The sequence below is a fragment of the Janthinobacterium sp. 1L-D-8-B-C4 genome, from assembly GCF_057291295.1.
Genome location: NZ_JBXAVX010000016.1, coordinates 113,237 through 194,171, shown reverse-complemented (window position 1 = coordinate 194,171; position 80,935 = coordinate 113,237). Strand labels below are relative to the sequence as shown.

Sequence of the window (80,935 nt, the reverse complement as noted above, 5' to 3'; positions counted from 1 at the left end):
CGTGTGTACCCGACGTTTTTTACCTTCACTCATTTGCTGTCATCCTTTCACGGACCACAGCTTAAACCATCGTCTCAGATTCGGGATCCACTATAGGGAGCTAATCGCGCCACGACTGCCGTGCTTCCCGATCATTTCGACCAAGACCTTCCGAATATATTGACTGCGCTTGCCCTCACATTTTTGTGCGAAGGGAATGACCGGTCAATTCGTGTCAAGGCCAGGTTGCTAGCTCCTTGGCAAGACTTGGTGCTGGTAGTCCCGCCCCTGTTGATCACATCAACGTGGATCGCGGAGCGCGTTGCGCTACCCGGATTGGCATCCCCGGTCTTTGGCGAGCGCCAGCAGATTGTGGCACGCATGCACGCGTGGCTGTGCGAATCGACGCTGCCGGTGGACGACGATCCGTTCATCGATTATCTCTGCCGCACCGAGGGTCTGGATGAAACCCACATGCATCTGAATGGGACGACCGAGGCCGAAAAAATTTGGTTCGATGCATTGGAACGGCCCCGGCAGGTGGTCGGCGCGCTGACGGCGAAAGTCATTGAAAAGGACGATGGCCTGCGCATCGAGACAGGAAACGGCGTCAAGCGCTTGCTGCTCCAGGAAGATGCGACCCTGACGCCGGCGGTACTTGTGCAGCGAGTGGAAACTGCTGTGGTATTGAAAGTGCAGCTCTTGCATTTTTCGCTGCAGTATGCGGACACCAGATGTAAGCCCGGAGTGGAAGAACCGGCAGGCACGGCCTATCGGCGTGTCCAGGACGCCTGTTTGCAGCATGCGCCATTGAACGGGATGCCGCGCGTCGTGCGCGAAGCTTGGCAACTTGTCGCGATCATGCAGGCGCTGCGACAGGGGCCCGCGACGCCAAAAGCCGGTGCGGCTTTCTGGCACTACGCCTTGTCGCGTGCGCAGTTCTGCCGCTTGCTGGTGCAACAGGCGGATCAAAAGGGATTCGATCAGTTTCAGTACATCACACTCAACGAACTGCGCGAAAATACGGAGAAAGACTATGCCGAACGTTTTCGCCAGATCGAACGTGGGCATCAAAAGGGCGTGGATTTCGTCGAAGGGAGATTTGCGCCGAAATCCACTCCCAATGGCAACGCTGATCTGATTGGCCGGGTTCTCCGCGGCTATCTCGAGTTTCTTGGAGAGCGCGAGGAGGGGCAGGGCGGCGTCACCAGGCCAGTCGAGAGTTACAGCTCCCTTGCCGAATTGCTGCGACTGGTCAGGGTGCGTGAAAACGGTTGGGACGCCGTGCTCTCGCCGGTGCCTCAGTCGGTCGGCGCCGAGTTTCGTTCGACCAGACGCCTGCGTCTCGGCCTTGTTGCACACTTTATCAAAAGCCCCGATGCGGACGAGTTAAAAGCATTCGTCCAAGCAAATGGTTTGCGCCCGGCATGTCGCCACGCTAAGCTCCGACTTAAATCGGACCAGTCTGCGCGCGCGCTGGTCGCGTTAATCCAGCGCACAACAGGTCTGGACAGCCTTATTCGTGGGATCGACGCGGCCAGCAATGAGCGCCATGCCGGTCCGGAGGTCTTTGCGCCAGTGTTCCGGCGCATGCGGGATGCCGGCATACGTCGCTTCACTTACCATGCGGGTGAGGATTTCGTTCATCTGATGTCGGGTCTAAGGGCCATCACTGAGGCCGTCGTTTTCCTTGACTTCGATGCCGGCTGCCGGATCGGGCATGGCACCGCGTCCGGACTGGATCCCAAGGCTTGGTGGGAAGCTGTTGGTGGTTACGTGGTCATGCCGGTGGAGGACAGGCTAGACGACCTGGTCGTTGCTCGGGATTTATTGTTGCAAACTCACGTGCATGCAGAGTGCCTGCCTTTGCTGGACGCGGAAATCAATAGGCTCTCGATGCGCATATGGAATGATCCGTGCATCACGCCCGAGGTGCTGGCCGACGCATGGAAACTACGTTCGTTGGATCCGCTTATCCAAAATGTGACGGAGGATTATTTTGATCCAGGCCGGCGGCGCGAAGCCCTGTTGTTTGCCGAAGCGTGCGCGCGTACACCAAACGCGCATGCACATTTTTTGCGGCGTCATGGGCGGGGTGCGACGTCCTCGGAGCTGCAGCGCGGGCGCGAAGATATCCGCATCACGCGGGAGAACGAAGTACTTAAGCCAAAGATATTGCGTGCGCTGCAAAAAGCGGTCTTGCTGCTTCTGCACAAGCGCGGTATCGCCATCGAAACCCTCCCCAGCAGCAATGTGCGGATCAGCATCCACAAGACCTATGAGGACCACCACATCCGCCAATGGATGGGACTCGATGGAAAGTCCGCGGGCAAGTGTGTGAGCGTGGTCGTCGGTTCGGATGACCCGGGTATTTTTGCGACCGGGCTGCGCATGGAGTATGCGCATCTGTTCCGGATATTGCACGCCGGCGGGGCTCTGAACAAGTCGAAGGCGGAAACTCTGCTGCACAGCATCTGTGTGGACGCCAAGCGGTACCGGTTTTAATGCGCGTACATAGAGCTGCTAACAAAACTGAACGGGACGCCATATTCCTCATAGTTTAGCTCGCATGGCAAGAAAAAAGTTAGCAACGAATTACGGACGGCACTGGTACCTTTAATAACGAGTTTGTTCCTTCGCGAAATGGCGGCCGTCGCAGCTCGGTCGACGACCAAGCGGAATGAGGTATTGGCGGCGACTGCGTGATTGCCAAGCAGCAGGCATCTGGAAAAATTGCACCTAGCAATGGAGAGAAGGTTGTGACCTTCGAATTGGATAAAAGTCCCTTGCGCTAAATATTGGGGATGTTAAGGTTTCTGACCTAATCTATTGGCGAGATCAATATTTTGTCGGTGGCATCGAGGGACGCGAACTAGCTTCGGCAGAAATATTGGATATCGTGCTCAGCAAGCGGCGTTCGACAGAAAATCAGTCCTAGTCTACACTAAGGCCGCGTTACCGTACTAATTGGCTACGTCTGTTTCGGGGGTGACAGCAGCCACTCCTCAAATAGCCAAGTGTCCCCTGAGCGATATGCACATCAGCAAACCATGCTTCGGCCCAAGTCCCCAACATGGGCGCTTCGGGCCAAGCGGGCCTGAAAAATGTCGAGGGCAAGGCGCGGCGACGAAGACAGTACGCATGTACGGCGAGGAGCCGCAACGCCGCCCTCGGCATTTTCTCAGGCCGCGTCTCCGGCCCGCTGTTCAAAGCCTTTTCAAGCACTCTTCGGTTCCAGGGGAAAACGTATCGTGTAATGCAACCCCATCCCCGGCGCACTCGCCACCTTGACCGTCCCGCCCAGCGGCCCCGTCACCAGGTTATACAGAATATGCGCCCCCAGCCCACTGCCACCCGACCCGCGCTTGGTCGTAAAAAACGGATCGAATAGCTGGCCCAAAGTGGCACTATCCATCCCCATGCCATCATCGCTGTAATCGAGTGCCAGGATGTCGCCATCGCTACGGGCGCTGATGCGTATCTTGCCCGGCTCGCCTTCCGCAAAACCATGCACCATCGAATTGACCACCATATTGGTAACGATCTGCGAGATCGCGCCGGGATAGCTGCGCAGTTGCAACTCAGGTGCGCACTCGACTTCGACCTTGATCGGCTTGCCCTTCAGCTTGGGCTGCAGCGACAGCAGGATTTCATCGAGATATTTGCGCAGGTTAAAGCTGCGCATGTCGTCCGAGGACTGGTCGACGGCCACCTGCTTGAAGCTGCGCACCAGCGCTGCGGCGCGCTGGGTGTTGGTGGTCATGATGCGCAGGGTCTGGTCGATAATGCCGAAAAACTCCTGCAAGCCGTCTTCGTCGAGCTGGCCGGCGGCCAAGTCCTCGCGCGTCAGTTTCAGCTCCTGCACCAGGTGGCTGGTGGCCGTGACGCAAATGCCCAGCGGGGTATTGATTTCATGCGCCACGCCGGCCACCAGGCGGCCCAGCGAGGCCAGTTTTTCCTGGCGTACCAGTTCCGACTGCGCTTCTTTCAACGCTTCCAGGGCGCTGTTCAGGGCGGCGTTCTGCTCTTCCAGGGTTTCCTTGGCCTGGCGCATGGCGTGGTCGGCCTGCACGCGGGCGATCGCCACGGCAACGTGGCTGGCCATGAAAGCCAGCACGTCCAGTTCGGCCTGGCCATACACCACCGACGCATCATAGCTTTGCACGATAATCACGCCGTAGGCGCGCTCGCCCAGCAGCATCGGCGCGCCCATCCAGCTGGCGATGCCCACATTGCCCAGCGGCTCGTTCATTTCACCGCTGGCCACCAGCGCCGCATAGCTGCCGGCGTCGAGCAGACAGGCCTGGCGCCGCGCCAGCACATAGGAGCTCATGCCCACGCCATAATGAAAGCGCTTGACGGGCGCCTGCGCGTCTTTTTCATCGACGAAATACGGGATGGTGATTTCTTTGCTATCCGGGTGATACAGGGCGATCAGGAAATTTTTGGCCGTCACCAGTTCGCTGATGATCGCATGCAGGCGCGCATACAGGATAGCGGCATCGGCCGCCTGGGCCGACAGGTTGGCGATTTCAAACAGCGCATGCTGCAGGTTTTCCGCGCGGCGCCGCTCGGCCACTTCATGCGCCAGCAGGGCCGTGCGTTCCTGCACAGCCTTTTCCAGCCGGTCCATGCTTTGCAGGCCCTGCAGCGCGCTCGACACGTGGGTGGCGATCAGCGCGAACAGAGCCTGGTCTTCCAGGCTGAAGCGGTGCTCGGCATCATAGCTCTGGATCACGATGGCGCCCAGCACCTGGTGCTGCTGGTCCAGCAGCGGGCAGCCGATCCAGTGTTCGGCCGCAGTACCGCCGCCCCAGGAGGCGCCGCCGTCGACATGCATGGCCTCGTCGCCGGCCGTCATCACCAGTTGCTTTCCATTGACGATCACCCAGGCCGTCGGCGACTGCTCGGCGCTGGCCAGGCGAACTTCCTGCGCCGCGTCGGGCGCGCGGTCGAATTCGTCGACGAAATATGGAAAGCGCACGGTGCCGTTGTCGCGGTCGCTCAAGGCGACGTAAAAATTGGCTGCATACATGATGCGCCCCAGCGCCGCATGCACCGCTTGCAGGAAGTCGGCGATATCGCTGCAGGCGCTGGAACGCTGGCCGATTTCCAGCAATACGGTTTGTACCGCTTCCAGGCGGCTGAGACGACTTTCCATGGGATTCCCTGACTGTGCTGCTGAAATAATTCTGAAAATCAATGTTATCAGTTCAATTGCCCCTTGGCACGCTAAACAGGCAAGGATTTGCCAGCATTGGCCGACAGTGGCAGACTAGCGACTCTTCCACGCACGGTTTCCCCATGACCACATCGCTACGCGCCGCAGTGCGCCCTTACACCCTTGCCGGCCTGCTGTTGTTTTCCGCCTTCGGCATGCCGCCCCTGTGCGCCGCGCCGGCGAAGGTGCCGGCGGCGCAGACGGCCGATGGCGGGCGCTATTTCGGCCCGCTGGTCGATGGCAAGATGCAGGGCAAGGGCAGGCTGGAATATGCAAGCGGCGCCTATTACGAAGGCGGCTTCGAGCGCGGCGTGTTCAGCGGCCAGGGCAGCTTGCGCCAGCCGTCGGGCGTGCGCTACGAGGGCCAGTTCCGGCTTGGCGCGTTCGAGGGGCAAGGCCGCTACACCTCGCCCAAGGGCGAAGTCTATGCGGGCAATTTCAGCAAGGGCAATTTCGACGGCCAGGGCAGCTACCAGGGCCTGGACGGCAGCTATGTGGGCGCGTTTCGCAACTGGAAGCCGCACGGCGCGGGCATGCTGACCGACAGCGACGGCCTGGTATTCCAGGGGAATTTCGTGCAAGGCCAGCCGCAGGGCAAGATGCAGGTGCGCACACCCGACGGCATCGTCTACACGGGCGAACTGAAAGACTGGAAGTTCGATGGCGAGGGCGTGCTGCGCACCGCCGAGGGTGATGAATACAAGGGCCACTTCAGCAACGGCCTGTTCGATGGCGCCGGCGTGCTGAGCTATGCGCACGCCCAGCCCGACGGGCGCACCAGCGACAGCGGCAACTGGACCGAAGGCCAGCTTGACGACCCGGCGCTGGAGAAACTCACGCGCGACAATATCGAGCTGGCCCTGTACAACCAGCCGGCCCTGCTGGAAAAAACCTTGAACAGCGTGCTGCCGCGCGATCCGGCGAAAAAGATCAACCTGTACTTCCTCGGTGTCGGTGGCGATGGCGCGCAGGAAGTGTTCCGCCGTGAAACGGCGTTCGTGCAGCGCCAGTTCGACCGCGACTATGGCACGGCCGGGCGTTCGATGGTGCTGGTCAACAGCCGCAATACGGTGGCGCAGCAGCCGATGGCCACCCGCACCAGCATCCGCGCCAGCCTGGCCGCGCTGGGCGCGAAAATGGACAAGAACAACGACGTGCTGTTTCTGTTCCTGACCAGCCATGGCTCGGCCGACCACCAGCTGGCGCTGGCGCAAAACGGCATGGACCTGCACAGCCTGCCCGCGCAGGACCTGGCCGGCATGCTGAAACAAAGCGGCATCGTCTGGAAAGTGATCGTCGTCTCGGCCTGCTATTCGGGCGGCTTTATCGCCCCCTTGAAGGACGACCACACGCTGATCATCACGGCCGCGCGGCCAGACCGCACTTCCTTCGGCTGCGACGACCAGGCCGATTTCACCTATTTCAGCGAAGCGTATTTCAAGGAAGCGCTGCCGAACAGCGCCGGCTTTGCCGAAGCGTTCGACAAAGCCAAAACACTGGTGCGCTCGCGCGAAGCAGCTGACTTCAAGGAAAGCGGCGACGGCGAAGAAGAGCATTCCGAGCCGCAAATCTACCAGGGCAAGGCGATTGCCCAGCAACTGAAAAACTGGCGCGCCCAGCCGCGTTAAGTTCGGTACAATGGCTGCAGCCATGAAAAAATTCTTCCTGCTCCTGCTGCTGTTCGTGCTTCCGCTCCAGATGTCCTGGGCTGCGGCGAGCGCGTATTGCCTGCACGAAGAAGGCAAGGCGGCCCAGCACCTGGGCCACCACAGCCACCAGCACAAGGCCAGCGCCGACGACGAGCCGCAACCAGACGCCGGCAAGGACCTGAAAACCAAGGCCAAGTCGCACAGCGACTGCAATGTCTGCCATGGCGTCGGCCACGCCTGGCTGCCGCCCGGCGCCAGCATGCCGGTGTTCGACACGGCCTCGCTGGCCATCGATAGCGCCTCCTTCCTGTACATCTCGCATATTCCCGATGGGCCCAAGCGGCCCGACTGGTCGCCGGTCATCGTCTAAACCGGCGGGATTTTTCCTCTATTGCAGCATGCGCGGCACTTGATGCCCGTGCATGGCTGCGCGTCCCGTCGAATTGTCATCCTGCTTTTTCGGAGAATTCGATGTACCGACTCATCTATTGTTTATTACTCGGCCTCGCCGCGCCTGCGCAGGCGCAGCAGGAAACCGCCGGCTCCCTGACCCTGGCCGCCGCCCTGCAACTGGCCGAAGCCGGCAACCCCGCCCTGTCGGCCGCGCGCCACGAACTGGCGGCCCAGGGCGGCGCCCTGCAACAGGCGCAAGCACTGCCCAACCCTGAGCTGCAAACGGTGCTGGAAGATACGCGCCACGCCACCCGCAGCAGCACCGTGCAGCTGAACCAGTTGATCGAACTGGGCGGCAAGCGCGGTGCGCGCGCCGCCGTGGCGCTGCGCGGCCAGGACCTGGCGCAAGCGGGCCTGGCCTTGCAAGCGGCCGACACGCGCGCGCAAGTGACGATTGCCTTTGCCGATGTGCTGGCCGCGCAGGAAGGCTTGCGCCTTGCCGACAGCGCGCAGGCGCTGGCGGCGCGCGCCAGCGAGATCACGGCGCGCCGGGTGGCGGCCGGCAAGGCATCGCCGGTAGAAGCGACGCGCGCCAAGGTAGCCGAGGCCAGCGTGCGGCTCGAACTGAACCTGGCGCGCAGCAATCTGGTCCAGGCCCGCCAGCGCCTGGCTGCGCTGTGGGGCGCTGCGGCGCCGCGTTTTACCGAGGCCCATGGCCGGCTCGACGTGCTGCCGCCGCTGCCCTCGCAGGCTGAACTGGCGGCGCGTCTGCATGCGTCGCCAAGCGTGCTGCAGGCGCGCAGCCACCTGGCGCAGCGCCAGGCCATGCTGGAGGTGGAGCAGCGGCGCGCCATGCCGGACGTGACGGTCAGCATCGGCATGAAACGCTCGGAAGAGCTGGGCCGCAACCAGGCCATCATCGGCCTGGCCCTGCCTTTGCCACTGTTTGACCGCAATGCCGGCAACCAGTTGGAGGCCCTGCGCCGCAGCGACAAGGCCGGCGATGAACTGGCGGCCGCCCAGGTGCAGCTGCAGGCGGCGCTGGCGCAGGCGCGCGAGCGGCTGGCCACGGCCAGGCTGGACGTCGACAGCCTGCAAAACGAGATCGTGCCCGGCGCGCAGAGTGCCTGGGACGCGGCCAGCAAGGGTTTCGAGTTCGGCAAGTTCGCCTTTCTCGATGTGCTCGATGCCCAGCGCACCTTGCTGCAAGCGAAAAACCAGACCCTGCGCGCGCTGACCGAAGCGCACCACGCCGCCGCCGAAATCGAGCGCCTGCTGGGCGCCCCCGTGACTCCGCAAGAAAGCCTCCCATGAATATCACATTGAGCAAAAAACAGCTGATCGCCATCGCGGCCATTCTTATCGCCGGCATCGCGCTGGCATTCCTGATCCTCGGCACGGGCGGCGCCGTCAGGGACGAGCACGCGCACGAGGAAGACAAACACGGCCATGCCGAGGAGAAAGCCGCGCCGCCGGTCGAAGGACTGCTGCAGCTGAGCAAAGAGCAAGACAAGGCGGCCGGCGTGGTGATCGCCACTGCCGCAGCCGGCCGCATCCAGACCAGCGTCGCCCTGCCCGGCGAGATCCGCTTCAACGAGGACCGGACGGCGCACGTGGTGCCGCGCCTGGGCGGCGTGGTCGAAGCCGTGCATGCGGACCTGGGCCAGCTGGTGAAAAAGGGGCAGGTACTGGCCGTGATCGCTAGCACGGAATTGTCCGAGCAGCGCAGTGAGCTGTTGTCGGCACAACGGCGCCTGTCGCTGTCGCGCGCCACCTACGAACGCGAAAAGATGTTGTGGCAGGAAAAGATCTCGGCCGAACTCGATTACCTGCAGGCCCAGCAAGCCTGGCGCGAAGCGGAAATCGCGGTGCAGAACGCGCAGCAGAAACTGCAGGCGCTGGGCGCCACCGCTACCGGCAAGGGGCCTTTGAACCGCTACGAGATCCGTGCGCCGTTCGACGCCATGGTGCTGGAAAAGCACATCACGCTCGGTGAAGCGGTCAAGGAAGACGCAAATATCTTTGTCATCTCCGACCTGTCGACCGTGTGGGCGGAAATCGCCGTGCCGGCCAAGGACCTGGCCACCGTGCGCACGGGTGGCAAGGTGCTGGTGAAAGCCTCGGCCTTCAATGCCAGCGCCAGGGGCACCATCACTTATGTGGGTGCACTGCTCGGTGAACAGACGCGCACGGCCAAGGCGCGCATCAGCCTGCAAAACCCCGACATGGCCTGGCGCCCGGGCCTGTTTGTCAGCGTCGAAGTGATTGCCGGCGAACAGGACGCGCCGGTGACGGTGCAAAGCACGGCGATCCAGTCGGTGGAAGACAAGCCGTCCGTGTTCGTGCAGGTCAAGGACGGCTACCAGGCCACGCCAGTTACCTTGGGCCGCAGCGACGGCCAGTTGACGGAAATCACCAAGGGGCTGGCGCCGGGCACGCCGTACGCGGCGCAAGGCAGCTTTACCCTGAAATCCGAGCTGGGCAAGGCGTCCGCCGGCCACGAGCATTGATCAAGTGGATAAAGGAAACCATCATGTTTGAACGCTTGATCCGCTTTGCCATCGCGCAGCGCTGGCTGGTCATGCTGGCGGTGGCCGCCATGGCCGCCTTCGGCATCTACAGTTATCAACAGCTGCCGATCGACGCCGTGCCCGATATCACCAATGTACAAGTGCAAATCAATACGGCCGCCGCCGGCTATTCGCCACTGGAAACCGAGCAGCGCATCACCTTTCCGATCGAAACCGCGATGGCCGGCCTGCCGAAGCTCGAAGAAACCCGTTCGCTGTCGCGCTACGGCCTGTCGCAGGTCACCGTGATCTTCAAGGACGGCACCGATATCTATTTTGCGCGCCAGATGATCAACGAGCGCTTGCAGGAAGCGAAGGAAAGCCTGCCGGCCGGCATCACGCCTAAGATGGGGCCGGTGTCGACCGGCCTCGGTGAAATCTATCTGTGGACGGTGGAAACCACGCCTGGTGCGAAAAAGCCGGACGGCACGCCCTACACGCCGACCGACCTGCGCGAGATACAGGACTGGATCATCAAGCCGCAGTTGCGCAATGTGCTGGGCGTAACGGAAATTAACGCCATCGGCGGCTATGCCAAGCAATACCAGGTGGCGCCGCATCCGGACAAGCTGGGCTCCTACGGCATCAGCCTGCAGGAAATCGTCGCGGCGCTCGAGCGCAACAACAGCAATGTGGGCGCCGGCTATATCGAGCGCCAGGGCGAGCAGTTGCTGATACGCGCGCCGGGCCAGGTGGGCAACGGCGACGATATCGCCAATATCGTGGTGGCCAACCGCGAAGGCGTGGCGATCCGCATCCGCGACGTGGCCGAGGTCGTCATCGGGCGCGAACTGCGCACCGGTGCGGCCACCGAGAACGGGCGCGAAGTGGTGCTGGGCACGGTGTTCATGCTGATCGGACAGAACAGCCGCGCCGTGTCGCAGGCGGTCGATAAAAAAATGCTTGAGATCAACCGCAGCCTGCCCGAAGGCGTGCATGCCGTCACTGTTTACGACCGCACGGTGCTGGTCGACAAAGCCATCAATACAGTGAAGAAAAACCTGCTGGAAGGGGCGGTATTGGTGATCGCCATCCTCTTTATGTTCCTGGGGAACATAAGAGCCGCGCTGATCACGGCGATGGTGATACCGCTGGCGATGCTGTTTACGTTTACCGGCATGGTGCAATATCACGTCAGCGCCAACCTGATGAGCCTGGGCGCGCTGGACTTCGGCATCATTATCGACGGCGCCGTGGTGATCGTGGAAAACTGCGTGCGCCGCCTTGCTCATGCGCAGCAGAAGCTGGGCCGGCGCCTCACCCTGCAGGAACGCTTTGAGGAGGTGTTCGCGGCATCGCAGGAAGCGCGCCGGCCGCTGCTGTACGGCCAGTTGATCATCATGGTGGTGTACTTGCCGATCTTTGCGCTGACCGGCGTGGAAGGCCGCATGTTTACGCCGATGGCGTTCACTGTCGTGATTGCCCTGCTGGGCGCCATGCTGCTGTCGATCACCTTCATTCCCGCCGCCGTCGCCTTGTTTATCGGCGACAAGGTGGCGGAAAAGGAAAACGCCATCATGCGCGCGGCCAAGCGCTGGTATGCGCCGGCGCTCGATAAAGTGATGGCCAACACGCCGGTGGTGCTGGTGTTCGCCACGGTGGCCGTCTTGCTGTCGGGCCTGCTGGCCACGCGCATGGGCAGCGAATTCGTGCCCAGCCTGAACGAGGGCGATATCGCCATCCAGGCGCTGCGCATTCCCGGCACCAGCCTCACGCAATCGCTGGCGATGCAACAGCAGCTGGAACACAAGCTGATGAACAACCACAAGGAAATCGAGCGCGTGTTTGCCCGCACGGGAACGGCCGAGATCGCTTCCGACCCGATGCCGCCGAATATTTCCGACGGCTATATCATGCTGAAACCACGCGGCCAGTGGCCGCAGCCGAAGAAAACCCGCGAACAACTGCTGGCTGAAATCGAAGCGACGGCAAATAGCCTGCCGGGCAGCAACTACGAGTTTTCGCAGCCGATACAGCTGCGTTTCAACGAGCTCATTTCCGGCGTGCGCAGCGATGTGGCGGTGAAACTGTATGGCGACGACATGGCCGTGCTCGATACAACGGCGGCGGCCATCGCCGGCGTGCTGGGCAAGGTGGCCGGCGCCACCGAAGTCAAAGTCGAGCAGACCAGCGGCCTGCCGATGCTGACGGTGCAGATCGACCGCGAGCAGACGGCCCGCTATGGCCTGAACATGGCCGATGTGCAGGCGGCGATCTCGACCGCCATCGGCGGCCAGCAGGCCGGCACCCTGTTCCAGGGCGACCGCCGTTTCGATATCGTGGTGCGCCTGCCCGACAGCCTGCGCAGCGACCTGGAGCAGTTGCGCCGCCTGCCGATCGCCCTGCCCCAGGGCGGCAATGCGGAAGGCCGCGCGCGCTTTATTCCGCTCGGCGAAGTGGCCAGCCTGCAAGTGGCGCCCGGGCCGAACCAGATCAGCCGCGAGGACGGCAAGCGCCGCATCGTCATCAGCGCCAATGTGCGCGGGCGCGATATCGGCTCGTTTGTTGCAGAGGCAACGCAGCAACTGCAAGCCCAGGTGAAAATTCCGGCCGGCTACTGGACCAGCTGGGGCGGCCAGTTCGAGCAGCTGCAGTCGGCGACCGCGCGATTGCAACTGGTGGTGCCGCTGGCGCTGGGCCTGGTGTTCATTTTGCTGTTTGCCATGTTCGGCAATGTGAAGGATGGCTTGCTGGTGTTCAGCGGCATTCCGTTTGCGCTGACCGGCGGCATCATCGCGCTGTGGCTGCGCGACATACCGCTGTCGATCTCGGCGGCGGTGGGATTTATCGCGCTATCCGGCGTGGCCGTGTTGAACGGGCTGGTGATGATCGCCTTTATCCGCCAGTTGCGCGAACAGGGCCTGCCGCTGCAGGACGCGATACACGAAGGCGCCCTCTCGCGCTTGCGGCCCGTCTTGATGACGGCGCTGGTGGCGTCACTGGGTTTCGTGCCGATGGCGATCGCCACCGGCACCGGCGCCGAAGTGCAGCGCCCGCTGGCCACAGTGGTAATCGGCGGCATCTTGTCGTCGACGGTATTGACCTTGCTGGTGTTGCCGCTGCTTTATCGGCTGGCTTATGCGAGGAAGCAGCATGCGTAGGTTGGATTAGCGGGGCGCAGCCCTGCGTAATCCGACGACATTGTTGGCGTCGCGGGTGTTGTCGGGTTACGCGCTTTGCGCTAACCCGACCTACGTCTGCTTTATCGGCAGCTTATCGGCGGGTCTGACCCTGGTCACGGTTTGCGGTAACCGCCCTCGATCCAGTTGGCTGCCGCGGTCGCGTTGAATTTGAACGCGGCCGGGGCGCGTACCTTGGCGATCTGTTCGCCGTCAGCGTCATACGCGCTCAGCTCGGCGTACGGGTGTTCTTCGTCGGGCACGATGTCGAACATGACCTTGACCTGGCCCTCGTCGGTGGCCACATATAAACTCTTGTGCAATTGCGCATGCAGCTGCTGCTCGTGGCGGCGCAGCACCTCGGAGGCCGTTTTCACCAGGGTATTGAAGGCGTTGACGTCGAGCGGCTTGGGGTTTTTCTTGTCGCGGCCCATGGTCCACGGGCCGACCAGGGCCGGCTCCGGTTCACCATCCTTGATCATGGCCACCGCCCAGCCTTCGTCTTCCTCGTTCTTGATCACGCGCGCGGTCCAGCCGTTGCCGGTCCACAGGCGCGGCTCCTGAATGGGCGCGTCGCTGTCTTGCTCATCTGGCTCGGAAAACTCGGGGAAATCGGTACTCATGGCGGTGCTCGTGATGGAAGGTGGGGCCTGCATGATAGACGAAATCGCCGGCCCGTGCCGCGTTTGGCACACTGCAAACAGCATGCCGCCCCACCTTTTCACACCCCGCTCAGCACATCGACATGGCGGGCCGCGCCGGCCACGTCAGCGGTGGCCCCGGCGGCGTCCAGCGCGGGTCGATGGCCGGCAGCGGCACGCGGTAATTATAGGGATTGATGATAATCGGCGGTATCGCCGATGGCGCACCGACAGGCTCGGCGCAGGACTTGACGGCGCTACGCTGGCGCGTGATTCGATGGTGTTGCGGGGATAGCGATTGATCCCCGTTCGCTGCAGTCACAAGCATGGTGCCCTCCTTGCAAATGTGAGTGTTCAGTATAGGTCGCGAAGCGCGTATTACAAGAAAAGAAATCTTGTTTGATACCACTATCTGATCCGGCCGCATGCCATCCATGCCGCGAAAACGACTGCCTGTCGCACGTGGCTGGCAGGGTCCCGGCGGCGCCGCTACAGTGTGAGCATGTTTCTTCCTTGTTCAACTGCCTGAGGCCCTCCATGAAAAAATACTCGCTTTTGCCCTGATCCTCGTGCTGGCCAGCCTGTTCCTCGACAAGATCGGCGCCAGCGACATGCACATGCAGTTCAACGGCGACGATCTCGACGGCCCCCTGGAATGGCTGTTCGGGCTGGTGTTTGCCAGCGGCGGCCTGCTGATCGCACTGATCGCGCTGGTCTGTGCCGCGATAGTGGTGGGCGTGGTGGTGGCCGGTGTCGGCGTGTTCATGGTGGCCGGCGTGGTGCTCGGCGGGGGCGTGCTGGTCCTGGTGCTACTGGCCTGCAGCGCGCCGGTGCTGCTGCCGCTGCTGGTAATTGCCGCCGTGATCTGGCTGCTCTCCAGCCGCAGCCGCAAGCAGGCGCGGGCGCACCGCGCAGGTCTGTGATCAGCTGGCCATGAACTGGCTCAGCACGCCGCCGCTGCCACCGTCATGATGTTCCACCCGGTTGCGGCCGCCCCGCTTGGCGCGGTACAGCGCTGCATCGGCATGCGCCAGCACCGCATCGCAACCGGCATCGGTGCCGCTCATGGCCGCCATGCCGATGCTCACCGTCACGCTCAGCAGCACGCCACCGTCGATGCTGAGCGAACTGTCGGCCACGCGGGCGCGCAGGCGCTCGGCAAACACGGCCGCCGACGCCATGTCGGTGCCCGGCAACAGGATGGCGAATTCTTCGCCGCCCACCCTGCCCGGCACATCGACCTTGCGCAGCGCCTGGCATATCAGCGCACCCAGGTGGCGCAGTACCACGTCGCCCACCGCATGCCCGTGCTCATCGTTGACGCGCTTGAAATGATCGATATCGAGCATCAGGACAGTCGCCACGCTGGCCAGTTCACGCTGCAGGCGCGCATGTTCGTTGGCCAAGGACGTCATGAAATGGCGGCGGTTCGGTAGCCCCGTCAGGAAATCGGTGGTGGCCAGTTGCAATAGCTCGGCATTCATGCGCTTGCGCTCGGTGATATCGAGCGAGGACACCATCACGAAATCGAGGCTGTCGGCATGGCCCGGCATCACCAGGAGGCTCAGCTCGTTTTGCCGCGCCGCGCCATCGAGGCGCAGAAAACTGCTCTCGCATTCATACAGGTGGGCGCCGCCGGCCAGCGCCAGCAGCGCCGCGCCAAACGCGGGCAAGGCTTGCTCGTCAAAATTTTGCGCCAAGCTCAGCTTGCCGCTGCGCTGCTCATCGAGGTTGGCCCGCACCTGCGCCAGCGCGGCGCCATTCGCGTCGATGATACGCACCAGCCCGGCCAGTCGCTTGAGTTCGTCCGGGCGCTGCTGGAAATACGCCGGCAGGTCCGGCACGCCCGGCTGCCTGATGCCGTCGAGCGCCTCGCGCACGGCCGACCAGTCCTGCTCCCACAAGGCCACCGGCGCATGGTCGTACAGGCTGCGAAAGCGCGCTTCGCCGGCGCGCAGCGCCTGCGCCACCTGCGCCTGCTCGATCGCCATGCCGGCCAGGTGCGCCGCCTCGCTGAGCCGCGCCAGGTGCGAGGCACCCGGCGCCAGCGGCTGGCGGTGGTAAGCCATCAGCACACCCAGCAGCTTGCCCGAGCCGCCGCGCACCGGCTCGGCCCAGCACGACTGCAGCCCGGCCTGCGTCGCCAGCGCCATCTCGCCCGGCAGCTTTTCGGCCGCCTGCAAATCGGGCACGCTGACGCGCTGGCCACTGCGCACGGTTTGTGCCGCCACGCCATGCACGCCACGCAGCATGTCGATGCCATGGCCATGGCTGGACAGGTTGAAAAACGCCGGCAGCGAAGGCGCCGCCCCCAGCACCAGCCGGTGCCGCTGTTCGTCGAGCAGCAAGATGCTGCAGAGCATGGCGGGATGGTCGGCCTGCACGCCCAGCACCACGCTTTCCAGTATCCGCTCCAGCGGCGCGCCGATGGCCAGCATTTCCAGCACCTGGCGCCGCGTGGTTTCGCGCCGCTCGGCCAGGCTGCGCTCACTGATATCGCGGAAGGTCCACAGCCTGGCCAGCTCATTGCCCAACTGCATGCCGCGGATATATTGTTCGATCACCCGGCCGTCGCGCAGGTGCAGCAGGTCGCGCTGTTCGCGCTGGCCGTGCGGCGCATGGCGGCGCGCGTCGAGGAAAGGCGCGGCCTGTTCCAGCCGGCTTTGCAGGTGCTGCACCAGCGCCGCGCCGTCGGCCTGCCAGTCCAGCGTGTCGGGCACTTGCCACAGGTCGCGAAAGCGCCGGTTCGAGGTGAAAATGCGGCCATCGGCATTGTCGACCAGGATGCCGTCCAAGGTGGAATCGAGGATGTTGCGCAGCATCGCCTGGCTGCGCTGCGCTGCCTCAGCCATCGCCAGCACGCTGGCCTGGCCCTGTTCCAGCTGGCCGGCCAGTTCACTGGCGCGCGCCAGCGAGCGCTGCGCCTGGTAGCGGCTGGCCGCCAGCAGCCAGGTGGCCAGCGCCAGCGCCAGGCTGACAAACAGGCCGGTCCAGGCCACCACGCGCGGACGCGCCAGCAAGTCGCCATCAAAGGCCGGCAGCGCGCGCACGCGCACGGTCCAGACATGGCCGGCAATGGCCAGAGCCTGGGTACTCGACAGCCGGCCCGATGCCGGCTGCGTGCCGGGCAGGCTGTCGTACAGCTGGGCGCCGGGGTCCAGGTGGTCGCCGTCGTAGATTTCCAGGTCCAGCAGGCGCGACGCCTCGCCGCCCACGCCGCGCATCAGGTCCTGCATGCGAAATGGCGCGAAGACCCAGGCGCGCAAGGCGGCGCGGCGCTGCTGCACGCTGTCGTGCGCCAGGCCATTGTCGAAGATCGGCATCACCAGCAAAAAGCCGTACACCGTAGTGCTGGCGCTGGCGCCACCATCCTGCAGCAGTTGCAGCTTGCCGGTCATGGCCGCCTGCCCCGTGTCGCGCGCAAGCTCCAGGGCCGCGCGCCGCACCGGTTCAGCCAGCAGGTCGTGGCCCATGGCGCGCAGGTTGCTGTCATTGACCGGTTCCAGATAGGTAATCGGCGCGATCGCCGGCCGTGCTCCCGGCGGCAAGATGGCATAGCCGGGAAAGCCTTGCGCGCGCGCCTGCGCTTCGTGCGCCGCGCGCTGCCCGCCCGGCAGCAGCGGCAGGTAGCCGACACCCTGGATGCCGGGGTAGTGGCGGGCCAGGTCGCGCACCGCCAGGTAGGCATGGAATTCCTCGCGCGTGACGTCCGCCGAGCTGGCGTACAGGCCCTGCACGCCATGCAACAGGTCGGTGTAGGTACGCATGCGGCCGCTGATGCTACCCACCAGTTCGCGCACGTGAAAATCGAAATCGGCGCGCACTTGTTGCTCAGTGGCATCACTGGCGGCGCGCCAGGCGCCATAGCTCAGGTTCAGTCCCAAGGTCAGCACCAGGGCCGCAAACAGCGGCGGCCCCACCCATTGCGGACGATGCGATCTGGACGACAACGGCGGCGCGCGTCTGTTCATGGCGGATGGAAAAGCTGATCGAAGTTCGCGCAAGCGCGCAGCTACCATCGGTAGCGAATGTCAACGATACTACGTTACAGACGATGCTCTTGCAAACTTTACACGCTGTATCAAAAAGACCACAAATAATGTCGGTCATGTCACTTTTCCTCCTGCTGCTATGATCACTGCTCAACAACAGAAAGGAACAGCACTTGCACACGGAAGGCTGGCATGGAGCGCTATGGCTGGCGCCGGACTTTGCCATCTTGCATGGCGCCGCACGCGCCACGGCCAACCACGCCCATTATGCCCACCAGTGGATGCGCAGCCTGGGCGCGCCTTTGGTCGTGGAACTGGCCGGCGAGCACCTTACCGTGCAGCAGGTGCTGATTGCCAGCCAGCAGCCGCATGCCATTGTCGAGGCGCCGGCGCCCGTTCTGACGGTGTATGCCGAGCCACTGCGTTTGAGCACGGCGGCGCTGCAGCAAGCCGTCACCTCGACAGAGCCGGACAGCATTGCTTCCGCACTGCAAGCAAAAGCCCGCTCCAGCGAGCTCGATCCACGCGTGCAACGCGCGCTGGCCGAAGTCGACGTCCTGTTGTCAGGCAAGGTCAGTGCGACCGCCGTGGCCGATGCGGCGTCTTTGTCGCTGAGCCAGCTGGAGCGGCTGTTCAGCGCACAGCTGGGCCTGCCCGTGCGGCGCCTGGTGCTGTGGCGGCGGCTGCGCCTGGCGATCCGCTTGATCCTCGTGGGCAGCAATCTGACGCAAGCCGCCCACGCTGCCGGCTTTGCCGATGCCGCGCATTTTTCGCGCACCATGCGCAGCCTGTTTGGCGTGCGCGCCGACCAGAGCCTGCGCCGGCTCGACGTTACCGTGCTCGATTGACGCCGGACCGCCGCAAGCCTTCGGGCGTCTCGGGCGCACGCACGCCCTCTTCCGCGCGAAACGGTTCGCACAGCTGCGCCAGATAAGCTTGCGGATAGTCGGGCCGGCTGCCGATGCCCAGGTCTTCGCCGCGCATGCGGTAATCGGACGCGTCGAAACTGGTGCCCAGCAAGCGATCCCAGCAAGTAAAAAACAGGCCAAAATTGACGTCGCCCGCCGTGCCGTATTTCATGTGATGGAAGCGGTGCAGCGGCGCCCAGGCAAATACATGGCGCAGCAGCCCCATGCGCATGGCCACATTGGCGTGCTGTAGCAACAACTGGATCGCCACGGCAAACGCCAGCACCGCCACCACCGCTTGCGGTATGCCGATGAATAACAGCGGCAGCATGCCGCCGGCCGCTTCCAGCAGCAAATGCAGCGGGTGTTTCATCCAGCCGTTAAAACCGATCATGCGGCGCACGCTGTGGTGCACGGCGTGCAGTTTCCACAGCAAATAATAGCGGTGGCTCAGATAATGCACCATGGTGATGCCGAAGTCGGCGACGACAATGGCCAGCAACAATTGCAGCCAGAACGGCAGGTTCAGCGGCCACCACGCACCAAGTTGCACATAGCCGGCCAAGGCGGGAAACGCGGCCAGACCCGCCAGGTACAGCGCTTCATTGACCAGGGCGTGGAGCATGTCGCGCAAGCGGTCGCCGTGATCGTGGTTCCAGCTGGCATCGTAGGGAAGATATCGTTCGGCAAGGAAAGAGGCGCCCAGCGCCAGCAACAGCAAAGGCGGCAGGACCCACAGGGATGCATGTCGATAGCCGACCAGCCAGGCGGCGGCACCGATCGCGCCGGCCCAGAACACCGGGCCGTACAGCAGGGAAAAAACAGATTTCATGGCAAGACGCTCCTGTGGCAAAAACCACAGCATGGCGCGCGGGAGCGTCCTGGCGCTTGAACAAACGGCGCAACTTACGCCGTTTGCTTGCTGGCGATATATTGCCGATAGCCATTCGCGCGCAACGCGCAGGCCGGGCAAGTGCCGCAGCCATAACCCCAGTCGTGCAGCTGGCCCCGTTCACCGAGGTAGCAGGTATGCGTATCGCTGCGGATCAGGTCGACCAGGGCCTGGCCACCGAGGTTTTCGGCCAGGTCCCAGCTTTGCGCCTTGTCCAGCCACATCAGCGGCGTTTCCAGCTTCAATCGCGTGGCCATGCCCAGGTTCAGCGCCACTTGCAGCGCCTTCATGGTGTCGTCGCGGCAATCGGGGTAGCCCGAGAAATCCGTTTCGCACATGCCGCCCACCAGCACCGTCAGGCCGCGGCGGTAGGCCACGGTGGCGGCCACCGTCATGAACAGCAGGTTGCGGCCAGGAACAAACGTGTTCGGCAAGCCGTTTTCCTGCATCACGATTTCCACGTCCTGTGTCATGGCCGTATCGGAAATGGCCGAAATCAGCGACAGGTCTATCATATGGTCTTCACCGAGGCGCTGGTTCCACGCGGGCGAATGTTCGCGCATCCTGGCCAGCAGGCCCGGGCGCACGGTCAGCTCAATCGCATGGCGCTGGCCGTAGTCGAAGCCGATGGTTTCTACACGGCTATAGTGTTCCAAGGCCCAGGCCAGGCAGGTGGTGGAATCCTGGCCACCGCTAAACAGGACCAGTGCCGTATCAGTTGCTAACATAATATTCTTTCTTTATAAAGTACAACGCTGGCGAAATCGGCGCAAGGCCATGAAATACCTGCGCAAAATAGACTTATTCGTCCGCCATCAATTTCCCACTTCCGGTAACATGCGGGCAGCATTTACTCATCTGGAGCACCATGTTTTCTGCACGTCCCATACGGCACTTAGCCACCGGCAAGGCGATACGACCACGAATTTTGGCACAACTGGTGGCAAAAGTAATGGGGCAACTGACACTGGCTGCCGCCGGCGGCGCCATCCTGACCCTTCCCATGGTCCACGCACGCGCGCAAGAGCCCGTGCCTGCGCCGGTTCCCGCCACGCCGGAAGCCGTCGCGGAAGTACCCGCCGTGACACCGGCCGACATGCCAGCCGAAGAGCCGGCCGCCGAGACCGCGCCCGTCGCGCCGGCCCTGCAATACGATGTGCGTGTCAGTGCGCCCGGCGACCTCGATGAGCTGCTGGAAAAAAACCTCGACCTGGAACGCTTTCGCGGCAACCCGCGCATGGACCGCGAGCAGTTGCAGCGCCTGGTGCGCGACGCGCCCGAGCAAGTGAAAAACCTGGTGGCCACGGCCGGCTTCTATACGCCCGTCGTCACGGTCAATGTCGACACGGCCGGCAGCCGGCCGGTGGTCACCGTCAACGTCGAGCCGGGCGAACCGGTGGTGATCGACAAGGTCGAACTGGAACTGCGCGGTTTTGACCCGACCCCGCCGCTGGCGGCCAGCGAGCCGTACGATACCGAAGGCCTCAAGCGCCGCTGGGCGCTCAAAACCGGCGCCATCTTCCGCCAGGCGGAATGGGAGTCCGCCAAGCGCGCGCTGCTGCGCGAAGTGGTGCAGACGCGCTACCCGCGCGCCCAGCTGGTCGATACGCAAGCAGTAGTCGATCCGGAAACGCACAAGGTGTCGCTGCTGGTGATCCTCAGCAGCGGCCCCGAGCTGCGCTTTGGCGAACTGCGCATCGAAGGCCTGAAGCGCTACGATGCCAGCATCATCCGCAACCTGAACAAGATCAGCCCGGGCGAATACTACAGCGAATCAGCGCTGCAGCTGTACCAGGCGCGCCTGCAGGACACCGGCTACTTTGCCAGCGTGGAAGTGAGCGCCGACATGAGCAGCATCCTCGGCGAGCAGATCGAGGCGGGCCAGGCGGTGCAGGAAGGCGAAACTGTGGAAGCGGCCCAGGCCAGCCGCGGCCCCGCGCCGCAATTGCCGCTGGTGGTGCGCGTGACAGAAAACAAGCAGCAGAACGTCAGCGCCGGTATCGGTTTCAGTACCAATACCGGGAACCGTGCTCAGCTCAACTACGACAACCTGAATGTCTGGGGCACCCGCTTCAAGAGCGCGCTGACGATGGAAACCAAGAAACAATCAGCGCGCACCAATTTCTATTTCCCGACCACCGAGCGCGGCTACAACGACAGCGTCGGCGCCTCGTTCGAACGCAGCGACATTTCCAACGAGATCACGGCCGTGTCGACCGTGTCGGCCAAGCGCAACTGGGGCGGCACCAACCTGGAACGCAGCCTGACCTTCGAATTCTTGAGCGAAGATAAAACCGTGGTCGGCCTGGAACAGACGCGCAGCAAGAGCTTGCCGCTGACCTATGCGATTACCAAGCGCAGCCTCGACAGCCTGCTGTTCCCCACCAAGGGCTATGTGATCAATGCCCAGCTCGGCGGCGCGCTGCTGCCGGTGCTGACCGACGAGCGCTTCGTGCGCGTCTCGGGCAAGGGCGTGTATTACAAGCCGCTCGGTGAAAAGGGCGAACTGATCGTGCGCGGCGAAATGGGCGCGCTGGGCTCGAAAGAGAAAAAAGGCGTGCCGGCCGTCTACCTGTTCCGCGCCGGCGGCGACCAGTCCGTGCGCGGCTATGCCTACCAGGAACTGGGGGTCAAGGAAGGCGACGCCACCGTTGGCGGGCGCTACCTGGCCACCGCCAGCGCCGAATATCAATACTGGTTCAAGCCGAAATGGGCGATTGCCGCCTTCTATGACGCCGGCAATTCAGCCGACAGCGTCAAGGATGCACTGGAACTGAAATCGGGCTATGGCCTGGGCGGGCGCTACAAGAGCCCCGTCGGCCCCATCAATGTCGACGTGGCATATGGCCACGCCGTCCACGCCTACCGTTTGCACTTTTCTCTGGGATTCACTTTCTGATGTCCGACCTTACTACCGAGTCCCCTCAATCTGCGCCACCGCCGGCGAAAAAACGCCGCTGGCCGCGCTACCTGCTGATTACCGTCGTCAGCCTGGCGGTGCTGCTGGGCGGCGCTTTCTGGTTACTGGGCCGTGAATCGACCCTGCAACTGCTGGTGCAAAAAGTGGCCAGCGCCAGCGGCGGCCAGATCGAAGTGTCCGGCGTCTCCGGCTCGCTGTATGACCGCATGCACCTGGACCACGTCAGCTACCGCAGCAAGACCCAGCACATCACGGCCGACAATATCGACATCAACTGGTCGCCGTTCCAGTATTTCTCGGAAGGCATTGCCATTTCAGAACTGCATGTGGCCAGCCTGGGCGTGCAGACGCTGGCCAAGTCGGACGAACCGTCAAGCATGCCCGACAGCCTGGCCTCGCCGTTCAAGATCGGCATCAGCGAGGCGCGCCTCGATAAAATCACACTGATCGGCGAGAGCGGCAACACGGTTTTTGAAAAGGTCCGCTTTGCGCTGTCTGGCGACAAGAGCGAATGGCAGCTGAAAGATGCCTCGGGCGTGACGCCGTTTGGCCTGGCGAAAGCCGACGCCACCATCGCCGCCGTGAAACCATTCAAGCTCAAGGGCACGGCCAGCTTGACCCAGGCGGTGGCGCCGGCCGGCGAAAAACCGGCGGCGCTGAACCTGGCGCTCGGCGGCGACTTGAACCTGCTGAACATCGTTGCCAAGGGCAATGCTGGTGCGGCCACGGCCGACGCGCAACTGGCGCTGGCGCCGTTCGACCCGGTCATCATCCTGCGCTCGGCCAAGGTCAAGGGCAGCAATATCAATCCGGGCAAGTTCGATGCAACCTTGCCGCAGGCCGACCTGAGCCTGGACCTGGACGCGGCCATCGGCAGCAAGCAAAGTGTGTCGGGCAAGCTGGCCATCGTCAACCACGCCACGCCCGGCCCGATCGACCAGCAGAAGCTGCCGCTGCGCCAGTTCGACGCGCGCCTTGGCGGCACCCTGACGGCCACCACCTTGGAGTCTGCCATCATCGACTTCGGCAACGCCGGCAAATTCACCGGTAGCGGCAAGGTCGACCGCGACGCGCCCGACGCAGGCATCGGCCAGGCCAAGGTTACCCTGCATACCGACAAGATCGACCTGCAGCAAATCTACAGCAGCATCAACAGCACCAAGATCGCCGGCGACATCACGCTCGACAGCGACGGCAAGACGCAGACCGTGCGCGCCAAACTCGGTGAAGCCAAGCTGCGCCTGGATCTGGAAGCAACGCTGGCCGATTCGCTGGTGAACCTCAGCAAGGCGACCTTGCAAGCGGGCAAAAGCAGCATCAACGCCAGCGGCCAGATCAGCCTGAAGGACGAGCAGCCGTTCAAGGCCGTCGCCAGCACCAGCCGCCTCAACCCGGCCGACTTCGGCGCGTTTCCCGTTGCCGACCTGAACCTGGACGTGCGCGCGAATGGCCACGTGGCCCCGCAGTGGCTGGCCAATGCCGACTTCACGGTGCGCCCCAGCAAGCTGCTCGACCAGCCTTTGTCGGGCAAGGGCAAGCTGACCGCCGATGCGGCCCACTTCAGCGGCATCGACGTGCAACTGGCGCTGGGCAAGAACACCATCGCGGCCAAGGGCAACTTTGGCGGTACCGGCGAAAAACTGAACTGGAATGTCGATGCGCGGCAATTGTCTGCCGTGCAGGGTGACCTGGTCGGCGCGGTGCTGGCCAGCGGCGTGGTGCAAGGCACCATGAAAGAACCGCGCACCACCTTTGTGGCTGATGCGAAAGGCCTGGGCCTGTCCAGCAGCAAGCGCGCGGCACCCGACAGCGTGATCCACGCCAGCGGCGACATCGGCCTGACGGGACCGAAGCAGTCGCCGGAAGTGAAAATGGCCGGCACGGTGCAAAAGCTCAATCCGGCCGCGTTTGGCGACCTGCCGGTCGGCAATATCAACGCCGACTTCAACGGCAGCGGCAACCTGAGCGCCGACTGGCGCATGGCCTTGACCCTGGCGCTGCGCGAATCGACCTTGCAGAACGCCCCGCTGGCCGGCTATGCCAAGCTGACGGCTTCCGCCAAACGGGTCGACAATGCCGACGTGGAACTGCGCCTGGGTCCCAACAGCCTGGTCGCCAAGGGCGCGCTGGGCGGCGCCACCGACAAGCTGAACTGGAAACTCGATGCGCCGCAGCTGGCCACACTGGGCCCGCAGTTTGGCGGCGTGCTGCATGCGTCGGGCGTGGTGGCAGGCAAGATGGATGCGCCATCGGCGCAGTTGAGCCTGGACGGCAACAACCTGACCTTCTTTGGCGACCAGCGCGTACAAGCCATCAAAGGCAGCGCCAGCGTCGGCTCCGGCCAGGGCGCCCAGGACCCGATGGTCAGCGCGCTGGAAATCACCGGCTACAGCACGCCCACCTTCAAGCTGGCCACGGCCAGGTTGGGCACCACCGGCACGCGCGGCAACCACAGCATCAATCTGGCGGCGCGCAATGACGACTTCGACGCCACGATTGCCGCCAGGGGCAGCCAGAGCGGCGCCAGCTGGACCGGCAGCATCGACAGCCTGCAAAACAAGGGCCGCTATGCTTTGGTGCTGCAAGCGCCGGTGCCGGTCAAAGTGGCAGGCCCGGCCGGCAGCGGCGTGGCCGGCCTGGGCAAGCCCGAACAAGTCAGTGTCGGCAATACCGTCATCAAGCTGCCGGCCGGCAGCATCACCATGCAAAGCCTGGCCAAGAACGGCCCGCGCTGGACCAGTACAGGCCAGGCCACGGGCGTGGCGCTGAACTACCTGGCGCAGTTCGCGCCGGCGCTGCGTGAAAATGCGCGTGGCGACCTGACCTTGGGCGCGCAATGGTCGCTCGACATGCAAGCGGCCACCGCTACCCAGAAAGAGACGGCGCTGGCCGGCATGCTGCATGTGTTCCGCGAAAAAGGCGACATCACGGTGGGCGTCGACCAGCCTTTGACCCTGGGCCTGCGCACCCTCGATGCACGGGTCGATGTGGCCAACCAGCAATTGCGCCTGGCCGTGAAACTGGACGGCACGCGCGCCGGCCAGAGCGATATCAACGCCACCGTGCAAATGCTGGGCGGGCGCATCAGCAACAGCAGCGCGCTCTCCCTGACGGGCACCACCAATATCGCCTCGCTGGCGTGGGTGGCGCCACTGGCCGGCCAGCCGGGCCTGGAATTGGGAGGTGCCCTGAAAATGGCGCTGACGGGCAGCGGCACCATCGGCGCGCCACTGCTGAACGGCGACATCACCGGCAGCGGCCTCCTGGTGAACTGGGCCGAGCAAGGCCTGAAGCTGCGCAACGGCGTGCTGCAGGCCAAGCTGGCCGGCGATCAGTTGCAACTGCAGCGGCTCAGCTTTGATGGCGGCAACGGCAAGGCGCAGCTTGACGGCTGGGTGCGCTTTGCGAATGGCGAAGCGACGATGGAATTGAAACTGCTGGCCGACCGCCTGACGGCGCTGTCGCGTCCGGACCGCACCTTGATCCTGTCGGGCAATGCCACCGTGCTGCGCAACGACAAGCTGTTCAGCCTGGAAGGCAAGTTCAGGGCCAACCGCGCGCTGATCGAACTGGCGCCGGAAGGCACGCCGACGCAAAGCGATGACGTGGTAGTGCTGGGCAAGAACAGCCGCGCTACCAAGGCCGCGCCCGAGCTGCCCTTGAATATCGACGTGGAGTTTGATCTCGGCAACGCCTTCCACCTGCGCGGCATGGGCCTCGATGCCGATCTCGCCGGCAATATCCGCGCCCGCGTGCAGAATCGCAATGCGCCGCGCGTGACCGGCAGCATCCGCGTCGTCAACGGCCTGTATGCGGCGTATGGGCAAAAGCTGGCGATCGATCGCGGCGTGATCAATTTCACCGGCGCCTACGACAACCCGTCGCTGAACGTGCTGGCCGTACGCAAGCGCCCCGAAGGCGAGGCGCTGTCGGAAACCAATGTGGAAGCGGGCGTGGAAGTGCGCGGCACGGCGCAGGCGCCAACCGCCAAGCTGGTCTCGACACCGAATGTATCCGACAGCGACAAGCTGGCCTGGCTGATCCTTGGCCACGGTGCGGAAACGGCGGCCGGCGATGAAATGGCCCTGTTGACGACGGCCGCCGGCGCCCTCTTCGGCGGCTCGGGCGGCGGCATGCAAGGCAAGCTGGCCAGTTCGCTGGGCCTCGACGAAGTGGGCCTGTCGCAAGCGGCCGGCCTGGAAAGCACCGTCGTCACGGTCGGCAAGCGTTTGTCGTCGCGCGCCTACCTGACGTTCGAGCAAGGCGCCAGCACGGCGTCAAGCCTGGTGAAGCTGCGCTACAAGCTGAACCGCCGCTTTACCCTGCAGTTCCAGACCGGCACCAACAATGCGCTGGATATCTTGTACACATGGGCGTTTGATTGAACCCCGGGGTTTGCTTGGGGTTGGGTTGAAAAGAAAAGGGCGCCTCGGCGCCCTTTTCTTTTGCTGCTGCTTTCTGTCGCTTACTCGGCCACGTCAAGCCCGCGCTCGATCATGCCTTCGACATACGCGCGCAGATACTGTTCCAGCGCCGGGCCGGACAGCACGTTGGCCGTCAGCGCGCCATGTGGCGAGCCTTTCAGCACGCCATCGTGGTAGACGCGGGCAATCCAGCCGACATCGCTGCCGGGCGTGTACTCGAGTTCGTAGTCGAACGAATCGCCGCTGACCTTGCGGGTGTAATTTTCCTTGATCAATGCCATCTGGAACAGCCTTTCTTTGACGAATTAACTTGGGTGCGGATCGGGGACCGGATCGTCCTGCGGCACCGGATGCGCCGGACCGGGCCGGTGACCCGGACTCGTATCGGGCTCGGGTGCCGGCATCGGATCATCGACCGGCGCCGGGTCGGGCGCGCGGTGGGCTTCAATGGCAACGCTTTTCATGGCAGGCCTCCGTTAGCGAACAGGCAAAGGAAGACCATACCACGAGTCGCTGCCGGCTGCGCCTTATTGGCCTTGCGTGGCTGCCACTGGCGTGCGCGGCGCGGCGTTTTTGACGTATTTTTCCAGCCAGTTGTTGCTTTCATACAGCATGTGCATGATCGACTCACGCGCGCGGTAGGCATGGCTTTCGTTGGGCAACATCACCAGGCGGGCCGTGCCGCCCAGGCCCTTGATGGCCTGGAACATGCGCTCGCTCTGGATCGGGAAGGTGCCCGAGTTGTTGTCCTGCTCGCCATGGATCATCAGCAGCGCATCCTTGATCTTGTCGGCATAGTTAAATGGCGACATGGCCTGGTACACCGTCTGCGCCTGCCAGAACGGCCGGTCTTCGGACTGGAAGCCGAACGGCGTCAGGGTGCGGTTGTAGGCGCCGCTGCGGGCGATGCCGGCGCGGAACAAGCGCGTATGGGCCAGCAGGTTGCCCGTCATAAAGGCGCCATACGAGTGCCCGCCGATGGCGATACGGTCGCGGTCTGCCACGCCGCGCCGCACCACTTCGTCAACCGCTGCTTCGGCGTCGGCCACCAGTTGCGGCAAGTAAGTATCGTTCGGCTCCTGCTCGCCGTTGCCGACGATCGGGAACGACGGATTGTCGAGCACGGCATAACCCATGGACAGGAACGCGGCCGGTCCCCAGTAGCTGACAGCGTTGAATTTGTACGGCGCCCCCTTGGTCTGGCTGGCGGCGCTGGCGGTCTTGAATTCCTGCGGGTAAGCCCACATCAGGGTCGGCAGCGGGCCGTCGCGTTTGGCGTCATAGTTCGGCGGCAGCATCAATGTTGCCGTCAGGTCGACGCCGTCGGCGCGCTTGTAGCGGATCAGCTCTTTCTGCACGTCTTTCAGCTGCGGCAGCGGATGCGGGAAATGCGTCAGCGGCGTCAGGGCCGTCGCACCCGGTTTCAGGTTGCGCACATAGTAGTTCGGCTGCTCGGTCGGCGATTCACGCGTCGACAGCAGGCGTCCACCGTCTTCGTCCAGCACCGCCACCACGTTTTCATAGTACGGCGCGGCGCTCTGGAACAGCCGTTCCTTTTTCTTCGTCACCAGGTCCAGGCGGTCGATAAACGGACGGTCGCCTTCCTGCGAGGCGCCGGCGCCGTCGAGCAGGATGGTGTTGTCAAGAGCGATCAGGATGCGCGGCAAGCCGGCCGCATCGGGCCGCATCACGGGCTGGCCAGGATCGTTGTAGCGGTCTTCGAACGAGCCCGAATATACCAGGTCGCCCGGCGTGCCCGCTTCAATCGATGGTTGATCTGGCTTGATGCGCCACTGCTTGACGGCGCGCGTCTTGTACCACGCTTCGCTCAGCAGGGCCAGATCGCCACGGCCCCAGGCGATGCCCGAGTAACGCGAAGCAAGCTTGGCCAATACAGCCGGCTTGGCCGTGAACGGCGCGGCCTGGGTGTAGACGATATCGCGAATCTCGGCGCTCTTCGCCGGATCGCCGCCGTCCTGCGCTTCGGCCCAGACCAGAGTAGCTGGCGCATCGACCCTCCAGCTGACACTGCGCACGCCGGGCGAGACGGCGTCATTGCCTGGTGGCAGGCCTTCTTCCAGCGGCAGGGTCGCCACCACATGCACCACCTTGCCGGCCAGGTCGCGCACTTCGATCTTGCTGCCGAAGTCGCGCGCCGGCACGATGTAGGAATACGGACGTTCGATGGTTTCGGTCAGCAGAAACTTGCCGCCCGGCGCCACCGTGGCGCGTGAAAACGCTCCTGGCTGCCCCACCAGGCGCTGTTTGCCGGTGACGTCCAGCAAGGCCAGCTGCACCGTGATGTAGTGTTCGAACAGCTGCGCATCCTGCTCGTTTTTCAGCAGGTCGGGATAGGTGCGCAATTGCTTGACGGCGCCGCCGGGCAGGCTGTCCTGGATGGCAGGGCCGGTGGGAATGCCATTCACTGCGGGCGCGGCACCCAGCCTGGCCGGTTTCAGGTGCACCAGCAAGGTCTTGCTGTCTGGCATCCACGAAAAGCCGCGGCCCGATACGCCAGACAAAGGCTGGCTCGACAATTTGCGCGCGACCTTGCTCTGCACGTCGAGCAGCCACAGTTCCACGCCGGACTCCTTGACGCCCTTGGCGGCGTCGGCATACACCACATTGCTGAACGCCAGGTAGCGCTGGTCGGGCGACCAGGCCACGTCGGCGATGCGCGGCGAGGCCGGCAGGCCGCTGACCTTGATTTCTTTTTGCGTGTCGATGTCGAGCAGGCCAAGTCCCGTGTAAAAACTGAAGCGGCTGGCCGAATAGGTGCGCGGGTTGATCCGCAGGCCGGCCAGTTTCAGCTCGGGCTGCGCCACTTCGCTGATGCTCGGCAACGACGGCGTCGGCAGCATGGCCGCCAGGTTGCGCTTCGGACTCAGGCTCAGGGTCGGCGCGCGCGGCGCATCGACGATGGCCTGCAGGGCGGCCGGTGGCTGTTGATAGCCGCCGGTCTGGGCGGTGGCCATGGAGGAAGCGGCGATCAGGCCGACGGTAACAGGCAGCAAGGGAAAACGGGGTGACATGGCGCTCCAGTAAGGGTCGATGAAGAGAGGCAGTGGCCCAGCGCGCGCGCTCGTGGCGGCGCCCTGTGACAGGGCATAGTGCTGACCTGCCATCAAAATGTCAATAAGCAACATTTCATCACCGGCCATGGCCATGGCGATCTGGCTTACAATCGTTGTTTTACCGCTCGCTCATCATCCATGGAAACCACCACCCTTGCCCTGCTGTTCCTGGTCCCGCTGCTGGTCTGGCGCATTTATTCGCGCCTGAAAAAACTGGTGGCGCGCCAGAAGTCGCAGCTGTGGCGGCACCGCCTGGTGGCGTTCGGCGTTCCCGCGCTGATCGTGTTCCTGGCAACCACCACACAATTCGAGATCCTGCCGCTGTCAAGCCTGGGCGCCGGCGTGCTGGCCGGAGGCTGGCTGGGCGTGCTGGGCATCAAGCTGACGCGCTTCGAACAGGTCGGCAAGGATTATTATTTCACCCAGCACCGCTACCTGGGCCTGGCGATTACCATGCTGTTCATCGCCCGCCTGCTGTACCGCGGCATGGAGATCTACCTGAACACGCGCCTGGACGTGCCGGTGCCGCCGCCACCATTCGGCCAGAGCCCGCTGACCATGGCCGCCTACGGCATGGTCACCGGCTACTACGCCGCCTACGCCTGGGGCCTGCTGCGCTGGCGCCAGCGCAACAAGCCGCTGGACGCCATCGAATAAGCGCGCCGGCGATTATTTGGTCTTCAGATAATTGCCGCGCAGCGCAGGCGCCTCGCCCGTATTCTCGCTGCCATTTTCGACATTGCCAAAGTAGACGTTCAAGTCCTGGGTCGGGCGGAAATTGCGCAGCTTGACTTGCAAGGTGGTCGGATTGATCTTGGTAAACGTGCCGGGAAAACATAGGCTGACCAGCTCGTCCGGCTTGCCCTTGACCAGGTTCAGCGTAAAGTCCTCGATGCCGTTCTTCCAGGTGTTACCCGTTTTCAAAATATACGACACCCATTTGGCATTGACGAAGCCGCTCTCGCCCTGCTTCTTCGCAAGCTTGTTCCAGGTCGCATAAAAGGCCTTGTCGCCGCAATATTTTTTCTCGAACTCGTTGCCATCGCCGAGGTAGGACGCGCCGGGGCCGGCCGCCACGAACGGCGCATATTGATGGCGCACGCGCACGGTTTTACCGGCCGGGAATGCCTGCTTCCACTGATATACCACCGTCACCGACCAGGCCGGCACCCACTCTTCGTCATCGGACAGCTTGGCCAGCAGGCCGTCATCGATCATGGCTTTTTTCTGCGCGGCATTCAAGGGCGCCACTTTTTTCTCGAACGGGCTGAACGACGGAAAATACGCCACTTGCGCGTCCGTCAGGCCCAGCGCTTTCAGGCGTGCCGTCACATCCTTGCCATCGAGCTTGGCGAGCAGCACGGTCTGGTAGTCCCTGGGCTTGCCGTCGACCTCGATCGAGAACTGCTGCGGCTGGCCGTAATACGTGGGCGACTGGTGGTAGCCGGCATCATACGCCGGCAGCGGGAAGATAATGGTCTCTTCCACATCGCTTTTTGACTCGTTCAGAAACTCGTACTCGACCTTGATCAGGTCCGGGCTGACGGTCAGCACTTCCTTTTTCATCGCCACGGCATCGGTCTTGCCGACAATAATGCCGCCGGCGCTGACCGAGCCGATGCCGTCATTGGCCAAGGCACTGGCGGGAAGGGCCAGTGCAAAAACGAGGCTGGCTACGCCACTTTGCCAGCGGCCGGTTCCTGGCGCCGCTGCAGTACGAAAATCGGTTGCGCCCATTGCGTGTCCTTTTTCTTTTTGCTGGTAATCAATGTCAGTTCGGATGGATCGTAGACGTCGGTATTGTGCGTCAGCGGCGTCGTCATCAGGTACTGTGCTTCGGTGTTTTTCAGGAACTCGCCAACCAGCTGGATATTGCGGATATCGAGGTGGGCAAACGGTTCGTCGATAAACACGAAGCCGCCCGAGCCGCCTTCCGATTTCAGCAGGCCGATCAGCAGTACCAGCGACTTCATCACCTGCTGGCCGCCCGACGCTTCGCCGTCGTTCATGCCGATAATGCCTTTGCCGTCGAACTTGAAGCGCACGTGCAGGCCCGCCTGCGACAGCTGCACATCGTCGTTTTCCAGGCGCACCGGATCGGCGTGCACTTCGATGCCGGCCAGTTCGCCCAGCTCCTTGATGTTCTTGCTGTAGGTCTTGATGGTGTAGCGCAGCCGCTCCATATAGGCGCCGCGTGCGTTGCCGGTCGCTTCGATGGCGCGGTTGTTCTGGTAGCGGCGCTCGTCCGTTTCCGACTGGCGGCCACTCAGCTGCTCGGAGAGGCGGTGATGCTGGTCGATCACGGTGGCGTCAAGTTCCCAGTCGTCACGCGCCAGGCTGCTTTGCAAACTGGACACGCGCAGGTCGACCTGGTGCGCATTCTGGTGTTCGGCCACCAGCGCAGCGCGGCGCGCAGGGCGGCGCCAGCTGCGCGGCAAATGGCGCCAGGCGCGGCGCAGCACCAGCAAGGCGCGCGCATGTTCGGCGCGCTGTTCGATCTGTTTCTTGTAGCCGAGGCGCGAGCCGGCTTCCGCTTCGGACAAGGCCAGGCGCGCGTTCTGCCAAACGGTATCGGCACGGGTGCGCGCGACAGTCGCGTTCTTGGTCAGGTTCTGCAACTCGCCCAGGCGCCCACCCACTTCCATCCGCTCTTCTTTCAACGGCTTCGAATTGCGCAGTGCTTCGGCGAATTCTTCCTGGCGCGCACTGAGTTCCTTGGCCGCGTCGACGCCGGCGATGCGCGCCTTCAAAGCACCCACTTCGGCCGCCAGCTTGGAGATCACCAAAGTCAGTGTATCTTCCTGCGCTTCCAGGCCGGGCAAGGAACGCAGCAGCGCTTCCAGGCGGCCGCTGCGGCCGGCCTGGCCGAAGCGGTAGCGCGACGCTTCGACGAACAGCGAGCGCCCACCGCGGCGTTCGCGGTGATACGCCTCGGGCGTGATCCACTCGTCATGGTTGCCCAGTTTGACGCCGGCCTCGACCGAATCGACGCGCGCGATGCGCGACAACTGCTCGATCAGCCAGCTCGGCACCGGCGCGGAAAATTTCACCACCGCCAGCAGGCTGTCGTCTTTGGTGGTGGGCGCGGTAACCAGCTCGGGCACGATAAAGTGGCGATAACGTTCTTTTTCGGCCAGGCGATAGGCGGCCGGGCCGTCCTTGGCCTTGTCCAGCAGCACCACCGAAGCATAGCCACCCAATATACCTTCGACTGCGCCCTGCCAGCGGCTGTCCGTCACTTCGACGATATCGGACAGCATGACGTGGCCGATGCCCGCGTCGCGCAGCGCGCGGCGCATGCCGCGTACATTGTCCGGCTCCGGCATGGCCGTCTTGCCCTGCAGCGCGGCAATCGTCGCCTGCTCGCCGGCAATCCGTGCCGACAGCGCATCGCGCTGCTGGCGCTGGGCCAGCAAGGCCGCCTCCTGCTGTTCCAGCTGGGCGGCCACGGCGGCGATATCGCTACCCGAGTCCGCCGCCAGCTTTTGCAGGCGCTCTTTCTGTTCCAGCAGGCTGTCGAGCGGTTTCAGCTTGGCGTTGATCAGGGAAAGACGACTTTGCAAGCCAATCGACTCCTGCTCCAGCAAGGTCTCGTTCATCTGCGCGTCGGACAGCGCTTTCGCCTGCGCCGCCAGCGCATTGCGCTTGTCGTTCAGTTGCGGATCGTTCAGCGCCATCGGTTTGCGCGCGTCGCGCAACTGGCGGCTGACCGTGGCGGCTTTTTCGCGCGCCTCGTGGTACTGCAGGCTGGGCAGCACCTCTTCGAGCAGGTTGCGCCGTTCGCGGTGCAAGCCTTCCCACTGATGGTAGTTGGCCACGCGCAGGCGCAAGCCTTCCAGGTTGGTTTTCGACGCTTCGAGTTCCGTCTCGAAACGTTTCAGTTCCACTTCAGTGTCGCGCTGGTGGCGCTTGGCTTCGTCGTAGGCGTCCAGCACTTCCTTGTCGCCGAACACCTGGAACACCAGGTCGAGCAGCTGGCGCGGCGCGTATTCGCACAGTTTGTCGGTCTCGCCCTGCTCCAGCGCCAGCACTTTCGACATGGCCGGCGACAGGCCGGCATTGGCCAGGCGCTTGCGGTAGTTTTCCACGCCCAGCCAGTCGTTGGCGTCGGAAATGTCTTCAATCTGCACATTACCCGGACGCATCAGATACTGGCGCTTCCAGTCGCCGCCGTTCTTCTGGATCTGGCAGAACAGCGTTACTTCATCGTCGCTGAAAAAGCCCGAGCTGCGAAACGGCCGGTTCGACAGTTGCTTGCCGACGTTGCGGTTGTCGACCACGGCGCGCAGCCAGGCCGTCTGCTGGCCCGAATGGCGCGCATAGTGTTTATAGGTGCGGCCCATCGAGCAGTCGAGGCCGAACAGGGTGCGCAGCGCGTCGAGCAAGGTGGTCTTGCCGGAACCGTTCTGGCCGGCAATCGTGATGATCTTGGCGTCGAGCGGAATATTCTTGATGCGCTGCCAGTAATCCCAGTGCACCAGTTCAAGTGATTTGATATGAAACATGGCTGCTTTCAGTGTGGCAGTTCGGGCGTAGCGTCGCCATCGGCGTCGGGCACATCGCCAATATCGACGGACATGTCGGCATCGGCGTCAAGCTCGACCGCCACCAGGCGCGACGGCGCGCGCTTGAACACATCGGCCAGAGCGCCATTGATGATGCGCTCTTTCAGCACGTCGGTATCCATCATCAGGTCCAGTAACGGCCCTTCGACGATAAAGTCGCCGCGCCGCTCGATGAAGCCGAGCTTGGCCAAGGTGCCCAGGTTCATGTCCATGCGCGTCTTCTTGCCCAGCTTGTCGCCGAAGTCGGCCAGCAAGGCTTTGTAGGCGATGCCGATCGAGGCGTCTTCCGCGCGCGGCAGCGGCTTGTCGGTGCCGAACATGTCGTTCTGGTCGTCGTCCGCATGCTGGTGGGTTTCCTGGCGTTCGCGCTTGGGCAGGATGATCTGCGCCCACAGCACCACCAGCAAGGCCACGCCATCGCGGGCCAGGCCGAAATTATTGTTCTGCCACACATCGCGCGCGCCAAAAATCTTCGGCTCGATGGTGCGCGACAGGGCCAGCGTCACATGGTCGGCATACACGTTGTCGAGCAGTTTCAGGCCGCAGGCAAGCAGGCGCGCATCGATCTCGGCGCGGAACAGTTCGTCCGACAGCACGCGCTTGACGAGTTTGTCGTCGCGGCGCAGGGTTTGATGCGTGAGCAGGCGCGCAATCAGGATTTGGGAATCGTCATTCATCGGCGGTGCCGCTATCTAAATCAAGTGAAAAATCACGGGGGAAATTCAGGGACAGCGAGGCGATCGACATGGCCGCCACATGCGGGTCGTTCAGTTGGACCATCTCGTCGGTCGGCGTAAAGGTGATCGGCAGCCGGGCCAGTTCGGCCGTCGCGCCCTGCAAGCTCGCTTCGGACACGTCACCGAGCAGCGGCAGCATCGAGGCGCGGTACGAGGCCACGGCAAAGCTGGCCGGCAGCAACGAGTCCTGCACCGGCACGCTTTTCGGGCCCTCTTCGCCGATGCTGGGGAAGTTGCCCAGGCTGGCAAAGTTCGACAGGCGATCAAGCAGGTCATCGAGTTCCAGTTGCATGGCGGGTCCGTCGCTGATGGTGGTAGGGGCGTCTTCGCCGCTCGGCAAACCGGTCTGCGCCACGCCGGCCGCGCGCTCGGACAGCAGTTCGGTTTCGGCCACGTCGATCATTTCGGCCGGCGTCGAGAACAACGGCACCACCGGCTGGTCGATGGCCCCCTCGGCCAGTGAGGCCAGGTCCTCGTGCTGCAGCAGCCAGCGCTTGATGTCGGTGGTCGACAGGCCGGACTGGCCCAGATGCACGCGCTGGCGCTCGATCTGGTTCAGCGCGCGCGAGAACATGCCCTGCATGTTGAGCAATTTGCTTTGCGCCCGGCCGATCGCCTGGGCCGCCTTGTGCGTGGCGCCGTCGGCGTTTTCGTCCGAGGTAATCGCCACCAGGATCTCGGAGCCTTTTTCCACCCAGTCGCAGGCCATGTTCCATTTCGCCTGCGCGGTGCGCAAACGGAATTCGGAACCGGAGGCAATCGCGTCGGAAAACTCGTCCGTCAGGTCGACCAGGCGCCCCAGCAGATGTTGCAATTGCTCCACCGACACGCCACCGACGGCTTGCGCGCCAGCCACCTGCGACAGCAAGAAGCCCATTTCCGCTTCGTCTTCGGTCTGGCCCAGGCCCAGCAGGCTGTCGATGGCCGACAGCACATTGCGCGCCATCGGCGTGACGCGATATACGCCCTGCTGCGCATCCCAGGCCAGCAGCTGGTTGCTGCGCAGGCGCAGCAAGACCGTTTCCAGGCTTTCCGGCAACAGATAAGCCAGGCGCGTGTTGATGTCGGCGCGCGTGTACGACGAGGTAGCCGCGTCGGCCGCCAGTTCGCGCAGCACCAGCAAACGCACCAGCACGCCGTCGAAACCGCCATGGAACAGCGCCGTGAACACCTGCAGCAGGGGCTGCGCGCGCTTCAGATGAAAGACTTGCTCGATCTCGTCAGCCGAAATATTCGGCTGGAAATGCGCCTGCAATGAATCGTGATGCTCCTGCTCGGTCTGATTTGCATCCGCAGCCACGGCTGCACTTGCCATTATATCAATCATTCTATTCCGGATGAGTGTTCAGCGGGCGGCGCAGCGGGCCTGGAGGACGCTGCGGGCATAAAGGGTCGCGGGGGCGTCAGTATATCAGTTCTGATATGCAATTTGACCGATGGGAAGGGGGCTGGCGGGCAGGTGTGGTATCGGCAAAACCCCAACGGCGAACTGCCGGGGTCGGACCCTGAGGGTCCGACCCCAGGTTCTGCATTGGGGTTAGCCGTTCAAAACGTTACTTTTTAACGATTTTCTGCAAAGTCTGTTCCACATAATCACCATCTTCATCTTCGAACGTCACCTTGACCGGATACCATTCCAGCGACGGCGACAGCCACAGGTCCACTTGCTGGCCTTTCTTGTCGGTTGGCGGCGCCTTGACCAGGTGCACCGCTTCCACCAGGCCTTGGCCGGTGGCCACCGTTTCCTGCTTGACGACCTTGAAGATCCACGGCTCGGCATCATGGCGGCCTGCAACGAAGAAGGCCCACTCGGAGCCGGGCACGAATTTTTCAGGCGCGGCGCGGGCCACGGCCGTCAGTTGCCAGACGGCGCTGTTGCGGTCCTGCTCGCCGCCCTTGAGCGCATAGCTCTTGTCGCCTTCGCTGAAGGCGATGGTCTTGCTGTCGCGCTTGAAAACGGTGGTGGCGGCTTGCTTGCGAAAGCGTTTTTCCACGAACTGGGCCGGCGCCAGGCCATAGTCGTCGACCGTGCCTTCGCTGCGCTGCTCGAGGATCTTGCCGAACAGGGCGGCCTTGGTTTCGGCCAGCAGCGAATACTTGCCGTCGCCGGCGCGCCAGTTGCTGACGGAGTCGCCGGACAGCGCGATGCCCTTCTGTTTCGCCTTGATGGAATACACCAGGTCGGCCGACGGCGCCAGCTTGAACGGGCGCTTGATCACGGGATGCTCGTCCGCCTCGGTGGCGGCCAGCGCGGAAGACAAGGTGGCGGCCAGCAAGCTTGCGGCCAGCAGTTGTTTAAGTGATGTAAAAGTCATTCAGGTTCCTGTCACGGTGATTTTGGAGACGGTTTGGGTGGTGAGCGCGCCGTTCGCTTCTGTATTGCGTATTTGTACCGGATACCACTGCAGCGACGGCGCCAGCCAGATATCGAGCTGCGACGAGTAGCTTCCCCGCTTGGGCGGGCGGCGCAGATGCCAAGTCTGCAGACGGCCCATGCTGGTATCGAGCGTTTCCTCGCCGACCAGCTGGAAGCGGAACACGGTCGCTTCCTTTTCTTCGCCGACCAGGATATCGATATTGCCGGCCAGCTGGCTGACGTCGGCGCGGCCGATGGCGGCCAGCTGGAACGGCAGGCTGGCCTTGTCCTGCGCCCCCTCCTGCCAGGGCGCGGTGGCGGTGGTGGCGGAAAAGCGGATGGTCTTGCCGGCCGCATCGAAATGCGTGGCCGTCTGCGCGCGGCCGCGGCGCTTTTCGGTTGCCTTGACGGGCACCACGCCGCTGGCGTCGATCACGCCTTCGCTGCTCAACACCAGCAGGTTGATGCGGGTGATCAGCACATTCAGGCCCGCTTCCAGGCTCAAACGATAGCTGTCGCCCTTATTTTGCCACGACATCACCGCCACGCCCGTCCACTTGGTGCCGTCGGCATCACGCCGGTCCACCTGCAGGTCGAACTCGGCCGAGGCGGGCACATTGGTCTTGTAGCGCCGCGCCGCTTCCACTACCGGCGGTGGCACTGGTGCGGGAGATTCAGCCGCCGGCGCGATGGCCGGCAATTGCGCCAATGCCGGTGCCGGGCTATCCGGCGCGGACGCGGCAGGCGGCGCCACCTGCAGCGGCTGCGGCGCCTCGGGCACCACCAGCTGCGGCAAATCGATCACCGGCAAGACAGGCAAGTCCGGCACCTGCGGTGCGGGCGGCGGCGGCAAGGGCACGGGCGGCGGTGGCAGCGGCACCGGAAAAGGCGCTGGCGCTTCGGCGATCACCGCCATGCTGACCAGTTGCGCCTGCTCATGCGCGGGCGCCCTGCCCGCTTGTCCGCCCAGCCAGTGCAGCGCCACGATATGCAACGCGCCGATCACGGCGACAAAGAGCACGGTGCGGCGGCGCGGCGGCATGAAAAAGGAGGCTGACGTCATGCGCACTAGTGTAACGCCTGTGCCCGAGATGCGCTTTCTTGCTGTAGATCAACGCCCTTGCCATCGAAGGAAAACGCAGGCGAAAAATGTCACCGGGATTTCGTCAGTAGCAAGCTGATATCTGCTACGCTAGGACCATCGACCTACCAGGAGACTCTCGCATGGCAAATCCGCAAATGCCCCCAATTCCGGGCGCAGCAGTGATGACCGATACGCTCGACTTCGTCAAGAACCTGTGGGGCAGCATGAGCGTACCCGGCATGGGCATGCCCTCCATGGCCGCGCCCAGCCTGTCGGTCGAGGAACTGGACAAGAAGATCAACGACCTGAAAGCGGTCGAAGCGTGGCTGAACCTCAATATCAGCATGCTGCGCGGCAGCATACAGGCGCTGGAAGTGCAGCGCGGCACGATCGCCACCCTGAAATCGATGGGCGCCTCAATGGCCGCCGCCATCACCCAGCCGGGCGCCAGCGAGAAAAACCTGTTCGATTCCGTGCCTTACGCCTCGGCCTTCTTCCAGCAAACGCCGCCAGCGGCCAAGCCAGCCGAAAAAGCACCGCCGCCACCACCAGCACCGGAAGCGCCAGCGGCGCCCGCTCAGCAGGCCAGCCCGTCAGCCGACGCGGCGGCCCAGTTGGCCAACCCGGCGGCCTGGTGGAATTTGCTGCAGGATCAGTTCAAGCAGGCGGTATCGACGGCCATGGCGCCGGAGCCGGCCAAGGACAAGCCCGACGCTGCGGCCAAGCCCAAGTCCGACCTGCGCGCCAAGCCGGCTGCGGCGGAATCGGCGGCCAAGGCCAAGGCCCCCGTCAAGGCGCCGGCCAAACGCGCGGCGCCCAAGGGCAAGCTGTAAGCGGCTTTGCCAGGGTTCGCGCGGCGAACCCGGTCAGGCTGTGATCAGGCCAGGCGATGAATGCGGATCGCTTCGATCATGTTGTCGTCCTGGCGCTTGACGTCGCCGATCGTGATCAGGCCTTCGTCGGCCAGCGCCTTGGCGTGCTCGTACGAGGACTGGAATGTTTCCAGCGTGTCTCCCTTGGCGGCGACCGGGCGTACCCAGGCGATGCTGCCGACCTTCATTTTTTTGTATACTTCATTGACCACATCACGCATAGTTTCTTCCTTATTGTTGTAAAGCAACTCAAGCCCGGAGCAGGCTGTTGCCTGCACCACGCTGGCGCGTAGTTTATCATCCGGCACGTCCGCGCATGTTTTTTACGGCTTTATCGGGTACCGGCGCCACCTTTTCCGCCACCGGCGCGGCCACGTCGTCGCCTGCCGCAGCGGCGGGCGTGAGCTGTACCAGCTGCTCCATCAGTTGCGCAAAGCGCTGCTGGCCTGGTGCAATTTTGTCTACATACAGCAACACTTCCACCGCTTCGGCCGCCAGATCCGCGTGATAGCCGCGCTGCTGCAGATAGGAAACGATGATCTGCGCCGAGTTGAACAGGATGCGCAGGTTGTTCGGCAGTTTCACGCGCGCCGCGCGCATCCAGGCCACGGCGTCATCGAGCTTGTCGGTCTTCCACAGCAGCACGCCCTTGTTCATCAGGTCCGACGCTTCCTTGCGCGAGGCCAGGATCAGGCTGGTGCCCTCGTCGCCCATCTTGGCCTTGTCGAAGATCTTCTGCACTTCGTCCTGCACCACCTGGTTGTCGTGGTTGTTCTTCACCACGTAGCACAAGAGGCCGGCCGGCGCGTCCTTGACGCCGACCGCGAACAGCAAGGTGGCCAGTTCCATGCAGATGGCCTTCTCGGGCCGCGCCGGGTCTTCCAGCAGCATCGTTTCAAGCTCGTCGCCGCACTTGCGCGCGCGCCGGTAGTCGCCCGTTTCATGGTGTACCAGGCCTTCGGTGATCTTGGCGCGCAAGCCGATCTCTTCAGGTGGAAACTCGCGCAGCGCCAGCATCAGCCACTGCAGCGCTTCCTTGGCATCTTTCTTCAGGCCACATACACGCGCCAGGCCCAGGTAGGCGTCCACCGTCTTCATCACGGAAAATTCGCCGATTGCCACGCATTTGCGGAACGCCTTTTCGGCCATGCTGATATTGCCGATCTTTAAAGCCGCCTGGCCCAGGTTACGCTGGCGCGGCACCGAATTGGGCGACAGCCGCGCCGCTTTTTCCAGCACGCCGCACGCTTCTTCATGCTGGCCCATCAGCTGGTAGGCCACCGCCATCTGGTCATAGGCGTCGATGTAATAGCGGTTTTCCACGATCACGCCCTGGAATATCTGGCGCGCCGCCTCGTGTTCGCCATTGTTCATGCGGATCTTGCCCAGCCCTGCCCGGGCCCAGCTGTAATCGCGCTCGGCCAGCACTTTTTCATAGATGGCGCGGGCTTTTTCCGGCTCGCCGCTTTTCAGCAGCAGGCTGGCCTTCATGCGCAGCAATTCCAGCTCGTGCAATTTGTTCTGCGCGATCTGCACGTCGCACAGCTTGGCCGCGCGCAGATAATCCTTTTCCATGCAGGCCTGGTCGATTTCACGGAACACCTGCTTTTTATGCCAGACGCGGTTCAGGCGCGTCAGCAGCACGCCTTCCGTGATCGGCTTGATCAGGTAGGCGTCGGGCTGGTGCTCGGCCGCGCCCATCACCGATTCCACGCTTTTTTCGGCCGACACCATCAGCCATACGCTGGACGGCGCCGTCAGGTTGCGCACGCGCGTCTCTTCGAGCACCTGCTGGCCGTTCTTGCCTTCGCCCAGGTTGTAGTCGCACAGCACCACGTCGTAGCGCGTCTTGGCCAGCAGCTTCATCGCTTCGCCACCGCTGGCCGCCTGGTCGATATGGCGCGCGCCCAGGTTGCGCAGCGATTCGCGCAGCAGGATGCGGATGCCGACAAAATCGTCGACCAGCAGATAATGCTTGTCGGCCCAGTCGGTGCTGTCGGCTTCGTTGGGGCGGGAGGTCTGGTCCATCGTCACTCCTCGGTTCACGGCAGGCGCAGGATGAAGCAGCCGCCGCCGAGCGCGCCGCCGTTTTCCAGGGCGATGCTGCCGCCTTGTCCACGGTGCTTGTGCATCTTTGCCACGACACTGGAAAAATACAGGCCCAGGCCGGTGCTGTTGGTGGAAAAATTCACGCCCGTACTCATGCCATTCATGGCCGCTTCGCCCGCGTCGAGCAAGGCCTGCGTATAGCCGTCGCCATCGTCTTCCACGCGCAATTCCAGCATGCCGCCCTGCTCGCGCACCGATAGCCGTATCGTCTCTTTGGTGTACCTGATGGCGTTGTTGATGGCATGGGCCAGCACGCCGATCACCAGGTCTTCGTCGAGGGTCCAGATCAGCTCGGGCGGAAAATCCGTCTGCATCACGATACCCTTGGAGGCGAGCAGGATTTTTTCCTGGGCCACCACCTGCTCGACCAGCTGCCCCACCAGCTGCGGCTGCACGTCGAACGGGTAGCCCGGCTTGCCGACCTGCTTGTACAGCGCCAGCAGCTGGATCAGGTTGTCGTTGAGGCGCTTGGTCTGGTACAACATCTGCGCCATTTGCAAAAAGGCAGGATCGGCCGTGACTTCGTCGGTGGACTTGGCTTGCTCGGCCGCCAGCAGGGATTCCAGCGTGCCGCTGACCACGCTGATGGAATTTTTCATGTCATGGACGGTCGACGCCAGGAACAGGAACAGCTCGGGCGCGCTGTGTTGGTCTTCCACTGCATCTCTCCTTGGGCGCCGGCGGCACGGCGCCGCGGCTAGCATGCCACCGGCAAATTATACCGCCCGTTGTTGCGCTGCAAGGGCTCTGGTGCAGAACTGTCATGCATAACGCAACAATGTTGCCCCGCACAGGGCGCGGGACGGCATCGGGGCTGTCACCGGTATCAGCGGCGCGCGCCCGCCAGACGCCGCACTACCACGATCATGCGGTCGATTTCCTCGTAGGTGTTGTAAAACGCAAACGATGGCCGTACGGTCGCTTCCACGCCGAAGCGGCGCAAAATCGGCTGGGCGCAATGGTGGCCCGAGCGCACGGCGATGCCCTCGTCATTGAGCGCGCGGCCCACTTCGGCTGGCTCGTAGCCGGCCAGCACGAACGAGGCCACGCTTGCCTTGTCATGCGCCGTGCCGATCAGGCGCACGCCGGGAATCGCTTGCAGCTTGTGCGTGGCGTAGTCGAGCAGCGCGTGTTCATAGGCGGCGATGTTTTCCAGGCCGATGCGCTGCACGTAGTCGATCGCCGCGCCCAAGCCCACGGCGTCGGCGATATTGCCGGTGCCGGCCTCGAAACGGTTCGGCACGCCCTGGTACACGGTGCGCTCGAAGGTGACGTCGGCGATCATGTTGCCGCCACCCTGCCAGGGCGGCAACTGCTCAAGCAGGTCGAGCTTGCCGTACACGGCGCCGATGCCCGTCGGGCCAAACACCTTGTGGCCCGAGAATACATAAAAGTCGGCGCCCAGTGCCTGCACGTCGACCCGCAAGTGCGACACCGCCTGCGCGCCATCGACCACCACCCGCACGCCGGCCGCATGCGCCAGCGCGATGATCTGCGCCACCGGCGTGACGGTGCCCAGCGCATTCGACACCTGCGTCACCGACACCAGTTTCGTGCGGCCATTGAGCAGCTTTCTGAATTCGTCGAGGATGATCTGGCCGCTGTCGTCGACCGGAATCACGCGCAAGGTGGCGCCTTTGTCGGCCGCCAGCTGCTGCCACGGCACGATATTGGCGTGGTGTTCGAGCTGCGAGACGATGATCTCGTCGCCGCTGCCGATGAACTTGCGCCCGAAGGTATTGGCGATCAGGTTGATGCCTTCGGTTGCGCCGCGCACGAAAATGATTTCATTGGGCGAGGCCGCGCCGAGGAAATTGGCGACCTTGGCGCGCGCCGCTTCATAGGCGTCAGTGGCGCGCGCGGCCAGCGCATGAGCGGCGCGGTGGATGTTCGAATTTTCGTGCGCATAAAAATACGCGATCCGGTCGATCACCGACTGCGGCTTGTGCGTGGTGGCGGCATTGTCGAACCACACCAAAGGCTTGCCGTTCACCCGTTCGGCCAGCACCGGAAAATCGCGCCGCACGGCGTGCACGTCGAATGGCGCCGGCGTCTGTCCGTGGCCGTGGTTTTTGCCGGCCGGTGGCGCCGTCAGCACGGTCTCGAAATAGAACTGTGGCGCGCTGGCCGATGGCGTGACCGGCAACTGCTGGCTGCGTGACGGCGCCGTATATATGTCCTGCAGATCGTCCGCGCCTGGCTGGCTTTGTGCCTGGCGCGCCAGGCCATCGAGCTTGTCGTGTGAAGTGGGGTAACCATGCGTGCCGCCGACAAAATAATACGGCGACGGCGCGCCGATACTGGATGCGCGTGGCGTCGGCAGCGAGGCCGGCGCCGGTGCGAGCGGCGCTTCCACCGGTGCCTTCACGGGCGGCACCTGCGCCGTCGCCACGCCGGGGGCGATGGCGGCAAACGACGGGCCGGCCTGCGGCAGCGGACGGCCTGGATTGGCATAGCGTGGCGCCGCATCGAGCGCGCTGCCCGAACCGCCCAGGCTGGGCGATTTATCCAGTTCGGGACGCACGCCGGGCAGGCGTGCAAAAAACTCGCCGGCCAGCCGGTTCAGGGTCGCTTCATCGGGTAAAAATGGTACGGCGGGCAGGCCCGCCGCGCCATCACTTGTAGGTATCTGGGTAGTCATGGTATTTACCGATCTCCACGTCTTCCAGTACGGCCAGCGCATCGTCGGTCAGCACGGCCAGCGAGCAATACAGCGAAATCAGGTAGGACGAAATCGCATGGCGGTTGATGCCCATGAAACGCACCGACAGGCCCGGGCTTTGCTCGCCCGCCAGGCCAGGCTGGAACAGGCCGATCACGCCCTGGCGCTGTTCGCCCGCACGCAGCAAAATGATTTTCGTCTTGCCGTCTTCGATCGGCAGTTTGTCGGACGGCACCAGCGGCACGCCGCGCCAGGTCAGGAACTGCGAACCGAACAGGCTGACGGTCGGCGGCGGCACGCCGCGGCGCGTGCATTCGCGGCCAAAGGCGGCGATCGCCAGCGGATGGGCCAGGAAGAAGCCCGGCTCTTTCCACACTTTGGTCAGCAGTTCGTCGAGGTCGTCCGGCGTCGGCGCGCCCGTCAGCGTAAAGATGCGCTGGTCGTCATGCACGCTGGCCAGCAGGCCGTAGTCGGGATTGTTGATCAATTCGCTTTCCTGGCGCTCCTTGATCGTCTCGATGGTCAGGCGCAGCTGCTCCTTGATCTGGTCGTGCGGGCTGCTGTACAGGTCCGACACGCGGGTATGCACGTCGAGCACGGTGCTGACGGCATTGAGGAAATACTCGCGCGGCTGTTCTTCGTAGTCGACAAAGGTTTGCGGCAGTTCCGACTCGTCGCGCTGCGAACAGGCGACGCGCACATCCTTGGGGTTCCTGACACGGTTCAAACGGTAGATACCCGCTTCAACCGGCAGCCATTGCAGCAGATGCACCAGCCAGCGTGGCGTGATGGTGGATAACTGGGGAACGCTCTTGCTGGCATTGGCCAGCTGGCGCGCGGCATTGTCGCCAAGCGCAATCTGGCTATCGTTTGTTGCATCGGACATGAACCGTACTCCTGATGAGAAAAGTGAATATACTTATTTGAAAACCAAATAAAGTATCGGGCGTCTCCCCTTTTCACTCAACATGCTATGGCCATCAGCGCGGCTTGATCAGTCAATTAACTCCGGTTCGCAGCGCGCCAGCAGCCCGGCCAGGCCGATGCCCAGCGCATGCGCCAGTTTTTCCACCGTCAGCAGCGACGGCGTGGCCGCGCCGCGTTCGATTTCACCGATAAACGAGCGGTTCAGGTCGGCCGCTTCGGCCAGCCGCTCCTGCGACCAGCCACGCCCTTCGCGCAACTGGCGCACGGCCAGTCCAAACTGTTTGATCAACATGGGGTCCTCAGGGTTGCGGGGTAAATGCGGAAACGGTGGACAGCACAGGGACGGGCTCGCCCGCCTCCTGCTGGTTGTGCGCTTGCGTGACATGGCTGCCGGGAGCGACGCTGCGGGTCAGCCAGACATTGCCGCCGATGACCGAGCCCTCACCTATCGTCACCCGGCCGAGTATCGTGGCGCCAGCGTAGATCACCACGTCGTCCTCGACGATGGGGTGGCGCGCCAGGCCTTTTTTCAGCACGCCATCAAAGCCGGCCGGAAAGCGCTTGGCGCCCAGGGTCACGGCCTGGTAGATGCGTACCCGTTCGCCGATGATGGCGGTCTCGCCGATCACCACGCCGGTGCCGTGGTCGATGAAGAAGCTGGCGCCGATCACGGCGCCCGGATGGATGTCGATACCGGTCTGCGAATGCGCCACTTCGGCGATGATGCGCGCCACCAGCGGCGCGCCCAGCACATGCAGCGCATGGGCCAGGCGGTAATGGATGATGGCCAGGATGCCCGGATAGCACAGCAGCACTTCATCGACGCTGTGCGCGGCCGGGTCGCCATGGAAGGCGGCCGCCACGTCGGTGTCGAGCTGGGCGCGGATGCCGGGCAGCGCGCGCGCAAAGCGCTGCACGATGGCCAGCGCCTGCTGCTCGACGCTGACCGTCTGCTGCAAGCCATGCTGGCGCGCCTGGTAGCCAAGTTCGCGGCGCACCTGTTCGTGCAGTCCCGTCAGGGTGGTGTCGAGCGTATGGCCGACAAAAAAATCCTCGCTCTCCTGCTGCAGGTCCAGCGGCCCAAGGCGCATCGGGAACAGCGCCGCGCACAGCGCACCGACCAGCTCGCGCAAATGCTGGCGCGAAGGGAACTGGCGCGCGCCGCACTCCTGGTGACTGGCCAGGGCATCGCGCCAGCGCTCGCGCACGGCGCGCAGTTCATCGACGATCTGGTGCAGCTCCCATTGCGGTGGCGACGCGGCTGGGGCGGAAAGTTCAGTGGACGAGGCGCGCGGGTTCATTCCTGCACCCACGGCAAACTGTGCCAGCGCCAGCCGCCTTGATGGCCGCGCTGGTGCTGCTCGTCGAGGTCGCCCTCGAAGCCTTGTGCGATATTGAAGACGTTGGTAAATCCGGCCCTGGCGGCCGCTTCGGCAGCGGCCGCCGAGCGCTTGCCGCTGCGGCACAGCAGCAGCACCACCGGCGTCTTGCCGCCGACCTTCGCTTCCAGCTCGCGCGCAAAACGGGGGTTACGGTTCATCGCCGTGCCGGTGGCCCAGGCCACGTGCAGCGAGCCGGGCACCTGGCCGACAAACACGCGTTCCTCATTGGTGCGCACGTCGACCAGCTGCGCTTTGCCGGCTTGCACCAGTTGCCACGCATCCTGCGCGCTGACGATGCCGGCATACGGCAGCTGCTGCGCCTGCGCCTGGGCGCGCGCGTCATTGAGCACCGCGTCAAAGGCCGCGTCACCTTGCGCGGCCTGGGGATCGAACTCCAATGTTGTTGCAGCCATCTTGCCACCCTTTTTTTCATCGTCGGAACATCAACACGTTCACTGTAGCGAACTTGTGTTGTTCGTAAAACAAATTAAAAAGAGTTAGGAAAGCTGGAAAACGTATATGACCGCTGGTGCGTCTGGCTTACTGAGCGCGCCGCCGCTCCTTCAGCACGAAGCGGCCGGGATCGATCGCCGCCAGCAGCTGGTTTTCCAGCGGCGGCGGCTCGCCTTCGAGCTGGCAGGCCAGCACCTCGGCCGCCAGCGGCGCCCAGATCAAGCCGCGCGAGGCATAGCCCAGCAAACCGAACAGGCCGGGCCAGCGCGGCACGTCGCGCAACTGCTCGCAGCGGCGCGGCACGCCAGGGTCGGGCAAGGCGCCCACCAGCGGCATGCGGTCCGGCGCCATGCAGCGAAACCCCGTGCGCCCGGCCAGCGGCGCGTCAAATGGAGGCACGCCAAGGATGGCGGCGGTTTTCTCGATATTGTCCTGCTGGCTGGCCAGGCGCAGGCTGGCGTCGTCATCTTGCGCATCGTAGGTGGCGCCGACACAGACCACGCCCTCATGCGGCGGCGTCATGTACGATTCGCGGCAGACCACAAAAGGCCGTGTCGGCAGGCTGGCCTGGTCCAGGTGTGTGACCTGGCCGCGCACGGTATACAAAGGCAAGCGGGCTGCCTGCGCGAAATCGACCGCGCCCTTGCCGGCGGCCAGGATCACGGTCGGTGCAGCGGCGATCAGCGCACCCGCCGCATCGAGCACCTGCCATTGATTGCCGACCCGCGACAGGGTCAGCGCGCTGCTGGAAAAGCGCCGCGTCAGCCGCTCGCCGCAGGCGTCAAGCATGGCGGCGCAGGCCGACGCAGGGCGTGCCCAGCCGCCCTGCGCAAACCACCAGGCGCCGTCGGGTGCACTGCTACCGAGCATGGCGGTTGCTTCGTCCGCTTCCAGCCAGCGCGCAAATTCGGGCGGATAGTCGCCGCTGGCGTCAATCCGGCGCTGCACCTGCGCATGCGCGCCATCGCGCGCCAGGTGCAGCACGCCGCAGCTGGCGCCGTCAAAAGCGCTGCCGACGCCACCCAGGCCGGCCCAATAGCGCAGCGCGTACAGGTAGGCGGCGCGCACCAGGCGCGTGGGGATATTGTCGTCGCTTGACAGCAGCGGCATGAAGATGCCGGCCAGGTTGCCCGACGCCTCGCTGGCCGGCGTTGCATGGCGCTCGATCAGGGTCACCTGCCAGCCGCGCGCGGCCAGGCGCTCGCAGGCGGCGCTGCCGGCCACGCCGGCGCCGATCACGATGGCGCGCCGCTCGATGGCGTGCACCGGTTCGACCGGCTTTTGACGCGCATGGAACACGGCGCGCAGGCGGCTGTCGTCAAACGCAAAGCCTTCCTTCCATAGCGCCATGCGCTGGGCGTCATCAAGCTGCACCGCCTGCAGGCGCGCACCATCCTGCATCAGGCGCGCCAGCACCGCCATCGATGGCGGCACCCATGCCAGATGGACCTCGTCGACGCGCAGCGCCAGTTGCGCCAGGCTGGCGCCCGGTTCGCCGATCAGCAGGTCAAGCGTGACCTGGCCATCGCGCGATACCATGCGGTGCAGGCCGCGCACATGCGGCGGCCACTGCTCGCGCCACGGCGAGGGCAGCTGGCCGGCGTCGACCGGGCGCGGCGCCAGCGCGATATAGTGCAGGCGCTGCGCACCATGGGTGGCGCAGGCGAGGCGAAAACGCGCGCCATCGAAATCGGTGTCGAGCACCACCAGCGCAGGATGGCCCATCAACGGCCCGTGCGGCAAAAGCAGGTGGGCGCATGGTCATCGATCATGCCGATGCCCTGCATGTAGGCATACATGATGGTCGAGCCGACAAACTTGAAGCCGCGCTTGGCCAGGTCTTTCGACAGCCGGTCCGACAATTCGGTCTTGGCAGGGAACTGGCCAGGCTGGAAATGATTGACGATGGGCTGGCCATCGACATACGCCCACAGGAAAGCGTCGAGCGTCTGCCCTTCTTCCAGCAGGCGCAGATAGGCTTGCGCATTGGTGATGGCGGCGGCCACCTTCAGGCGGTTGCGCACGATGCCGGGGTCCGCCAGCAAAGAGGCCACTTTCTCCGGGCCGTAGGCGGCGACTTTTCGCGCATCCCAGCCGTCGAAGGCGGCGCGGTAGGTCTCGCGCTTGTTGAGGATGGTCTCCCAGCTTAAGCCCGCCTGCGCGCCTTCCAGGTTCAGCATTTCAAACAAGGTGCGCTCGTCGTGACAGGGCACGCCCCACTCCGTGTCGTGGTAGGCCAGGTAGCGGGGATTGGCCGGATTGGCCCAGGAGCAGCGGGTGACGGTCATGGTCAATTTCTTTGTATGGAGACAGGCGTCCAGTATAGATTATCGGCCCCGCAGCAGTTGGCCCAGCACGCGCACGCCATGCTCGATTTCATCGACGGGTATAGCCGCAAAACCCAACAGCAGGCCGGCCGGCGTGGCGCAGGCGGCGCTCGCGCCCGGGACGGCGTAGTGGCCCAGCGGACGCAGTTCGATGCCCTGTTCCAGGCCGGCGCGCGACACGGTTTCTTCCTGGTGGGCAGCGCGAAAATACGCGCACAATTCCAGGCCGCTGTCGGCCGGGCCACAGTACAGCTGATCGTCCAGTTCGCGCGCCAGGCCGCGTAGCAGTACGTCGCGTCGCTCGGCGTTGCTGTCGCGCGTGCGCCGGATATGACGTGCAAAATGTCCTTCGGCGATAAAGTCGGCCAGCGCCATCTGCGGCACGATGGCCGTATGGCGGTCGACCACCGCCTTGGCCTGCACCAGCGCCTCGGCCAGCGCCGGCGGCGCCACCATGTAACCGAGGCGCAGCCCGGGAAACAGCACCTTGGACAAGGTGCCCACATACACCACGCAGCCGGCACGGTCCAGGCTTTGCAAGGAGGCCAGCGGCGCGCCCGAGTAGCGGTATTCGCTGTCGTAATCGTCTTCCACCACCCATGCGCGGTTTTGCGCGGCCCATGCCAATAGCGCCAGCCTGCGCGGCAAGCTCATGCTCACGCCCAGCGGCAGCTGGTGCGACGGCGTCACATAGGCCAGCTTCGCCTGCGGGCAGTGCGCCACGCCATACGCCACGTCCAGCCCTTCGCCATCGACCGGCACCGGGAATACCTGGGCGCCGTTTGCTTGCAGGGTGCCGCTGGCGCCGCGGTAGCCGGGCGACTCCATCCAGGCCGCGTCGCCGGGCGCCAGCAGAATGGTCGACAGTAAAAACAGCGCCTGCTGCGAACCCGACGTGATGACGATCTGCTGCGGCGTGCAGCGCACGCCGCGCGCCGCCTGCAGGTACACGCACAGCAATTCGCGCAGCGGCAAAAAGCCGGCCGGGTCGCCATAGCCGAAACGGTGGTCGGGCCGGCGCCAGCGCCGCGCTTCGAGCCGGTTCCACACGTCGAATGGAAAATGGTCGATGCGCGGCATGCCGACGCGAAACGCGCGCAAGGGGCTGCGGTGAAACGCCACCTGTTGCATCGCCGTGACCACGCCCTGGCCGCGTGCCGACAAGGGGCGCAGCAGGCCGGGTTTGGCGACTGGCGTCAGCGCCGCCGGCACAGGGACAGCATGGCTGACATAGGTGCCCTTGCCCACGGCGCCATCAAGGTAGCCTTCGGCCGCCAGCAGCGCATAGGCATTGAGCACGGTCTGACGCGATACTGGCAGCAAGGTGCAGAACGCGCGCGTCGGCGGCAATTGCGTGCCGGGCGCCAGGCTGCCATCGAGGATGGCCGCTTTCATGGCCGCATACAGCTGGCGGAACAGCGGCGTGGCCAGCGCACGGTCGAGCGGCAGCGCGGCGATGATGCGGGAGGCGTGCATGGTCAGGTTAACATTGGTAGTTTCAATATAGTCGTTATTGGCTGTTTTAAATAGCCAAATGCGTCACTACAATAACGCATTTCCATTTCTTCCGGAGAGCCACATGCAGCAATTTTTCGCCACCGTCGCCTGGCAGCGCGACGGCCAGGATTTCGCCGGCCAGCGCTACAGCCGCGGCCATGCCTGGCAGTTTGACGGCGGCCTGACGGTGCCCGCCTCGTCGTCGCCGCTGTCGGTGCCGCTGCCGATGTCGGTGGCCGCCAATGTCGATCCGAAAGAAGCGCTGGTGGCGGCCACCTCGAGCTGCCATATGCTGTTCTTTTTATCGCTGGCAGCACAGCGCGGCCATGTGATCGACGACTACCGCGACGAGGCCACAGGTGAATTGAGCAGGAATGGCGACGGCAAGCTGGCCATGACGCGCATCGTGCTGCGCCCGCGCGTCATGTGGAACGGTGCCGCGCCCACGCCCGAAGCGCTGGCGGCGCTGCACCATGATGCCCATGAACGCTGCTATATCGCCAGTTCGCTCAAGGCCGACGTGGTGGTGGAGGCGCGCTGATGTACACCCCGAAAAGCTACCGCGAAGAGCGCCTGGAGGTGCTGCATGGCCTGATGGCCGCCCATCCGCTGGGCGCCCTGGTGCGCCTGGGCGACGATGGTTTGTGCGCCGACCATCTGCCGTTTGAAATTGGGCCGGCCACGCCCGACGCCCCTTTCGGTACCCTGCGCGCCCACGTGGCGCGCGCCAATCCGCTGTGGCGCAGCGACGGCGTTGATATTATGGTGATCTTCCAGGGGCCGCACGCCTACATCACGCCGGCCTGGTATGCCGAGAAAGAGCTGAGCGGCGAAGAAGTGCCGACCTTTGACTACGCCGTGGTGCATGCGCACGGCAAGCTCAAGGTGATTGATGACCCGGCCTGGTTGCTCGACTTTTTGACACGCCTCACCAACCGCCATGAAGCTGATCAACAACAGCCGTGGCAGGTCAGCGACGCGCCGCCCGCGTATATCGACAAGCTGCTGAAAGCCATCGTCGGCATCGAGATTCCCCTCACGCGCCTGGAAGGCAAATGGAAGATGGAACAGAAAAACAGCGTGCAAGACCGCACGCGCGTGGCGCTTGAACTGTCGCGCGACAGCATGCCGGGAGCGGCGCGCCAGATGGGCGCGCTGATGGCAAAAACGCTCAGCGCAGCCAGCTGACGGCGGCCGAAAACGTCAGGAACGACAGCGCCGTCGAGACCAGAATAATGCGGGCGATGCGCGCGGTATTTGCGCCAAAGCGCTCGGACAGCAGCGATACATTGCTGGCGCTGGGCAGGCAGGCCACCAGCACCATGCAGGTCAACGCGAATGGGTCGAGCGGCGCGCCAAGCGCGATGGCGGCATGGCCCGTGCCCCACACCAGCAGCGGGTGCAGCAGCAGCTTTTTCAGGGCCACCGGTAAATACTCACTCAGCGGCGCGGGGTCAAGCGTCTGCATCTGCGAACGGGCCAGCACGGCGCCAATGGTAAACAAGGCCACCGGCGAGGCGGCGTCGGCCAGCAGGCCCACGGTTTGCGTGACGGGCTGCGGCAAGCCCAGTTCCAGCCACGACACCAGCGCACCGGCGATGATTGCCCACGGCATCGGATTGCCGGCCATGCCTTTCAAGGCGTTGACGACGGCCGCGCGGCTGCCGTGCGCGCCGCCGCTGCCCACGCGCGACAGGGCGATGCACAGCGAACTGGTAATTAGCATGTCAACCACGATGGTGACGATCACGGGACCGGAAGAACGCGGCCCCAGCAAGGTCAATAGCAGCGGCACGCCCATGAAGCCCGTGTTTGGAAACGCCGCCACCAGCGCGCCGAAAGCGGCGTTGTTCCAGTCGATGCGGTGCGAGAGCGTCATGGCCATGGTGACGCCCACCATCACCAGCGCGCACAGCAGGTAGACGCCAAACACGCTGGCGTCCAGCAGTTGCGCGATGGGCGTGGCCGCACCGAAGCGGTACAGCATGCAGGGCAAGGCAAAGTACAGCACGAAGCTGTTCAGGCCGGGGATGGCGGCGGTCGGCAGCAGCGCTCGCCGCACGGCCAGGTAGCCGCACAGCACCAGCGCGAAGAAGGGAAAGGTGATGGCAAGGATGGTCAGCATGGCTGGCCATTGTAGCGCCAGCGCGCCGGGCGCAAGAAAAAAAAGCCCGCTGTCGCGGCCCCAAGGAGGTCAGGAGGAAATGGAATCGCGCCGGAACTATTGCGGCGTCAGCTGGGCGCGAATCTCGCCGGCCGGATAGGCGGCGCTGTGCAGGTTGACGTAGAGCTTGCCGGCCAGGTAGCTGGCATATTGCGGTGGCGTCAGGCTGGTGTCGGCCGGCACGGCAAACATGCCGTCGCCGGTTTTCACCAGCGGCACGATCACCGGGCCATTGGCGCCGGAGGGCGCCTCGTGAATATGCGCGGCCGTGGCCAGCATGCCTGTATAGCGCACGGCGCCCGTCACGCTGCGGTCCGGCGCCACGTAAATGGTGCTGCTGCCGCTGGCCGCGCTGGTATTGGCCGGCACTTCGTGCGCACCGGCGAGGGTCACGTCATGGCCAGCGGCAGCACGCGGGCCACGCGCGCAGGCAAGCAGCAGGCAGGCCGTGGCCAGCACGGCAATGCAGCTGGCATGCTGGCGCAGCACGGTCATCGCGCCATCAAGCCAGATGGCCTTCCGCCACCCAGCCGCGGTTGGCGGCCGGCGCCTTTGGTTTGGGCGCGATGCCGCTGCTCTTCTCGGCTTCCTCGATGATGTGGCGCATGCTGTCGCTGGCCGCTGGGCCGGGCGCAAACGCGTAGTACTCGTCATTGATGGGCAAGCCCGTCATGGCGTCGACCAGCACCGGATCGGCAGGCATGCCCGTATCGCGGCTGGCGATAACGAGGCTGGCGCCTTCCGGTGCGAAGTTTTCATTGCCCCAGGCGATAAAGGCCAGCAGCACCGGCTTGAAGGCGCGGCCCGACTTGGTCAGCACGTAGTCGTAGCGCGGCGGCTTGGCGCAGTACAGGCGGCGCGTCATCAGCCCGCCTTCCACCAGGTCGGCCAGGCGCCGCGTCAGGATGGTCGGGGCAATTTTCAGGCTTTTTTCGAACTCGTCGAAGCGCGTCTTGCCGTAGAACGCCTCGCGCAAGATGAGGATGCTCCACCATTCGCCGACCTTGCCCAGGCTGCGTGCGATCGGGCAGGGCAAATTATTGAAATTGGTATGTTTCATGACTGTCTCCTCACTTAGTTGCCAAACTACAATTAAATTATTTCCATGGAAATCACGTTACTATCGACTTGCCAGTCACTATTTGCCCGGCAAAGGTCGTGAAAATACGCGAAAACTCACACTTTTTATTGCTCAAGTACAATTTGTCTTGTTCAAACACCCCTATCCCGGTGCCAGTAGCGGATCCGCCCCGGCCTTCTGTAGGCCGTAGCCCATATCCGTTTCAACCAGATGCGATCAAGATGAAACCTTTGAAGTTTGCTTTCCTGCCCGCCTTGTTCGCCCTGTCCGTGTGCCAGACCACGACCGCCGGTACGACCTCGTCCGCTTCCTTCCAGGCGACCTTCGTGGTCCTGGAAGCATGTACCATCACTTCCCTGCGCGGCGCCACCATGCCCGGCGTGCGCTGTCGGCACAATTCACCGTATCTGATCGAACGCCAGGCCGGCACCGAGGGCCGGTTCAGCGTCACGTTCTAGAAATAAATCGTCGCCGTCACCGTATCCTTGTAGTCGCCCGGCACTGGCGTGGTTTGCGCCGGCACCCGTCCATAGATCGTCACCGGCACGCTGTTGCCTGTTCCGATCCCCGTCACCATCGTCGTGCCCGCCGTGCCATCGCCCCACAATGGGCCGTCCAGCGTGCCCGACAACTGATAGTCGATAGTGGCCGCCGACACCGTGTTTTTCATCTTGCGCGCTGCCACATTGGCCGCCACCGTGCCGCCGTTCAGGGCGATCTGGTAGCTGTTGTTGTTCACGCAGCGCACCGTCAGGGTGCTGGTGCTGCGCACCGAGCCCGTCAGGATGGTGGCATTGGCAAACGCCATCGGCGTGGCGGTAATGGTGCAGTTGTTGATGGCGGTCGCCTTGACGGCAAAGCCGAAGCTGGCGCTGTTGCCCAGGCAGTTTGTCGGCGCGGCCAGGACGCTGATCGCATAGGTCAAGGTGCCGGCGCCGGTAAAGCTGGAGCTGTATTCGGTATTGCCGTTATTGACTGTCGGCACTGCCGCCAAGGCGGCGCCGGCGGGGATCTTGCCGTAGAAACTGAAGTTCTGCGTCTTGGTGCCGCCGAGCGACAGCAGTCCCATCGACAGTGACACCGGCAACGAACTGGTGGCGCCGGTAATGCCCGGTCCGCCCCAGATTGCCGCCGGCGCATAGGTGGAGTTGACGTACAGGTTATACAGCATGCGCAAGGTGCCATTGCCCAGCATGCGGTCGGCAGCCGACAGCGAATTGGTGCCCAGGTTCAGGTTCAGGCAGGCGCTCACATAGGCCGTCAGCAGCGGCGCCAGCGGCGCGAAGGTGCAGCTCAGTACGCCTGAACCGGTCAGCGTGTAGTCGGCGCCCGAGATCGGCGAAACGCTGCCGAAGTTGGCGTCGACCACGGTGGCCGAGCACGTGTTCTGGGCCTGGGCACCGGTGGCCCAGGCGCAGGCCAGCACGACGATGATCAAGCTCAGCAGGCGACGCATCAGCGGCCTCCTTCGGTGGCTGGACGCTTGACGTTGCGGCAGCGCAGCGGACCAATCACCGGCAAGCCGCCGGCGGCCGGGCGCACATAGGCAAAGCGCACCACGCAAATATTGTCGTCGTCGCCGATGCGCATTTCGTTGTCGGCCGACAGGTCATCGACAAAGGTGACGCCGTCAAAGCCGACCACGGTGCGCTTGCCGCTTTGCACATGCAGTACCGGCAAGCCGGTCGGCAAGGGCTTGGCGTCCTCGCCATGCACGATCACGGTGGCGGCGCTGTAGCGTTCGACCGGGAACGAGGCCAGCACGCCGGACAGGCTGCGCGGCACCACGTTGATATTGGTGACCGGCACGCGCGCGTCGACGTCCAGGCCCTCGGTGCCGATGGCGATCTGGTTGTTGCCGTAGGCGTTCAGGTTCGGCACCAGCAGGTAGCCGCTGTTGCCGGTCACGCCAATCTGGCGGTTTTCATGCAGCACCGGCACATTGGCCACGCCGCCGGTCGAGACCAGCGCAAAACCGTTGCCGACCTGGCGCGCGGCGGCCAGGTGGCCGTCCATCATCACCACCGCGCCGGACAGGCCCAGCGCCGAAGCGTTGCTGAGGGCGCTGTTCTGCACGCGACCCGTCAGGCGGCCATAATTGCCCAGGTATTCCAGCTGGCCCTGGCGGTAATCGAAGCCGCCCGAGGTACCGGCCTGCACGGCCCAGCCGAAGCCGCCGCCGAAATCGGCGCTTTGCTGGGCGTTGAAACTGCGGCTGTTGACATTGTTCTGCCGGCTGGTGCTGCTGCTGACACCGATATCGTCAAAGGCCATGCTGAGGCCGAAATAAAAACCGCGCTGCGCGCTGTCGCGCAAATCCTGGAAGATGCTGGCGTTCAGGAACAGGCTCTTGAACAACGACGCCGTATAGCCAGCCGTGACGATCTTCGACACATCCGCGCCCGGCGAGCGGTAGGTGATGTAGCTGAGATTGACGCTTTGGCCGGCCGGCAAGGCCAGGTTCAGCGACAGGCGGTCGGCCTTGCGCACCACCGGGCTGCCGTCGATCGTGGCGACGTCGCCATAATTGGCGCTGGCGCGCGTGCTTTGCGCATCGATGCTGAAGCGCGGTCCCATGTACTGGTAGCCGACGCTGGCCTGCATGCCCTTGTTGCGCCCGCCACTGGCGGCCAGCGATCCATTGACGACACCGCTTTGTCCCATGCGCAGCAAGGCGCCCATGCCGCCATTGAGCACGCCGCGCGTGAGCTCGCCGTGCGCTTCGACGGTCAGGTTGTCGCTCACGCCATAGCGGCCCGAGGCGCTGGCCACCGGGTCATTCGCGTAGCCAAACGAGCGCCGGCCATAGTTGCGGCGCAGCACGCCCACTTCCATCGAATAGTCGCTCAGCTCGCGCGCCAGCAGGCGCGTATCCACATACAGCGGCAAGGTGGTCGTCACGCTGCGGCCCAGTGCGTCGCGCGTGATGATGGTGGCCTGGCCGGCGCCGTTGATGCCGCTGACCTGGTTCAGCACGAACGGTCCGCTCGGTACGCTGGCCGAATATTGCTGCACGCCGTTGACGTACAGGCTCAGCGACGACGGCACCAGCGCCGTGCCGTCGACCGAAGCGACCGGGAAGGTCAGCAGGTCGGGACGCAGCTGAAAGTTTTTGCGCCATTGAAAGCCGCCCATGCGCAGCGCACGGCTCCAGCTGAGCGACGACGAGACCAGGTCGCCCACCTGCCAGCTTTCCAGCGTCTCCGGGTCCGAATGGTTCCAGAAAGTATCGAAACGCACATACTCGCGCTGGCCATCGCCGACGCTGAAGGTGCCGGTGTTGCTGAACACGCCATGCTGGTTGAAGTAGCGCAGGTCGTTGAACAGCGCGGTGCGGCGCGTCTGGCCCAGCTCGGAATACACTTCATAGTTGAGCACCGCGCCCGGCGTGACCTGCGACGGCGCCGGGCGCGGCGCCGAGCGCGCGCTGACGGCATACGGCATGCGCAGGCTGTCGTCGACGCGCAGGGAAATGCTCTGGCGCGCCGGATCATATTCATATTGAATCCCGGCGATGGCGTCGAGCGACACCTCGGCCTGGCCAGGCGCGCCAAAGCGTGCCGGGTCCAGCCCGAGCTGCTGCAAGTTCTCCACGCTGCTGCGCAAGCCTTTGCCCTGCTGGGTAAAGCGCAAGATCAGCCCGGTCGCTTCGGCATTCAATATGACCTCCAGATACAATTCATTGGGCGCCGCCGCATCTTGCGGCAAGCTGGCCGGCCCCGGATCGGCGGTCACGGCAGCGGCATCTGCGGCATGGGCCGCCCGGGTGGCGAGGATCAGCAGCCCCAGCAGCACTAGTGGCAACATCGCACCCGCCTGCCATGTAAAAGTCCATCTCATGGATTGACCCGGTTGAGCAAGCGTGCGCCATGACGGCAATGTTCAAGGTGGTGTCGAGTTTCGGGCAACGCTCGCCTTTGCATTGACATTCACGGCAATCGCCAGCGGTCCTTCCAGCGCGGCGTCCCTGGCGACGGGCAGGCGCCAGACGCGCATGCGGCCCGCCAGCACATAGCCAAACAGGCCATTGCTGATGACAAAATCCTTGCCGGCCTGGTTGGTCAAGGTCAGGCTGCCGATCTGCGCATGGAAGTTGCCGCTGTTTTGCACGCGCAGCATCCACTCGCCATCCTTGCGGTACACCTGCCAGTCGAGCGCTTCCTTGCCGGGCATGCCGGTGGGCAGCACGAACACCGGCACCGAATAGCGCAGGCGGATATCGACCCCGCTGCGGGCCGGATCATCGTCGCGTCCCACCTCGTCGATCAGCACGCGGTAAGTGCGTTCCTGCGGCGAGGGGCCGGCTTGCGTACGCACCAGGCGGATGGTCTGCCGGCCGTTTGCGGCGATCTCGACAATCGGCGGACTGGCGACCAGTTCCTGCGTCGGCGACAACGCTTCTTCGCCATTGGCCTGGTCCCACAGAAATACCCGCACCTGGCCGAACAGCGGCGCATCACCGAGGTTTTGCAAGGTGATGCCGGCCGAACTTTGCTCGGCGCGCATGCTGAGGGTGACGGGAGAAATCTGCAGGTTGGCGGCCCCGGCCGACTCCAAGGTTGCGATGCCCAGCAACAGCATCGACAGCAGGAAGGTACGGCGGGCCGTCATCAGGACCGCTCTCAGAAGTACACAGTAGCCGTGATGGTCGATTTGTAGGTATCGGGCACCGGCGTGTTTTGCACTGGCACCTGGCCATACACCGTGATGGTCTGGGCCGCGCCCGTGCCGGTGCCGCTGTGCGTATCCGTGCCCTGGGTATTGCCCCATACAGTGGCGCCGGAGGTCTGGAACAGATTGTATTGCACGGTGGCCGTATTGCCGCCAGTACCAGCCAGGTAACGCGTGGTGCCGACCGAACCGGAACCGGTGCCGGCGTTCAGGCCGACATTGTAGGGCGTGGTGTTAGTGCAGGTTACGCTGAGGTTGGTATTGACACTCACGTTGCTAGCCAGTACACCTTGAGTCTGGCCGAAATCGAGTGGCGCGGCCGAGATGACGCAGTTGGCGATGATCTTCAGCGTGACGTCAAACGTGGAGTTGTTCGAACCGTTCGAATACGTGGCCGCAGTGCCGGTCAATGGCAGGGCAGCGGCGATCAGGGAAAGGGCAACCGCAGCGGCGGCGAAAGGGGAAAATTTAGCGCGTAACATACTACCTCCTGATGTTGAAGCATCAATATAAGGCCCCTTTTGTGGAGGGACACGAGGATAGTCACGGTATTGCCGGCGTTTCTCGGGCACGCAAACCAGGACAACAAGTTCAACTGCCAATCGCCGGCGTTCTTGGGCTTTCAGCAGCTTTGCCTAAGTGGCAAAGCAGATCTTTTTATAAGCGACATTGCTTTGAATCAATCTATGATTCGATTATTAGTCATCCATGGAATCGCTGCTTCTTCTTGCGGTGAAACATCTTTTGAAACACGCGAAAAGCAGAAAATAATTTAAAAGCAGGGCATAATAAACCACAACTTGCTTTTTGGTTAAGTCATCCATGCCTATGTCAGTGACCAGTGAAACCGGTAAGAAGAACATCCTGATCGTGGACGATTCCGCGTTCGAGCAGCGCATGCTGGCCGAGCTGCTGAGCGACGAGCCCTACCGTTTCAGCGTGGCCTACAATGGCTACCAGGGCTACCAGCTGGCGCTGGCGACGCACCCGGACCTGATCCTGCTGGACGTGCGCATGCCTGAAATGGATGGCTACACGGCCTGCCGTTTGCTCAAGGCCAATCCTGAAACCGAACATATCCCGGTGATTTTTCTCAGCGGCGCCGACGCCGTCAATGAACGCGTGCTGGGCTTGCAGGTGGGCGCTGTCGACTACATCTCGAAACCGTTTACGCCGGCCGAACTGGCCGCGCGCATCCATGTCCACCTGGGCCTGATGCCGCGCGCCAACAGTACCGCACCGCCAGCCACGACCGGCACCGACAAGCCGCCCCAGCATCCGGACCTGGTGTTCGTCAACGCCGTCAAGCAGCTGATCCTCGACAACCTGGCCAGCCTGCCCAACCTGTCCGAGATCGCCCGCAGCGTGGGCACCTACCGTGAAAAACTGACCCTGATGTTCCGCGAGCAGACCGGCATGACGGTGTTTGCCTTTATCCGCGAAGCGCGCATCGCGCGCGGCGTGGAACTGCTGCAGCAAACCGAGATCGACGTGCAGGATATCGCCCTCCTGATCGGCTTTCACAACGCCGGCAATTTCGCCACCGCCTTTCGCGAACGCATGGGCGTCACCCCCACCGCCTACCGCCAGCGCCTGCTGGAGCAGCGCGGCGCGCAAGCAACACCTGCGCCGGCGCAGCATTGATGCCCTGCGCGGCGCTGCTTCAGAACTTGTAGTTCAGCTTGAGCGAAGCAAAGCGCCCGCGCGGATCGGCCTGAGTGCAGTCAAAGCCCGAGGCCGAGTAGTCCCATGGCGCGCGCTTGTTGGCCAGGTTCTGCACGATCAGACTGACATTCGCCTGTGGTGTCAGTTGCCAGCTGGTGTTGATGTCGAAGGTGCTGAAGGCGGCCACCGATTCATCCAGGTGCGTGTTTTGCGCATAGCTGCCGACATAATTCCAGCTCAGCGTCGAGCTCCACTTGCCCAGTTCCCAGGTGGCCGAACTGACACCGCGCCATTTCGGGATCGAGCCGAAGTAATTGGTGCCGGCACCGTCCGTCAGCGCGGCGCCATCGGACAGCGGTTCGGCAAAGCGCAGCACGCGGCTCAGTTGGCCGGCCAGGGTCAGCTTGCCCCAGTCACGGCCGACAAAGCGCTGGCGCAGGTCGATATCGACGCCCGATACATCGCGCTGCCCCTGGTTGCGGTACTGGCGGTACAGGGTGGTAATGCGCCCGTCCGCGTCACGCGTGACCTTGCCCGGCGCGCTCGCTTCATTGGCGATGGTGGTGACGGCGCTTTCCGTGCCGATCACGCCATCCTGGCGTATGCGGTAGTAGTCGATGCCGATGCTCGAATCGCTGGTCGGCGAAATCACCACGCCCAGATTGATGTTTTTCGAGCGCTCGGGGCGCAGCCCGGTATTGGCGATGGTGATCGCCGTCACGCCGCGCGACTGGGTCGGCGTTTGCGGGTCGCGCGGATCGATCACGCTGACGTAGCTGACGGCCGTGCTTTGCGTGATCTCGGGCAGCGACGGCGCGCGAAAACCGCGCGAAGCGGTGCCGCGTACCAGCAGCCATGGCGCAGCCTGGTAGCGCGCGGCCGCTTTCGGCGAAAACGCATTGCCGAAGTCACTGTAGTGGTCGGCCCGCCCGGCCAGGTTCAGCGACAGGTCTTTCACGACCGGTACATTGAACTCGGCAAACAGCGCCGACACATCGCGCGAGCCGTCGATGATATTGATCGCCGGACGCAGCTCGGTGCCCGACAGCACGGCGGTCGAGGTTTGCGAGTCCATTTTTTCACGGCGCCACTGCGCGCCAGCGGCAAAGCCCAGCGGGCCGGCCGGCAAGTCCCAGATATCCTTCGCCGCTGAAAAATCGAGCGTATCGAGAGTCGACTCGGCCGGACGCAGGGTCGACAGGCGCAAGCGGTTGCGTACCGCCTCGCTGTTTTTCGACTGGTCAAAAAAATTATAGCTGCCGTCGGCCAGCGCTTGTTCAAATGCATAGCGGTTCACGAAGTTCTGTACGGTTTCCTTCAGCTCGCTGCTTGAATGGCCGATGGCCGCATCCCAGTCCCAGCCCGCCAGCGTACCTTTCACGCCGGCCAGGGCGCGGTAAAACGTCACTTTGTCCTGCTTCATGCGCGGCCCCAGGTCGAATAGCGTGGCCGTGAACGGCAAGGGCGTCGTGCCCGGATTGTTCGGATGGCCCACCGGCAGCACCACGGGGATGGTGTCGAGTGCCTGGCTGGCATTGTTCCATACGCGCGTGGCGTTGTTGACGGTGAGCGGCGCGCTGAAGGTCTGGTCGGCGCGCGAATAGCTGTGCAGCAAGTCGATGTAGGCTTCGGTATCCGCATTCAGTTTGAAGGTGGCGCGCGCGGCCGTGTGCACGCGCTTGATACCCGGGATCAGCGTTTTATAGGGCGCGGGATTGTAGGCCAGCACCTGCCCCGTCTTGCCCGGCGTGATGTCGCCATAGTTCACCAGTTGCAGCGGCCCTTGCACGCCGCCCAGGGTGCGGGTCGGATCGGAACCGGCATAATTGGTGATGGCCCAGCCCAGGCTGCCGCGCTGCTGATTGCGAAAGTCGGCATCGCGCATCCAGGCCACATCGCTTTGCTGCAGCTTGTCGCGCTGCTGCGCATCAATCGACAGCACCACGCTGTAGCCGTCGTCCTGCAGCTTGCCGAAGCCCGTTTGCAGCGCCGCGCTTTTCTCGGTCTGGCCGGTGCCCTCGGTGGTGCCACCCAGCTGCGCCGTCACCTCGGTACCAGTGAATTGCTGGTACAGGATGATGTTGACCACGCCGGCCACCGCGTCGGAGCCGTAGACGGACGAGGCGCCGTCCTTGAGCACCTCGATGCGCTGCACTGCCGCCATCGGCAGGCTGTTCAGGTCAACGAAGGTCTCCTGCAGGTTTTGCGCCGTGGCGTAGCTGGCCACGCGCTTGCCGTTGACCAGGATCAGCGTGTTTTTCTGGCCGATGCCGCGCAGCGACAGGCCCGACGTTCCCGCCGAAAAACTGCCCGTATATTGTTCGTTGTAGCTGTTGCCGCTGTTGGCGGAAATGGCGCGCAGCACTTCGGCCACGCTGGTCTTGCCGCTGGCTTTCAACTCCTTGGCGGTGATGACCTGCACGGCGCTGGCGCCCTCTTTTTCGCTGACGCGGATATTCGAGCCGGTGACATTGACACGCACCATCTCTTCCTGAGCATGGGCATACGACGGGAAAGCGGCGGCGATGGCGAGACTGACGGCGAGTGGTTTGAGCATGGTTTCCTCTTGATGGGATAAGTTGTGCCTGTTCCGGATAAAACAGGCGCACGGGGGCCTGCTGGCCGGATGGAGCAGCGGACAACGACAGTGGGATTTTTTTAAGGAATTACGGGATGCGGCGGCGTGCCCGCATCGGCATGCGCAGGCTTGTGCGCATGGCCGATGGAACGATAGAAAAATAGATGAATACAGTAAAACGCGACATGAAAGACACCGGTAAGCAGGGAAACCCCACTATATCGCGGCGTCTTTCAATCAAGAACGAATTAAAAATTGATTGTATATACGTTTTGAGTCTAAGGACTCAGGCCACGGCGGCGGCCGCGCGCCGCGCCTGCACATGCCACCAGTACCACGACACCAGCGCATTGATCCAGTAGGCCGCATACAGCACCGCCGTCAGGTGCAGGCCGCGGCTGTAGTAAAGCGGCACGGCCACCGTATTGACCAGCAGCCAGAAGCCCCAGGTCTCGAGGCGCCGGCCCATCAACAAGAATTGCGCGATGATGCTGAACACCAGCACGGCCGAATCGATGAAGGGCGCATAGGCATTGGTCCAGGTATGCAGCAGCATGCCGTAGATGACCACCGAGACCACGCCGGCAGGCACGATCCACGCCAGGCTGCGCCAGCCCACGCGCGTGATCGGCAAGGGCTTGCCGCCCGCGCCGCGCCGCCACTGCAACCAGCCGATCACGCAGGTCACGATAAAGAACAGCTGCAGCAGCACGTCGGCGTACAGGTTGACCTGGTAGAACAGCACGGCAAACAGCACGCTGCCGATCATGCCGATCCACCAGGAGTGAATGTTGTTACGACCGGCCAGGATAATGGAGGCGGTCATCAGGACATTGGCGGCGATTTCAAGCGGGGGTGTCAAGCGGGCTTCCTTTGCGGTGGGTGACGGATCAGCGTTGCCACTATAGCCGATTTGCAGCGCCCGCCCTCCTCTTTCAGCCCTCTTCCTTCACCCTCCCCGACAGCAATTGCCGCAAGCGGTTCTTGCCGGCCCGGCGCGCTGCGCGCGGCGACACTTCCGACTGGTGCGCGCCGGCGCCGCCGCGCAGCTTGGCGGCCACCACCAGCGGGTTGCGCGGCTTCGGCGTTTTCAGTTTCATTTTCATTTTTTCTCCTTTCAACCCTTGATGCAGACTACCTGGCGCAAGGTGTGCACCACTTCCACCAGGTCGCTCTGGTGCGCCATCACCGCATCGATATCCTTGTAGGCGGCCGGGATCTCGTCGATCACGCCGCCGTCCTTGCGGCACTCGATGCCCATCGTCTGTTCGATCAGGTCGAAGCGGTCGAAACGCCGTTTCGCTTCGCTGCGGCTCATGCTGCGCCCGGCGCCATGCGAGCATGAACACAGCGACTGCGGATTGCCCTTGCCGCGCACGATAAAGCTGCGCGCGCCCATGCTGCCGGGGATGATTCCCCACTCACCCAGCCGCGCCGAAATGGCCCCTTTTCGCGTCACGTACAGCTCCTCGTTGCCATGTGTTTCCTGCGAAATGTAGTTATGGTGACAGTTGATCGCTTCGCCATCGAGCCGGAACGGCGGCGCAAATTTCGCCAGTGCATCGAGCACCAGGCGCATCATTTCGCTGCGGTTAAGCAGCGCATAATCCTGCGCCCAGGCTACCGCTTCCACATAGTCGTCGAACACGGTGGAACCCTCGCTGACATAGGCCAGGTCCGCATCCGGCAGCTCGATCTTGTGGCGCCGCATGTCCTTCTGCGCGGCGGCGATGAAATAGCGGCCGATCGCATTGCCGATGCCGCGCGAGCCCGAATGCAGCATCACCCACACACGCTGTTCTTCATCGAGGCAGATCTCGATGAAATGATTGCCGCCACCCAAGGTGCCGGCCTGGCAGATCCAGCTGCGCTCGAACTGGCGCAGCATTTTCGCGATCCCGCGGTGGCGCTCGACGATGCGCAGCAGGCGGTCATTCAGGGGCCGCGTGGCGCGTGCCTGGCGCGAGCCTTGCACGCGGCTCCAGTCGTGCTGCTCGAAGCCGACCGGCACGGCCGCCTCGATGGCGCTGCGCAGGCGCGCCAGGTTGTCGGGCAGCTCGCTGGCCGTCAAGGTGGTGCGCACGGCATTCATGCCGCAGCCGATATCGACGCCGACGGCGGCCGGAATAATCGCGCCGCGCGTGGGGATCACGCTGCCGACCGTGGCGCCGATGCCGGCATGCACATCGGGCATGGCGGCAACAAACGGATGGACGATGGTCAGGCTGGCGATATGCTCAAGCTGGCGCAGCGCTTGGGCATCGATATCGTCGGTAAAAATATGCACGGGTACATTGGCGCCGTGCAGGGTGTGATGAATGGGCATACGTAAAACCTTGTGTATGCCAGGGCCTTGCCTGCCGGCACGCTCAAAAAACGCGCGCCAAAAAACAAAACCCCGGCGAGTTTCCTCACCGGGGTTTGAAGGAACGCCGGCTCGGGATCGATGACCCCGAGCAGCATGCACGGGGCTAGTGGTGATTCAAATTGTCGCTAGCCTGGTATTGCATGCTGTTTCCTTTCATTGTTGAGTGGATCAATTGACCGAGCCACGATTCTGCGCCACGGCCACCAGCCCTGTCAACCGAACGCATGATAAAACGACTATCTGTTGTAAAAAACATGATCGTGCTTTCCTTCATCTTCCAGGAACTTTCCATATATTCTTGATGACATGTGGTTTTGATGCGTTGCAGATTTCCAGGATAACGGGGTGATAATGAAAATGCGATTTGCGGCACTGACGATGTGCATGCTGATGATGAGTTGCGTGGCGCGCGCCGACAACCTGTTTCCGACAAAGCCAGCAAGCTTCAAGGCGTGCTATGACGCCGGGCAAGCCTGGATACGCGCGAGGATGCCCGAGCTGAACGCCAGCCCGCAACCTTCGCGCTACGAATTCAATGCGGAGCTGGCGGCATGTACCCAGCGCGTGCCGGCGTTCGCGCAATTTACCTGGCCAGCCGAATTGGCTTACCGCGGCAAGGCGCCGTACCAGAACTTTTTTGCGCAGGATGGCAGCGGGAACTGGATCGTGGCCAGTTATTCCGCATCGTCCGATTCTCCGTTGACGTATTTGCGGATGCCGAAAAACGGCACCACGGCGGAGCTGATTTCGTCGGTGCCGCTGAACGGCTATTTTTTCGGTTTCGACTTTGCCGCCTATGACATGGACAAGGCCGGCCGCGCATTCGGCTCGCTGACGGCGTTCCTGACCAAGGATGCGTCGACGCTCTACTTCGAGCTGCTTGGCCGGGGCGATGGCGCCGGTCGACTGCTGCTGCAAAGCCAGCGCGAGGTGATCGCATTCGATACGCAGAAAAAGACCTGGTTCTGGCGGAAGTGCCTGTTGCAGCTGGCACCGGCGCCACGCAATGACCTGCCGAACATCGTTGAAAAGTGCCGCACCAGCGATGCCGCGGACGTGGCGTCGCTGGTGCGCGGTACCGCGGTATCCACGCGCGCCACGAGCAGCAAAACCCTGCAGTGGAACGGCACTTCCTTTGAGGAGGGCGAGCCCACCGCGTGGCTGGCGGCGCGTAACGCCCCTCCCATCAAGTTTCCCGCCATCGTGACGCGCAGCGTCAAGGGCGAGGTGCAAGAGCACGATGGCCTGCAGTTCCGGCGCGTCACGCAGACGCAGGGGCCCAAAGGCCGCCACCCGGTGGTGACGAATGAAACGATCGACATCGTAAAAGGCCTCGCTCCAGCGGCGGCGCGCAAAATAAATGATGACATTGCCAGGACCGTTGCCGCTGCGACCGATGGCACGATCGAGCCGGAAGTGAGGTACGATGATGGACAGCGAACCATTCAGTACGGCGAATTCATCTCGAAAGCGGACTTTGTCAGCTTCGCTCGCGGCTTTGTGGTGATCCGTTTTTCTTCATCGACAATGGCGCCCATGCACAGAAGTTACGACGAGACGTCGTATGTCTTGTATGACGCCGCTTCCGGCCTGCGGCGCGAGATGTCCGCGCTGTTCGATACGCCTCGCGCCTTTGACCTGTTTACTTACGGCGCCACGGCACGCTTCAAGGTGCCCTACCTGTTTCCAAAACGATGGGTGGTCAAGGATGCCGGGCAGTCGACCGGATTGCTGGTCGTGATTCCGCAGCCAGGCGGCATGGCGGTACTCGCCGGCGATGTCTTTGGAGGCCACTATGTCGAAACCTCGTTGGGCATGGTGCCCAACGCCGATATCGCATCGACCTTGCGCGCCGGGCAGCTGCAACCGCGTATCGCCTGCGCGCCCGAGATGGAACGCCCCGAGGAGCAGCGTCTGTGCGCGGAACACCTGGTTGGCGACTACGAGACCTTGCTGCAACAGTGGCAGGCCCGCCTGGAACGCGTGGCCGGAGACGCCGCTGCGGCCGACAAGCTGAGCGAGGATCATGCGGCTTTCCTGGAAAAAATCGCCGCATGCCCCGACAAGGACCGTGCTTGCCTCAGGCAGCGACTGAGCGAGCAGTCAGCGGCTTTACAGTAGGTCGGCCGCGCCATCGCTCCGCTAGCGTGTCGCGCCAGGCGCTTGCTGCGCCTCCCCGAGCTGCGCTTTTTCCGCGGCTTTTTCCTTGGCTATGCGCGCGTCCAGCTTGGCCTCATTTTTGGCCGCGTAGCTGCGGCACGCCTGCGCATCGATAAACGGATTCGGTGACACGCCCATCACCAGCTGCGCGAGCTTCTGGTCGGCGCCCGAATGATCGGGGTGGGCGGAGATGAGGATGTCGCAGGGCAGCTTTGCCACGTCCCGCATCACGCGGCGAAAGGCGGGCGTCAGGTCGGCATGGCGCTCGTCGCCCAGGTAATGGAAATGGTCGGCCGCCACCGGTGTCAGGCTGGCGCCGAAGACCACGTTCAGGCAGTCGGTGCGCGCCGCATCCTCGCACGAGACCCAGGTCCAGCTGGTGCTGCCTGGCGTATGGCCGGGCGTATGGCGCGCCGTCACGGTCAGTTCGCCCAGCTGCAAGGTCTCGCCGTCGGCGATCTCGCGCACGTTGGCCACCGCCGGCATGGGGTCGATCTCGCCGGCCTGCGGGTCTTCGTCCAGCACCCTGCCCGCACGCAGGGCCTGCGCACCGAGCGGACTGGCGACTACTTGCGCACCGCTGTCGCGCGCCAGGGCTGCGATGCCGCCCGAGTGATCGAAATGCGCTTCGGTATTCAAAATGAACTTGATGTCCTCGATGCGAAAACCCAGTTCCCCGATATGCTCCTTGATGGCCGCCACCGATTGCGGCAGGGCGCCATCGATCAGGATCAAGCCGGCCTGCGTATGGATCAATACGACGCTCAGGCCACCGACGCCCACGTAATACGTGTCGCCATGGATGCGCACCGGCTGCTGCGGCCGGTTCCACTGCTCGGCGTAGGGCGAGGCGATGGGACGGGTCAGCGGATCGTCGGCGGCCTGCGCCAGGGCGGAGCATGACAGCGGCAGCAGGGCCAGCGCGGCGAACAGCTTGGAAAAGGCGAAAGGCGGCATGCGGCTCCAGTCAGGAATATTTTTTTATAGGAAACACAGAGTACCGTTGCCAGCGCATGCCGGTCAAGTTTGTGTCAGGATGGACGCCTGTCCACTGCCGCGCGCCTTGCGCCTGTCTGCCATGCGTCTGCTGATTTTGTCCGACCTGCACCTGGAAATGTGGCGCGAGAACGCGCCCGCCATCGACCTGTCCGGCCGCCCCGACGCCGTGATACTGGCCGGCGATATCGACACGGGCGCCAACGCGATCGCCTGGGCCGCGCGCACCTTTGGCGCGTTGCCGGTGCTGTACGTGCATGGCAATCACGAGGGCTATGGCCACCAGCTGGAACAGATGCAGATGGATGTGCGCAAGGCCTGCGCCAGCGCCAATGCGCAAGGCGCGCAGATCCGCCTGCTCGATGGCGATACGCTGGAGTTGAATGGCGTGCGCTTTCTGGGCGCCACCTTGTGGACGGATTTTTTGCTGTTCGGTGCGGAGCGCCAGGAAGAGGCCTTGAACGCGGCGCAGGCGTACATGCCCGACTACCAGCGCATCAGCACAGGTGGCGACGAGCCGCGCCTGCTGTGCGCCGAGGATACGGCCGCCCTGCACGCGCGGCACAAGGCCTGGCTTTCGGCACGGCTGGCGCAGCCTTTCGACGGCGCCACGGTGGTGATCACGCATATGGCGCCGTCGATGCGCTCGGTGGAAGAGCGCTACGCCACCAATCTTGGCTCACCCGCGTTTGCGTCCCAGCTGGACGCGCTGGTGGCGCAGGCCGACCTGTGGGTGCATGGCCATATGCACGCCTCGCACGACTATCGCATCAAGCAATGCCGCGTGGTCTGCAATCCCTGCGGCTATCAAATGGCCGACGGCATGCCGGAAAACGACAACTACAATCCCGGTTTGATCGTCGACATCGCCAGGTAGCGCAGCTGCACCACGCCGCTGGGCAGCTGCAGCGTGCCATCCAGCCGCCAGTCGCTGCGCGGCAGGCCGTCCTCGAACAGGCGCACGCCCTTGCCCAGCACCACCGGCAGCACGGACAGGGTCAGGCTGTCGATCACGCCCTCGCGCAGGCCGGCGCGGATGATGGCGCCGCCGTCGAGATACACGTGTCGGCAACCCTGCCCTGCCAACTCCCGCAGCACTTCCCGTACACTGCCTTCGCGACGCTGCTCCCCGTGGCGCGGCGCAAAATCGCGGTGGCTGAGTACCACCACGCGCTTGCCCGCGTACGGCCACGGCTCAAAGCCCAGCACGGCGTCATAGGTGGTGCGGCCGATCAGCAGGGTATCGACTTGATCCATCAAGGCCGTATAGCCGGTGGCCTCGGGCGAGTCGGGGGCCAGTTCGGCCAGCCAGGACAGGTCGCCATTCTCTCCCGCGATGCAGCCATCGAGGCTGATGCCGAGAAAAACGCTGACAAAAAGTTTTTGCATGGGAGTAGTGCTTTCATTTAATTCTACAGTGTAGAATTATGCCCATGAAAACCCAAAAAATTCAAGCCATCGAACCTGACGTGCGCCGTGTCGGGCGTCCGCGCCGCACCGCGCCCGCACTGGACAGCGCCAGCATCCTGCAGGCGGCATTGGTCCTGCTGGAAGAAAAAGGCGAAGCGTTTTCCATGCGCGCACTGGCGCACAAGTTGGGCGTCGATGCCATGGCCGTGTATCACTACTATCCGGGAAAAGAGGAGTTGCTGCTGGCCTTGATGCTGAAGCGTTTTGCAGCGCTCGATCCGGCGCAGCCGCCGTTTACGCGGCGCCAGGCTCCGCTGCGGCGTTTGCTGGCGCTGTGCGCGCTGTACCTGGAACTGATCAGCGCCACGCCCTACTTCGTGCGCCTGATGGCGCGCGGGCTGGTAACACAGGCCGACGTGGCCGAGCGGTTTACGGCCCTGTTTGAGCTGGCCGTCGAGGGCATGCAACTGGATAGAAAAACCCGGCTGCGCGGGCGCGATGCGCTGGTCGATTTCCTGCATGGCCATGCGCTGGCGGGCAGGCCGGCCAGCGAGACGCAATGGCAGGCCTCGGTCGGCCTGATCCTGGCGGGCATGGCGGCCCGCCAAACGCATTAGCCGGACCTTACGCCAGCAGCTTGATCAGCGCTTCCGCCGCCGCTTCCGACGATGCCGGATTCTGGCCAGTCACCAGCAGGCCATCGATGATCGCATAAGGCTGCCAGTCGCCCAGCTTCGAATAGTCGCCGCCGTTTGCCTTGAGCATGTCTTCGACCAGGAACGGCACGATCTTGGTCAGGCCCACCGCTTCTTCCTCGGTATTGGTAAAGCCGGTAACGCGCTTGCCATTGACCAGCGGTTTGCCATCGACGCCTTTCACATGGCGCAGCACGCCCGGTGCGTGGCAGACGGTGGCGACCGGCTTGCCGGCGGCGATCATCTGTTCGATCAGCGCGATCGAGTGCTGGTCTTCGGCCAGGTCCCACAGCGGACCGTGGCCACCGGGGTAGAACACGGCGTCGAAGTCGGCCGCTTTCACCTCGGACAGCTTGCCGGTATGGGCCAGTACTGCTTGCGCAGCAGGGTCGGCCTTGAAGCGGCGCGTGGCGTCGGTCTGCGAATCGGCTTCATCGCTTTTCGGGTCCAGCGGCGGCTGGCCGCCCAGCGGCGAGACCACCGTCAGTGTGGCGCCCGCTTCTTTCAGCGCGTAATAAGGCGCGGCGAATTCTTCCAGCCAGAAGCCGGTTTTCTTGCCGGTGTCGCCCAGTTTGTCGTGCGAGGTCATTACCATCAGGATGTTCATGTTGTTCCTTTTCAGTGAGCTTGCGAGGGTGGGTTACAGTGCTGCTTCGAGGATAAGGCGACTGCGCGCGAGGTCGATATCGCGGTGTTCGCCCAGTGCGGTCATGCCATGTGCTGCCAGTTGCTTCAGTACCGCTTCCACCGCTTCCTGGCCCAGGTCATAGGCCGACAAACGGGTGGGAATGCCCAAGCCTTCAAAGAACGCGCGGGTGTGGGCAATGGCGGCATCGATGCGTTCGTCGTCGCTGCCTTCGGTGATATTCCAGAGGCGCTCGCCATACTGTAGCAACTTGCCGCGTTTTTGCTCGCGCTGTACCTCCAGCAGTGCTGGCAGCACCAGCGCCAGCGTGCGCGCATGGTCGATGTCGTACAGGGCCGTCAGTTCATGGCCGATCATGTGGGTGGCCCAGTCCTGCGGCACGCCAGCGCCGATCAGGCCATTCAGGCCATTCAGGGCCAGGGTGGCGGTCCACATCAGATTGGCGCGCGTTTCGTAGTCGTCGGGCGCGGCGACCGCCTGCGGTGCGATTTCGACCAGGGTTTGCAGCAGGCCTTCGGCAAAGCGGTCCTGTACCCGCGCCTGTACCGGGTAGGTCAGGTACTGCTCCGTGGTGTGCACGAACGCGTCGACCAGGCCATTGGCGACCTGTTTGGCCGGCAGGGTAAACGTCTTGCTCGGGTCGAGCACGGAAAACTGCGGGTACAGCAGCGGGCTGCGGAAACTGAGCTTGGCCTGCGTGGCTTTTTTCGTCACCACGCCGCCGCTGTTCATTTCCGAACCGGTCGCCGGCAAGGTCAGCACAGCACCGAATGGCAAGGCTTGCGCGATATTGGCGCCACCGCGTTCGGCGATGTCCCAGGGCTCGCCGTCATGGAGGGCGGCGGCGGCAACGAACTTGGTGCCGTCGATAACCGAGCCACCGCCGACAGCCAGCAGGAAGTCCAGCTTTTCGCTGCGCACCTGCGCCACCGCACGCATCAGGGTTTCATAGCTGGGGTTCGGTTCGATGCCGCCAAACTCCTGCACGCTGCGCTGGCCCAGGGCCGTGCGCACTTCGGCCAGGGTGCCGGTCTTTTCGGCGCTGGCGCCGCCGTACAGGATCAGCACGCGCGCGTCGTGCGGTACCAGCGTGGACAGTTTGGCGACCGTCTCGGCGCCGAAAACGATTTTGGTGGGGTTATGGAATTCAAAATTCTTCATATTTTCGCCTTCCTATTATTAGACTGGTCGTCTAAAAATTGATTCAAAAAAATGCGGACGTCAACCGCCCGCCTGCTCTGTTCAGATGATGCGTTCGACTGGCAGTTCCAGCATGTTCAAGGTTGCCTGCCAGGCCGACTTCAAGGCGCTGTCATCGCGCCGCAGCTTGGTCAGCATGGCCGCACCCAGCCACAGCTGGTACAAGTTCGCCGCCATCTGCGCCGGGTCGGTTACCGACGGCAGGGAGTCGTCCACCCTTCCCTGCCCGATGGCCAGCGCCAGCCTGGCGATAATGCGGTTGGTACCGTCCAGCAAGGTCATGCGCATCGGTTCGGACATGTCCGCCACTTCGCTGCTCAGCTTGACCACCAGGCAACGGCAGTCACAACCGCTGCCGTCCAGGCTTTCGCTGGTCCAGCTGGCCCAGTAATCCATCAAGGATTGCGCCGCACTCTGGCCGGGCTGGCCCAGCACGACGTCCATCTCGGCCAGGTAGCGCTGCACATAATCGGCCAGCATCGCCTCGCCAAACAATTCCTTGGACTTGAAATAATGGTAGAACGAGCCCTTGGGCACATCGGCCGCCGTCAGGATCTCGTTCAGGCCCACGCCGGCAAAACCCTTGCGCGTGATAATGGCCTTGCCCTGGTCAAGGATGTGCTGGCGGACGTCGGTGTATTGGGCTTTCATGCGACACAGTATAGCATGATTAGACCAGTCGTCTATAGTTGAATGCATGGCGCGGCGCCAGCAGCTTCAGTGCACTTGCAGCATTTGCAGACGTTCTCTGGCATGGTCATTGCCGGCATCAAGCCCCAGCGAGCGCGTGTAGTTGGCGATGGCGCCCGGCTTGTCGCCTGCCAGTTCGAGGATTTCGGCCAGGCTGTCGTAGGCATTCGCGCTGGCCGGATGCAGGCTGGCATTCAGGCGCAGGATGGCCAGGGCCTGTGGCACCTGCCCCTGGGTGCTCAATTTGTAGCCCCATACATTGAGCGCCTCTTCATCGGGCAAGGCCGCTGCATCGTCTGCCCGCAATTGCGCCCACGCCTGCGGCGCCTGTTCGAAGCCGCGCTGCAACAGCAGCTTACGCAGGGGCAGCACTGCCGGCGGCAAGCCAAAACCTGTCGACGGATGCATCGCCGGCACATAGAAGCCGGCAATTTCATCGATAAACAGTTCCGGATTGACGCCCTGCAGATTGGTCAGCACTACCACCGACAGATCATCCTCGGGATACACGAAGAAGGCCGAGCGCATGCCGCCGATAGGGCCTGCCGCGCGATGCGCACTACGCGCCGTCACGGGCCAGCCCAGCGCCGAACCATTGAGCAAGTCATTCGGTCCTTGGGTCTTGCCATTGTTGAGTACATATGGACTCCACATGGCTTGCAGGCTAGCCTGGTGTTTCAACAGCTTTCCGTTTTGCAGGGCGAGCAGCCATTGCGCGATATCGCCAGCGTTGGAGACGATGCCGGCGGCGGTGCGGAAGTAGCCGGGAAAGGTGACATACGCGGTAGAGAGGCGCTTGCCCGTGAGCCATTTGCCGCCCTCGTTATGCAAATAACTGTACGCTCCCGCCGAATGAGGAATCACATCGGAGGAATCACCGAAACGTGTATGCGTCAGCCCGGCAGGCTTGAATTGCCGGTTCTCCACGAAGTGCACGAACGTCTCGCCGGTGAGCTTTTCAATGATCCTGCCGATGATGACATAACCGGTCTGGTTATAGCTGTAGCGCTCTCCCGGCGCAAACTCTAACGGCAAGGCCTTGACCCTGCTCCAGCTCAGCGCCTCATCGTCGCCGCCCAGCAGGTTTTCCTTTTCGTCGATGATATTGGGCAGGCCCGACGTGTGCGTCATCAACTGGCGTATCGTCAACGCGCGCCAGGACGGCGGCAAGTCGTCCAGATACAGCGAGATGGGATCGTTGAGCTTGAGCTTGCCCTCTTCTACCAGCTGCATGACAGCCACGCCGGTAAACGCCTTGGTGCAGGAATTGATCGAAAAGAGGCTGTCGTTGGTGGCCGGCACGCCGTTTTCCACGTTGGCGATGCCGGCAGCGGCCAGCTCGACGACCTTGCCATGCTGGATGACAGCCACCTGTAGCGCAGGAATCTTCTGCTGGACCATCTTCTGCCTGAGAAAGGCCATCACGCCTTCGGACGTGCCTGGTGCACCTTGCGCCCATACCGGGAACGCCAGGCACAAGCCACTGATCAATGCTGCCACTTTCATCTTGCGTCCATTCAGCTGGGTGGGTGCCAGGGCCGCGAGAGCGAATCTGAAGTACCTCGGCAATCAGACTACCGGATTGTGGTGGTTTGCGAAACAAGAAGATCTGCGGCGGCCATGCATGAGATGAAACCGGCAGCGCGCGTACCGCCGGTTAAAGTCCGCGCCCGCCCACCAGGATGGATTCATCGATCTGGTCGATCGAGGTCACGCCGGTGAGCGTCATGGCCACCCGCATTTCGCGGGCAAAAATGTCGAGCAGGTTTTCCACGCCATGGCGCCCATCGGCCGCCAGCGCATAGGCGGACGAACGTCCCAGCAGCACGCCGCGCGCGCCCAGCGCCAGCATGCGCACCACGTCGAGCCCGGAACGCACGCCCGAATCGGCCAGCACCGTCAGGTCGCTGCCGACCGCCTGGGCAATCGCCGGCAGCGCGTGGGCGGTGGACGGCACGCCATCGAGCTGGCGCCCGCCATGGTTCGACACCACGATGCCATCGGCGCCGAAGCTGACCGCATCCCTGGCGTCCTGCGGATCGAGGATGCCCTTGATGATCATCGGGCCCTTCCAGAATTCGCGTATCCATTCCAGGTCGCTCCAGCTGATCGATGGATCGAAGTTATTCGCCAGCCAGCCGATGTAGTCTTCCAGCGTAATCGCCTTGCCCAGGTATTTGGAGATATTGCCCAGGTCGTGGGGGCGCCCCATCAGGCCGACATCGTAGGACCAGGCTGGTCTGGTCATCGCCTGCAGCATGCGGCGCGGTGCGGCCCAAGGCCCGGACATGCCGGAATGCGCATCGCGGTAACGGGCGCCCGGGGTCGGCATGTCGACCGTAAACACCAGGTTCGTGACGCCGGCCGCCTGCGCCCGTTCCAGCGCATTGCGCATGAAACCGCGATCTTTCAGCACATATAGCTGGAACCAGATCGGCGCGCTGCTCTGCGACGCCACTTCCTCGATCGGGCACACCGACACGGTCGACAGACAATACGGCACGCCCTTGCTGGCCGCCGCCTGCGCCACCTGGACTTCGCCGCGGCGCGCAAACATGCCGGTCAGGCCGACCGGGCTCAGGACGACCGGCATGGCCAGCTTCTGGCCGAACAACTGCGTTTCCAGGCTCAGCTGGCCGACATTCCTCAATATCCGCTGGCGCAGGCCGATCGCCGCCAGGTCGGCGCTGTTGGCGGCCAGGGTATGCTCGGCGTAGGCGCCGCCATCGATATAGTCGAACAGGAATCGTGGCAGCTTGCGGCGTGCCGCTGTGCGGTAATCGGAGGCGGAAGAGATGATCATGATGGAGAGCCAGGCCGGTGTGTGGAGATGAACAGGATAAGCTTGCCTTTGCTATGATGCAAACAAATTATTTTTCTAATATCCAGTCGCAAATGGAATACCGATGAATCTACGAACCTTGCGCATCTTTGTCGAGGTAGTGCGCCAAGGCGGCTTTTCGCAAGCGGCCGAAAACGTGTCGCTGACACAGTCTGCCGTCAGCAAGGCCGTCAAAACGCTGGAAGAGGAACTCGGCCTGCCCTTGCTGAACCGCCTCGGCCACCGCATCGAGCTGACGCCTGCCGGAGACATCGCCTACCGCCGCGCGCAGACGATGCTGGCCGAACGCCAGGACTTGCTGGCAGAACTCGATGAACTGAAGGGACTGCAGCGAGGCGTGCTGAGGATCGGCATTCCGCCGGTCGGCAGCGGCGTGGTGTTTGCCGCCATGTTCGCCGCCTACCGCAGCCGCTATCCGGACATCGAGATCGCCTTGCTGGAGCATGGCGGCAAGAAACTCAACCAGTGCCTGCACGACGGCGAGATCGACGTGGCGGCCATCCTGGCGCCCGTGCATGCCGACTTTGATTTCCAGGAAGTGCGGGTGGAACCGCTGGTGGCCCTGATGTCGGCCAGCCATCCGCTGGCCGGCAGCGAGCGCGTCGACTTCACGCAACTGGCCAGCACCCCCTTCATCCTGTTCGAAGGCGGCTTTGCGCTGAACCGCATCATCCTCGACGCCTGCGAGCGCAAGGGCGTGCAGCCGAAGATCACCGCGCGCAGCGCACAGATCGATTTCATCGTCGACCTGGTGGCGGCGGGCTTGGGCGTGGCATTCTTCCCGCGCATGCTGGCGGAAAAATACACGCATGCCGGCATCTGGCGCGCGGCGCTCGATGAACCGCACACCGACTGGCACATGACGCTGGCCTGGCGCCGACAAGCCTGGCTGCCGCCAGCGGCGCGCGCCTGGCTGGAACTGGCGGCGCAGATGCAGCAATAGCGCCGGTGCCAACTACTCAGGCAAACTGCTTGAAGTCCGGCTTCCTCTTCTGGAAGAACGCCGTAAACGCTTCCTTCGCTTCCGGTGCGCCCAGCATGGCGCCGAACAGCTGGTTTTCGTCGGCAATTGCCGCCTTGATTGGCTCCATGCGGCTTTGCTTCATCAGGCGCTTGGTGGCGCGGATCGAGGCCGCTGGCAGGGCCACCAGCTTGGCCGCCTGGGCCTGGGCGAACGGGATCAGTTCGTACAGCGGCAGCACTTTCGAGACCAGGCCCATTTCCAGCGCCTCTTGCGCCGGGAAGGCTTCGCCCAGCATCAGTTTTTCGGCCGCGCGCGGGTAGCCGGCCAGTTGCGTGAACAGCAGGCTGGAGGCAAATTCCGGGCACAAACCCAGCTGGGTGAACGGCATCGAGAAGCTGGCGTTGTCGGCCGCGTAGACCAGGTCGCAGTGCATCAGCATGGTGGTGCCGATACCGATCGCCGGACCCGAGACAGCCGCCACCACTGGTTTACCGCAACCGTACAGCGCGCGCATGAACTGGAACACCGGGCGGTCATGGTCGAGCGAACCGTCTTTCGGGCGCGCCGTCTTCATGAAGTCGTCGAGGTCATTGCCGGCGGTGAAAATCTCGCGCTTGCCGCACAACAGAATGGCGCGTACTTCGGTGTCGGTTTCGGCCGCCACCAGCGCGTCGGCCAGGGTCTGGTACATCGCGCCGGTAATCGCATTCTTGCGTTCCAGGCGGTTGAATTCCAGCGTCAATATACCGTCGCTCTTGCTGCACAAAATATCCATGGTGTCTCCAAAAATGAAAAGGCGCCGGGAACAGTCCGCAGCGCCTTTGTTGTTATCGCAGTACCGCGTTATACGCGTTCAAAAATTCCGGCGGCTCCCATGCCGGCGCCCACGCACATCGTCACCATGCCGTACTTCTGCTTGGTGCGCTGCAGCGCGTGGATCACGGTGGCGGCGCGGATGGCGCCGGTCGCGCCCAGCGGGTGGCCGAGGGCAATCGCGCCGCCCATCGGGTTCACTTTCGATGGGTCCAGGCCCAGGTCGCCGATCACGGCCAGCGCTTGCGCGGCAAACGCTTCGTTCAGTTCGATCCAGTCCAGCTGGTCCTGCGTGATGCCGGCGGCGGCGCAGGCGGCGGGAATCGCAAACTTCGGACCGATGCCCATGATTTCCGGCGGCACGCCGCGCACGGCGAACGACGAGAATTTGGCCAGCGGCGTCAGGTTATGCTCGCGCAGGATTTTTTCGCTGACGATCAACAGCGCACCGGCGCCGTCCGACATCTGCGAGCTGTTGGCGGCGGTGACGCTGCCCTTGGCGGCAAACACCGGTTTGAGCTTGGCCAAGGACTCCATGGTCGAATCGGCACGCGCGCCTTCGTCGGTATCGACGGTGCGGCGGCTCACGTCCACCTGGCCGGTGGCCAGGTTCGGCGTGCGCGTGATGATCTCGACCGGCGTGGTTTCGGCCTTGAAGAAGCCGGCTTGCTGGGCGGCGATGGCGCGGCGGTGCGATTCGACCGAGAACGCGTCCTGCTGTTCGCGCGACACTTTCCATTGCTGCGCCACTTTTTCAGCGGTCAGGCCCATGCCGTAGGCCATGCCGATGTTTTCGTCGCTGAACATGTCCAGGTTCATCGATGGGTGGTGGCCCATCATCGGCACCATCGACATCGATTCGATGCCGCCGGCGATCATCACATCGGCTTCGCCGACGCGGATGCGGTCAGCGGCCATGGCGATCGCGGTGATGCCCGAGGCGCAATAACGGTTGACGGTCACGCCGCCGACGCTTTTCGGCATGCCGGCCAGCAGCACCGACTGGCGGGCGATATTGAAACCCTGTTCGGCTTCCGGGAACGAGCAGCCGATGATGGCGTCGGTGATCAGGGCCGGATCCAGGCCAGGCGCTTGCGCCAGGGCCGATTGCAGCACGCGCACCAGCAGGTCGTCGGGACGGGTGTTCCGGAACATGCCGCGCGGCGCCTTGCCAATCGGCGTGCGGGTGGCGGAGACGATATACGCGTCTTGAAGTTGTTTGCTCATAGTCTGCTTTCGCTTATCGATTTAGTTACGCACTGGCTTGCCGGTCTGCATCATGCCCATGATGCGTTCCTGCGTCTTCGGATGGTTCAGCAATTCCAGGAAGGCCTTGCGTTCCATGTCCAGCAGCCACTGTTCGCTGACAAAACTGCCCTGGTCGATATCGCCGCCCGAGACGATCTCGGCGATCATTTCGCCCAGCTTGAAATCGTGCGCAGAGATAAAGCCGCCGTCGCGCATATTGACCAGTTGCGCCTTGATGGTGCCCCAGCCGTAACGGCCCGTCACCTGGATCAGCGATGGCAGGGCTGGACGGAAACCGGCGTCGAACATGGCGCGCGCTTCGACTTTGGCCACGTGCAGCAGCTCGTAGGCATTGAAGACGATGACGTCGTCTTCCTTCAGGTAGCCCATTTTTTTCGCTTCCAGCGCCGACTTCGACACATTGGCGGTAGCGGCATTGGTAAAGCCCACTTTCAGGAACTGCAAAATGTCATTGCCATTGGCTTGTTTGTAGGCGCGCTGCGCCGCTTCTTTCAAACCGCCGCCGGCGGGAATCAGACCCACGCCCACTTCCACCAGGCCGATATACGACTCGATCGAGGCCACGCGTTTTGACGCATGCAGCGCCAGCTCGCAGCCGCCGCCCAGCGCCAGGCCCGCCACTGCGGCGATCACCGGCACGTTCGCGTATTTCAGCTTCATGAACGTGTTCTGCAGTTCGGCGATAATCGGGTCGACCGCTTTCACGCCACCTTGCATGAACGCCGGCAAAGCCGACTGCAGGTCGGCGCCGGCCGAGAACGCGCCGCCTTCAGCTGCATCCGCATGCCAGATCACCAGGCCCTTGAAGTTCTTCTCGGCTTCCGCCAATGCGAATTTAAGTCCATTAATGACGCCTTCGCCGATCACGTGCAGCTTGGTCTTGAACGAGATGATCAGGACATCGTCGCCCGTATGCCAGACGCGTACCGATTCGTCTTCGAACACGGTGGTGCCAGCCGTCTTGCCGTCCACCGCGCCGCTGCCGATGACTGGTGCGCGGAATGGCTGGCGGTCGTAGACCGACAAGGTCGAGCGTGGCACGAAGCTGTTCGACACAGCCGAGTACGAACCTTCGGCCGTATGCACGCCGCCTTTGTCAGCGACCGGGCCTTCGAAGACCCAGGCTGGCAGCGGTGCATTGCACAGTGCCTTGCCGGCGTCGATATCTTCCTTGACCCAGTTGGCCACTTGCAGCCAGTTCGAGGCCTGCCAGGTTTCAAACGGGCCGACGTTCCAGCCGAAGCCCCAGCGCATGGCGAAATCGATATCACGCGCATTGTCGGCCACGGTGTCGAGGTGGATCGCGATGTAGTGGAAGGCGTCGCGGAAGATCGCCCACAGGAACTGGCCCTGCGGATTGGTCGAATCGTGCAGCGCCTTCATCTTCTTGACAGGATCTTTTTCTTTCAGGATGCGGGCGATGATGTCGGCTGCCTTGGCGCCGCCGGCAACGTATTCACCGGTGGCGAAATCGAGGCGTTGAATCTCCTTGCCAACCTTTTTGTAGAAGCCGGCGCCGCTCTTCTGGCCCAGCGCACCTTTTTCCACCAGCTTGGCCAGCACATCCGGCGTCTTGTAGACGGCGGCAAACGGGTCGTTCGGCAGGTAGTCCTGCATGGTCTTGATCACATGACCCATGGTGTCCAGGCCAACCACGTCGGCGGTGCGGAAGGTACCCGACTTGGCGCGACCCAGCTTGGCGCCGGTCAAATCATCGACGACATCGACCGACAGGCCGAATTTTTCGGCTTCGTGCACGATGGCCAGGATGCCGAACACGCCGACGCGGTTGGCGATGAAGTTCGGCGTATCCTTGGCGCGGACCACGCCCTTGCCCAGGGTGGTGGTCAAAAAGCCTTCCAGCTGGTCGGCGATTTCAGGCTTCGTGAATTCGGTCGGGATGATTTCGACCAGGTGCATATAGCGCGGCGGATTGAAGAAGTGCACGCCGCAGTAGCGCGATTTCAGGT

Annotated in this window: 67 protein-coding genes (1 of these 67 only partly in view); 20 read left to right on the top strand and 47 right to left on the bottom strand. The window is 63.5% G+C overall.

From position 1 onward, the window contains the following. Positions 1 to 249 precede the first annotated feature (249 nt). On the top strand, positions 250 to 2,484 hold the full coding sequence (locus AC0Z42_RS24355) for a hypothetical protein (protein WP_485470728.1): 2,235 nt from the start codon (positions 250 to 252) through the stop codon (positions 2,482 to 2,484). 712 nt (positions 2,485 to 3,196) lie between these two features. Here the strand turns inward: AC0Z42_RS24355 and AC0Z42_RS24350 are convergent. Beyond that, on the bottom strand, positions 3,197 to 5,140 hold the full coding sequence (locus tag AC0Z42_RS24350; RefSeq protein WP_485470721.1) for a GAF domain-containing sensor histidine kinase: 1,944 nt from the start codon (positions 5,138 to 5,140) through the stop codon (positions 3,197 to 3,199). A 143-nt stretch (positions 5,141 to 5,283) separates the two neighbouring features. Here AC0Z42_RS24350 and AC0Z42_RS24345 point away from each other — a divergent pair, with 143 nt between their 5' ends. The 5 genes from AC0Z42_RS24345 to AC0Z42_RS24325 all read left to right on the top strand — a co-directional run bounded on the left by AC0Z42_RS24345 (position 5,284) and on the right by AC0Z42_RS24325 (position 12,913). Then, positions 5,284 to 6,828: a C13 family peptidase gene (locus AC0Z42_RS24345; RefSeq protein ID WP_485470720.1), complete on the top strand. Its 1,545-nt coding sequence runs from the start codon at positions 5,284 to 5,286 to the stop codon at positions 6,826 to 6,828. 22 nt (positions 6,829 to 6,850) lie between these two features. Continuing rightward, the gene (gene czcI / locus AC0Z42_RS24340; RefSeq protein WP_485470719.1) at positions 6,851 to 7,219 is read left to right on the top strand and encodes a cation efflux protein, CzcI family; all 369 of its coding nucleotides are present in this window, start codon (positions 6,851 to 6,853) and stop codon (positions 7,217 to 7,219) included. 101 nt (positions 7,220 to 7,320) lie between these two features. Further along, a complete protein-coding gene (locus AC0Z42_RS24335) occupies positions 7,321 to 8,556 on the top strand; it encodes a TolC family protein (protein ID WP_485470718.1) in 1,236 nt (411 codons plus the stop codon). Then, a complete protein-coding gene (locus AC0Z42_RS24330) occupies positions 8,553 to 9,752 on the top strand; it encodes an efflux RND transporter periplasmic adaptor subunit (RefSeq protein WP_485470717.1) in 1,200 nt (399 codons plus the stop codon). The genes AC0Z42_RS24335 and AC0Z42_RS24330 overlap by 4 nt, the downstream gene beginning before the upstream one ends. Before the next feature lie 23 nt (positions 9,753 to 9,775). After that, positions 9,776 to 12,913 carry an efflux RND transporter permease subunit gene (locus AC0Z42_RS24325; RefSeq protein WP_485470716.1) on the top strand — a complete coding sequence of 1,046 codons (3,138 nt, stop codon included), beginning with the start codon at positions 9,776 to 9,778 and terminating at the stop codon, positions 12,911 to 12,913. 134 nt (positions 12,914 to 13,047) lie between these two features. Here AC0Z42_RS24325 and AC0Z42_RS24320 read toward each other — a convergent pair whose 3' ends face one another. Together AC0Z42_RS24320 and AC0Z42_RS24315 are read right to left on the bottom strand one after the other, a co-directional pair. After that, positions 13,048 to 13,554 (bottom strand): hypothetical protein, encoded by a 507-nt coding sequence (locus AC0Z42_RS24320; protein ID WP_485470715.1) that lies wholly within the window; start codon positions 13,552 to 13,554, stop codon positions 13,048 to 13,050. Positions 13,555 to 13,663: 109 nt separating this feature from the next. Next, positions 13,664 to 13,900, bottom strand: a complete 237-nt coding sequence (locus AC0Z42_RS24315) for a hypothetical protein (protein WP_485470714.1) — start codon at positions 13,898 to 13,900, stop codon at positions 13,664 to 13,666. A gap of 241 nt (positions 13,901 to 14,141) precedes the next feature. Here AC0Z42_RS24315 and AC0Z42_RS24310 point away from each other — a divergent pair, with 241 nt between their 5' ends. Beyond that, positions 14,142 to 14,495 (top strand): hypothetical protein, encoded by a 354-nt coding sequence (locus tag AC0Z42_RS24310; RefSeq protein ID WP_485470713.1) that lies wholly within the window; start codon positions 14,142 to 14,144, stop codon positions 14,493 to 14,495. Here AC0Z42_RS24310 and AC0Z42_RS24305 read toward each other — a convergent pair whose 3' ends face one another. After that, positions 14,496 to 17,543, bottom strand: coding sequence for a CHASE domain-containing protein (locus AC0Z42_RS24305; protein ID WP_485470712.1), 3,048 nt, complete (start codon positions 17,541 to 17,543; stop codon positions 14,496 to 14,498). Between the two features lie 194 nt (positions 17,544 to 17,737). Here AC0Z42_RS24305 and AC0Z42_RS24300 point away from each other — a divergent pair, with 194 nt between their 5' ends. Then, entirely contained in the window at positions 17,738 to 18,412 is a 675-nt protein-coding gene (locus tag AC0Z42_RS24300; RefSeq protein WP_485470711.1) for a helix-turn-helix domain-containing protein, read from the top strand. On the opposite strand, the gene AC0Z42_RS24295 is transcribed toward AC0Z42_RS24300, so the two are convergent. Continuing rightward, complete coding sequence (locus tag AC0Z42_RS24295) at positions 18,396 to 19,304, bottom strand: sterol desaturase family protein (protein ID WP_485470710.1); 909 nt, start codon at positions 19,302 to 19,304, stop codon at positions 18,396 to 18,398. The two genes, AC0Z42_RS24300 and AC0Z42_RS24295, sit on opposite strands and share 17 nt — an antisense overlap. A 74-nt stretch (positions 19,305 to 19,378) precedes the next feature. Continuing rightward, positions 19,379 to 20,092: a 7-cyano-7-deazaguanine synthase QueC gene (gene queC / locus AC0Z42_RS24290; protein ID WP_485470709.1), complete on the bottom strand. Its 714-nt coding sequence runs from the start codon at positions 20,090 to 20,092 to the stop codon at positions 19,379 to 19,381. Between the two features lie 224 nt (positions 20,093 to 20,316). On the opposite strand from queC, the gene AC0Z42_RS24285 reads away from it, so the two are divergent. Then, on the top strand, positions 20,317 to 22,263 hold the full coding sequence (locus AC0Z42_RS24285; protein ID WP_485470708.1) for an autotransporter assembly complex protein TamA: 1,947 nt from the start codon (positions 20,317 to 20,319) through the stop codon (positions 22,261 to 22,263). Continuing rightward, positions 22,263 to 26,669: a translocation/assembly module TamB domain-containing protein gene (locus AC0Z42_RS24280; RefSeq protein ID WP_485470707.1), complete on the top strand. Its 4,407-nt coding sequence runs from the start codon at positions 22,263 to 22,265 to the stop codon at positions 26,667 to 26,669. The genes AC0Z42_RS24285 and AC0Z42_RS24280 overlap by 1 nt, the downstream gene beginning before the upstream one ends. A gap of 80 nt (positions 26,670 to 26,749) precedes the next feature. Here AC0Z42_RS24280 and AC0Z42_RS24275 read toward each other — a convergent pair whose 3' ends face one another. The 3 genes from AC0Z42_RS24275 to AC0Z42_RS24265 all read right to left on the bottom strand — a co-directional run bounded on the left by AC0Z42_RS24275 (position 26,750) and on the right by AC0Z42_RS24265 (position 29,740). Further along, a complete protein-coding gene (locus AC0Z42_RS24275; RefSeq protein ID WP_485470706.1) occupies positions 26,750 to 26,989 on the bottom strand; it encodes a hypothetical protein in 240 nt (79 codons plus the stop codon). Positions 26,990 to 27,013: 24 nt separating this feature from the next. Continuing rightward, positions 27,014 to 27,172: a hypothetical protein gene (locus tag AC0Z42_RS24270; RefSeq protein WP_171899021.1), complete on the bottom strand. Its 159-nt coding sequence runs from the start codon at positions 27,170 to 27,172 to the stop codon at positions 27,014 to 27,016. Positions 27,173 to 27,235: 63 nt separating this feature from the next. After that, positions 27,236 to 29,740: an alpha/beta hydrolase family protein gene (locus tag AC0Z42_RS24265; RefSeq protein ID WP_485470705.1), complete on the bottom strand. Its 2,505-nt coding sequence runs from the start codon at positions 29,738 to 29,740 to the stop codon at positions 27,236 to 27,238. Between the two features lie 180 nt (positions 29,741 to 29,920). Here AC0Z42_RS24265 and AC0Z42_RS24260 point away from each other — a divergent pair, with 180 nt between their 5' ends. After that, a complete protein-coding gene (locus AC0Z42_RS24260; protein WP_485470704.1) occupies positions 29,921 to 30,439 on the top strand; it encodes a CcdC protein domain-containing protein in 519 nt (172 codons plus the stop codon). 12 nt (positions 30,440 to 30,451) lie between these two features. Here AC0Z42_RS24260 and AC0Z42_RS24255 read toward each other — a convergent pair whose 3' ends face one another. The 6 genes from AC0Z42_RS24255 to AC0Z42_RS24230 form a co-directional block, all read right to left on the bottom strand. Next, positions 30,452 to 31,519, bottom strand: coding sequence for a DUF4424 family protein (locus AC0Z42_RS24255; protein WP_485470703.1), 1,068 nt, complete (start codon positions 31,517 to 31,519; stop codon positions 30,452 to 30,454). Further along, positions 31,456 to 34,287: an ATP-binding protein gene (locus tag AC0Z42_RS24250; protein ID WP_485470702.1), complete on the bottom strand. Its 2,832-nt coding sequence runs from the start codon at positions 34,285 to 34,287 to the stop codon at positions 31,456 to 31,458. Before AC0Z42_RS24250 ends, AC0Z42_RS24255 begins: the two co-directional genes overlap by 64 nt. A gap of 8 nt (positions 34,288 to 34,295) precedes the next feature. Further along, positions 34,296 to 35,024, bottom strand: coding sequence for a hypothetical protein (locus tag AC0Z42_RS24245; protein ID WP_485470701.1), 729 nt, complete (start codon positions 35,022 to 35,024; stop codon positions 34,296 to 34,298). After that, on the bottom strand, positions 35,017 to 36,399 hold the full coding sequence (locus tag AC0Z42_RS24240; RefSeq protein ID WP_485470700.1) for a hypothetical protein: 1,383 nt from the start codon (positions 36,397 to 36,399) through the stop codon (positions 35,017 to 35,019). Before AC0Z42_RS24240 ends, AC0Z42_RS24245 begins: the two co-directional genes overlap by 8 nt. Before the next feature lie 238 nt (positions 36,400 to 36,637). Then, entirely contained in the window at positions 36,638 to 37,399 is a 762-nt protein-coding gene (locus AC0Z42_RS24235) for a DUF3108 domain-containing protein (protein WP_485470699.1), read from the bottom strand. After that, positions 37,400 to 38,503: a DUF3108 domain-containing protein gene (locus tag AC0Z42_RS24230; protein WP_485470698.1), complete on the bottom strand. Its 1,104-nt coding sequence runs from the start codon at positions 38,501 to 38,503 to the stop codon at positions 37,400 to 37,402. A 161-nt stretch (positions 38,504 to 38,664) separates the two neighbouring features. Between AC0Z42_RS24230 and AC0Z42_RS24225 the strand changes: the two genes are divergently transcribed. After that, complete coding sequence (locus AC0Z42_RS24225; protein ID WP_485470697.1) at positions 38,665 to 39,357, top strand: PhaM family polyhydroxyalkanoate granule multifunctional regulatory protein; 693 nt, start codon at positions 38,665 to 38,667, stop codon at positions 39,355 to 39,357. 44 nt (positions 39,358 to 39,401) lie between these two features. On the opposite strand, the gene AC0Z42_RS24220 is transcribed toward AC0Z42_RS24225, so the two are convergent. The 11 genes from AC0Z42_RS24220 to pdxR form a co-directional block, all read right to left on the bottom strand. Next, complete coding sequence (locus tag AC0Z42_RS24220) at positions 39,402 to 39,617, bottom strand: hypothetical protein (protein WP_065310303.1); 216 nt, start codon at positions 39,615 to 39,617, stop codon at positions 39,402 to 39,404. A 76-nt stretch (positions 39,618 to 39,693) separates the two neighbouring features. Then, complete coding sequence (locus AC0Z42_RS24215; protein WP_485470696.1) at positions 39,694 to 41,424, bottom strand: response regulator; 1,731 nt, start codon at positions 41,422 to 41,424, stop codon at positions 39,694 to 39,696. A 14-nt stretch (positions 41,425 to 41,438) separates the two neighbouring features. Beyond that, positions 41,439 to 42,164 (bottom strand): sensor histidine kinase, encoded by a 726-nt coding sequence (locus AC0Z42_RS24210; RefSeq protein WP_485470695.1) that lies wholly within the window; start codon positions 42,162 to 42,164, stop codon positions 41,439 to 41,441. A 167-nt stretch (positions 42,165 to 42,331) separates the two neighbouring features. Further along, positions 42,332 to 44,146 carry a family 2A encapsulin nanocompartment cargo protein cysteine desulfurase gene (locus tag AC0Z42_RS24205; RefSeq protein WP_485470694.1) on the bottom strand — a complete coding sequence of 605 codons (1,815 nt, stop codon included), beginning with the start codon at positions 44,144 to 44,146 and terminating at the stop codon, positions 42,332 to 42,334. Next, positions 44,121 to 45,053, bottom strand: a complete 933-nt coding sequence (locus tag AC0Z42_RS24200; protein ID WP_485470693.1) for a family 2A encapsulin nanocompartment shell protein — start codon at positions 45,051 to 45,053, stop codon at positions 44,121 to 44,123. Before AC0Z42_RS24200 ends, AC0Z42_RS24205 begins: the two co-directional genes overlap by 26 nt. A 108-nt stretch (positions 45,054 to 45,161) precedes the next feature. Further along, entirely contained in the window at positions 45,162 to 45,386 is a 225-nt protein-coding gene (locus tag AC0Z42_RS24195; RefSeq protein WP_065310052.1) for a helix-turn-helix domain-containing protein, read from the bottom strand. Between the two features lie 7 nt (positions 45,387 to 45,393). Continuing rightward, complete coding sequence (gene epsC, locus AC0Z42_RS24190) at positions 45,394 to 46,395, bottom strand: serine O-acetyltransferase EpsC (protein ID WP_485470692.1); 1,002 nt, start codon at positions 46,393 to 46,395, stop codon at positions 45,394 to 45,396. Further along, a complete protein-coding gene (locus AC0Z42_RS24185; RefSeq protein WP_485470691.1) occupies positions 46,392 to 46,889 on the bottom strand; it encodes a rhodanese-like domain-containing protein in 498 nt (165 codons plus the stop codon). Before AC0Z42_RS24185 ends, epsC begins: the two co-directional genes overlap by 4 nt. A 127-nt stretch (positions 46,890 to 47,016) precedes the next feature. Beyond that, complete coding sequence (gene mnmC1 / locus AC0Z42_RS24180; RefSeq protein WP_485470690.1) at positions 47,017 to 48,654, bottom strand: FAD-dependent 5-carboxymethylaminomethyl-2-thiouridine(34) oxidoreductase MnmC1; 1,638 nt, start codon at positions 48,652 to 48,654, stop codon at positions 47,017 to 47,019. After that, positions 48,654 to 49,217, bottom strand: a complete 564-nt coding sequence (locus tag AC0Z42_RS24175; RefSeq protein WP_485470689.1) for a DNA-3-methyladenine glycosylase I — start codon at positions 49,215 to 49,217, stop codon at positions 48,654 to 48,656. The genes mnmC1 and AC0Z42_RS24175 overlap by 1 nt, the downstream gene beginning before the upstream one ends. Positions 49,218 to 49,256: 39 nt before the next feature. Beyond that, positions 49,257 to 50,732 carry a MocR-like pyridoxine biosynthesis transcription factor PdxR gene (gene pdxR / locus AC0Z42_RS24170; protein ID WP_485470688.1) on the bottom strand — a complete coding sequence of 492 codons (1,476 nt, stop codon included), beginning with the start codon at positions 50,730 to 50,732 and terminating at the stop codon, positions 49,257 to 49,259. A gap of 103 nt (positions 50,733 to 50,835) precedes the next feature. Here pdxR and AC0Z42_RS24165 point away from each other — a divergent pair, with 103 nt between their 5' ends. Then, complete coding sequence (locus AC0Z42_RS24165; protein WP_485470687.1) at positions 50,836 to 51,294, top strand: OsmC family protein; 459 nt, start codon at positions 50,836 to 50,838, stop codon at positions 51,292 to 51,294. Further along, positions 51,294 to 51,941 carry an FMN-binding negative transcriptional regulator gene (locus AC0Z42_RS24160; protein WP_485470686.1) on the top strand — a complete coding sequence of 216 codons (648 nt, stop codon included), beginning with the start codon at positions 51,294 to 51,296 and terminating at the stop codon, positions 51,939 to 51,941. Before AC0Z42_RS24165 ends, AC0Z42_RS24160 begins: the two co-directional genes overlap by 1 nt. Here AC0Z42_RS24160 and AC0Z42_RS24155 read toward each other — a convergent pair. The 3 genes from AC0Z42_RS24155 to AC0Z42_RS24145 form a co-directional block, all read right to left on the bottom strand. Further along, positions 51,925 to 52,878, bottom strand: coding sequence for an AEC family transporter (locus AC0Z42_RS24155; RefSeq protein ID WP_485470685.1), 954 nt, complete (start codon positions 52,876 to 52,878; stop codon positions 51,925 to 51,927). The genes AC0Z42_RS24160 and AC0Z42_RS24155 overlap by 17 nt on opposite strands. A gap of 96 nt (positions 52,879 to 52,974) precedes the next feature. Next, entirely contained in the window at positions 52,975 to 53,412 is a 438-nt protein-coding gene (locus tag AC0Z42_RS24150) for a CHRD domain-containing protein (RefSeq protein WP_485470684.1), read from the bottom strand. Between the two features lie 7 nt (positions 53,413 to 53,419). Next, positions 53,420 to 53,977, bottom strand: coding sequence for a winged helix-turn-helix transcriptional regulator (locus tag AC0Z42_RS24145; protein WP_485470683.1), 558 nt, complete (start codon positions 53,975 to 53,977; stop codon positions 53,420 to 53,422). Positions 53,978 to 54,219: 242 nt separating this feature from the next. On the opposite strand from AC0Z42_RS24145, the gene AC0Z42_RS24140 reads away from it, so the two are divergent. Then, positions 54,220 to 54,456, top strand: coding sequence for a hypothetical protein (locus tag AC0Z42_RS24140; protein WP_485470682.1), 237 nt, complete (start codon positions 54,220 to 54,222; stop codon positions 54,454 to 54,456). Here the strand turns inward: AC0Z42_RS24140 and AC0Z42_RS24135 are convergent. The 4 genes from AC0Z42_RS24135 to AC0Z42_RS24120 all read right to left on the bottom strand — a co-directional run bounded on the left by AC0Z42_RS24135 (position 54,453) and on the right by AC0Z42_RS24120 (position 59,151). Continuing rightward, positions 54,453 to 55,454 (bottom strand): Csu type fimbrial protein, encoded by a 1,002-nt coding sequence (locus AC0Z42_RS24135; RefSeq protein ID WP_485470681.1) that lies wholly within the window; start codon positions 55,452 to 55,454, stop codon positions 54,453 to 54,455. The two genes, AC0Z42_RS24140 and AC0Z42_RS24135, sit on opposite strands and share 4 nt — an antisense overlap. Next, entirely contained in the window at positions 55,454 to 57,805 is a 2,352-nt protein-coding gene (locus AC0Z42_RS24130) for a fimbria/pilus outer membrane usher protein (RefSeq protein WP_485470680.1), read from the bottom strand. The genes AC0Z42_RS24135 and AC0Z42_RS24130 overlap by 1 nt, the downstream gene beginning before the upstream one ends. A gap of 75 nt (positions 57,806 to 57,880) precedes the next feature. Continuing rightward, positions 57,881 to 58,609 (bottom strand): fimbrial biogenesis chaperone, encoded by a 729-nt coding sequence (locus tag AC0Z42_RS24125; RefSeq protein ID WP_485470679.1) that lies wholly within the window; start codon positions 58,607 to 58,609, stop codon positions 57,881 to 57,883. An 11-nt stretch (positions 58,610 to 58,620) separates the two neighbouring features. Continuing rightward, positions 58,621 to 59,151 carry a Csu type fimbrial protein gene (locus AC0Z42_RS24120; protein WP_485470678.1) on the bottom strand — a complete coding sequence of 177 codons (531 nt, stop codon included), beginning with the start codon at positions 59,149 to 59,151 and terminating at the stop codon, positions 58,621 to 58,623. A gap of 346 nt (positions 59,152 to 59,497) precedes the next feature. On the opposite strand from AC0Z42_RS24120, the gene AC0Z42_RS24115 reads away from it, so the two are divergent. Beyond that, positions 59,498 to 60,313 carry a response regulator transcription factor gene (locus AC0Z42_RS24115; RefSeq protein WP_485470727.1) on the top strand — a complete coding sequence of 272 codons (816 nt, stop codon included), beginning with the start codon at positions 59,498 to 59,500 and terminating at the stop codon, positions 60,311 to 60,313. Between the two features lie 19 nt (positions 60,314 to 60,332). On the opposite strand, the gene AC0Z42_RS24110 is transcribed toward AC0Z42_RS24115, so the two are convergent. From AC0Z42_RS24110 to AC0Z42_RS24095, 4 genes are all read right to left on the bottom strand, one after another. Next, the gene (locus tag AC0Z42_RS24110) at positions 60,333 to 62,891 is read right to left on the bottom strand and encodes a TonB-dependent receptor (RefSeq protein WP_485470677.1); all 2,559 of its coding nucleotides are present in this window, start codon (positions 62,889 to 62,891) and stop codon (positions 60,333 to 60,335) included. Positions 62,892 to 63,198: 307 nt separating this feature from the next. Continuing rightward, positions 63,199 to 63,774, bottom strand: a complete 576-nt coding sequence (gene pnuC / locus AC0Z42_RS24105) for a nicotinamide riboside transporter PnuC (protein ID WP_485470676.1) — start codon at positions 63,772 to 63,774, stop codon at positions 63,199 to 63,201. 73 nt (positions 63,775 to 63,847) lie between these two features. Then, positions 63,848 to 64,018: a hypothetical protein gene (locus AC0Z42_RS24100; protein ID WP_485470675.1), complete on the bottom strand. Its 171-nt coding sequence runs from the start codon at positions 64,016 to 64,018 to the stop codon at positions 63,848 to 63,850. Positions 64,019 to 64,029: 11 nt separating this feature from the next. Then, positions 64,030 to 65,238, bottom strand: coding sequence for an RtcB family protein (locus AC0Z42_RS24095; protein ID WP_485470674.1), 1,209 nt, complete (start codon positions 65,236 to 65,238; stop codon positions 64,030 to 64,032). A 444-nt stretch (positions 65,239 to 65,682) separates the two neighbouring features. Between AC0Z42_RS24095 and AC0Z42_RS24090 the strand changes: the two genes are divergently transcribed. After that, the gene (locus AC0Z42_RS24090; protein WP_485470673.1) at positions 65,683 to 67,401 is read left to right on the top strand and encodes a hypothetical protein; all 1,719 of its coding nucleotides are present in this window, start codon (positions 65,683 to 65,685) and stop codon (positions 67,399 to 67,401) included. Positions 67,402 to 67,422: 21 nt separating this feature from the next. Here AC0Z42_RS24090 and bla read toward each other — a convergent pair whose 3' ends face one another. Beyond that, on the bottom strand, positions 67,423 to 68,397 hold the full coding sequence (gene bla / locus AC0Z42_RS24085) for a subclass B3 metallo-beta-lactamase (RefSeq protein ID WP_485470672.1): 975 nt from the start codon (positions 68,395 to 68,397) through the stop codon (positions 67,423 to 67,425). Positions 68,398 to 68,476: 79 nt separating this feature from the next. Between bla and AC0Z42_RS24080 the strand changes: the two genes are divergently transcribed. Then, entirely contained in the window at positions 68,477 to 69,313 is an 837-nt protein-coding gene (locus AC0Z42_RS24080) for a metallophosphoesterase family protein (protein WP_485470671.1), read from the top strand. On the opposite strand, the gene AC0Z42_RS24075 is transcribed toward AC0Z42_RS24080, so the two are convergent. Next, on the bottom strand, positions 69,277 to 69,825 hold the full coding sequence (locus tag AC0Z42_RS24075; RefSeq protein WP_485470670.1) for a dihydrofolate reductase family protein: 549 nt from the start codon (positions 69,823 to 69,825) through the stop codon (positions 69,277 to 69,279). The two genes, AC0Z42_RS24080 and AC0Z42_RS24075, sit on opposite strands and share 37 nt — an antisense overlap. A gap of 44 nt (positions 69,826 to 69,869) precedes the next feature. Between AC0Z42_RS24075 and AC0Z42_RS24070 the strand changes: the two genes are divergently transcribed. Beyond that, a complete protein-coding gene (locus tag AC0Z42_RS24070; protein ID WP_485470669.1) occupies positions 69,870 to 70,463 on the top strand; it encodes a TetR/AcrR family transcriptional regulator in 594 nt (197 codons plus the stop codon). A gap of 7 nt (positions 70,464 to 70,470) precedes the next feature. Here the strand turns inward: AC0Z42_RS24070 and AC0Z42_RS24065 are convergent, their stop codons facing one another. The 5 genes from AC0Z42_RS24065 to lldD form a co-directional block, all read right to left on the bottom strand. Beyond that, a complete protein-coding gene (locus AC0Z42_RS24065; RefSeq protein WP_485470668.1) occupies positions 70,471 to 71,148 on the bottom strand; it encodes a type 1 glutamine amidotransferase domain-containing protein in 678 nt (225 codons plus the stop codon). A 33-nt stretch (positions 71,149 to 71,181) separates the two neighbouring features. Continuing rightward, positions 71,182 to 72,348 (bottom strand): iron-containing alcohol dehydrogenase, encoded by a 1,167-nt coding sequence (locus tag AC0Z42_RS24060; RefSeq protein WP_485470667.1) that lies wholly within the window; start codon positions 72,346 to 72,348, stop codon positions 71,182 to 71,184. An 81-nt stretch (positions 72,349 to 72,429) separates the two neighbouring features. Next, positions 72,430 to 73,038, bottom strand: a complete 609-nt coding sequence (locus AC0Z42_RS24055; RefSeq protein WP_485470666.1) for a TetR/AcrR family transcriptional regulator — start codon at positions 73,036 to 73,038, stop codon at positions 72,430 to 72,432. Between the two features lie 66 nt (positions 73,039 to 73,104). Then, complete coding sequence (locus AC0Z42_RS24050; protein ID WP_485470665.1) at positions 73,105 to 74,583, bottom strand: serine hydrolase; 1,479 nt, start codon at positions 74,581 to 74,583, stop codon at positions 73,105 to 73,107. Between the two features lie 151 nt (positions 74,584 to 74,734). After that, positions 74,735 to 75,880, bottom strand: coding sequence for an FMN-dependent L-lactate dehydrogenase LldD (lldD, locus tag AC0Z42_RS24045; protein ID WP_485470664.1), 1,146 nt, complete (start codon positions 75,878 to 75,880; stop codon positions 74,735 to 74,737). Between the two features lie 103 nt (positions 75,881 to 75,983). Here lldD and AC0Z42_RS24040 point away from each other — a divergent pair, with 103 nt between their 5' ends. Next, positions 75,984 to 76,862, top strand: a complete 879-nt coding sequence (locus tag AC0Z42_RS24040) for a LysR substrate-binding domain-containing protein (protein ID WP_485470663.1) — start codon at positions 75,984 to 75,986, stop codon at positions 76,860 to 76,862. 16 nt (positions 76,863 to 76,878) lie between these two features. On the opposite strand, the gene AC0Z42_RS24035 is transcribed toward AC0Z42_RS24040, so the two are convergent. From AC0Z42_RS24035 to AC0Z42_RS24025, 3 genes are all read right to left on the bottom strand, one after another. Beyond that, on the bottom strand, positions 76,879 to 77,658 hold the full coding sequence (locus AC0Z42_RS24035; protein WP_485470662.1) for an enoyl-CoA hydratase: 780 nt from the start codon (positions 77,656 to 77,658) through the stop codon (positions 76,879 to 76,881). Positions 77,659 to 77,726: 68 nt separating this feature from the next. Then, a complete protein-coding gene (locus AC0Z42_RS24030; RefSeq protein ID WP_485470661.1) occupies positions 77,727 to 78,923 on the bottom strand; it encodes an acetyl-CoA C-acyltransferase in 1,197 nt (398 codons plus the stop codon). A gap of 21 nt (positions 78,924 to 78,944) precedes the next feature. After that, positions 78,945 to 80,935: the 3' portion of a 3-hydroxyacyl-CoA dehydrogenase/enoyl-CoA hydratase family protein gene (locus tag AC0Z42_RS24025; RefSeq protein ID WP_485470660.1), read on the bottom strand. It continues 409 nt past the right edge of the window; 1,991 of the gene's 2,400 nt are visible here — the last part of the coding sequence; the start codon falls outside the window, past its right edge; it ends in the stop codon at positions 78,945 to 78,947.

Bases quoted from the DNA above. Each gene is read 5' to 3' on its own strand.
- AC0Z42_RS24350 (WP_485470721.1), bottom strand. From the start codon at position 5,140: ATGGAAAGTCGTCTCAGCCGCCTGGAAGCGGTACAAACCGTATTGCTG.
- AC0Z42_RS24345 (WP_485470720.1), top strand. From the start codon at position 5,284: ATGACCACATCGCTACGCGCCGCAGTGCGCCCTTACACCCTTGCCGGC.
- czcI (WP_485470719.1), top strand. From the start codon at position 6,851: ATGAAAAAATTCTTCCTGCTCCTGCTGCTGTTCGTGCTTCCGCTCCAG.
- AC0Z42_RS24335 (WP_485470718.1), top strand. From the start codon at position 7,321: ATGTACCGACTCATCTATTGTTTATTACTCGGCCTCGCCGCGCCTGCG.
- AC0Z42_RS24330 (WP_485470717.1), top strand. From the start codon at position 8,553: ATGAATATCACATTGAGCAAAAAACAGCTGATCGCCATCGCGGCCATT.
- AC0Z42_RS24325 (WP_485470716.1), top strand. From the start codon at position 9,776: ATGTTTGAACGCTTGATCCGCTTTGCCATCGCGCAGCGCTGGCTGGTC.
- AC0Z42_RS24320 (WP_485470715.1), bottom strand. From the start codon at position 13,554: ATGAGTACCGATTTCCCCGAGTTTTCCGAGCCAGATGAGCAAGACAGC.
- AC0Z42_RS24315 (WP_485470714.1), bottom strand. From the start codon at position 13,900: ATGCTTGTGACTGCAGCGAACGGGGATCAATCGCTATCCCCGCAACAC.
- AC0Z42_RS24305 (WP_485470712.1), bottom strand. From the start codon at position 17,543: ATGAACAGACGCGCGCCGCCGTTGTCGTCCAGATCGCATCGTCCGCAA.
- AC0Z42_RS24295 (WP_485470710.1), bottom strand. From the start codon at position 19,304: ATGAAATCTGTTTTTTCCCTGCTGTACGGCCCGGTGTTCTGGGCCGGC.
- queC (WP_485470709.1), bottom strand. From the start codon at position 20,092: ATGTTAGCAACTGATACGGCACTGGTCCTGTTTAGCGGTGGCCAGGAT.
- AC0Z42_RS24285 (WP_485470708.1), top strand. From the start codon at position 20,317: ATGGGGCAACTGACACTGGCTGCCGCCGGCGGCGCCATCCTGACCCTT.
- AC0Z42_RS24280 (WP_485470707.1), top strand. From the start codon at position 22,263: ATGTCCGACCTTACTACCGAGTCCCCTCAATCTGCGCCACCGCCGGCG.
- AC0Z42_RS24275 (WP_485470706.1), bottom strand. From the start codon at position 26,989: ATGGCATTGATCAAGGAAAATTACACCCGCAAGGTCAGCGGCGATTCG.
- AC0Z42_RS24270 (WP_171899021.1), bottom strand. From the start codon at position 27,172: ATGAAAAGCGTTGCCATTGAAGCCCACCGCGCGCCCGACCCGGCGCCG.
- AC0Z42_RS24265 (WP_485470705.1), bottom strand. From the start codon at position 29,740: ATGTCACCCCGTTTTCCCTTGCTGCCTGTTACCGTCGGCCTGATCGCC.
- AC0Z42_RS24260 (WP_485470704.1), top strand. From the start codon at position 29,921: ATGGAAACCACCACCCTTGCCCTGCTGTTCCTGGTCCCGCTGCTGGTC.
- AC0Z42_RS24255 (WP_485470703.1), bottom strand. From the start codon at position 31,519: ATGGGCGCAACCGATTTTCGTACTGCAGCGGCGCCAGGAACCGGCCGC.
- AC0Z42_RS24250 (WP_485470702.1), bottom strand. From the start codon at position 34,287: ATGTTTCATATCAAATCACTTGAACTGGTGCACTGGGATTACTGGCAG.
- AC0Z42_RS24245 (WP_485470701.1), bottom strand. From the start codon at position 35,024: ATGAATGACGATTCCCAAATCCTGATTGCGCGCCTGCTCACGCATCAA.
- AC0Z42_RS24240 (WP_485470700.1), bottom strand. From the start codon at position 36,399: ATGGCAAGTGCAGCCGTGGCTGCGGATGCAAATCAGACCGAGCAGGAG.
- AC0Z42_RS24235 (WP_485470699.1), bottom strand. From the start codon at position 37,399: ATGACTTTTACATCACTTAAACAACTGCTGGCCGCAAGCTTGCTGGCC.
- AC0Z42_RS24230 (WP_485470698.1), bottom strand. From the start codon at position 38,503: ATGACGTCAGCCTCCTTTTTCATGCCGCCGCGCCGCCGCACCGTGCTC.
- AC0Z42_RS24225 (WP_485470697.1), top strand. From the start codon at position 38,665: ATGGCAAATCCGCAAATGCCCCCAATTCCGGGCGCAGCAGTGATGACC.
- AC0Z42_RS24220 (WP_065310303.1), bottom strand. From the start codon at position 39,617: ATGCGTGATGTGGTCAATGAAGTATACAAAAAAATGAAGGTCGGCAGC.
- AC0Z42_RS24215 (WP_485470696.1), bottom strand. From the start codon at position 41,424: ATGGACCAGACCTCCCGCCCCAACGAAGCCGACAGCACCGACTGGGCC.
- AC0Z42_RS24205 (WP_485470694.1), bottom strand. From the start codon at position 44,146: ATGACTACCCAGATACCTACAAGTGATGGCGCGGCGGGCCTGCCCGCC.
- AC0Z42_RS24200 (WP_485470693.1), bottom strand. From the start codon at position 45,053: ATGTCCGATGCAACAAACGATAGCCAGATTGCGCTTGGCGACAATGCC.
- AC0Z42_RS24195 (WP_065310052.1), bottom strand. From the start codon at position 45,386: ATGTTGATCAAACAGTTTGGACTGGCCGTGCGCCAGTTGCGCGAAGGG.
- epsC (WP_485470692.1), bottom strand. From the start codon at position 46,395: ATGAACCCGCGCGCCTCGTCCACTGAACTTTCCGCCCCAGCCGCGTCG.
- AC0Z42_RS24185 (WP_485470691.1), bottom strand. From the start codon at position 46,889: ATGGCTGCAACAACATTGGAGTTCGATCCCCAGGCCGCGCAAGGTGAC.
- mnmC1 (WP_485470690.1), bottom strand. From the start codon at position 48,654: ATGGGCCATCCTGCGCTGGTGGTGCTCGACACCGATTTCGATGGCGCG.
- AC0Z42_RS24175 (WP_485470689.1), bottom strand. From the start codon at position 49,217: ATGACCGTCACCCGCTGCTCCTGGGCCAATCCGGCCAATCCCCGCTAC.
- pdxR (WP_485470688.1), bottom strand. From the start codon at position 50,732: ATGCACGCCTCCCGCATCATCGCCGCGCTGCCGCTCGACCGTGCGCTG.
- AC0Z42_RS24165 (WP_485470687.1), top strand. From the start codon at position 50,836: ATGCAGCAATTTTTCGCCACCGTCGCCTGGCAGCGCGACGGCCAGGAT.
- AC0Z42_RS24160 (WP_485470686.1), top strand. From the start codon at position 51,294: ATGTACACCCCGAAAAGCTACCGCGAAGAGCGCCTGGAGGTGCTGCAT.
- AC0Z42_RS24155 (WP_485470685.1), bottom strand. From the start codon at position 52,878: ATGCTGACCATCCTTGCCATCACCTTTCCCTTCTTCGCGCTGGTGCTG.
- AC0Z42_RS24150 (WP_485470684.1), bottom strand. From the start codon at position 53,412: ATGACCGTGCTGCGCCAGCATGCCAGCTGCATTGCCGTGCTGGCCACG.
- AC0Z42_RS24145 (WP_485470683.1), bottom strand. From the start codon at position 53,977: ATGAAACATACCAATTTCAATAATTTGCCCTGCCCGATCGCACGCAGC.
- AC0Z42_RS24140 (WP_485470682.1), top strand. From the start codon at position 54,220: ATGAAACCTTTGAAGTTTGCTTTCCTGCCCGCCTTGTTCGCCCTGTCC.
- AC0Z42_RS24135 (WP_485470681.1), bottom strand. From the start codon at position 55,454: ATGCGTCGCCTGCTGAGCTTGATCATCGTCGTGCTGGCCTGCGCCTGG.
- AC0Z42_RS24130 (WP_485470680.1), bottom strand. From the start codon at position 57,805: ATGTTGCCACTAGTGCTGCTGGGGCTGCTGATCCTCGCCACCCGGGCG.
- AC0Z42_RS24125 (WP_485470679.1), bottom strand. From the start codon at position 58,609: ATGACGGCCCGCCGTACCTTCCTGCTGTCGATGCTGTTGCTGGGCATC.
- AC0Z42_RS24120 (WP_485470678.1), bottom strand. From the start codon at position 59,151: ATGTTACGCGCTAAATTTTCCCCTTTCGCCGCCGCTGCGGTTGCCCTT.
- AC0Z42_RS24115 (WP_485470727.1), top strand. From the start codon at position 59,498: ATGTCAGTGACCAGTGAAACCGGTAAGAAGAACATCCTGATCGTGGAC.
- AC0Z42_RS24110 (WP_485470677.1), bottom strand. From the start codon at position 62,891: ATGCTCAAACCACTCGCCGTCAGTCTCGCCATCGCCGCCGCTTTCCCG.
- AC0Z42_RS24100 (WP_485470675.1), bottom strand. From the start codon at position 64,018: ATGAAAATGAAACTGAAAACGCCGAAGCCGCGCAACCCGCTGGTGGTG.
- AC0Z42_RS24095 (WP_485470674.1), bottom strand. From the start codon at position 65,238: ATGCCCATTCATCACACCCTGCACGGCGCCAATGTACCCGTGCATATT.
- bla (WP_485470672.1), bottom strand. From the start codon at position 68,397: ATGCCGCCTTTCGCCTTTTCCAAGCTGTTCGCCGCGCTGGCCCTGCTG.
- AC0Z42_RS24080 (WP_485470671.1), top strand. From the start codon at position 68,477: ATGGACGCCTGTCCACTGCCGCGCGCCTTGCGCCTGTCTGCCATGCGT.
- AC0Z42_RS24075 (WP_485470670.1), bottom strand. From the start codon at position 69,825: ATGCAAAAACTTTTTGTCAGCGTTTTTCTCGGCATCAGCCTCGATGGC.
- AC0Z42_RS24070 (WP_485470669.1), top strand. From the start codon at position 69,870: ATGAAAACCCAAAAAATTCAAGCCATCGAACCTGACGTGCGCCGTGTC.
- AC0Z42_RS24065 (WP_485470668.1), bottom strand. From the start codon at position 71,148: ATGAACATCCTGATGGTAATGACCTCGCACGACAAACTGGGCGACACC.
- AC0Z42_RS24060 (WP_485470667.1), bottom strand. From the start codon at position 72,348: ATGAAGAATTTTGAATTCCATAACCCCACCAAAATCGTTTTCGGCGCC.
- AC0Z42_RS24055 (WP_485470666.1), bottom strand. From the start codon at position 73,038: ATGAAAGCCCAATACACCGACGTCCGCCAGCACATCCTTGACCAGGGC.
- AC0Z42_RS24050 (WP_485470665.1), bottom strand. From the start codon at position 74,583: ATGAAAGTGGCAGCATTGATCAGTGGCTTGTGCCTGGCGTTCCCGGTA.
- lldD (WP_485470664.1), bottom strand. From the start codon at position 75,880: ATGATCATCTCTTCCGCCTCCGATTACCGCACAGCGGCACGCCGCAAG.
- AC0Z42_RS24040 (WP_485470663.1), top strand. From the start codon at position 75,984: ATGAATCTACGAACCTTGCGCATCTTTGTCGAGGTAGTGCGCCAAGGC.
- AC0Z42_RS24035 (WP_485470662.1), bottom strand. From the start codon at position 77,658: ATGGATATTTTGTGCAGCAAGAGCGACGGTATATTGACGCTGGAATTC.
- AC0Z42_RS24030 (WP_485470661.1), bottom strand. From the start codon at position 78,923: ATGAGCAAACAACTTCAAGACGCGTATATCGTCTCCGCCACCCGCACG.